The sequence below is a fragment of the Shumkonia mesophila genome (assembly GCF_026163695.1).
Lineage (GTDB): Bacteria > Pseudomonadota > Alphaproteobacteria > Rhodospirillales > Shumkoniaceae > Shumkonia > Shumkonia mesophila.
In genome coordinates this window covers 1-112,509 of the sequence record NZ_JAOTID010000010.1, presented here as the reverse complement: position 1 = coordinate 112,509, position 112,509 = coordinate 1, and the positions used below count along the sequence as shown (strand labels likewise).

The 112,509-nt window shown below is 65.4% G+C and carries 105 protein-coding genes and 3 tRNA genes; 35 read left to right on the top strand and 73 right to left on the bottom strand.

The features are described 5' to 3' along the window. Positions 1-259: 259 nt before the first annotated feature. Positions 260-2,284: a hypothetical protein gene (locus ODR01_RS16500; protein WP_316978784.1), complete on the top strand. Its 2,025-nt coding sequence runs from the start codon at positions 260-262 to the stop codon at positions 2,282-2,284. 9 nt (positions 2,285-2,293) lie between these two features. Here the strand turns inward: ODR01_RS16500 and ODR01_RS16495 are convergent, their stop codons facing one another. Both ODR01_RS16495 and ODR01_RS16490 read right to left on the bottom strand, forming a co-directional pair. Then, entirely contained in the window at positions 2,294-3,133 is an 840-nt protein-coding gene (locus ODR01_RS16495) for a phytoene/squalene synthase family protein (protein ID WP_316978783.1), read from the bottom strand. Positions 3,134-3,263: 130 nt separating this feature from the next. Next, the gene (locus ODR01_RS16490) at positions 3,264-3,866 is read right to left on the bottom strand and encodes a superoxide dismutase (protein WP_316978782.1); all 603 of its coding nucleotides are present in this window, start codon (positions 3,864-3,866) and stop codon (positions 3,264-3,266) included. 200 nt (positions 3,867-4,066) lie between these two features. Between ODR01_RS16490 and ODR01_RS16485 the strand changes: the two genes are divergently transcribed. Next, a complete protein-coding gene (locus tag ODR01_RS16485; RefSeq protein ID WP_316978781.1) occupies positions 4,067-4,660 on the top strand; it encodes a superoxide dismutase in 594 nt (197 codons plus the stop codon). Positions 4,661-4,717: 57 nt separating this feature from the next. Here the strand turns inward: ODR01_RS16485 and ODR01_RS16480 are convergent, their stop codons facing one another. From ODR01_RS16480 to yajC, 4 genes are read right to left on the bottom strand one after another with little or no spacing between them, the layout of a single operon-like run. Beyond that, positions 4,718-5,056, bottom strand: coding sequence for an Mth938-like domain-containing protein (locus ODR01_RS16480; protein WP_316978780.1), 339 nt, complete (start codon positions 5,054-5,056; stop codon positions 4,718-4,720). Between the two features lie 50 nt (positions 5,057-5,106). Continuing rightward, a complete protein-coding gene (gene secF / locus ODR01_RS16475; protein WP_316978779.1) occupies positions 5,107-6,042 on the bottom strand; it encodes a protein translocase subunit SecF in 936 nt (311 codons plus the stop codon). A 10-nt stretch (positions 6,043-6,052) separates the two neighbouring features. Then, positions 6,053-7,636, bottom strand: coding sequence for a protein translocase subunit SecD (secD, locus tag ODR01_RS16470; protein ID WP_316978778.1), 1,584 nt, complete (start codon positions 7,634-7,636; stop codon positions 6,053-6,055). 24 nt (positions 7,637-7,660) lie between these two features. Next, positions 7,661-8,074, bottom strand: a complete 414-nt coding sequence (gene yajC / locus ODR01_RS16465; RefSeq protein ID WP_316978777.1) for a preprotein translocase subunit YajC — start codon at positions 8,072-8,074, stop codon at positions 7,661-7,663. A gap of 186 nt (positions 8,075-8,260) precedes the next feature. Here yajC and ODR01_RS16460 point away from each other — a divergent pair, with 186 nt between their 5' ends. Next, a complete protein-coding gene (locus ODR01_RS16460; protein WP_316978776.1) occupies positions 8,261-9,118 on the top strand; it encodes an ATP-binding protein in 858 nt (285 codons plus the stop codon). A 25-nt stretch (positions 9,119-9,143) separates the two neighbouring features. Here the strand turns inward: ODR01_RS16460 and ODR01_RS16455 are convergent, their stop codons facing one another. From ODR01_RS16455 to ODR01_RS16385, 15 genes are all read right to left on the bottom strand, one after another. Further along, complete coding sequence (locus tag ODR01_RS16455; RefSeq protein WP_316978775.1) at positions 9,144-9,569, bottom strand: DUF4389 domain-containing protein; 426 nt, start codon at positions 9,567-9,569, stop codon at positions 9,144-9,146. A gap of 101 nt (positions 9,570-9,670) precedes the next feature. Continuing rightward, positions 9,671-10,789, bottom strand: coding sequence for a LysM peptidoglycan-binding domain-containing M23 family metallopeptidase (locus ODR01_RS16450; RefSeq protein WP_316978774.1), 1,119 nt, complete (start codon positions 10,787-10,789; stop codon positions 9,671-9,673). A gap of 56 nt (positions 10,790-10,845) precedes the next feature. After that, a complete protein-coding gene (locus tag ODR01_RS16445) occupies positions 10,846-11,484 on the bottom strand; it encodes a protein-L-isoaspartate(D-aspartate) O-methyltransferase (RefSeq protein WP_316978773.1) in 639 nt (212 codons plus the stop codon). Then, complete coding sequence (surE, locus tag ODR01_RS16440; protein WP_316978772.1) at positions 11,481-12,263, bottom strand: 5'/3'-nucleotidase SurE; 783 nt, start codon at positions 12,261-12,263, stop codon at positions 11,481-11,483. The genes ODR01_RS16445 and surE overlap by 4 nt, the downstream gene beginning before the upstream one ends. Beyond that, positions 12,253-13,533, bottom strand: a complete 1,281-nt coding sequence (gene serS / locus ODR01_RS16435) for a serine--tRNA ligase (protein ID WP_316978771.1) — start codon at positions 13,531-13,533, stop codon at positions 12,253-12,255. Before serS ends, surE begins: the two co-directional genes overlap by 11 nt. Before the next feature lie 90 nt (positions 13,534-13,623). Continuing rightward, on the bottom strand, positions 13,624-14,433 hold the full coding sequence (gene tatC, locus ODR01_RS16430; protein WP_449441453.1) for a twin-arginine translocase subunit TatC: 810 nt from the start codon (positions 14,431-14,433) through the stop codon (positions 13,624-13,626). A gap of 6 nt (positions 14,434-14,439) precedes the next feature. After that, positions 14,440-14,886: a Sec-independent protein translocase protein TatB gene (gene tatB, locus ODR01_RS16425; RefSeq protein ID WP_316978770.1), complete on the bottom strand. Its 447-nt coding sequence runs from the start codon at positions 14,884-14,886 to the stop codon at positions 14,440-14,442. Between the two features lie 54 nt (positions 14,887-14,940). Next, positions 14,941-15,180: a twin-arginine translocase TatA/TatE family subunit gene (locus ODR01_RS16420; RefSeq protein ID WP_316978769.1), complete on the bottom strand. Its 240-nt coding sequence runs from the start codon at positions 15,178-15,180 to the stop codon at positions 14,941-14,943. A gap of 127 nt (positions 15,181-15,307) precedes the next feature. After that, complete coding sequence (scpB, locus tag ODR01_RS16415) at positions 15,308-16,018, bottom strand: SMC-Scp complex subunit ScpB (RefSeq protein WP_316978768.1); 711 nt, start codon at positions 16,016-16,018, stop codon at positions 15,308-15,310. Beyond that, positions 16,015-16,824, bottom strand: coding sequence for a segregation and condensation protein A (locus ODR01_RS16410; protein ID WP_316978767.1), 810 nt, complete (start codon positions 16,822-16,824; stop codon positions 16,015-16,017). Before ODR01_RS16410 ends, scpB begins: the two co-directional genes overlap by 4 nt. A gap of 9 nt (positions 16,825-16,833) precedes the next feature. After that, positions 16,834-17,523 (bottom strand): site-2 protease family protein, encoded by a 690-nt coding sequence (locus tag ODR01_RS16405; RefSeq protein ID WP_316978766.1) that lies wholly within the window; start codon positions 17,521-17,523, stop codon positions 16,834-16,836. Further along, positions 17,523-18,551: a beta-N-acetylhexosaminidase gene (gene nagZ, locus ODR01_RS16400; RefSeq protein WP_316978765.1), complete on the bottom strand. Its 1,029-nt coding sequence runs from the start codon at positions 18,549-18,551 to the stop codon at positions 17,523-17,525. Before nagZ ends, ODR01_RS16405 begins: the two co-directional genes overlap by 1 nt. 2 nt (positions 18,552-18,553) lie before the next feature. After that, the gene (locus ODR01_RS16395; RefSeq protein ID WP_316978764.1) at positions 18,554-19,465 is read right to left on the bottom strand and encodes an SPOR domain-containing protein; all 912 of its coding nucleotides are present in this window, start codon (positions 19,463-19,465) and stop codon (positions 18,554-18,556) included. After that, positions 19,465-21,273: an arginine--tRNA ligase gene (argS, locus tag ODR01_RS16390; protein ID WP_316978763.1), complete on the bottom strand. Its 1,809-nt coding sequence runs from the start codon at positions 21,271-21,273 to the stop codon at positions 19,465-19,467. Before argS ends, ODR01_RS16395 begins: the two co-directional genes overlap by 1 nt. Then, the gene (locus ODR01_RS16385) at positions 21,270-22,451 is read right to left on the bottom strand and encodes a deoxyguanosinetriphosphate triphosphohydrolase (protein WP_316978762.1); all 1,182 of its coding nucleotides are present in this window, start codon (positions 22,449-22,451) and stop codon (positions 21,270-21,272) included. Before ODR01_RS16385 ends, argS begins: the two co-directional genes overlap by 4 nt. A gap of 286 nt (positions 22,452-22,737) precedes the next feature. Here ODR01_RS16385 and ODR01_RS16380 point away from each other — a divergent pair, with 286 nt between their 5' ends. From ODR01_RS16380 to ODR01_RS16355, 6 genes are all read left to right on the top strand, one after another. After that, positions 22,738-23,196, top strand: coding sequence for a cache domain-containing protein (locus ODR01_RS16380; protein ID WP_316978761.1), 459 nt, complete (start codon positions 22,738-22,740; stop codon positions 23,194-23,196). Positions 23,197-23,355: 159 nt separating this feature from the next. Beyond that, positions 23,356-25,050 (top strand): methyl-accepting chemotaxis protein, encoded by a 1,695-nt coding sequence (locus tag ODR01_RS16375; RefSeq protein WP_316978760.1) that lies wholly within the window; start codon positions 23,356-23,358, stop codon positions 25,048-25,050. Between the two features lie 121 nt (positions 25,051-25,171). Beyond that, positions 25,172-25,528 carry an iron-sulfur cluster insertion protein ErpA gene (erpA, locus tag ODR01_RS16370; RefSeq protein ID WP_316978759.1) on the top strand — a complete coding sequence of 119 codons (357 nt, stop codon included), beginning with the start codon at positions 25,172-25,174 and terminating at the stop codon, positions 25,526-25,528. A 192-nt stretch (positions 25,529-25,720) separates the two neighbouring features. Next, on the top strand, positions 25,721-26,779 hold the full coding sequence (locus ODR01_RS16365; protein ID WP_316978758.1) for an energy-coupling factor ABC transporter permease: 1,059 nt from the start codon (positions 25,721-25,723) through the stop codon (positions 26,777-26,779). A gap of 9 nt (positions 26,780-26,788) precedes the next feature. Next, positions 26,789-27,598, top strand: a complete 810-nt coding sequence (cbiQ, locus tag ODR01_RS16360) for a cobalt ECF transporter T component CbiQ (RefSeq protein WP_316978757.1) — start codon at positions 26,789-26,791, stop codon at positions 27,596-27,598. Beyond that, the gene (locus tag ODR01_RS16355; protein ID WP_316978756.1) at positions 27,595-28,356 is read left to right on the top strand and encodes an energy-coupling factor ABC transporter ATP-binding protein; all 762 of its coding nucleotides are present in this window, start codon (positions 27,595-27,597) and stop codon (positions 28,354-28,356) included. The genes cbiQ and ODR01_RS16355 overlap by 4 nt, the downstream gene beginning before the upstream one ends. A 6-nt stretch (positions 28,357-28,362) precedes the next feature. On the opposite strand, the gene ODR01_RS16350 is transcribed toward ODR01_RS16355, so the two are convergent. Continuing rightward, a complete protein-coding gene (locus tag ODR01_RS16350; RefSeq protein ID WP_316978755.1) occupies positions 28,363-28,647 on the bottom strand; it encodes a hypothetical protein in 285 nt (94 codons plus the stop codon). Between the two features lie 185 nt (positions 28,648-28,832). Between ODR01_RS16350 and xth the strand changes: the two genes are divergently transcribed. Both xth and ODR01_RS16340 read left to right on the top strand, forming a co-directional pair. Then, positions 28,833-29,609: an exodeoxyribonuclease III gene (gene xth / locus ODR01_RS16345; protein WP_316978857.1), complete on the top strand. Its 777-nt coding sequence runs from the start codon at positions 28,833-28,835 to the stop codon at positions 29,607-29,609. Positions 29,610-29,667: 58 nt separating this feature from the next. Continuing rightward, complete coding sequence (locus tag ODR01_RS16340; RefSeq protein WP_316978754.1) at positions 29,668-30,726, top strand: tartrate dehydrogenase; 1,059 nt, start codon at positions 29,668-29,670, stop codon at positions 30,724-30,726. 86 nt (positions 30,727-30,812) lie between these two features. On the opposite strand, the gene ilvD is transcribed toward ODR01_RS16340, so the two are convergent. After that, positions 30,813-32,663: a dihydroxy-acid dehydratase gene (gene ilvD / locus ODR01_RS16335; RefSeq protein ID WP_316978753.1), complete on the bottom strand. Its 1,851-nt coding sequence runs from the start codon at positions 32,661-32,663 to the stop codon at positions 30,813-30,815. A 208-nt stretch (positions 32,664-32,871) separates the two neighbouring features. On the opposite strand from ilvD, the gene ODR01_RS16330 reads away from it, so the two are divergent. Then, positions 32,872-34,083 carry a CaiB/BaiF CoA transferase family protein gene (locus tag ODR01_RS16330; RefSeq protein ID WP_316978752.1) on the top strand — a complete coding sequence of 404 codons (1,212 nt, stop codon included), beginning with the start codon at positions 32,872-32,874 and terminating at the stop codon, positions 34,081-34,083. A gap of 10 nt (positions 34,084-34,093) precedes the next feature. On the opposite strand, the gene ODR01_RS16325 is transcribed toward ODR01_RS16330, so the two are convergent. The 6 genes from ODR01_RS16325 to ODR01_RS16300 all read right to left on the bottom strand — a co-directional run bounded on the left by ODR01_RS16325 (position 34,094) and on the right by ODR01_RS16300 (position 40,749). After that, the gene (locus ODR01_RS16325; RefSeq protein ID WP_316978751.1) at positions 34,094-34,621 is read right to left on the bottom strand and encodes a ferritin; all 528 of its coding nucleotides are present in this window, start codon (positions 34,619-34,621) and stop codon (positions 34,094-34,096) included. A 170-nt stretch (positions 34,622-34,791) separates the two neighbouring features. Further along, entirely contained in the window at positions 34,792-37,467 is a 2,676-nt protein-coding gene (locus tag ODR01_RS16320) for a valine--tRNA ligase (RefSeq protein ID WP_316978750.1), read from the bottom strand. 106 nt (positions 37,468-37,573) lie between these two features. Then, entirely contained in the window at positions 37,574-38,251 is a 678-nt protein-coding gene (locus ODR01_RS16315; protein WP_316978749.1) for a DUF2497 domain-containing protein, read from the bottom strand. A gap of 42 nt (positions 38,252-38,293) precedes the next feature. Continuing rightward, complete coding sequence (locus ODR01_RS16310; protein ID WP_316978748.1) at positions 38,294-39,673, bottom strand: TolC family outer membrane protein; 1,380 nt, start codon at positions 39,671-39,673, stop codon at positions 38,294-38,296. 87 nt (positions 39,674-39,760) lie between these two features. Then, entirely contained in the window at positions 39,761-40,093 is a 333-nt protein-coding gene (locus ODR01_RS16305) for a rhodanese-like domain-containing protein (RefSeq protein WP_316978747.1), read from the bottom strand. A 2-nt stretch (positions 40,094-40,095) separates the two neighbouring features. Next, on the bottom strand, positions 40,096-40,749 hold the full coding sequence (locus ODR01_RS16300) for a protein-L-isoaspartate O-methyltransferase family protein (protein ID WP_316978746.1): 654 nt from the start codon (positions 40,747-40,749) through the stop codon (positions 40,096-40,098). 172 nt (positions 40,750-40,921) lie between these two features. Between ODR01_RS16300 and ODR01_RS16295 the strand changes: the two genes are divergently transcribed. From ODR01_RS16295 to ODR01_RS16275, 5 genes are all read left to right on the top strand, one after another. Continuing rightward, positions 40,922-40,995 (top strand) — tRNA-Cys (locus ODR01_RS16295). 7 nt (positions 40,996-41,002) lie between these two features. After that, positions 41,003-41,078: transfer RNA gene (locus tag ODR01_RS16290), tRNA-Asn, on the top strand. A 46-nt stretch (positions 41,079-41,124) separates the two neighbouring features. Further along, positions 41,125-41,415: a hypothetical protein gene (locus ODR01_RS16285; protein ID WP_316978745.1), complete on the top strand. Its 291-nt coding sequence runs from the start codon at positions 41,125-41,127 to the stop codon at positions 41,413-41,415. Between the two features lie 33 nt (positions 41,416-41,448). Next, the gene (locus tag ODR01_RS16280; RefSeq protein WP_316978744.1) at positions 41,449-41,787 is read left to right on the top strand and encodes a P-II family nitrogen regulator; all 339 of its coding nucleotides are present in this window, start codon (positions 41,449-41,451) and stop codon (positions 41,785-41,787) included. A 15-nt stretch (positions 41,788-41,802) separates the two neighbouring features. Then, a tRNA-Asn gene (locus tag ODR01_RS16275) sits at positions 41,803-41,878 on the top strand. 14 nt (positions 41,879-41,892) lie between these two features. Here ODR01_RS16275 and ODR01_RS16270 read toward each other — a convergent pair. Next, the gene (locus ODR01_RS16270; RefSeq protein ID WP_316978743.1) at positions 41,893-42,735 is read right to left on the bottom strand and encodes a GGDEF domain-containing protein; all 843 of its coding nucleotides are present in this window, start codon (positions 42,733-42,735) and stop codon (positions 41,893-41,895) included. A 203-nt stretch (positions 42,736-42,938) separates the two neighbouring features. Next, complete coding sequence (locus ODR01_RS16265) at positions 42,939-43,586, bottom strand: CDP-alcohol phosphatidyltransferase family protein (protein WP_316978742.1); 648 nt, start codon at positions 43,584-43,586, stop codon at positions 42,939-42,941. Positions 43,587-43,875: 289 nt separating this feature from the next. Here ODR01_RS16265 and ODR01_RS16260 point away from each other — a divergent pair, with 289 nt between their 5' ends. From ODR01_RS16260 to ODR01_RS16245, 4 genes are all read left to right on the top strand, one after another. Continuing rightward, positions 43,876-44,295, top strand: a complete 420-nt coding sequence (locus ODR01_RS16260; protein WP_316978856.1) for a MaoC family dehydratase — start codon at positions 43,876-43,878, stop codon at positions 44,293-44,295. A 69-nt stretch (positions 44,296-44,364) separates the two neighbouring features. Next, positions 44,365-45,207, top strand: a complete 843-nt coding sequence (locus ODR01_RS16255) for a 5-deoxy-glucuronate isomerase (protein WP_316978741.1) — start codon at positions 44,365-44,367, stop codon at positions 45,205-45,207. A gap of 35 nt (positions 45,208-45,242) precedes the next feature. Continuing rightward, a complete protein-coding gene (locus ODR01_RS16250; RefSeq protein ID WP_316978740.1) occupies positions 45,243-46,523 on the top strand; it encodes a hypothetical protein in 1,281 nt (426 codons plus the stop codon). Between the two features lie 41 nt (positions 46,524-46,564). Beyond that, positions 46,565-47,332: an SDR family oxidoreductase gene (locus tag ODR01_RS16245; RefSeq protein WP_316978739.1), complete on the top strand. Its 768-nt coding sequence runs from the start codon at positions 46,565-46,567 to the stop codon at positions 47,330-47,332. 3 nt (positions 47,333-47,335) lie between these two features. Here the strand turns inward: ODR01_RS16245 and ODR01_RS16240 are convergent, their stop codons facing one another. Next, complete coding sequence (locus tag ODR01_RS16240; RefSeq protein WP_316978738.1) at positions 47,336-47,884, bottom strand: GNAT family N-acetyltransferase; 549 nt, start codon at positions 47,882-47,884, stop codon at positions 47,336-47,338. Positions 47,885-48,393: 509 nt separating this feature from the next. Between ODR01_RS16240 and ODR01_RS16235 the strand changes: the two genes are divergently transcribed. Continuing rightward, complete coding sequence (locus ODR01_RS16235) at positions 48,394-51,081, top strand: bifunctional acetate--CoA ligase family protein/GNAT family N-acetyltransferase (protein ID WP_316978737.1); 2,688 nt, start codon at positions 48,394-48,396, stop codon at positions 51,079-51,081. Between the two features lie 103 nt (positions 51,082-51,184). Here the strand turns inward: ODR01_RS16235 and ODR01_RS16230 are convergent, their stop codons facing one another. Continuing rightward, a complete protein-coding gene (locus ODR01_RS16230; RefSeq protein WP_316978736.1) occupies positions 51,185-53,377 on the bottom strand; it encodes a CHASE2 domain-containing protein in 2,193 nt (730 codons plus the stop codon). A gap of 403 nt (positions 53,378-53,780) precedes the next feature. Here ODR01_RS16230 and ODR01_RS16225 point away from each other — a divergent pair, with 403 nt between their 5' ends. The 4 genes from ODR01_RS16225 to ODR01_RS16210 all read left to right on the top strand — a co-directional run bounded on the left by ODR01_RS16225 (position 53,781) and on the right by ODR01_RS16210 (position 59,133). Continuing rightward, positions 53,781-55,865, top strand: a complete 2,085-nt coding sequence (locus ODR01_RS16225) for a peptidase domain-containing ABC transporter (protein ID WP_316978735.1) — start codon at positions 53,781-53,783, stop codon at positions 55,863-55,865. Beyond that, positions 55,862-57,352, top strand: coding sequence for an HlyD family type I secretion periplasmic adaptor subunit (locus ODR01_RS16220; RefSeq protein ID WP_316978734.1), 1,491 nt, complete (start codon positions 55,862-55,864; stop codon positions 57,350-57,352). Before ODR01_RS16225 ends, ODR01_RS16220 begins: the two co-directional genes overlap by 4 nt. A gap of 175 nt (positions 57,353-57,527) precedes the next feature. Next, complete coding sequence (locus tag ODR01_RS16215; RefSeq protein WP_316978733.1) at positions 57,528-58,322, top strand: motility protein A; 795 nt, start codon at positions 57,528-57,530, stop codon at positions 58,320-58,322. A gap of 7 nt (positions 58,323-58,329) precedes the next feature. Further along, the gene (locus ODR01_RS16210; RefSeq protein ID WP_316978732.1) at positions 58,330-59,133 is read left to right on the top strand and encodes an OmpA/MotB family protein; all 804 of its coding nucleotides are present in this window, start codon (positions 58,330-58,332) and stop codon (positions 59,131-59,133) included. A gap of 6 nt (positions 59,134-59,139) precedes the next feature. On the opposite strand, the gene ODR01_RS16205 is transcribed toward ODR01_RS16210, so the two are convergent. The 8 genes from ODR01_RS16205 to ODR01_RS16170 form a co-directional block, all read right to left on the bottom strand. Then, positions 59,140-59,964 (bottom strand): MBL fold metallo-hydrolase, encoded by an 825-nt coding sequence (locus ODR01_RS16205; protein ID WP_316978731.1) that lies wholly within the window; start codon positions 59,962-59,964, stop codon positions 59,140-59,142. 129 nt (positions 59,965-60,093) lie between these two features. Continuing rightward, positions 60,094-60,828, bottom strand: coding sequence for an SAM hydrolase/SAM-dependent halogenase family protein (locus tag ODR01_RS16200; RefSeq protein WP_316978855.1), 735 nt, complete (start codon positions 60,826-60,828; stop codon positions 60,094-60,096). Between the two features lie 49 nt (positions 60,829-60,877). Further along, a complete protein-coding gene (locus ODR01_RS16195) occupies positions 60,878-61,900 on the bottom strand; it encodes a DUF4340 domain-containing protein (RefSeq protein ID WP_316978730.1) in 1,023 nt (340 codons plus the stop codon). Positions 61,901-61,946: 46 nt separating this feature from the next. Further along, positions 61,947-63,872: a GldG family protein gene (locus ODR01_RS16190; protein ID WP_316978729.1), complete on the bottom strand. Its 1,926-nt coding sequence runs from the start codon at positions 63,870-63,872 to the stop codon at positions 61,947-61,949. Between the two features lie 8 nt (positions 63,873-63,880). After that, on the bottom strand, positions 63,881-64,615 hold the full coding sequence (locus ODR01_RS16185) for an ABC transporter permease (protein ID WP_316978728.1): 735 nt from the start codon (positions 64,613-64,615) through the stop codon (positions 63,881-63,883). A gap of 13 nt (positions 64,616-64,628) precedes the next feature. Next, entirely contained in the window at positions 64,629-65,564 is a 936-nt protein-coding gene (locus tag ODR01_RS16180) for an ABC transporter ATP-binding protein (RefSeq protein ID WP_316978727.1), read from the bottom strand. Between the two features lie 203 nt (positions 65,565-65,767). Then, a complete protein-coding gene (rpoH, locus tag ODR01_RS16175) occupies positions 65,768-66,655 on the bottom strand; it encodes an RNA polymerase sigma factor RpoH (protein ID WP_316978726.1) in 888 nt (295 codons plus the stop codon). 419 nt (positions 66,656-67,074) lie between these two features. Next, positions 67,075-67,911 carry an MlaA family lipoprotein gene (locus ODR01_RS16170; protein WP_316978725.1) on the bottom strand — a complete coding sequence of 279 codons (837 nt, stop codon included), beginning with the start codon at positions 67,909-67,911 and terminating at the stop codon, positions 67,075-67,077. A 245-nt stretch (positions 67,912-68,156) separates the two neighbouring features. Here ODR01_RS16170 and ODR01_RS16165 point away from each other — a divergent pair, with 245 nt between their 5' ends. Then, complete coding sequence (locus ODR01_RS16165) at positions 68,157-68,771, top strand: ABC transporter substrate-binding protein (protein WP_316978724.1); 615 nt, start codon at positions 68,157-68,159, stop codon at positions 68,769-68,771. Positions 68,772-68,804: 33 nt separating this feature from the next. Continuing rightward, the gene (locus ODR01_RS16160; RefSeq protein WP_316978723.1) at positions 68,805-69,425 is read left to right on the top strand and encodes an ABC transporter substrate-binding protein; all 621 of its coding nucleotides are present in this window, start codon (positions 68,805-68,807) and stop codon (positions 69,423-69,425) included. Here the strand turns inward: ODR01_RS16160 and ODR01_RS16155 are convergent, their stop codons facing one another. The 3 genes from ODR01_RS16155 to hpnA form a co-directional block, all read right to left on the bottom strand. Beyond that, positions 69,426-72,071 (bottom strand): MMPL family transporter, encoded by a 2,646-nt coding sequence (locus ODR01_RS16155; protein ID WP_316978722.1) that lies wholly within the window; start codon positions 72,069-72,071, stop codon positions 69,426-69,428. It lies immediately after the preceding gene. Positions 72,072-72,092: 21 nt separating this feature from the next. Next, on the bottom strand, positions 72,093-72,878 hold the full coding sequence (locus tag ODR01_RS16150) for a phosphocholine cytidylyltransferase family protein (RefSeq protein WP_316978721.1): 786 nt from the start codon (positions 72,876-72,878) through the stop codon (positions 72,093-72,095). Positions 72,879-72,954: 76 nt separating this feature from the next. Then, positions 72,955-73,947: a hopanoid-associated sugar epimerase gene (gene hpnA / locus ODR01_RS16145; RefSeq protein ID WP_316978720.1), complete on the bottom strand. Its 993-nt coding sequence runs from the start codon at positions 73,945-73,947 to the stop codon at positions 72,955-72,957. A gap of 200 nt (positions 73,948-74,147) precedes the next feature. On the opposite strand from hpnA, the gene ispH reads away from it, so the two are divergent. Beyond that, positions 74,148-75,137: a 4-hydroxy-3-methylbut-2-enyl diphosphate reductase gene (ispH, locus tag ODR01_RS16140; protein WP_449441454.1), complete on the top strand. Its 990-nt coding sequence runs from the start codon at positions 74,148-74,150 to the stop codon at positions 75,135-75,137. 4 nt (positions 75,138-75,141) lie between these two features. Next, positions 75,142-76,278, top strand: a complete 1,137-nt coding sequence (gene hpnH, locus ODR01_RS16135) for an adenosyl-hopene transferase HpnH (protein ID WP_316978718.1) — start codon at positions 75,142-75,144, stop codon at positions 76,276-76,278. Here the strand turns inward: hpnH and ODR01_RS16130 are convergent. The 9 genes from ODR01_RS16130 to ODR01_RS16090 form a co-directional block, all read right to left on the bottom strand. Then, positions 76,231-76,914, bottom strand: coding sequence for a phosphorylase family protein (locus tag ODR01_RS16130; protein WP_316978717.1), 684 nt, complete (start codon positions 76,912-76,914; stop codon positions 76,231-76,233). The genes hpnH and ODR01_RS16130 overlap by 48 nt on opposite strands. Next, positions 76,915-78,849 (bottom strand): squalene--hopene cyclase, encoded by a 1,935-nt coding sequence (gene shc / locus ODR01_RS16125; protein ID WP_316978716.1) that lies wholly within the window; start codon positions 78,847-78,849, stop codon positions 76,915-76,917. Positions 78,850-78,981: 132 nt separating this feature from the next. After that, the gene (gene hpnE / locus ODR01_RS16120) at positions 78,982-80,241 is read right to left on the bottom strand and encodes a hydroxysqualene dehydroxylase HpnE (RefSeq protein ID WP_316978715.1); all 1,260 of its coding nucleotides are present in this window, start codon (positions 80,239-80,241) and stop codon (positions 78,982-78,984) included. A gap of 1 nt (position 80,242) precedes the next feature. Then, complete coding sequence (gene hpnD, locus ODR01_RS16115; RefSeq protein WP_316978714.1) at positions 80,243-81,106, bottom strand: presqualene diphosphate synthase HpnD; 864 nt, start codon at positions 81,104-81,106, stop codon at positions 80,243-80,245. Between the two features lie 32 nt (positions 81,107-81,138). Further along, on the bottom strand, positions 81,139-82,311 hold the full coding sequence (locus ODR01_RS16110) for a glycosyltransferase (protein WP_316978713.1): 1,173 nt from the start codon (positions 82,309-82,311) through the stop codon (positions 81,139-81,141). Between the two features lie 7 nt (positions 82,312-82,318). Continuing rightward, positions 82,319-83,197, bottom strand: a complete 879-nt coding sequence (gene hpnC / locus ODR01_RS16105; protein ID WP_316978712.1) for a squalene synthase HpnC — start codon at positions 83,195-83,197, stop codon at positions 82,319-82,321. Then, positions 83,194-83,817 (bottom strand): MlaC/ttg2D family ABC transporter substrate-binding protein, encoded by a 624-nt coding sequence (locus tag ODR01_RS16100; RefSeq protein WP_316978711.1) that lies wholly within the window; start codon positions 83,815-83,817, stop codon positions 83,194-83,196. Before ODR01_RS16100 ends, hpnC begins: the two co-directional genes overlap by 4 nt. Positions 83,818-83,965: 148 nt before the next feature. Beyond that, positions 83,966-84,763 carry an HAD-IIB family hydrolase gene (locus ODR01_RS16095; protein ID WP_316978710.1) on the bottom strand — a complete coding sequence of 266 codons (798 nt, stop codon included), beginning with the start codon at positions 84,761-84,763 and terminating at the stop codon, positions 83,966-83,968. A 19-nt stretch (positions 84,764-84,782) separates the two neighbouring features. Next, positions 84,783-86,489 carry a formate--tetrahydrofolate ligase gene (locus ODR01_RS16090; RefSeq protein WP_316978709.1) on the bottom strand — a complete coding sequence of 569 codons (1,707 nt, stop codon included), beginning with the start codon at positions 86,487-86,489 and terminating at the stop codon, positions 84,783-84,785. Positions 86,490-86,624: 135 nt separating this feature from the next. On the opposite strand from ODR01_RS16090, the gene ODR01_RS16085 reads away from it, so the two are divergent. Then, the gene (locus tag ODR01_RS16085; RefSeq protein WP_316978708.1) at positions 86,625-87,845 is read left to right on the top strand and encodes an MFS transporter; all 1,221 of its coding nucleotides are present in this window, start codon (positions 86,625-86,627) and stop codon (positions 87,843-87,845) included. On the opposite strand, the gene ODR01_RS16080 is transcribed toward ODR01_RS16085, so the two are convergent. The 3 genes from ODR01_RS16080 to ODR01_RS16070 all read right to left on the bottom strand — a co-directional run bounded on the left by ODR01_RS16080 (position 87,842) and on the right by ODR01_RS16070 (position 90,880). Beyond that, entirely contained in the window at positions 87,842-89,476 is a 1,635-nt protein-coding gene (locus tag ODR01_RS16080) for an enoyl-CoA hydratase-related protein (protein WP_316978707.1), read from the bottom strand. The two genes, ODR01_RS16085 and ODR01_RS16080, sit on opposite strands and share 4 nt — an antisense overlap. 68 nt (positions 89,477-89,544) lie before the next feature. After that, entirely contained in the window at positions 89,545-90,594 is a 1,050-nt protein-coding gene (gene hypE / locus ODR01_RS16075) for a hydrogenase expression/formation protein HypE (RefSeq protein WP_316978706.1), read from the bottom strand. 79 nt (positions 90,595-90,673) lie between these two features. Then, a complete protein-coding gene (locus tag ODR01_RS16070; protein ID WP_316978705.1) occupies positions 90,674-90,880 on the bottom strand; it encodes a hypothetical protein in 207 nt (68 codons plus the stop codon). A gap of 213 nt (positions 90,881-91,093) precedes the next feature. Here ODR01_RS16070 and ODR01_RS16065 point away from each other — a divergent pair, with 213 nt between their 5' ends. Further along, positions 91,094-92,368 carry a sensor histidine kinase gene (locus tag ODR01_RS16065; protein ID WP_316978704.1) on the top strand — a complete coding sequence of 425 codons (1,275 nt, stop codon included), beginning with the start codon at positions 91,094-91,096 and terminating at the stop codon, positions 92,366-92,368. A 19-nt stretch (positions 92,369-92,387) separates the two neighbouring features. Here ODR01_RS16065 and hypD read toward each other — a convergent pair whose 3' ends face one another. The 11 genes from hypD to ODR01_RS16010 form a co-directional block, all read right to left on the bottom strand. Further along, positions 92,388-93,533 (bottom strand): hydrogenase formation protein HypD, encoded by a 1,146-nt coding sequence (gene hypD / locus ODR01_RS16060; protein ID WP_316978703.1) that lies wholly within the window; start codon positions 93,531-93,533, stop codon positions 92,388-92,390. After that, a complete protein-coding gene (locus tag ODR01_RS16055) occupies positions 93,530-93,769 on the bottom strand; it encodes a HypC/HybG/HupF family hydrogenase formation chaperone (RefSeq protein WP_316978702.1) in 240 nt (79 codons plus the stop codon). The genes hypD and ODR01_RS16055 overlap by 4 nt, the downstream gene beginning before the upstream one ends. A 16-nt stretch (positions 93,770-93,785) precedes the next feature. Further along, the gene (locus ODR01_RS16050; protein WP_316978701.1) at positions 93,786-94,868 is read right to left on the bottom strand and encodes a Kae1-like domain-containing protein; all 1,083 of its coding nucleotides are present in this window, start codon (positions 94,866-94,868) and stop codon (positions 93,786-93,788) included. A 16-nt stretch (positions 94,869-94,884) separates the two neighbouring features. Continuing rightward, the gene (gene hypB / locus ODR01_RS16045) at positions 94,885-95,763 is read right to left on the bottom strand and encodes a hydrogenase nickel incorporation protein HypB (RefSeq protein ID WP_316978700.1); all 879 of its coding nucleotides are present in this window, start codon (positions 95,761-95,763) and stop codon (positions 94,885-94,887) included. Next, entirely contained in the window at positions 95,763-96,095 is a 333-nt protein-coding gene (gene hypA / locus ODR01_RS16040; protein ID WP_316978854.1) for a hydrogenase maturation nickel metallochaperone HypA, read from the bottom strand. The genes hypB and hypA overlap by 1 nt, the downstream gene beginning before the upstream one ends. 241 nt (positions 96,096-96,336) lie before the next feature. Further along, complete coding sequence (locus tag ODR01_RS16035; protein WP_316978699.1) at positions 96,337-96,795, bottom strand: hydrogenase maturation protease; 459 nt, start codon at positions 96,793-96,795, stop codon at positions 96,337-96,339. A 2-nt stretch (positions 96,796-96,797) separates the two neighbouring features. Beyond that, complete coding sequence (locus ODR01_RS16030; protein ID WP_316978698.1) at positions 96,798-98,174, bottom strand: Ni/Fe hydrogenase subunit alpha; 1,377 nt, start codon at positions 98,172-98,174, stop codon at positions 96,798-96,800. After that, positions 98,167-98,943 carry an NADH-quinone oxidoreductase subunit B family protein gene (locus ODR01_RS16025; RefSeq protein ID WP_316978697.1) on the bottom strand — a complete coding sequence of 259 codons (777 nt, stop codon included), beginning with the start codon at positions 98,941-98,943 and terminating at the stop codon, positions 98,167-98,169. Before ODR01_RS16025 ends, ODR01_RS16030 begins: the two co-directional genes overlap by 8 nt. 2 nt (positions 98,944-98,945) lie before the next feature. Continuing rightward, positions 98,946-99,791, bottom strand: coding sequence for an FAD/NAD(P)-binding protein (locus ODR01_RS16020; protein WP_316978696.1), 846 nt, complete (start codon positions 99,789-99,791; stop codon positions 98,946-98,948). Then, positions 99,792-100,265 carry a cyclic nucleotide-binding domain-containing protein gene (locus tag ODR01_RS16015; RefSeq protein WP_316978695.1) on the bottom strand — a complete coding sequence of 158 codons (474 nt, stop codon included), beginning with the start codon at positions 100,263-100,265 and terminating at the stop codon, positions 99,792-99,794. A gap of 2 nt (positions 100,266-100,267) precedes the next feature. Then, complete coding sequence (locus ODR01_RS16010) at positions 100,268-101,404, bottom strand: 4Fe-4S dicluster domain-containing protein (protein WP_316978694.1); 1,137 nt, start codon at positions 101,402-101,404, stop codon at positions 100,268-100,270. Between the two features lie 548 nt (positions 101,405-101,952). Here ODR01_RS16010 and ODR01_RS16005 point away from each other — a divergent pair. Both ODR01_RS16005 and ODR01_RS16000 read left to right on the top strand, forming a co-directional pair. Beyond that, entirely contained in the window at positions 101,953-102,954 is a 1,002-nt protein-coding gene (locus tag ODR01_RS16005) for an NAD(P)H-quinone oxidoreductase (RefSeq protein ID WP_316978693.1), read from the top strand. A 120-nt stretch (positions 102,955-103,074) separates the two neighbouring features. Then, complete coding sequence (locus ODR01_RS16000; RefSeq protein WP_316978692.1) at positions 103,075-104,382, top strand: hydroxyacid-oxoacid transhydrogenase; 1,308 nt, start codon at positions 103,075-103,077, stop codon at positions 104,380-104,382. Here ODR01_RS16000 and ODR01_RS15995 read toward each other — a convergent pair. The 4 genes from ODR01_RS15995 to ODR01_RS15980 all read right to left on the bottom strand — a co-directional run bounded on the left by ODR01_RS15995 (position 104,373) and on the right by ODR01_RS15980 (position 106,845). Beyond that, complete coding sequence (locus tag ODR01_RS15995) at positions 104,373-104,813, bottom strand: GIY-YIG nuclease family protein (protein WP_316978691.1); 441 nt, start codon at positions 104,811-104,813, stop codon at positions 104,373-104,375. The two genes, ODR01_RS16000 and ODR01_RS15995, sit on opposite strands and share 10 nt — an antisense overlap. A gap of 29 nt (positions 104,814-104,842) precedes the next feature. Further along, a complete protein-coding gene (locus ODR01_RS15990) occupies positions 104,843-105,046 on the bottom strand; it encodes a tautomerase family protein (protein WP_316978690.1) in 204 nt (67 codons plus the stop codon). 46 nt (positions 105,047-105,092) lie between these two features. After that, positions 105,093-105,752 carry a GntR family transcriptional regulator gene (locus ODR01_RS15985; protein ID WP_316978689.1) on the bottom strand — a complete coding sequence of 220 codons (660 nt, stop codon included), beginning with the start codon at positions 105,750-105,752 and terminating at the stop codon, positions 105,093-105,095. A gap of 187 nt (positions 105,753-105,939) precedes the next feature. Further along, on the bottom strand, positions 105,940-106,845 hold the full coding sequence (locus ODR01_RS15980; RefSeq protein ID WP_316978688.1) for a dihydrodipicolinate synthase family protein: 906 nt from the start codon (positions 106,843-106,845) through the stop codon (positions 105,940-105,942). Positions 106,846-107,192: 347 nt separating this feature from the next. On the opposite strand from ODR01_RS15980, the gene ODR01_RS15975 reads away from it, so the two are divergent. Further along, positions 107,193-108,917: an IlvD/Edd family dehydratase gene (locus ODR01_RS15975; protein WP_316978687.1), complete on the top strand. Its 1,725-nt coding sequence runs from the start codon at positions 107,193-107,195 to the stop codon at positions 108,915-108,917. 81 nt (positions 108,918-108,998) lie between these two features. Here the strand turns inward: ODR01_RS15975 and blaOXA are convergent, their stop codons facing one another. Both blaOXA and ODR01_RS15965 read right to left on the bottom strand, forming a co-directional pair. Beyond that, complete coding sequence (gene blaOXA, locus ODR01_RS15970; RefSeq protein WP_394356839.1) at positions 108,999-109,802, bottom strand: class D beta-lactamase; 804 nt, start codon at positions 109,800-109,802, stop codon at positions 108,999-109,001. Between the two features lie 126 nt (positions 109,803-109,928). Further along, on the bottom strand, positions 109,929-112,409 hold the full coding sequence (locus tag ODR01_RS15965; RefSeq protein WP_316978685.1) for a hybrid sensor histidine kinase/response regulator: 2,481 nt from the start codon (positions 112,407-112,409) through the stop codon (positions 109,929-109,931). Between the last annotated feature and the right edge of the window lie 100 nt (positions 112,410-112,509).

The window sequence follows — 112,509 nt, the reverse complement described above, 5'->3', positions numbered from 1 at the left end:
GGCAAAAAAAATCATTATGGCGCCGCACGTAAACGCGGAGGTAACCACTGCCGGGATAAAAAGCCGGATTGATCGGCGAAGCTGGCATACGAGAAAGTCAGAGAAGGGTTGGATGGAGTGTAGGAAACCGCGCGCCGCGCTGACGCGTACGGTCGTTTTTTTGAGTCGCGTGGCCGTCGTCGTCGTTTTACTGGCGGGGGGAGGCGTTGTCGGTTCTGGCCCGTCCCGCGGCGAAGATCCGTCAGGGGCGACTCGCGCCTTGTTCGAAGCGGTCGAGCGAAACGACTTGAGCGCGGTACGCGCGACCGTCGCCGACGGTGCGCGCATCGAAGCCCGCAGTTCCTTCGGAATGCGTCCCGTCGACCTTGCCATCGACAAGGGACATTACGAGATCGCCCACTACCTGCTATCCCTTCACAACGTTCGGGAAGCGGCGAATGCCGCCGCCTCCGAAGGGCCGGCAGTCTCCGTTTTGCCGGAGGCCGCCGACCGCGGCGCACCCGCCATCGCCGATACCTCCCCGCAACCGATACCGCCGCCTCCGCCGTCCGCCGAACCGCCCCCGCCCCCTGACATTTCCATTTCCAGCGACCGCGAAGACGACCGGGCGGTCAAACCGGCTGAGCCCGCCGCGCCACCGGCAGCCGGCCCGCCGCCGCCGTCGACGCCGTCCCAACCCGAAATGACGACGGTGGCGCCTGTCGATACCGATCCGGCAGGGACGAAGAGCGCCGCCGCCGGCGGGTTTCTCGATAAGGCGTCGGCGCGCGTGAGGCGGGTTGCGCATTCCTTCGACGAGACCTTCGACACCTTCCTGGGCGGTTGGTTCTTCCGGTGGATGGGCCGCAAGATGGCGCGGACCGACCAACCACAGGCCGCCCGCGACGGGACCCTTGCGGTGGCCGATCTGACGATGCCGAGCGGCGACGCCGTTCCCCCCGCCGGCACGCCGGAAACCGATCCGCCGCCAGCTTCCGAGAGTACGGCCGGGCCCGTGGACGCGATCCCTCCCCCGGCGGCGATGCCGGCGGTAGCGCCGCCAGCCGAAATGACGGAACCCGTGGTGACGGCAAGCGTGGCCGAGAAGGACGCGCCGCCGGCGGAGGCCGTCGCCGCGCCCGAGCCGAACGTCCCGCCCGCAACGGGCGCGTCGGAAACGCCCGTGGACGAACCGCCGGTCCGGCCGCTTCCTACCGTCGCCGTGGCCACCCGCAAAATCCCCGATTCCCCGCCGCCCACGGCCACGATGGCCGCCCGCACGTTGCCGTCGACGCCCCCGCTCACGGCCCCCGCCGCGCCACCGCCGGTGGCCCGCCAGCCGGCCGGTCCCGTTCCGCCGGTAGTGACGATGGCCGACCCGTTCGCCCCCGACACCGTGGCTCCTGGCACGCGCCATCCGATCATCGGCGAGAAACCGCCGGCTCCCCCACCGATCCCTCTGGCGGAACGTCCGGCCGAGAGGCTCGACGTCCCGTCGCCACCGTCTCCCGAACGTGCCGCGGCACCGGCCAGGCCCGCCGTATCAGGCCGTCCGTCACCGGCACGGAACAAGGCCGGACCAACCCCGATCGCCAACCCGGCGGGTCCGCTCGATCAATTAGCGGAAACTCCGAAGTCCTCGCGGCCGGCCGCCTTGACGTCGAAGGAGGACCTTCCGCTCGGCCTCGATGGTCCAAACGCCGCCCCCATGCGGACCGCCATGGCGTCGGCGCCGGCCCCTGGGCGCAAGGTGCCCGACAGCGTGCTGACGCTCGGCAGTTCCATCTACATCACCACGGCGATGCCTCCGGAACCCGCCGACCCCAGCGAGCGGAACTTCTGTGTCAAAAAAAGCCGGGGAGCCGTGGTCTTTTGCGTCGAGCCGGTCGATTGGCCGGCCAAACTGGCCCGCCAGTTGCGGGTCAACTCAGTCATGTACCAGGGCGCCCAGGCGATCGTCCGCTACGACGACGGCCTGGCGACGCGCATTCAAGCCATTTTCCCGACGGATTCCCATGACGCCCTTGTCGCCTACTACTCCCAGCGGTTCGGGAAGCCGACGGCGGCAAGCGAGCACGCCATTACCCCGTTCGCGCAGCCGCGCCAATCGAATCAGGTGGTCTCGTGGCAGGTCACAGACCCCCTCAGCCACGAAAAAACTACCCTGGAAATCCGCCGCTATGACGATACGCGCGGTGGCTTTCCCGACATGCGCTACGGCGCCATCCTGTTGTACAATGTGGCGTCGCCCCCGATTTTCCCCGTTCTGTCCACCCTCGATCTGATGCCGACGTCGGCGCAATAGCGCGCGACGTCAGAATCGGCTCCGCCGGGCGTGCATCCACAGGCGGGCAACCCGCCAGGGCGCCGGACGGGCGAGGTCGCGGTCGAACGGATTGAAATCGGCGCGGCGCAACCGTTCCAGGTGTATTTCCGCCAGCACCGCCGGAAGCAGCGCCGGCAGCGCGGCCGCCAGAACCCTGCCGCGATTCATGCGGGCGGCGTTCAGATGGTGGCGGGACCATTCGACCACCTCGGCCACCACCCGGCGAAGCGCCGGCGACGCCTTGCCCGAGAAGATCTCCTGGGCGGTCGAACCGGCCGCTTCCAGCGACTCCGCCGGCAGATAGAGCCGCCGGCGCACCGCGTGAAAGGGCAGCGAGCGGAGGATGCCGAGTCCGGCCCACGCCAGCCCCACGTGATGCGCCGCCTCGTGGGCCGCCGCTTCGGCGATGCCCAGCACGTCCAGGCTCATTTCCGCCAGGGCCCCCGCCGTATCGGCCGCGTACGCCGCGAAGGCGGCCTGGTCGGGAATGGGTCGGTCGTCGAGGTCCCGTTCCCGGGCGTCGATCAGGGCGAGCAAGGATGCCGTGCTCAGCCCCGACTCCGCGACCGTCCTTGCCAGCGGGCCGGCGACCTGATGGCCGGCGGCGTTGCCGTTCGCATCGCCGTCCACGGCCTCGCGCCACCATTGAAAGCGCATCCGGCCCAGCAGTGGTTCGCTGACCTTATCGGCGATGGAGGCGAGTTCCAGATTGAAGGCATAGAGCGCGAACAGCCCTTCCCGGCGCGCGGCGGGCGCGAAAAGGGCGCACAGGAAACGGTCGTTGTCCTGGCGGCGGACCTGCTGGGCGCAGAACGACAGATCGGGCATCGGCGCGGCATGCCTCCACGCGGCAGCGATCCTCGTAGTATGGGGGAAAGGCGGCCGGCCCGAAAGCCACCCGGCCCCACCGGGTCCGCGCCGGAAGAGCGGCGGAACCCGGTGCTCGGCCGCAGGAGTGTCAGACGGCCTTGGCGAACAGTTCGGCCACTCGTTCCCAATTGACCATGTGGTCGAGGAAGGCCTTGAGATAGTCCGGACGGCGGTTGCGGTAGTCGATGTAGTAGGAATGTTCCCACACGTCGCATCCGAGCAGTGCCGGTTTGCCGTACGCCATCGGGCTTTCGCCGTTGGGGGTCTTGGCGACGGCCAGTTTGCCGTTCTCGACGGTAAGCCAACACCACCCAGAGCCGAACTGGGTGACCCCGGCCTCGATGAACTTGGCCTTGAAGGCGTCGATCCCGCCGAAATCCGCGGTGAGCTTCTTCTCAAGCTCGCCGGGAATGGCGCCGCCGCCCATCGGCTTCATCCACTGCCAGAACTGAACGTGGTTCCAATGCTGGCTGGCGTTGTTGAACAGCCCGGTCAGCGCCTTGTCCTTGTAGGCGGCCTGTACGACCTCCTCCAGCGACTTGCCCTCCAGGCCGGTGCCTTGGACCAGCTTGTTGCCGTTGTCCACGTAGGCCTGATGATGCTTGCCATGGTGGTACTCCAGCGTCTCGGCCGACATATAGGGCTCAAGCGCGTTCTTGGCGTACGGCAATGTGGGCAGAGAAAATGCCATGATGCTACCTCTTCTTATTTGCAAACTATCCTAGGCGCTAAATGTGTGACGTAAATCGGCTCCGTCAAGGCCGGCACGACGCATTTCGAGCGACTCGTCCGGCGCGCCGGGGTCTGCCCTTCCCCGCGGCGGCGCAACCGGATATGATTTTTTAGACAATTGAAAGATATCGGGAAAACCGTCAGTCATAGGAGGAGGGAATGGCCTTTGAACTTCCGGCATTGCCTTATGCCAACACCGCGCTGGAGCCCCACATCAGCGCCAAGACGCTGGAATTCCACCACGGCAAGCACCACAACGCCTATGTCGTCAACCTCAACAACCTGATCAAGGACACGCCGCTGGCTTCCGCTCCGCTGGAGCGGATCGTGCGGGAAACGGCCGGGGATGCCGCCAAGGCGGGCGTTTTCAACAATGCCGCCCAGGTGTGGAACCACACGTTCTACTGGAAGGCCATGAAGCCGAACGGCGGCGGCGCGCCGGCCGGCAAGGTGGCCGCCAGGATCGACGAAGACTTCGGCGGCTATGCGGCGTTTCGCGAGCAGTTCAAGACCGCGGCCGTCACCCAGTTCGGCAGCGGCTGGGCATGGCTGGTGCAGGACGGGGGCCGGCTGAAGATCGTGAAGACCGGCAACGCCGATACCCCCATCGCCCACGGCCAGACGCCGCTGATCACCTGCGACGTGTGGGAGCACGCCTATTACCTGGACTACCAGAACCGGCGTCCGGATTATGTCGATATCTTCCTCGACCATCTGGTCAACTGGGATTTCGCCGCCGCCAATCTCGGCTAGGCCCTTCGGTCGTCAACAATGCGAACGGCCTGGAGGTTCCCCTCCGGGCCGTTCTCGCTAAACGGCGATGAGGGCGGCGGCGACGCGGCGGCCTTCGCCGACCAGCACGTTGTAGGTGCGGCAGGCCGCGCCCGTGTCCATCCACTCGAGGGCCATGCCGACGGCCTTGACGGCGGCGCGCAACCCCGCCGGTTCGGGGCCGAAGCGGGTGCCACAGCCGATCAGCAGGATGTCGACGGTTCCGGCAAGGGAGCGAATGGGCGTCAGGTCGTCGGCGGAAAGGATCGCGCCATCGGCGACCGGCCACGCCGTCCAGCCGTCGGGCCAGACGACAACCGAGCCCGTGACGACTTCTCCCGAAATGCGAAACCGACCTTCGCCATAGGCCTGAACCACCTTGCGGCCGGGGGAAACCCTTGGCGTGATGTCGAGGCCGGAAATAACGCTTACGGCGACGCCTTGGCCGCCGCCTCCTCGGTTTTGCTCGACCGGCGCGGCACCCTCATGTAGAGCAGCAGCGGCGCCGCCACGCAAATCGACGAAAAAGTGCCGATCCCGATGCCGTAGATCATGGCGAAGCTGAACCCGCGGACGACCTCGCCGCCGAACAGGTATAGCGCGGTGATGGCGACCAGGGTCGTCAAACTGGTCATGATGGTGCGCGCGAGGGTCTCGTTGATGCTGCGGTTCAGCAGGTCCGGCAAGGCCATCGTCTTGTACTTGCGCAAATTCTCGCGGACGCGGTCGAACACCACCACGGTATCGTTGATGGAATAGCCGGCGATGGTCAGCACGGCAGCGATGGTCGAGAGGTTGAACTCCCATTGCAGAATGGCGAAGACGCCGATCGTACTGATCACATCGTGAAGCAGCGCGATGACCGCGGCCAGGCCGAACTGCCACTCGAAGCGGAACCAGATGTAGATGAGCATGGCGATCAGGGCCAGGACCACCGCGTAAATGCCGTCCAGCAGCAACTCGTTGCTGACCTGCGGTCCGACCACTTCGACCCGGCGGTATTCGACGCCCGCCCCCAGGGCCTGTTTGACCTTCTCGACCGCGACCTGCTGCTGGGCGTCCCCACCTTCCTGCTTGGCAAGCCGGATCAACACGTCGTCAGGCGCACCGAACCCCTGCAAGGCGACCTCGCCAAGATCGAGATCGTTGAGGGTCGAGCGCATGCCGCCAATGTCGGCCGGCCCCTGGGTCTTGACCTCCAGCAGGATGCCGCCTTGGAAGTCGATGCCGTAGTTGAGGCCGCGAACGGCAAACAGGGCGAGCGAACCCAAAACCAGCAGCACGGAAAACACGAAGAAAAACTTGCGCCACGCGATGAACGGAATGTTCGTGCCCGGCGGAACGAGTTGCATACGAAAAAGCATGGCTTGGCGCCTAGATTTTCAAGGTCTGCGGCCGGGCGCGACGAAGCCACCCCAGCACGATCACGTGGGTTAGCATGACGCCGGTGAACATCGATGCCGCGATGCCGATGGCCAACGTCACCGCAAAGCCGCGGACCGGGCCGGACCCGAACTGATAGAGAAGCACGGCAGCGATCAGCGTCGTCAGGTTGGCGTCGATGATGGTCCGCGTCGCCTGCGAATAGCCGGTCTCGATCGCCGAGATCGGCGAGCGACCATTGCGCAATTCTTCGCGGATGCGTTCGAAAATCAACACATTGGCGTCGACCGCCATGCCGACGGTCAGCACGATGCCGGCGATGCCGGGCAACGTCAGGGTCGCCTGCAGCACCGAGAGCGATGCCATGATGAGGAACATGTTGAAGACGACCGCGATATCGGCAACCGCCCCGAAGCGGCCGTAGACCATCACCATGATGACGACGACCAGAACGAGGCCGAGTACGCTGGCCACCTTGCCGGCGGCGATCGAATCGGCGCCGAGGCCCGGCCCGACGGTCCGTTCCTCGAGAATGGTCAACGGTGCCGGCAGGGCGCCGGCCCGCAACAGCAGGGCGAGATCTTGCGCCGACTGGAAGCTGAAGCTGCCGCTGATCTGCCCGGAGCCGCCGAGAATGGGCTCGCGGATATTGGGCGCGCTGATCACCTTGCCGTCGAGCACGATGGCCAGCAGGCGGTTGACGTTGTCGGTGGTGATCTTGCCGAAGCGCTTGCCGCCAGAGGCATCGAAACGGAAATTGACCACCGGTTCCGACGTGCGCGGGTCGGTGCCGACCTGGGCGTTGGCCAAAGCGTCGCCGCTCAGCATCACCCGCTTGTTGATGACGTACATGCGCGGCTGGCCGTTGGCCACCGTCTCGTGCGAGGACGGCAGCAGCATCGAGCCGGGCGGCAGGCGCCCGGCCATCGCCTCGGCCACCGGCACCTGATCGTCGACCAGGTGGAAGGTCATCTTCGCGGTCTTGCCCAGCAGCTGCTTGATGCGTTCCGGATCATCCAGCCCGGGAAGCTGCACCAGGATGCGATCCTCGCCCTGTCGGATGATGGTCGGTTCGCGCACGCCCGTCTCGTCGATGCGCCGCCGCACGATTTCGATGGACTGCTCGACGGCCGAGCGGGTCCGTTCCTTGATGGCCTGCTCGGTCAAGGTCAGGGAGATGCGTCCGCCGTCCTCCATCGTGGCGCTGATGCCGCTTTCCAGGCCGCGCACCAGATCGTAGGCCGTCTGCACCCGATCGGCGTCGGGAATGTTCACCACCACCGACTGGCCACGCACACCGAGGCCGGTATAGCGAATGCGTTCCTTGCGCAACTCGGTGCGCATCGCTTCGATCAGGGTGTCCTGACGCTCGCGAATGACCGAAGCGACGTCGACCTCCAAGAGAAGGTGCGAGCCGCCCTGCAGATCCAGTCCCAGGCTGATTTGCTGATGGGGCAACCAGTCGGGCAGCGAATCCGCCAGATCGCGGCTCAGGAAATTGGGGATGGAAAACAACACGCCGAACGCACAGACAACGACGACGACGATCACCTTCCACTTGGCGATATGAACCATCGGAAACGTCTCACCGGAGGGCGGTTATTTGCCCTTCCCCCCGAGAAAATTCTTCAGCTTGGAAACCGCGCTTTCCGGCTGGCTGCCGGCCGCGGCGTCCGTCGGCTTGCCGGCATCCTTGACCGGCTCGGTCTTCGAGCGCACGCCGGCAACCATGCCGCGCTGCACACGGACGCGGATGCCTTCGGCGATTTCGACCATCAGTTCGGTCTCGTCGACCACCTTGGTCACGGTGCCGAGAATGCCGCCGTTGGTCACGATCTTGTCGCCGCGACGGATGGCCGACAGCATTTCGCGATGCTGCTTGGCCTTCTTCTGCTGCGGACGGATGAGCAGGAAATAGAAAACAACGAAGATGAGGACCAGCGGCAGAAGGGCCTCGAAACCGCCGCCACCGAGACCACCCCCGGCTTGGGCATATGCGGGCGAGATGAACATCAGGGAACTCCCTAGAATTCTTGGGCAAAGCCAGCGGGAATATACCGGTCCCCACGCGACTTGCAAACGGAAACAGCCGGGCCCTCAATGTGGGGGGGCAAGGAAGGGCGTGTCAACTGCCCCCGGGGTTGACGGAGCGCGGCCCTGTGCTAGGGTGCGCCGGCCGTCTTGGGAAGGATGCGAAAAATGCCCGACATCGACCCGCTGCCGCTGTGGCGCCGCATCGCCGATGCGCTTGAACGGCTGGCCCCGCCGGCTCGTCGGGTCGCCGACGTCGCCGCCGCCGCCGCTTTCGTCTGGCACGCTGACGACGATTGGCTGGAACCCGTTCCCGAGGTCAGCCGTGTCGACATCGGCCTTCTCAAGGGCATCGAGCGCCAGCGCGACATCCTGCTGGAGAACACCCGCCGCTTCGCCAAGGGCCTGCCCACCAACAACGCCCTGCTGTGGGGCGCCCGCGGCATGGGCAAAAGCTCGCTGGTCAAGGCCGTTCACGCCCGGATCGAAGAGGAGACGCCCGGGCTGCTTGGCCTGGTCGAGATCCATCGCGAAGACATCCAGTCCCTGCCCCGCCTTCTCGGCATCCTGCGCGAGGCGAAGCGCCGGTTCATCATCTTCTGCGACGATCTGTCGTTCGACGGCCACGACGCCTCGTACAAGTCGCTGAAGGCGGTGTTGGAGGGGGGCATCGAAGGCCGACCGACCAATGTCGTCTTCTACGCCACCTCGAACCGCCGCCACCTGATGCCGCGCGACATGATCGAGAACGAGCGCTCGACCGCCATCAACCCGGCCGAGGCGGTCGAGGAAAAGGTATCGATGTCGGATCGGTTCGGGCTGTGGCTGGGGTTTCACCCTTGCGGCCAGGACGTTTTCTTCGACATCGTCGAGGGATACGCCGCCGCTTACGGCCTGCCCATTCAGCCCGCCGAACTGCGCGCCCGCGCCAATGAATGGTCGGTCACCCGCGGCGCCCGTTCGGGCCGGGTCGCCTGGCAGTTCATTCAGGATCTGGCTGGCGAGCTGGGCAAACCGCTCGACTGACTGGCAAGCCCGGCCGATGGCTTGGCTATTCGGTCTTGACTTCGTCGTCGGCCGGCCCGCTTGCCTTGCGCCGCCCGCCACGCGGGGCGCGATGTTCGGCCGGCTTGGCCGGGGTCGCGGCCTCGACGGTCGCCGCGGCGGCGGCTTCGGCGGCCGCCACTTCCGGCAAGGGCCATGCGCTCCAGGGATACGGCCTGACCTCGCTCCGGAAGGTCAGGAAGTCGACGGTCTGGCGCAGGAAGATCGCCAGGCTGGCGCCAAATCCGCTAAGCCGGGGCTGTACATCGCCGGTGAACAGCTTGAACAGGATTTGCACGGCCGCGACGAAGAAGGTGACGAATTTGGCGACCTCGAAGGCAATCCCGAACAAGATCATGTAGAGCAGCCTGAGCCACGCCTGCTTGTCGGACAGGTGCTTGCGCACTCCTGTTCCCGTGTTTTCGTCCCCCACGGTTCAAACCTCCCCTTTTTCCCGGCTCTGGATTGTGAGCCGGAAGTGTACGCCACCCCCGGCGTGGCGGCAATTGGCGTCGCGCCCGCGAAAGCGTGGCATCAACCGGCCAACTGCTCGGTCAACCGGCTGCGCGGGTCGACAGCCTGCCTTCCCTTGCGCAACTCGAAGTGCAGTTGAGGCTTCGTCACGTTGCCGGTCGAGCCGATCCGGGCGATGACCTGCCCCTTCTTCACCGTATCGCCGCGCCTGACCAGCAGTTCGTCATTGTGGGCGTAGGCGGTGACCCAGCCGTCGGCATGCTTGATCAGGAGCAGGTTGCCAAATCCCCTGAGTTCGTTGCCGGCATAGGCGACGACCCCGCCCGCCGAGGCGTAAACCGGTGTGCCCCGCGGCGCCTCGATGTTGATGCCGTCGTTGTGCAGCCCCTTGGCTTTGGGGCCGAATTCCAGGACGACTTGGCCCCGGGCCGGCCAGATGAACCCCTCTCCCCCCACCATCGGCGGCGGTTCGGGCGCGACGGGAGCTGTCGGCGCCGCTTCCGGCGCCAAGCGGGCGGTCGGCGGCGGGGCGGGTGCGAGCGGAGCCGGCGGCGCGGAATTCGGAGCGGGTTCGGACGGTGGCAGCATGGTGACCGCCGGCCCCTCGCGGCCGGCGGGAGGCGGCGCCAGTTCCTCGGCCTGCATACCGCGGGCAACCGCCGTTGGCGGCGGCTGCTGCTGCGCTACCGCCTGTGGAACCGCGGGAATACGCAGTTCCTGGCCGACCTGAATGGCATAGGAGGATTCGAGGCGGTTGGCCTGGGCCAGTTCATACATGTCGACGCCATAGCGCCGCGAGATGCTGTAGAGCGTATCGCCACGCACCACCGGATGGACGCGCTCGCGCGGCAATACCAGCCGCTGGCCCACCGCCAGCTGATAGGGCGGCTTGAGGCCATTGACCTCGATGAGCGCGCGCTGCGAGACCCGATGGCGCTGCGACAGGCTATAGACGGTGTCGCCCGGCGCCGCCGTCACCGAATCCGCGCCGACGAACACCATGTCCGATCCCTGCCGTGTTTGGCTTTGTGGCCGGGGCGCCGGCGCGATCTGCAACGTGTTCGGCGGGGCGTTTACGGCACGCACCCGTGAAGGCGGCGGCCATTCCGCCCACCCGCATCCCCCCACCACCAGGGCGGCGAGAAGGCTTCCGATCATCAGGCGCCACGGCAAGGTCATGAGGGGATTATTGCGGAGAGAACGGATTTCTTCAACGGAACTGGCAAGCCGACGGCTCATCCGGCGGCAATTCCCGGGACCAGCGGCACGAAACGCACCATGCCGACCGTTTCCGTGGCGAAGCCTTCGTCGGTGCGCCGCACCCGGGTCAGCGTCTGGTCGCCGTCGGAAGCCCCGATCGGAACCACCATGATGCCGCCGATGCAAAGCTGGCCGGCCAGGACTTCCGGCATGGCAGAGGCCGCCGCCGTCACAATAATACGGTCGAACGGGGCCTGCTCGGGCCAGCCCAGGGCGCCGTCGCCCAGTCGGGTCGTGATGTTGGTGATGCGCAGGGCGGAAAACTGCCGTTCCGCCAGGTCCAACAGCTCGCGATGACGTTCGACTGTGTACAATCGGCGGCACAGGCTGGCCAGCACCGCCGCCTGATAGCCCGAGCCGGTGCCGATCTCCAGCACCTTCATGCGGTCGCCAACTTCCAGCACCTGGGTCATGCGCGCCACGACCGACGGCTGGCTGATGGTCTGATGGCGACCGATGGGCAGCGCCACGTCGTCGTAGGCGCGGTCGCGGAAGGTGACGGGAACGAAAGCGTCGCGCGGTATCCGCTCCAGGGCGCCCAAGACCCTGGTGTCGGTGATGCCAGTCCGCCGCATCGCCAAAATCAAGCGGATCTTGCGCGAATCGGGGTTCACCGCAGCGACGCCTTGAGCGCCGTCAAGGTCGGCCCGTCGGTCAGGTCGAGCGACAGCGGCGTGATCGAAATGGCGCCGCGATGGACCGCCTCGACGTCCTCGCCGGCGCGGATGCGTTCGCCGTGGGCCTCGGTGCCCAGCCAATAGATGGCTTCGCCATGCGGATCGGTCGATGCGGTCATGCCCTGCCCGGCCTTGCCGCCGCCCTGGCTGGTGGCCTGAATGCCGGTCACCGCGCGAGCCGGCAGGTTGGGAAAATTGACATTCATCACCACGGCCGCCGGCCAGCCGGCCGCGCACAGTCGACCGAGCACCTCCGGCGCCCATTTTTCGGCGGTTTCCCAGTGGATGATCGCGGCGCCGTCGGTGACCAGGCTGAAGGCGACGGCGGGCACGCCCAGCAGGGTCGCCTCCATGGCCGCCGCGACGGTCCCCGAATAGGTGACATCGTCGCACAGGTTGCCACCGTAATTGACCCCGGAAAAGACGATGTCGGGCGGATTGTCGGCCATGATCTGGCGCACCGCAAGCAGCACACTGTCGGTCGGCGTGCCGTCGACGGCGAAGCGGCGCTGCGCAACCTCGCGGATGCGCAACGGCCGCCGCCGGGTCAGCGAATGGCCGACGGCGCTCTGCTCGGTTTCGGGCGCCACCACCCATACCTCGCGGGCGACCGCCTGGGCGACGCGTTCGAGGACCTTGAGGCCGGGCGCGTTGATGCCGTCGTCGTTGGAAATGAGGACGCGCGCCCGCGCAAGGTCGAAGCCGTTATTTGCCATGGGCGGAGATCACCTCGAGCCCGCCCATGTACGGGCGCAATACCTCGGGCACGACGACCGAGCCGTCCGCCCGCTGATAGTTCTCCAGCACGGCAACGAGGGTGCGCCCGACCGCCAGGCCCGAGCCGTTGAGGGTATGGACGAAACGCGTCCCCTTCTCGCCTTCGGGGCGATAGCGCGCTTTCATCCGCCGGGCCTGGAAATCGCCACAGCTGGAGCAGCTGGAAATCTCGCGGTAGCGCCCCTGGCCGGGTAGCCACACCTCGATGTCGTGGGTGCGCCGGGCCGAAAACCCCATGTCGCCGGTGCAAAGCACGATGACGCGATAGGGCAACTCCAGGCGCTTCAGCACCTCTTCCGCGCAGCCGGTCATCCGGTCGAGTTCGCCATCTGAATCTTCGGGGCGGGTGATGCTGACCAGTTCCACCTTGTTGAACTGATGTAGGCGGATCATGCCGCGGGTGTCCTTGCCGGCCGCTCCGGCTTCCGAACGAAAACAAGGCGTCAGCGCGGTCACCCGTCTCGGCAGCGACGCCTCTTCCAGGATGTCGCCCGCCACCAGGTTGGTCAGCGGCACCTCGGCGGTGGGAATCAGCCAGAAGTCGTTGGTGGTGCGGAACAGGTCTTCCCCGAACTTGGGCAACTGGCCGGTGCCAAACAGCGCCGCATCCTTGACCATGATCGGGGGATTGATCTCGGTATAGCCGTGCTCGCCGGTCTGCAGGTCGAGCATGAAGGCGCCCAGCGCCCGCTCGAGGCGGGCCAGCGGCCCCTTGAGGACAACGAAGCGGGCCCCCGACATCTTGGCGGCGGCGTCGAAATCCATCAGCCCCAAGCCCTCGCCGATGTCGAAATGTTCCCGGGCCGGAAAATCGAAGGTTCGGGGCTGGCCCCAGCGGCGCATCTCCACGTTGGCGGTCTCGTCGAGGCCGACCGGCACGGTCTCGGCCGGCACGTTGGGCAGTGCCGCCAGGGCGGTTTCCAATTCAACCTCGGCCAGGCGGGCCGTTTCCTCGGCGTCCGCCTGCTCCTGCTTGGAGCGCGAGACCTTGGCGATGATCTCCGTCGCGTCCTCGCCACGCGCCTTGGCGGCGCCGATTTCTTTGGCCAGCCGGTTGCGCTCGGCCTGGATCTCCTGGGCGTGGGTCAGGGCGTCGCGCCGCTTGGCGTCGAGGCCCAGCAACGCCGCCGCCGCCGGTCCCATGCGGCGGTTGCCAAGCGCCTTGTCGAAGGCGTCAGGATTTTCGCGAATCCACTTGATGTCGAACATCGATATCCCCGTACCCGGCGGAAACGCAGGCTTTATAGGAAGTTCCCCCGGCCGCGTCCAGCGTTCAACCACGGCCGCCACGCCATGCCGTCAACCCGTCGACGGGCTTTCCTCTTCGAGCGGATCGAGGGGCTCTTCCCGCTTTTTCTCGATCATGCGAACCGACAGGATCGATATCTCGTAAAGAATGACGATCGGCACCGCCAGGCCGACCTGGCTGATGACATCGGGCGGCGTCAGCACGGCGGCGGCGACGAAGGCCAGCACGATGGCGTAGCGGCGCTTGTTCTTGAGCCCCTGCGAGGTGACGATGCCGACCCGTCCCAGGAGGGTCAGCAGCACCGGCAATTCGAAGGCCAGCCCGAAGGCGAAGATCAATCCCATGACCAATGACAGGTACTCGTTGACCTTGGCCTCCAGCTGGATGGCCAAGCCGCCTGCGGCGCCCGTCGATTCGAAGCTGAGGAAGAACTTCCAGGCCATCGGAAAGATGAAGTAATAGACGAGGGCGCCGCCCAGGAAGAACAGAATCGGCGTCGCCACCAGGAACGGCAGGAAGGCCTTCTTCTCGTGCCGGTAAAGGCCGGGCGCGATGAACAGCCAGATCTGCGAGGCAATGAACGGAAAGGCCAGGAACATGGCCGCGAAGGCCGACACCTTGACGTAGGTAAAGAAGGCCTCGTGCAGGGCCGTGAAAATGAGTCGGCGATTCTCTTCCCCGCGGTCGTGCAGGGCGTCGGCCAGCGGCTGCACCAGAAAGCCGTATATGTCCTGGGCGAAGAAATAGCAGACGAAAAACAGGATGACGACCGACACCAGCGACCAGACGAGCCGTTTGCGAAGTTCGACCAGATGCTCCAGCAGCGGCATCTTCTTGTCATCGAGTTCGTCTTCGGTCACGGCGGATTACCTGGACTGCGGATTGGCGGGATCGGCCGGAAGGGGGTCGGCCGGCGCGGTCGTATCTTCGGGCTGGGGTGGCCCGTACACGGCCGGCGTTTCCGTCGGCGTGGAAGCCTGCCCCTCGGTCACCGCCTTGGCCGAGCGCTCGATATCGGCCTTGACGTCCGAAATGTCGAACTGGCGGGTCATTTCGCCGCCGGGGTCGATGGCGTTGCGGATCTCGTCCTTGAGGTCGAAGCCGGAACTCGTCTCTACTTCTTTGCGGATTTCCTCGAGATCGGCTTGGCGGACCACTTCGTCGATGCTGCTTTGAAATTCCCTGGCGATGCCGCGCGCCTTGCGGATGTATTTGGTGATCTGGGAGAGCACACGCGGCAGATCCTTCGGCCCGACCACGATGAGGGCGATCGCCGCAATGATGAACAGTTCCTGCCAGCCGATGTCGAACATGGCGCGGCGCGGCTCCCGGTCGGGGATCTGACGGGACCCACGCTCCTCGCAAGATCAGTTCTTGTTCACGGAATCCTTTTCGGCCACGGGGTCGACCGTCGGGGCGGATTCGGACTTGATGGCCTTGGGAGCGTCGGCCTTCGCGTCGTCGTCCTCTTCCTTCATGCCCTTTTTGAAGGACTTGAGGCCCTTGCCGAAATCACCCATCAGGGCCGACACCTTGCCGCGCCCGCCGAAGAGGACGAGCACGATGAGCAGGACGATGAGCCAATGCCAGATGCTGAAGGTACCCATTTCTAGTTCTCGCTTGTGCAGTGCGCCTTTTGAATGCCGGCCGGATAATGGCAGAAACCCCTACCCTCCGCAATCACCCGGAGCCGCGCCGGCGCGATCCGCCGAAACCGTCGACAAAGACCGAAATTCAAGCGCCGGCCGGCTCGGTTTCGCCGTCCGGTCCGCCGGGATCGTCGGGCTCCAGCGGCTCCTCCGGCGCGTCGTTCTCCTTGAACAGGTCGGGGGCCCGGCTGTCCAGGTCGTCCATGCCCTCGGTGTCGCCGGCGGCGCGCATCTGGCCCTTGACCGCATAGGATTCGATGGCCGGCCGCTTGTCGAGAAGGCCCGCCGCCTTAAGTTCGTCAAGCCCGGGCAGATCGGCAAGGGATTCCAGGCCGAAATGATCGAGAAAGGTGTCGGTCGTGCCCCAGGTCACCGGCCGGCCCGGCGTGCGGCGGCGGCCGACGGGGCGAATCCATCCGGCCTCGAACAGGGCGTCCAGTGTGCCCCGATTGAAGCCGACGCCGCGAATCTCCTCGACCTCGGCGCGCGTCACCGGCTGGTGAAAGGCGATCACCGCCAGGCTTTCGATCATGGCCCGCCCCAGTTTGCGGACCTTCTGCCGTTCGCGGGCCAGCGCCGGCCCGAGATCGGGCGCCGTGCGGAAAGCCCACGAGTGCCCGGCCTGCCTCAGGTTGACGCCGCGCTGCGCGTAGGCCGCCTTTAATTCCGCCAGCAGGGCCTTGAGGTCGGCCCCTTCCGGCATGCGTTCGGCCAGCGCCTTTTCAGACAGCGGCTCGCTCGCCGCGAAAAGGATCGCCTCCAGGAGTCTCAGGTGCTGGCCGTCGATGTCGCTCATGGATTTTCCGAATCCCCGTTCCGCCGATCCTCCGCCGTCCGCACGTAGATGGGGCCGAATGCCCCCATCTGGCGAATCCTCAAACGCCCCTCGCGCACCAGTTCCAGGCTCGCCACGAAGGTGGAGGCAATCGCGGAACGCGTCAGCAGGGCGTCGTTAAGGCCGGGCGGCAGGAAGGCCAGCAGGTTTTCCCAATCCGGCATACGGCCGACAAGCCGGCGCAGCCGCTCCAGCGCATCCTCAACGGCGTAAAGGCCCCATGCCTCGATTTGCAGCGTTCCCTCGCCGGCCCGTTTCTGCTGGTCGCCATAGGCCTTGAGCAGATCGTAGAGGGTAACCTCGAAGACCGTCTGCACGTCCTCCTCGGGCACTTCCGGCATGCCGCGGGCGAACACCTCGTGGCCGACGCGGGCGTGCGCCATCAGGCGGGCGCCGGCTTCCTGCATGGCCTCCAGTCTTTGCAGATGGAAGGCCAGAGCGGCGGCCATCTCCTCGCCGGACGGTTCGTCGTCGCCGCCCAAGTCGGGGATCAGCAGCCGCGACTTGAGATAGGCCAGCCACGCCGCCATCACCAGATAGTCGGCGGCCAGTTCGAGGCTGATCTGGCGGGCACGGGCCACGAAATCCAGGTATTGGTCGGCCAATTGCAGGATGGAGATCTGGGTGAGGTCCACCTTTTGGTCGCGGGCCAGGCTCAGCAGCACGTCGATGGGCCCCTCGAAGCCGTCGAGGTCGACGACGAACGCCGCGCCGTCCGGTCCCGCCGCCGCGGCTTCCATACCCTCGAAGGTGTCCTGGCTTTCCATCGCCGCGCCCTATTGGAGCCCCACCAGCCGGAAAATCGCCCCTTCCAGGAAGCTGGTCGGCATGCCCACCAGCCACCAGAAGACGTTCAGGTCCATCCCCACCGCATCGCCGATCCACGGCACGATGAAGACCACCGCCAGTATAATCGGGATTCCGGCGCGTTCCAGTCGGGCGAGACGAACGGCCAGCCGCCACGGAAGCAGGCCGACGGCTACCCGGCCGCCGTCCAGCGGCGGCAGCGGCAGCATGTTGAAGACGGCCAGCAGCAGGTTGACCCATACCGCCGCCTGGAGGCTGAGGCCGTACCACTCGCGCAGGGCGCCGGAGACCAACGGCACGGTATGGAACAGCGCCGCCGCGACGACGGCCAGCGCCAGATTGATGGCCGGCCCGGCGATGGCGACCAGGACCATGTCGCGGCGCGGCCGCCTCAGGCCGCGGAAATTGACCGGCACCGGCTTGGCGAAGCCGAACATCATGCGCCCACCCGAGGCCAGCAGCAGCATGATCGGCAACAGGAGGGTGCCGAAGGGGTCGATGTGGCGGAACGGATTGAAGGTGACCCGGCCCAGGCGGTAGGCGGTATCGTCGCCCAGGCGCCACGCCGCCCAGCCGTGCGCCGCCTCGTGCAGGGTGACTGCCAGCAGGACCGGGATCGCCCATACCGAAACGGTATAAGCGATGGTCGAAATGTCCATCACGCCGCCCGGTCCTCGAAAAGTTCGTCCAGGCGCGCCTGGGCCATGCTGCGGTCGAGCGGCGCCGCGGCGCGGCGCATGGCCTCGCCGCGCTCGATGCGCGCCTGGGCCTTTAGCGACAGCCCACGGCAGGCGCCCACCACTTCCTGCATCTCGTCCATGTCGCCGTTGCAGTGCAGCACGACGTCGCAGCCGGCCTCGAGCGCCGCCTTGGCGCGATCGGCCAGCGATCCCGAAAGGGCCCGCATCGACAGATCGTCGGTGATCAGGACGCCATCGAAACCGATATGGTCGCGGATCACGGCCTCGATCACGGAGTGCGATGTCGTCGCCGGCTCCTGGTCGTCGAGCGCGGTGTAGAGTACGTGGGCGGTCATCGCCCACGGCAGGTCGGAGAGCGCCCGGAACGGCGAGAAATCGGTCGACGCCAGCTCGGTCACCGGCGTCTTGACCACCGGCAGCGACTGGTGGCTGTCGGCGCCCGCCCGGCCGTGGCCGGGAATGTGCTTGATCACCGGCAGCACGCCGCCCTCCATCAGGCCGTCGGCGAAGGCGCCGCCGACCAGCATGGCGATGTCGGCCGAGGTTCCGGGCGCACGGTCGCCGATGATGTCGTGGGCGCCGGCGTGCGGAACGTCGAGCACCGGCGCGCAATTGATGGTGATCCCCAACTCGTGGAGGTCGGCGGCGATCAGGCGGGCGTTGAGCCAGGCCGCCTCGGTCGCCCGCACGGAAGAGCGCCGCGCCAGTTCGCCGAAGCGGGCCATGGCCGGCGCCATCCGCCAGTGGGGTGGCCCCAGGCGGGCCACCCGGCCGCCTTCCTGATCGACCAGCACGGGGGCGTCGGCGCGGTCGACGCATTTTCTCATGCTTTCGACCAGTTTACGCACCTGGTCGGGGTTTTCGCAGTTGCGACCGAACAGGATGAATCCCAACGGATCGGCATCCTTGAAGAAAGCCCGCTCGGCTTTAGTCAGCACCTTCCCAGAACACCCCAGCACCACGGCCAGGGGAAGACGTCTTGTCATTCTTAGCCCTCCGGACGCACAACCAGGCAGCCGATCTTGCGCTCAGACAGCTTCTGGCAAAGGGTCTGGGCCGCCGCCTCGTTGGTCAGGGGGCCGGCACGCAGGCGAAAGAAAACGCCTTTGTCGGGACCGAGGTCGGCGCGCATCACCGAAAGGTCCAGACTGCCCAGAAGGTCGGAATTGCGTTGGCGCAGCCGTTGCCATTCGGCATCCGCCTGCTCGCGACTGCGCACCGCGGCAAGCTGGACCAGAAAGCCGCCGACCTTGGCCGGTGCCGCCGCCTTGGCGGCTTCCGCCTTCAATTTGGTCTCGGCGGGGGTTTCCTGAGCCTTGGGATCGACCGGCGCTGGCGGCCGCATGGCGTTCAGCACGTCCTCGACGGAGGGAACCACGCGTTCGGGCGTCGGCGCTGGCTGGGCCTCGGCCTTCGCGGCCGGAGCCGGCGGCGATGACGGAGCCGGCGCCACCGGAACCAGCGGCGTGGGCGCCTGCGCGGCGGACCGTTCCTCCACCCCCTTGGCGGCGGGCGCCGGCTTGGCCATCGGCATCTCGGGCGGCGGCAACAGGCGCTCGACCGCGCTGCGCTCCCCGTTGCCGTCGATGCGGTCGTAGACCAGTTTGTCGCGGTCGGGCACATCCATGCCGCCCGGTTCCTCGGGACGCACCTTGATGGGGCCGGAGTCGGCACGGATCAGCGGCACCTCGGCGTCGGGATTGTCGACGACCAGCCAATCGTTGAGGAAATACCAGCCGCCGGCGCCGGCGCCGATGGCCACGACAAGGACCGCGGCGAACACCCAGGGGCCGCCGTGCCGCCGCGACTTCGGCCGTGACCGGGGGATCGGCCGGAATTCCGGTTCCGGGGCCAGTTCCCTGGCCGACGGATCATTCCAGCCGTCGTCGGCCGTCGTCATCAGCGCATCTCCTCGACCGGCGTCACGCCGAACACGTCGAGTCCCGACGCGATGACGAACGCCACTCCTTGGATCATGGCCAGCCTGGCCAGGGTCAATGTCCGCTCCTCGGGGATGAGGAAACGCAGGCTGGCGTCGTCGTTGCCCTTGTTCCACAGCGTATGAAGCTGCGCCGCCAGATCGTACAGGTAATAGGCGATCCGGTGCGGTTCATGCGCTTCCGCGGCGCTTTCGACGATGCGTGGCCAACCCGCCATGGCCCTGATCAAAGCAAGCTCTTCGGGGTCGGTCAAGCACTCCAGGCTGCCTGCCGCCAGCGCGTCCGGCGTCAAGTCGGCCGGAGCGAACATTTCCGCCGCCTTGCGCATCACCGAGCGGATGCGGGCATGGGCGTACTGGACATAGAATACCGGGTTGTCGCGCGACTGCTCGGTCACCTTCTTGAGGTCGAAGTCGAGCTGCGCGTCGTTCTTGCGGGTCAACATGATGAAACGCACGACGTCCTTGCCGACTTCGTCGACCACGTCGCGCAGCGTCACGAAGGTGCCAGCCCGCTTGGACATCTTCACTGCCTGGCCGCCGTCCATCAGGTTGACCATCTGGCACAGCTTGACGTCGAGCGAACCCCGTCCCTCGGTAATCGCCTTGACCGCCGCCTGCATGCGCTTGACGTAGCCGCCGTGATCGGCGCCCCACACGTTGATCATGGCGGCGAAACCGCGCCGGTACTTGTCCAGGTGGTTGGCGACGTCGGTGGCGAAATAGGTCCACGAGCCGTCCGACTTCTTCAGCGGCCGGTCGACGTCGTCGCCGAAGGCGGTGGCCTTGAACAGCAACTGCGGCCGGGCCTCCCAGTCGTCGGGCAGCTTGCCCTTCGGCGGCTCGAGAACACCGGTATAGGTGAGCTGGCGCTCGGCCAGAAAGGCCAGCGCCTCCTCCACCCCGCCGCGTGCCACCAGCGCGCGCTCCGACGTGAAGACGGCATGCTTCACGCCCAACGCCGCCAGGTCCTCGCGCACCAAGTCCATCATGCGGTCGATGGCGAACTGGCGCACCGTCGGCAGCCATTCATCGACGGACTTCACGGTCCACTCGCCGTGCACCCCGTCGCGGTCGGCCAGGCTGTCGCCATAGGCCTCGACCAGGGCCTTGCCGAGCGGGACCAGGTACTCGCCCCGGTATTGCAGCTCGCCGCCCGGACACAGTTTGGCAAAGGCGGCCTCGTCGATTTCGCAGCCCAGGGCCTGGAGGTAGCGATAGTAGGCCGACCAGGCCAACGCCTCGACCTGAGCACCGGCATCGTTGATGTAGTATTCGCGGGTGACCGCGAAGCCGGCCTTCTCCAACAGCGAGGCCAGGGCGTCGCCAACCACGGCGCCGCGCGCGTGCCCGACATGCAGCGGCCCGGTGGGGTTGGCCGAGACGTATTCCACGTTGACCGCCACCCCGCCGCCCACCGACGAACCGCCATAGGCCGGCCCCGAGCGGAGGATTTCGGCAAGGCGGGCCCGCCAGAAGGCATCCGACAGGCGCAGGTTGATGAAGCCCGGTCCGGCGACTTCGGCGGCCGCCACCTCGTCGAAGGCGGCCAGCCTGGCCGCCAGCTTCTCGGCCAGGTCGCGCGGCTTGAGGCCGGCCGGCTTGGCCAGCACCATGGCCGCGTTGGTGGTGACGTCGCCGTGCGCCGCCTCGCGCGGCGGCTCGACAACGATGCGCGACGTGTCGGCCCCGGCCGGCAGATCGCCGGCCGCCATCATGCGCTCGAGGGCCTCGATGACGCGTTCCCGGAAGTGTTCAAACAGGTTCATGAAGTCCTCGCCTGGACGTCGAACAGGCGCCGGTGTTCGTCGAGCGCGTAGCGGTCGGTCATTCCGGCGATGTAATCGGCCACCAGTTGCGCGGTGGCTTCGGTGTCGGGGCCCGCCGCCTTGACCCGCCACTCGGTCGGCAGGCATTCGGGCTCGGAGATGAGCAGACCGAACAGGTCGCGCACGACGCGCCGGGCCTTGCTGGTCATCCGGTTGAGCTTGTAGTGGCGGTACATGTTCTTGAAAAGAAAGGCCTTCAGCGCCGCGTCGTTGGCCGCCATCGCCGCCGAAAAGGCGGCGACCGGCCGGTCCAGCCGACGGATGTCGTCGGCGCCTTTCGGCTGGGACGCCTCGATGCGCCGGCGGGTCTCCTCCAAGAGATCGGTGACCATGGCACCGATCATGCGCCGCACCGCCTCGTGGATGAGGCGCGATTCGTCGAGCCCGGGATAGGCCGCCCGGACCGCCGCGAAGATCGGCCCCACCAGCGGCACGTCGGCCAGGTCGTCGACGCTGAACAGTCCGGCGCGCAGTCCGTCGTCGATGTCGTGGTTGTTGTAGGCGATGTCGTCGGCGATGGCGGCGACCTGGGCTTCGGCGCTGGCATAGGTGGAAAGTTCGAGGTCCTGGTCCCTCGCATACTCGGCGATGGCGCGCGGAACCCCACCGCGACCGTTCGGGCCGGTCAGGGGACCGTTGTGCTTGACCACGCCCTCCAGCGTCTCCCACGTCAGGTTGAGACCGGCAAACGCCGCGTAGCGCTCCTCCAGCCGGGTGACGACGCGAAGCGACTGTCCGTTGTGGTCGAATCCGCCGTAGGGCGTCATGGTCTCCTTCAGCGCATCCTCGCCGGCGTGTCCGAACGGCGGATGGCCGAGGTCATGGGCCAGGGCCAGGGCCTCGGCCAGATCCTCGTTGAGGCCCAGGCAACGGCACACCGACCGGGCGATCTGCGACACTTCCAGGCTGTGGGTCAGGCGCGTGCGGAAGAAATCCCCCTCGTGATTGACGAACACCTGCGTCTTGTACTCCAGCCGCCGGAAGGCTGCCGAATGAATGATGCGGTCACGGTCGCGCTGAAAGCAGGTGCGCGTCGCGCTCTCCGGCTCGGCGTGCAGTCGGCCGCGGCTGGTTTCGGGCATGCAGGCATAGGACGCAAAGGGGGGCGCGAGAGTCATGGCCGGCAACCTACCCGCCGTGGAAGCCGCAGGCAACGAGATATGCATTTGCTATCCGGCGAGGGGAAGTGCGGTGCACCGGACAGATGATCTGTCGTGAAGTAAGAATGTTTCGACATTGTCACAGTTCACAAACAAAACGTTACCAATTCGGGCCGGTCTGTCATCGTCGGGTGACACGCCCTTCCTACACTGACGCCACTCATAATACCGGCCCCAAGAAATCGCCGGCAGGCGTGGATGCTGCTTTGACACCTGACTTTCCAACAAAAAGATGGAGTCACTCATGAACAAACTCGGCAAACTTTTCGGCATCGCCGCGATGCTGCTCCTCGTGGTTACCCAGGCCGACGCCGCCGACAAGAAGGCCGACGCCGTGGCCCTCATGGACAAGGCCATCGCTCACTTCAACAAGGTCGGCGCCGACCAGGCCTACAAGGACTTCAGCGATCCCAAGGGCGGCTTCATTCAGGGCGAGATCTACATTGTCGTCCAGGACATGCCGGGCAAGATGGTGCACCATTCCACCAACCCGAAGCTGATCGGCAAGAACATCCTGGGCCTCAAGGACGCCGATGGGCGGGAGTTCAACAAGGACATGGTCGCCATCCTTCAGAAGGCGAACGACGGCTGGGTAAAATACAAGTGGTCCAACCCGGAAACCAAGAAGATCGGCCAGAAAGAATCGTACATCAAGAAGGCCAACAACGACCTGTATTTCATCGTCGGCTACTACACCGACTGACGCAATCGGACGTCCTCATCGCCCGGATCGGCCGTTTAATACGGCCGGTCCGGCGAGGGGCGCCGAAGCCGCTACCGACTCACCCGAAGACGCATCGTGCGCTGCCTGCAACAGAACCGCGCGCAATCGCGGCATCCTGTGGAATTCGTGGAGAAAGCGATGTCCCTGAACAACTGGAAGATTTCGCGCAAGCTGCTGATCACGCCCGGTATTTTCACGCTTGCCATGGTGGTGCTGGTGGCGGTTGCCTTCTTTGGGCTGCAAGATGCCAGGACCTCGTCGGCCTTCCTGTTCCACAACACCGCCAGTCGGGTTGCCGACGGCCTCAGCGTCAAGAACAACATCAGCGACGTCAACGGCGGCCTTTTCCGGCTGCTGAGCTGGGCAACCAACGGCGTCGAGGAGGCGAAGGTCGCCAATCTTGCGAAGTCCCTTGCCACCAAGATCGACGGCCTCAAGCCGTCCTTCGCCAAGATCCTCGACACCTATGAATTCACGCCGAGCGAACGGGCCGGCGCCGAGCAGATTCCCGTCCTGCTGGACACTTACGCAGCCGCTGCCAAGAACGTCATCGACATGGTGGAGGCCGACGTGGCGACATCCGTCATCATGATGATCGAGGCCGATTTGGCCTTCGACAAGCTCTATGAGGCATTGGACGCCCAGGGCAACGCCTGGCAGAAGGCCGGCGCCTCCCGCTTCCGTGACGCCGACGCCTCGGCCAGCATGACGACCTACGCGTTCATCGTCATTGCGCTGCTTGCCACGATCTTCGCCTTCGCCATCTCGTTCTTCGTATCCTCCTTCATCTCGAAGCCGATCAACGGCCTCAACACCGTCATGCTGAAGCTGGCCGGCGGCGATACGACGGTGGAAATCCGCGGTACCGAACGCCAGGACGAAATCGGCGCCATGGCCAACGCAGTTCAGGTGTTCAAGGACAACAAGATCGAGGCCGACCGCCTGGCCGTCGAGCAGCAACGCCAACAGGAATCGCAACTCGCCCGCGGCAAGCACATCGAGGACCTGTGCCGGCATTTCGACGCCTCGTCGTCGGAGGCCGTGCGGGCAGTCGCCTCGGCGGCATCCGAGATGCGCTCCTCCTCCGAGGCGATGGGCGCCACCGCCGAAGAGGCCACCCGCCAGTCGGCCGCCGTCGCCGCCGCCTCCGAACAGGCCTCGGCCAATGTGCAGACCGTCGCCTCGGCCGCCGAGGAATTGTCCTCTTCCATCACCGAAATCAGCCGCCAGGTGACGCACGCCTCCGAGGTTGCCAGGGCCGCCGTCGAAGAGGCCCAGGAAACCAACGTCAAGGTGCAGAGCCTGGCCGAAGCCGCCAAGCGGATCGGAGAAGTGGTGGCCATCATCACCGACATCGCCGACCAGACCAATCTGCTGGCGCTCAACGCCACCATCGAGGCGGCCCGGGCCGGCGACGCCGGCAAGGGCTTCGCGGTGGTCGCCTCCGAGGTCAAGAACCTGGCCAACCAGACGGCCAAGGCAACCGAGGAAATCGGCGCCCAGATCGCCGCCATCCAGTCCTCCACCCAGGAGGCGGTCGAGGCCATCGCCGGCATCGGCAAGACCATCTCCGAGATCGACCAGGTCAATTCGGGCATCGCCTCGGCGGTCGAGGAGCAGGGGGCGGCGACCCAGGAGATCGCCCGCAACGTCGAACAGGCGGCGGCCGGCACCCAGGAGGTTTCCTCGAACATCAGCGGGGTCAGCCAGGCGGCCAACGAAACCGGCGAGGCGGCTGGACAGATCCTCTCGGCCGCCAGCGAACTGTCCAAACACTCGGAAGTTCTCAAGACGGAGGTCGACAAGTTCCTGGCCGACGTCCGCGCCGCCTGAGAGCCGCGGCGATTTTTTCCCGACGCGGATCGAGTTTGAAAACCGCCGCCGACGGACTACATACAAGGCCGGTGTCGGAATGCCTTCCGGCCCGGCCTTTGCCTTGACGATGGAGTTGCCGATGCCCGATACCCCGCTTGCGACCGCCGATACCGGCCTGCGCATTGCCGACAGCGCGGCGCGGCGCATCGCCCACTTGGTCAAGGAAGAGAAGACCGAAGGCTTGATGCTGCGGGTTACGGTGTCGGGGGGTGGCTGCTCGGGATTCCAGTATGGTTTCGGGCTGGACACCGACAGCGGCGAAGACGACGTCGTCTTCGAGACGGCCGGCGCGCGCGTGGTGGTCGACCGCATGTCGCTGGACCTTCTTGCCGGTGCCGAACTCATCTATGTCGACGACCTGATGGGCTCCTACTTCAAGCTCGACAATCCGAACGCCGCCTCGACCTGCGGGTGCGGCAGTTCGTTTTCCATCTGAACGTTTCCGCGGCCGACCTTCCGTCGGCCGCTTTCCACCCTGCGGAAAAGTCCGCGGGGGGCTGTTCGTCGTCTTGACTCCCCCTTTTCGCGCCGATATGGTCCCGTTCGGTATTACGATTTAAGAAAAGCTCATATGCCTTCGGCGGCGTTGTCCGACCGAAGGCATTCCGGACACCAAGGGAACGTCACGATGCATATGGCCGATGCGCTCCTCTCGCCCGAGGTCGGGGGCGCCATGTGGATGGCGACCGGCGCCACTATCGCGATCGCCTCGCGCAAGCTGAAACGCGACACGGACCACAGCCATGTCCCCCTGATGGGCGTCGTCGGCGCCTTCGTGTTCGCCGCCCAGATGGTCAACTTCACCATCCCCGGCACCGGCTCCAGCGGACACTTCGCCGGCGGCATGCTGCTGGCCATCCTGCTGGGCCCCCATGCGGCGTTCCTGAGCATGGCGTCCGTGCTGGTCGTCCAGGGGCTGTTTTTCGCCGACGGCGGCCTGCTGGCCATGGGCGCCAATATTTTCAACATGGGCTTCCTGCCCTGTTACGTTGTCTATCCGCTTCTGTATCGGCCGCTTGCCGGCGGCAGGGCCGATCCCGGCCGCCGCCGCGTCGCCGCTTGGCTTGGCGCCGTGGCAGCGCTGCAACTGGGCGCGCTTGGCGTCGTGCTGGAAACCCGGGCGTCGGGGATCGCCGAATTGCCGCTGTTCGCGTTCCTGGCCGCCATGCAGCCCATCCATCTGGCCATCGGCATCGTCGAAGGACTGATCACCGTGGCGGTGATCGAGTTCGTCGCACGGGCGGAGCCGGGCATGCTGACCGCTCTTCCCCCGGCGGCGGTCCCCTCCTCCGTCCCCGGCTTTCCCAAGCGCGCCCTCGCGGGGCTCGCCATCCTCGCCATCGTCGTCGGCGGCTTCTTTTCGTGGCTGGCCTCAGCCCATCCGGACGGGCTGGAATGGTCGATCGCGCGTCTCACCGGCGAGGCCGAACTGGCCCAGCCGCAGGATGGCCCGCACGGCCTCGCCGCACGAATCCAGGAAGCGGTTGCCTTCCTGCCGGACTATGCGTTTCCCGCCTCTGGAACCGCCGAATCCGCCGCCGACAAAGAAGCCGGCGGCTGGATTACCCCCGATGCCGGCACCACGGTTTCGGGGCTGGTCGGTGGCGGACTGACCCTGCTGATCGCCGGTTTTGCCGGATGGGCGCTGCGGCGCCGGTCGTCGTCCCCCGCGTCGCCGACGACCTGATTCGTCGCCATGAGCGGCTCCCACGCGGCATTCGATCTCGGAACCCTCGACCGCCTGAGCCAGGGAACCTCGCCCATCCACCGGCTGGACCCGCGGGCCAAGCTGCTGGCGACCCTGGCGTTCGTGGTGGCGGTGGTTTCGCTCGACAAGTACGCGGTGGCGGACCTGTTGCCCTTCTTCCTGTTCCCGGCGTTGATCCTGGCCCGCTCGGGCGTCTCCTTCCGCTTCGTCGCCCGCAAGGTCGCTCTGGTGGCGCCCTTCGCCATCCTGGTCGGCGTCTTCAACCCTCTCTTCGACCAGACCGTCGTTCTGCGCGTCGGCGAGGTCGGGGTGACCGGCGGCTGGCTCTCCTTCGCCTCGATCCTGCTGCGCTTCGCACTGACCGTCGGCGCCCTGCTGCTGCTGGTCGCCACCACCGGCGTGCCCGCACTTGGTCGCGCCGCCGAACGGTTGGGCACGCCCAGCGTCTTCGTCATGCAGATCCTCGGCCTTTATCGCTATCTGTTCCTGCTGGTCGGCGAATCGCAAAGGACGCTGCGCGCCTATCGGCTGCGCTCGGCCGACGGCGGCAGGCCGGCGTGGCGGATCTTCGCCCAGATCCTGGGCCAGTTGCTGCTGCGCGCGGTGGCCCGCGCGCGCCGGGTCCACGAGGCCATGCTGTGCCGCGGCTTCGATGGCGAACTGCGCCTGATCGGCACCCTCCGTTTCACCGGCCGCGACTGGGCCTTCCTGACCCTGTGGACGTCGGCCTTCGTGGCGCTGCGATTCCTGCATCCGGCGGAAATGCTGGGCGCCCTGGTGACGGGAGGCGGCCAGTGAGCCATCATCGCATCGCGCTGGAGGCGGTCGGCTTCACCTATCCCGACGGCACGGCGGCCCTGGCGGACGTCTCGCTGGAAGTCACGCACGGCGAAAGCGTCGCCATCGTCGGCGCCAACGGCGCCGGCAAGTCGACCCTGCTTCTCCATCTCAACGGCGTGCTGCTGGCCAGCCGCGGGCGGGTGGTGGTGGGCGACCTGCCGGTGACCAAGGACACGCTGCCCCACGTCCGGCGTACCGTCGGTACCGTCTTCCAGGACCCCGACGACCAGCTGTTCATGCCGACGGTCTTCGACGACGTCGCCTTCGGGCCGCTTAACCACGGCATGCCCGAGGCCGAGTGCCGCGACAGGGTGCAGGCCTGCCTGCGACAGGTCGGCGCCTGGCACCTTAAGGACCGGCCGCCGCACCGCCTGTCCGGCGGCGAGAAGCGGCGGGTGGCCATCGCCGCCGTGCTGGCCATGTCGCCCGACATCCTGCTGCTCGACGAGCCTTCGACCGGCCTCGATCCGCGCGGCCGCCGACAGGTCATCGAACTGCTGCGCGGATTCACCCATACCAAGATCGTCGTCACCCACGACCTCGACCTGGTGCTGCGTCTTTGCCCGCGTACCGTCATTCTCAACGAGGGGAGAGTGGCCGCCGACGGCCCCTCGGAAAGGCTGCTCGGCGATGCCGCCCTGTTGGAACGATGCGGCCTGGAAGGCCCGCCCGAAACCCTGCTCTGCCCGCGGTGCGGCGACGGCAGCCGGCTCTAGTCAGCCCTATTCCGGCGACCGGTCGGCCACCCGCTCGCGCATCCGCCGGGCGAATTCCTGCATCATCCTGACGGTCTCGCGCTGCACGTCGGCATTGAAATCGCGGTCGAGGCCCAGGGCGTCGAGCGGAGGGGCCATATGGCTCTTCGTGCGCTCGATCAGATGGTTGCCGAACGCCTCGGCGAAAACCGCCGGGTCCTCGGCGTTGACGGCAAGATTGGCATACATCACTTCCAGCAGGTACTCGTGGATGGTGAGACGCGCCACGAGCTGTACCATGAGTTCCGACATCCAGTTCCCCTTCCGATGTGCGATCTCCCTCCGATCGAAAGTCTAGCCTTAGAGTGAAAGTCGCGAAACCGTCAGTTGCGGGCATCGGACCGTCGCGGTTCGCACGGGCAGAGTCGCAATTTCGACGGTCGTCGCCATCTTGCCTCTTTACGCCCGGGGGGCGGCGCGATTAGAGAGGAAGCGTGATCAAGATCGCCACCTGGAACGTCAACTCGATCAAGGCGCGGCTGCCCCATCTTCTCGATTGGCTGGCCGCCGCCACGCCCGACGTCGTGCTGTTGCAGGAAACCAAAGTCACCGACGATCAGTTCCCGGCGCTTGAGATCGCCGGCGCCGGATATAGCGCCGCCCCATCCGGGCAGAAGACGTACAACGGCGTCGCCATCCTGTCGAAAACGCCGATCGAGGTGACGGCCAGGGCCTTGCCCGGCGACCCGGCCGACGAGCAGGCCCGCTATGTGGAAGGGCGGACCGCCGGCGTGCGCGTGGCATCGATTTATCTGCCCAACGGCAACCCGGTGGACAGCGGCAAGTACACCTACAAGCTGGCGTGGATGGCCAGGCTTCATCGCCACGCCCGCGACCTGCTGGCGGGCGAAGAGGCGTTCGTACTGGGCGGCGACTACAACGTCGCGCCCGCCGACGCCGACGTCTTCGATCCCCGGGCATGGGCCGACGACGCCCTTTGCCTGCCGCCCAGCCGCGCCGCCTTCCGGCGCCTCCTCCACCTCGGGCTGATCGACGCTTACCGGGCAGTCAACCGCGAGGCCGGGCGCTATACTTGGTGGGACTATCGGGCCGGCGCCTGGGCGCGAGACCAGGGCCTTCGGATCGATCATCTTCTGCTGTCCCCGCAGGCCGCCGACCGGCTGGCCGGGGCCGGCATCGACCGCACGCCGAGGGGATGGGAGAAGGCATCCGACCACACCCCGGTTTGGTGCGGCCTGGACGAAACGCCGTGACTGAATACAACGCGTGGAAGCGGACCGACGGTCCGATGATCAGGGAAGGAAGAAAAAGGTGAAGACGTACAAGATTGCGGTGATTCCCGGTGACGGAATCGGCAAGGAAGTGATGCCCGAAGGCATCCGCGTGATGGACGCGGTGGCCGCCAAGTTCGGCATCCAGTTCAAGTGGGACCATTTCGACTGGAGCTGCGAAACCTACGCCAAGACCGGCCGCATGATGCCGGAGGACGGGCTGGATCGCATTCGGAACCACGACGCCGTCTACCTGGGCGCGGTCGGCTTTCCCGGCGTTCCCGACCACGTGTCGCTGTGGGGCCTTCTGATCCCCATCCGCCGCGATTTCCGCCAGTACGTCAACCTGCGCCCGGTCCGCCTGTTCGAGGGCGTCCCCTGCCCGCTGGCCGGCCGCAAGCCTGGCGACATCGACTATTACGTCGTGCGCGAGAACAACGAGGGCGAATACTCCAACGCCGGCGGCCGGATGTACGTCGGCACCGACGACGAGATCGCCATCCAGGAGACTGTGTTCACCCGCAAGGGCGTCGACCGTATCCTGCGCTACGCCTTCGAACTAGCCCAGAAGCGGCCGCGCAAGCACCTGACCAGCGCCACCAAGTCGAACGGCATCTCGATCACCATGCCGTTCTGGGACGAGCGGGTCCGCGAGATGGCCAAGAAATATCCCGAGATCAAGGTCGACCAGTTCCACATCGACATCCTGACCGCGCAGTTCGTGCGCAACCCCCATTGGTTCGATGTCGTGGTCGGCAGCAACCTGTTCGGCGACATCCTGTCAGATCTCGGCCCCGGCACCACCGGAACCATCGCCATCGCGCCGTCCGCCAACATCAACCCGGAACGCGAGTTCCCCTCGATGTTCGAGCCGGTGCATGGCTCGGCCCCGGACATCGCGGGCAAACACATCGCCAACCCGATCGGCCAGATCTGGTCGGGCTCGATGATGCTGGACCACTTCGGCCACCACGACGCCGCAGCCGCCGTCATGAAGGCCATCGAGACGGTGCTCCGCGAGAAGATCGCCATGACCCCCGACATGGGCGGCAAGGCGAAGACCGCGGACCTGGGCAAGGCCATCGCCGACGCCCTCTGACGGCGCCAGGGTAGCCAAACGAAAGGCGCGGACCCCGTGCGGGGCCCGCGCTTTTTTCTTCCCAAGTGGCCGAAGCCGGCGGTGGATTAGCGCCGCTGCACCTGACTGACGTCGCGCACCGCGCCCCGGTCGGCGCTGGTGGTCAGCGCGGCGTAGGCCTGCAAAGCCTGCGACACCACGCGCTCGCGCTTGGCTGGCTGCCACGCCTTGGCGCCCTTCTTCTCGACGGCGGCGCGGCGCTTGGCCAGGTCCGCCTCGCTGACCGCCACGTTGAGCGTCCGGTTGGGGATGTCGATGACAACGGTGTCGCCCTCCTCGATCAGGCCGATGGCGCCGCCGGCCGCCGCCTCGGGCGAAACGTGGCAGATCGACAGGCCCGACGTGCCGCCCGAGAAGCGCCCATCGGTGATGAGCGCGCAGGCCTTCCCCAGTCCCATGGATTTCAGGTAGGTCGTCGGGTACAGCATTTCCTGCATACCCGGTCCGCCCTTTGGTCCCTCATAGCGGACGATCACCACGTCGCCGGCCTTGATCTTGCCGCCCAGAATGGCGGCCACGGCCTCCTCCTGGCTTTCGCAGACGCGGGCCGGGCCCGAGAACTTGAGGATACTGGCATCCACACCCGCCGTCTTCACAATGGCGCCGTTCTCGGCGATGTTGCCATAGAGCACCGCCAGCCCGCCGTCGGCGCTGTAGGGGTGTGCGACGTCGCGGATGCAGCCGGCCTGGCGGTCGAGATCCAGATCGCCGTAGCGATTCGATTGGCTAAACGGCAGCGTGGTTCGGACGCCGCCGGGCGCCGCCCGATAGAACTCGCTGACCCGCTTGTCCTTGTTGCGCATGACGTCCCAATTGGCCAGGGCCTCGGAAAGGGTCTTGGAGTGGACCGTCGGCACCTCGCCCTGCAAAAGCTTGGCGCGCGACAGCTCGGCCAAAATCGCCATGATGCCGCCCGCCCGGTGGACGTCCTCGACATGGTAGAGCGAACTCGGCGACACCTTGCAAAGGTTCGGCGTCCGGCGCGACAGCCGGTCGATGTCCTTGAGCGTGAAGTCGATGCCACCCTCCTGGGCGATCGCCAGGATGTGCAGGACCGTGTTGGTCGAGCCGCCCATGGCGATATCGAGCGTCATGGCGTTCTCGAAGCTGGTATGGCTGGCGATGCTACGCGGCAGCACCGAGGCGTCGTCCTGCTCGTAATAGCGCTTGGCCAACTCGACGATCAGATGGCCGGCCCGCACGAACAACTCGCGGCGGTCGGCGTGGGTGGCGACGACGGTGCCGTTGCCGGGCAGTGCCAGTCCCAGCGCCTCGGCCAGACAGTTCATGGAATTGGCGGTGAACATGCCCGAGCACGAGCCGCAGGTCGGACACGCCGCCGCCTCGTAGGCGTGAGCCTTTTCGTCGCTGCTGTTGGGATCGGCGCCTTCCTGCATGGCGTCGATGAGATCGACCTTGCGCTCCTTGCCGTCAACGACCAGCTTGCCGGCCTCCATCGGCCCGCCCGAAACGAACACCGCCGGAATGTTGAGGCGCATGGCGGCCATCAGCATGCCGGGCGTGATCTTGTCGCAGTTCGAAATGCACACCAGGGCGTCGGCGGTATGGGCATTGACCATGTACTCGACGGAATCGGCGATGATCTCGCGCGACGGCAGGCTGTAGAGCATGCCGCCATGGCCCATGGCGATGCCGTCGTCGACGGCGATGGTGTTGAATTCCTTGGCGACCCCGCCGGCCTTCTCGATCTCGCGGGCGACGAGTTGGCCCAGATCCTTCAGGTGGACGTGACCGGGCACGAACTGGGTAAACGAATTGGCAACGGCGATGATCGGTTTGCCGAAATCTTCTTCCTTCATGCCGGTGGCACGCCAAAGACCGCGCGCTCCCGCCATGGTACGTCCATGCGTGGTCGTCCTCGAGCGATATTCGGGCATTCTTCTTCCCTCGTTGGCTTTGCACGTTTGGCGGCGAGCATACCGCCATGGAGGACATATTCAAAGGGATGGGTTTCGCGGTCTGCTCCGACCGCGGCGCATACCTCGCCTGGTTCCGAAAGGCCCGGCCGGTCGAGGCTTCGCCCGCCGCCGCGGGAATGCTAGGCTGCATATCTGGGCACGATGTCAGCGGATGGAAAGCAGCAAAATGGATGGGGTTCTCGCGGGAATCAGGGTGGCCGCCTTCACGCATTTCGCGGCCGGACCCCTGACCGCCCAGTTCCTGGGCGCGCTCGGCGCCGACGTCGTCAAGATCGAATCGCCGGGAGGCGATCTCAACCGCACCCTGGTGCGCGACATCGACAGCCCGTTCGGCGAGGCCAGCCCCTATTTTGTCACGCTCAACCGCAACCAGCGGGGCATCGCGCTCGACCTCAAGAGCGATGGCGGCCGCGAGATCGCCCGCCGGCTCATCGCCAAGGCCGATATCGTGGTCGAGAATTTCAAGCCCGGCGCCCTGGCCCGCCTGGGGTTCGGCTATGACGCGGTGCGTCTTTTCAATCCCGCCGTCATCTACTGCTCGATCTCGGGCTACGATCCCGATGGTCCCAAGCGGGACGCCCGCGGCCAGGACCTGCTGATCCAGGCCCTGAGCGGGCTGGCCGCCATGACCGGGCGCGGCGGCACACCGCCGGCGCCGGCCGGCACCTATGTGCCGGACGCCTACACCGCGCACATGAACGTCATCGCCATCCTGTGCGCGCTGCGCCATCGCGACGCCACCGGCGAAGGCCAGAAGGTGCACGCCGACATGATGTCCTCCACGCTCCACCTGATGGCCCAGGAGGCGTCCTACATCATGAACGTCGGCCCACAAGGACCGCGGAGCCCCGCTGGGATCGCCCACGTCGACCACGCCGCGCCCTATGGCACCTACGAAGCCGCCGACGGTGCCTTCGTCATGAGCCTGGCCGCGCCCGCCCGGGTGGCCGAACTGGCAAACCGGCTGGGGGTTGGCGAACGGACGGCCGCCTTCCTGACCGAGCGCGGCATGAAGGCCCACCGCGACGAGATTGCCCAAATCCTCGCCGACGCCTTTAAGACGCACCCGCTGGCGACGGCGCTCGCGCTGGCCGAGGAGGCCGGGATCTGGGCGGCGCCGGTGCGCTCGCTGGCCGAGGCCCTGGCCGATCCCGTGGTGGCGGCCAGCGGCCTCGTGCAGGAAACGGAATCTGTCTACGCCGGGCGCCACCGCTTCGTGCGCGAGCCGGTATCGCTGCCGGCGTCACCGCTGCGCTGTTCGCGGCCGGCCCCGGCCCACGGCGAACACACCGTCGAGGTTCTGCGCGAACTGGGATACGGCGAAAAAGAAATCGGCGCGCTCATCGCCGAGCGCGCCGCGATTTCCTTCGCCGGATAGGATATGCCGTTCAGGTGGCGGACGCCGCGGCGCCGTCGGCCGCACCCTGGGCTGCGAACTTCGCCGCCTCCTGGTCGATGAAATAGAGCCCCTTGCCGTCCAGGCCGATGATCTTGATGCGATCGAGAATGTTGCGGGCCAGCGCTTCTTCTTCGTGCTGCTCGGCGACGAACCATTGCATGAAGTTGAAGGTGATCATGTCCTTCTCTTCGAAGGCGGCCTGGGCCAAGGCATTGATCTTGGCAGTCACCTGCTGCTCGTGCGTGTAGACCTCCTCGAACAGCGCCTTGACGTCCTTGATCTTGCTGGGCGCTTCCTTGATGGCGCCCAACACGGGCATGTAGCCGGACTCGAGCACGTAGTTCCAGATGCGCCGCATGTGCCCCATCTCCTCACCCGCGTGTTTGGTCAGAAACGCCGAGCATCCCACCAGCCCTTCGTTTTCGGCCCAGGCCCCCATCTGCAGGTAGATGTTGGACGAGAAGAACTCGAGATTGATCTGCGCGTTCAAAAGCTTGAGGAGTTTGGGGCTCAGCATAACATGACCCTTTCGAGCATATTAGAACGAATCTAAATTATGGCGTCTTTCCGCACCCTTCAATGGTCAAAGCGTAAAGCCGGCAAAAAAGCGGCACGGAACCGGTGTCCCGTGCCGCTTTTGAAAAGCGATCCCGTCGGCCGGCACGGACGCCGCCCGAAGCGCGCCGCCTACAGCGCCGCCAGCCTCTGGTAGGCCGACCCCAGCTTATCGCGGGCCAGCACCGCCTCGGCGCGCTTCTCTTTCTGTTCCTCCACCACCTCGGGCGGCGCCTTGCTGAGGAAACCGTCGTTCGCGAGCTTCTTCTCGAACTTGGCGATTTCTCCGTCGAGGCGGGAGATTTCCTTCTGCAGGCGGGCCTTCTCCTGGGCGACGTCGATGAGGCTGGCAACGTTGACGAAGGCCGTGGCCTCGTCAACGACAAGCTGGATGGCGCCCTTGGCGACCGTGCGGGCGGCATCGGAACCCATTTCGACCACGTCGAGCGTGGCCAGGCGGGCCAAGTGGACGATCAGGTCGTGATGAACCGCCATGCGTTGGCGGGTGGCCGGCGCGACGCCCGCCAGATAGACGGGAACCTCGGCGCCCGGCGGCACGCGCATCTCGGAGCGCACGGCGCGGATCTGCGAAACCAGGCGCACCACCCAGTCCATCTCGGCAGCCGCGTCGGCATCGACCAGACCGGCCTCGAAGGCCGGCCACGCCGAGGCGATCAGCATCGACGGACGATTCTCGCCCAGCCGCCGCCACAGTTCTTCGGTGATGTAGGGCATGATCGGGTGCAGCAGGTGCAGCAGCCGGTCCAGCACCCAGGCGGTGGTGGCGCGCGTCTCGGCGCGGGCGTCGGCGTCTTCGTTTTCGCCCTGGAGGATGGGCTTGGTGAACTCCAGGTACCAGTCGCAGAAAGTCCCCCACGTGAAATGATAGAGAACCGAGGCGGCATCGTTGAACCGGAACGCCTCGATGGCCGTCTCGACCTCGGCGGCGGTAGCGGCCAGCTTGCCGACGATCCAGCGATTGACCGTCTGCCGGCATGTCTTGGGATCGAAGCCGGCGACCGGCTGGCAGCCGTTCATCTCGCAGAAACGGGCGGCGTTCCACAGCTTGGTCGCAAAGTTCCGGTAGCCCTCGACCCGGCCTTCCGACATCCGCAAGTCGCGGCCCTGGACGGCCAGCGCCGTCAGGGTGAAGCGCAAGGCGTCGGTTCCGTACTGCTTCATCAGGACCAGCGGGTCGATGACGTTGCCCTTGGACTTGGACATCTTCTGGCCCTTCTCGTCGCGGACCAGGGCATGGATGTAGACGGTATGGAAAGGCACCTCGCCCATGAAGTGCAGGCCGGCCATCATCATGCGGGCGACCCAGAAGAAGATGATATCGAAGCCGGTGACCAGCACGTCGGTCGGGTAGTAGCGCTTGACCTCCGGCGTGTCGGCGGGCCAGCCCAGGGTCGAAAACGGCCACAGCGCGGAGGAGAACCAGGTATCCAGCACATCCGCGTCACGCCTGAGCTCGACCCTCTTGCCGTAGTGCTTCTCAGCCGCGGCCTGGGCCTCCTCTTCGGTGGCTTCGACGAAGACCGCGCCGTCCGGCCCGTACCACGCCGGAACCTGATGGCCCCACCAGATCTGGCGCGAGATACACCACGGCTGGATGTTGTTCATCCACTCGAAGTAGGTGTTTTCCCAGTGCTTGGGCACGAAACGGGTGCGGCCGTCCTTGACCGCCTCGATCGCCGGCTGGGCCAGCGTCTTGGCGTCGACGAACCACTGATCGGTCAGCCACGGCTCGATGACGGCGCCCGAGCGGTCGCCGTAGGGCATCATCATCAGGTTGTCCTCGATCTTCTCCAGAAAACCGAGTGTCGCCATCTCGTTGACAATGAGTTCGCGGGCTTCGAGCGCGGTCAGCCCGCGGAAGCGTTCCGGTGCGTTGCCGTTCAGCCTCGCGTTATGATCGAGCACGTTGATCATTTCGAGGTTGTGCCGGTGGCCGACTTCGAAGTCGTTGAAGTCGTGGGCCGGCGTGATCTTCACGGCGCCGGTCCCCTTCTCGGGGTTGGCGTATTCGTCGGCGATGATCGGCATCGGCCGCTCGACGATGGGAAGAATGCATTTCGTGCCGACCAGGGCCCGGTAGCGGTCGTCGTCGGGATGGACGGCGACGGCGGTGTCGCCCAGCATGGTCTCGGGCCGCGTGGTGCCGACCACGATAAAGCGCCCCGGCGCATCGGCCAGCGGGTAGCGGAAGTACCACATCTTGCCGTGGATTTCGCGCTGCTCCACCTCGAGGTCCGAAATGGCGGTATGCAGGATCGGGTCCCAGTTGACCAGGCGCTTGTCCTTGTAGATCAGCCCCTGCTTGTAGAGGGCGACAAACACCTTGCGGACGGCGGCCGACAATCCCTCGTCCATGGTGAAGCGCTCGCGGGCCCAATCGACCGAGGTGCCGAGGCGGCGCATCTGGTGGGTGATGGTGCCGCCGGATTCGGCCTTCCATTCCCACACCCGCTCGATGAATTTGTCGCGCCCCAGATCGTGGCGCGTCTTGCCCTTGGCGGCGAGCTGGCGCTCGACCACCATCTGGGTGGCGATCCCCGCGTGGTCGGTGCCAGGCTGCCACAGGGCGTCGCGGCCGCGCATGCGGTTGTAACGGATCAGGATGTCCTGAAGGGTGAAGTTGAGCGCGTGTCCCATGTGCAGGCTGCCGGTGACGTTCGGCGGCGGGATGACGATGGTGAAGGGATCGGCATCCGAGTCCGGCCGGCACGAAAAAGCGCCGGAGCCTTCCCACAGGGAATAGATTTCTTGTTCGACCTCGTCCGGCCGATAGGTCTTGTCGAGCATCGTTGACCGATCCTCTTTCTAGGTCGCGAAAACAGAATTGGGCTGGCCCGGCCCCGCTTGGGCCGCCGGGAATCCCGGGATCGGCGGTAGCGGGCCGGCGGGAAGCTCAGTCCTCGAGCTTCTCGGCCCGGTTTACCATCCGATCGATTTCCTTTTTGACGAGGCGCTCGATCAGGTAGGGAAGATTGCGATCGAGCCATTCCTTGAGCAACGGCCGCAGCATTCCTCGCACCATCGCCTCGAGCGTGATACCGCGATCGCCGATGGCCAACTCGCGCCGATCCAGGATGGCCCGCGCGAGGTCGGAAAGCACATCGGTGGAGGCCCGCGCCGTCGGCCGGGAGATGATGGTTTCGTCGAATTCCCCCTTCGTCACCATCATCGACTCGGTCAGTTCCAGAACATCGTCGGATTCCATCCGGAATTCGCTCATGTCGGGTTCCGGCTCGGGTTCCGGTTCCGGTTCAAAAACGGGCTCCGGCTCGGGTTCGGCTTCCATCTCCGGCAGGAAGACCGGCTCCGGCTCGATTTCCGGCTCGGGTTCGGGCTCGGGCTCGGGCTCCGGTTCGGGTGCCGGCTTGGCGACCGGCCGGGGCACGTACACCGGTTCCGGCTCGGGTTCGGGCTCCGGCTTGGGCTTTGGTTTCGGAGGCGGCGGCGGCGGAGCCTGGGCGGCAGCGGCGGCCTCTTCGTCTTCGGACAGGATGCGCCGGATGGAGGCTAGGATGTCCTCCATCGACGGTTCCTGCTGGCCTTTTCCCGCCTGTCCGCCTTGTTCACTCATGTTTCATTCTTCCGGTTGCAGGGGGGCGCCGAAAACCAAGCCTCACTTGGAGTGGGCATCGCCGCTACTGGTTCCGCCGACCCACTTGTCACGCACCTCCCGATAGTGGTCCTCGGGATCGTAGTACTCGACGGGAAGGTCGAGCGCGCGGGCCGACAAAAGTCCGCTGGCCGACTTCACCCCGTAGATGGCGACGATCTGATTGCGCTGGGCCCCGACCAGGTTGACCCTGGAATCCAGAAGTTCCTGTTCTGCATCCAGGACGTCGAGGACCGTGCGCGAGCCGACCGCCGCCTCCCGACGCACGCCGTCCAGCGCGATCTCATTGGCGGTCACCTGCGAACGGAAGGCCTCGATGGCCGCGCGCGCGGTCGTCAGGGTTTCCCATTCGCGCGTCACCGCCTCGATCGCGGTCCGCCGCTCGGCCTCCAGGTTCTGGCGATTCTGCTCCACCGTCTGGCGGGCGCTGCGCAGCCGCGAATAGACCGCGCCGGCCTGATAGAGCGGAACGCTGACCGACACCCTCGCCTCATAGGTCGTCACCCGCGTATTCTCGCCTATGGAATCGTAATCCTTCTCGGCCGTGCCGGACAGCGTGACGGACGGCAAAAGCTCGCCGCGCACTTCGCTGACCCCGGCGGTCGAGGCCCGTTCGTCGAATCCGGCAGCCACCACATCGGGGTTGTTGGCCAGGGCTTGGTTGACCGCGGCGTTGACGTCGGCCGGAACGTCGGCGGGAACGGGCGGCGCCTGAAGCCTTCCGGGCGCTTCGCCGACGATGTTGCGATATTGCGCGCGGGAAACCTCAAGATCGCCTTCCGCCTGGATGCGATCGGCGGTGGCGCCCGCCACCCGGGCCTCCGCCTGGTAGACGTCGGTACGGGTCACCTCGCCCACCTGAAAGCGGTCCTCGGTCGCCTGAAGCTGGCGGCGCAGAACCTGTTCGTTGTTCACCCGCAGTTCGAGCACGGCCTGATCGCGAACCACATTCATATAAGCGGTGATCGCATCGAGCATCACCGCCTGTTCGGTCGAGCCCAACCTGGCCCGCGCCGCCTCGACCGTGCTCTCGGCCCGCTGCGTCGCCGCACCGGTGCGCCCGCCCTGGTAGAGGGGCTGTTCGATGGTGATGTCCATGGAACGCGGGTCGCGGTGCTGCCCCTTGTCGGTGCCGCTGCTGGACGGGCTGCGGATGGCCGACGTGCCATAGGAGCCGTTGACCGATACCGTCGGCCGCCAGCCCGACAGAGCCTGCGGTACCTGCTCGTCGGTGGCGCGAAGCGCGGCCCGCGCGGCGGCCAACGATGGATTGTTATCATAAGCGGCGGCGAGCGCCTCTTCCAACGTCTGCGCGGAAGCTCCCGCGACATGAAAGCCAAAGGCAATCGCCAGGCTGACAAGAATGGACGACCAGATTTTCATTACAGTACGATTTCCTTAATTTCCGCGCGTAAGCAGTCTAACGGCGTCATGACTGGAAGGCAAAGGAATCAAAAACCTAACGACGGATCAATAGGAGGGCATGGCGGGGTCGGCAGTCCGTGCCCAGGCGTCGATGCCGCCAGCCAGGTTGACGGCGTTGCCGAAGCCGTTCCGGCGCAGCCAGGCCGCCACCTGATAGCTGCGCATCCCATGGTGGCAGACGACGACGAGGGGACGATCCTGCGGCAGTTCGGACAACCGGGCCGGCAGGTCGCGCATGGGAATGTTCAGGCTGCCGTCGAAGGCGCAGATGGCGACCTCCCACGGTTCGCGGACATCGAGCACCGCATGATCCTCGCCGGCGTCGCGCAGGCGCGCGAAGGCGGCGACATCGAGATCGAAGGACTGCTCGGAATCCATGGCTAGAACACAAACCCCGGCACAGGCTCGAATCCCGGCAGCCAGGGAACGGTGGCGTCGAGCAGTTCGCGGCGGGCGAAGACGTCCCCCTTGCGCACGACCAGCACCGCCCGGCCGATCGCCTGATTCTTCCTGACGGCCGCCACCAGGCGCCCGCCGTCGGCCAATTGTTCGAGGAAAGTGTCGGGAATTTCGCAAACCGCTCCGTCGAGAAGGATGACGTCGAAGGGCGCTTGCTTCGGGCAGCCTTCCGTGAGCTCGCCCTGCATCATGGCCACCGTGTCGATCTTCAGCTCGGCTAGGGTATTGGTGGCCATCTGCACCAGTTTGGCATCCGATTCGACAGCGACCACGGCACTGGCAAGGCGCGACAGCACGGCCGCCGAGTATCCGGTCGTGCACCCAATGACCAGGGCCACATCGGTCGCCTGCACGGTGGCGGCCTGCAACAGACGGGCCAGGACGCAGGGCTCCATCACGTAGCGGCCGTTGCCGAGCGGCAGGTCTTCGTCCACATAGGCGACGCCCTGCAGCGCCTTGGGAAGGAAGGCCTCGCGGGGCAAATCGGCCATCGCGGCGAGAACCTCCGGATCGTTGACCTGATTCGGCCGGATCTGGGACTTCACCATGCTCTGGCGAGCGACCGAAAAGTCCATCACGAAACCCCCTCATCCTGCGGCAGCGCTGGCTCGACGGCTATATAATGCCCATTGGCGCGCAACACAATGCCAGGCGCTTGACCGCCGTCCGCGCAGAGTCTAAGGTCCCCTCCCCCGGAATGCCCGGCGGATGACGTCGTGGCGTTCCTGGGTTGTTGTGCGTGCGGAAGGCGCGGTGGCAGAGTGGCTATGCAGAGGCCTGCAAAGCCTTGTACGTCGGTTCGATTCCGGCCCGCGCCTCCATTTTTGATCCGGCGTAGCTCAGCTGGTAGAGCAAGCGGCTGTTAACCGCTCGGTCGTAGGTTCGAGTCCTACCGCCGGAGCCAATTCTGAAAAACCCCCGCGACCCGACCCGGTCGCGGGGGTTTTTCATTGCCGCCGCCGGCATTCGTAAGCGACCCCGACCTGATCGTCGGCGCCTATGTCGAGCGCATCCGCTTTCCGGCCGTCCCCATGTTCAGCGGGCTGCGGCTGGTCCTCGTCTACGCCGCGGTGGCGATGACGGTGACCCAGATATCCGCGGCCGCCGCCTCGCTGGCGTGGATGGCGACGGAATGGATCAAATTCGGCAAACCCAGCATGGTCGGCCTGCGGGTCAGCGACGAAGAGGAATTCGAGGGCCTGGACATCAGCACGCACGGCGAACGCAGCTACGAGATTTGATCCTGGCGCGTTGCCTCGAAGAGGAGATCCTTCTTGAAAATGATCATCGCCATCCTGAAGCCCTACAAGCTGGATGCCGTCCGCGACACCCTCACCGCCATCGGCGTGCATGGGATGACCATCACCGAGGTCAAGGGGTTCGGCCGCCAGAAGGGTCAGACCGAGATTTACCGGGGCGCAGCGTATCAGGTCAGCTTCATGCCCAAGATGAAGGTCGAAATCGTGGTCGGCGACGGCGTGGCCGAACGGGTTGTCGACGCCATCCGCGAAACCGCCGCGACGGGCCAGATTGGGGATGGGAAAATCTTCGTCCTGGATTTGTCGCAGGCGGTGCGGATTCGGACTGGCGAAACCGGCGTCGACGCGTTATAGGGAAGCCGTTTTTGATCCGGCGTAGCTCAGCTGGTAGAGCAAGCGGCTGTTAACCGCTCGGTCGTAGGTTCGAGTCCTACCGCCGGAGCCAATAGCGAAGGAGGGTCAGCCGTGAAGGCTGGCCCTTCTTTGATTCTCGGCATAGGCGGGGATGGGCGCCCCGGCCCCGACGCCGGCAAAGCTGAAACCGTTCACGCCCAACTTCTCGACCTCGTGCATCGCCACGGCGGCGGCCATCAGCAACGCATCAGGCGTTTCGGCATCGTCGGGGAAGAAAGCGATGCCCATGTTGGCCTCGACGGTGACCTCCTCTTCGTCCAGCACGATGGGAAGGCCGACCGCCTCGACAATTTCGTTGGCCACCCGCGCGGCAGCGCGCGGGCCAGGCACGTCGCCCAGGATGACGACGAACTCTCCGTTGCCGATTTGCGCCACCGTATCGATCTGGCGAACGACCGTGGCGAGCCGGCTGGCCACCTCTTTCAACACCCTGTCCCCGGCTTCGTGCCCCAGCGATTCCCTGATCGCCTGAAAGCCGTCGAGAGCAATCGAAAGGACCGCCGTCCGCCGGGCGCTGCGATACGACCGGACAAGACTCTGGGTCAGCCGGTCGAGCAACAGGGCCCGGTTGGGCAGGTTCGTCAGGGCGTCGTGGCCGGACAGGGAAAGAACGGAAAAATCCGTTCCGTCGCTCTGGATAGCGCAGCGGTTCGGTCGCCGTCGCGCCCAGACGGCCGCGCCGATGCCCGCGCCCCAAAGGAGGCCGTGCAGGAGGCCCGCCATGACCAGAAATGCCGCCGCGTTCTCGGCTCCGTCATGCCATCGGACGGCACCCGCCAGGGAGGTCGCCACGAGGCCGCTCCAGGCCAGGGCCAGGAGCCAATCGGATACAGGAGAGTGACGTCGCAGAAGCGAGCACACCTTGGCAATCGCCGGAATCATCATCATTCGCTCGATACCGCCAGAAATTGAAGGGTGGCCGGGTGCATTGGGAAAGGTCCCGGCCGCGGGTATGGCGAAGAATGATGCCATTCCTCTGTATCGCGTTGATGGCAAAAACAGGGATTATTGTTTCCCGATGGTAACAGCGCCGCCGCCGTAACGTAGTCGGGGGCGTCGTCCAGGCGGCCGCAAGCCGGCGTTAACGCCGATCAGGAGGGTTCGGACGCCGCTTCATCGCGTTTCGGCAAGGGGTCGAACTGCTTGGCCACATAGTAGATCCGCTGGGCCACGGTCACCGCCGTCAGCACCGCCAGTAAGACAATGGTGTGCGCCAACAGGCCGAACAGCAGGCCGAGCGTCAGCAGAATGACCCTTTCCGCCCGGGTCAGCAGGCCGACCTTGCATTTTCCCCCCAGCCCCTCGGCCCGGGCGCGCACATAGCTGACCAGGAGCGAGCCCAGCAGGGCCAGCACCACCACCGCGGCCAGAACGCTTTCGCCGTCGATGGCGAACCGATAGGTGATCGCGGCGAACACCACGCCCTCGGAAATGCGGTCCACCGTCGAATCGAAAAAGGCGCCGAACTTGGTGGCCCGTCCGGTCACGCGGGCCAGCGTGCCGTCCATCAGGTCGAGGCCGCCGGCGACGATGTAGATGACCCCGGCCAGGGCCAGATCGTTGGTGGCGATGCACATCGCCGCCACGACATTCAGCGCAAACCCGGCCGTCGATACCTGGTTCGGGGTGACCTTGAGACGGGCCAGCAGGCGGGCCAGAGGAGCCGCCATCTTCTCGAGGACGTCGCGCGCCCACTCGCGGGCTTGATACAGTCCGGACTCGATCGATTCGTAGCGCACGTTCCGCCTTTCTTCGCCAGCCGCACGGACGATACCGTGCCCGGCCGGATTCGCCGAGCGTTCGGGCCGATGGCACCCCGGGCCCCATTGTGCCCCGGCAACCGCCGATAAATCAAAGCTTTGTGTGGGCGCTTTTCAACGGGGGCGGCCCACGATATTGCCGGCGGAGCGATTGACGGAGCCTCTTTGAAGGAGGCACAAAGGAGTGGCGACGCGGCGCCATGCCCCACAGCCAATCCGGCTTTTCGCCGGAAAGACCAGGAAGAAAGGAAGCGATGCCGTGAGTGAAATGCAGGTCGAGATCGGCGAACGGACGGCGTTCTCCAAGACCGTCACCGACGCCGACATCGCCCTTTTCTCGGCCATCAGCGGCGACTTCGATCCCATCCATGTGGACGAGGAATACGCCCGCAAAACCCCTTTCGGCCGTCGCATCGCCCACGGCATTTTCGTGCTGGGACTGCTGTCGGCCGCCGAATCCGCGCTGTCGCGGCGGGTTGTCGAGCGGGGAGGCCGCCTGCGGCCGGTATCGCTGGGATACGACCGCATCCGCTTCATCAAGCCGGTCTTCGTCGGCGACACCCTGACCGCGACCTACACCATCGTCGCCCTCGATTCGGAGCGGATGCGCTCGACCGGAAAATGCGAGATCGCCAACCAGAAGGGCGAGCTTTGCCTGGCCGGCGAGCACGTCATGAAATGGATCTGACGCCGACGTCGGTGGTTCGACCGCGAAGGAACACGTATAGATAATTCGACAAACATGAGGAAGAATCCGATGACGCAGGAATTGATCCGGGCCTACGACAACAAGAACCAGCCGATCCTGGCCGGCGGCAGCGCGCCCGTGCCCCATGCCTATTTCAACCTGCTGAAGCTGGCCAAGGGACAATCGTTCCGGCTGTCCCTGCCCGGCTACGAGACTATGTCCGTGGTGCTTTCCGGGAACGTCGACATTTCGGTCGATGGCACGACCTTTCCGGCGGTCGGGCAAAGGCCGGACATCTGGTCGGGACGGGCCGATTCCGTGTACGGCGGCAGTGGCGCCGACATCGTCTTTCGCGCCAACGCCGATGACACCGAAGTGGCGGTGGCCGGCGGCACCTGCGACACCAAGTTCGCCCCCTTCCGGGTGCCCCCCGAGGAAATCGACATGGTCGACGTCGGCTCGCCCGAAACCCACTGCCACCGTCGGATCTTTCACGTTCTCGGGCAAAACGGCGCTGGCCGGGCCGGCAACCTTCTGGTCAGCGAACTGTTGTGCGACGACGGCAACTGGTCGGGATACCCGCCCCACAAGCACGACACTGAGGGCGAAGGCGAAACGGCGCACGAGGAAATCTATCATTACCGCTTCCGCCCGGCCAACGGCTTCGGCGCGCAGTATTGGTTCACCGATCGGGCCGGCGAACGCACCGTCCACATGACCCGCACCGGCGATACCTTCGCTTTCAGCAGCGGATACCATCCGACGGTGACGTCGCCGGGCCATCAGGAATATATCTTCACCATCCTGGTTGGCCTCGAACAGCGCTCCCTGGTCCAGAACTTCAAGCAGGAATACCGCCACCTGATGGGCCTGTTCCCCGGTGTCCAGGCCATGGTCGACAAGTTCAAATAGGGGCTCGGGCCAACCCGAGACGATAGGGAAAAGCGATGAAATTCGACGAAATCGACGTCCCGCTCCAGGTCAGGACGACCAACCCCTTTCCGGACATGGTCGACATCGAGCAGCGCTTCGTGCGCGATCATGTGGCCGATGTCGAAGGAGCCGTGCGCGCCGAGATGCGCAAGCTGGCCGGCGCCCCCCTTGCCGGCAAGCGGATCGCGGTTGCCGCCGGCAGCCGGGGGATCGCCGCCATCGACCGCGTGGTGCGCACCACCATCGAGCAGTTGAAGGCCTTCGGGGCCGAACCCTTCATCGTACCGGCCATGGCCAGCCATGGCGGCGCCAACGCCGAGGGACAGATCGGCGTGCTGGCCGACCTCGGCATCACCGAAAAGGCCATGGGTGCCCCCATCCGGGCGTCCATGGACGTCGTTCAGATCGGCAGCCTGGAGGACGGCATGCCGATCTTCTTCGACAAGATCGCCAGCCAGTCCGACGGCGTCGTCCTCTGTTGCCGCGTCAAGCCGCACACCGATTTTCGCGGCGAATGGGAAAGTGGCCTTTACAAGATGCTGGCGATCGGGCTCGGCAAGCACCGTGGCGCCGTGGAAATCCATTCCCGCGGGTTCCCGAATTTCCACCACATGATCCCGCGGGTCGGCCGCGTCGTGCTGGAGAAAATGCCGATCCTGTTCGGCGTCGCCGTGGTCGAGAACGCCTACCACCAGGTCTTTAAGGTCGAAGGCGTGCCGGCCGCCGATTTCGACGAGCGCGACAAGGCCCTTCAGGTCGTCGCCAAGCAGAACTTCGCGCGCATCCTGGTTCCCCGCATCGACGTGCTGGTGGTCGACGAACTGGGCAAGGACGTCAGCGGCTCGGGCATGGACCCCAACGTCACCGGCCGGTGCGGATCGCCCGGCGTCGATTTCGGGGTGGCGCCGATCCATCGCATCGTTGTGCGCGACCTCACCGACGCCACCCACGGCAACGCCTGCGGCCTGGGGCTGGCGGACCTTACGACCAGGCGCTGCGCCGAGAAGATCGACTTCGTCAAAACCTACACCAATCTGATCACCGCGACCGTACTGGAACCGGCCAAGCTTCCCATCGTCATGCGCGACGACCGCGAGGCCATCACGGTCGCCGTCATCACCTGCAACAACGTGACCACTGAAACCATCCGGGTGGTCCGCATCAAGAACACGACGGAGTTGACCCGCATCCAGGTGTCCAAGGCCGTGCTGGCCGACATCGCGGGGCGCGACGACCTGAAGGTCCTCGGCGCCCCCGCCCCCATGCGGTTCGATGCCGACAACCGCCTGATTTGACCGATACGCGGCGGCGCAGCCGCCCAGGAAGGAAACATCGAATGTCCAAGGACCTGTTCGATCTCCAGGGAAAGGTCGCCCTCATCACCGGCTCCGGACGGGGCATCGGTTTCATTCTGGCCGGCGGCCTGGCCAGGGCGGGCGCGACCGTCATCCTCAACGACGTCGATCCGGCGGCGCTGGACGCCGGCGTAGGCAAGCTGCGCGGCCAGGATCTCAAGGCCCACGGCGCCGCCTTCGACGTCACCAAAACCGACGCTGTCAACGCCGGCGTCGCCGACATCGAAAGCCGGTTCGGGCAGATCGACATTCTGGTCAACAATGCCGGCATCCAGCGCCGCCACCCACTGGAGGAATTTCCCGACGCCGAGTGGCGGGCCGTGCTGGACATCGACCTGACGGCGCCGTTCGTGGTGTCGCGGGCCGCCGTCAAGGGCATGATCGCGCGCAAGGCCGGCAAGATCATCAACATCTGCTCGCTGCAGAGCACCGTGACCCGCCCCACCATTGCCGCCTATACGGCGGCCAAAGGCGGGCTGGCGCTGCTGACCAAGTCGATGGCGGTGGAATGGGCCAGGCACAACATCCAGACCAACGGCATCGGCCCCGGCTACTTCAAGACCGAAATGACCGAGCGACTGTGGAAGGACGTCGATTTCGACGCCTGGCTTTGCGGGCGCGTTCCGGCTGGCCGCTGGGGCGATCCGGAGGAGCTGGTGGGTACCGCCGTCTTTCTCGCCTCGGCCGCATCGAGCTACGTCAACGGCCAGCTGATCTATGTGGAAGGCGGGCTTTTGGCCGGCATGTAGGCTTCAGGGATCGCGGGCGTTGTCGACTCCGTTCTCCAGCCGACGGACGAGGTCCGGCCAGCCATAGGCCGTTTCCTTAAGGACCGTCCCCCACAGGGGTTCGTTGCGCTCGGCCACCCGGCGCCCGCCCATGGCTTCGTAAAAATAGCGGGCCGGGTTGGCCGAAAGAACCCATACAACGGCCGCGGAAAATCCCTTTTCCCTGAGGATGGCGAGCCCGGCTTCGAGGAGGGCGCGGCCGATGCCGTGCCCCTGGAAATCGTCGGCGACGTAGAGGGTGTGAATCTCGCCGTCGAACGGAGCTGGTCCATAGCGGTTGGGACCAACACCGACGAAGCCGACGACGCCGGCGTCGCGCAGATCCGCCACCAGAATCCGCCTGCCGCCCCGCATCCCGATCTCGCGCCGCCACGCCAGCGACTGGCGCACGTGGGACATCTGCGTCAGCACCCGGTCGGGCACCACGCCGGCATAAACCGAACGCCAGGTCTCCACATAGATGCGCGCGACCGCCGCCGCGTCATCGGGCCTTGCCGGGCGAACCCGAACCATGATGGCTCTCCCCGTCTCCATGGTTCATCGGAGACACATCGCCCCCGTTCCATGGATATGGGTACGCCTTTCCCGCCGGCATCGACCGCGCGACGAAAAATCACAGGCGCCCGGGGTCCGGCTATCGATAGCTTCAATGCGAAAGTGAAATTCAATCCACGCGGCGCGCCCGCGCGGATGGCGCATCGAAGGCGGCGAACATCCACCGCCCTCCCGTCCGGTTGATCGGCGGGGCGCAGGGGGCATGACGTCCAATCAAAGAGAGAGCCCCGGACAGTTCCACATGGTGAGACCATACCAGAATGCGGAAACTATGGATTGCGTCGCGCGGAGTGACGTTGTATGAAAACGCCGCAATGAAACGCCCCCTTGGCGGGATTTGAAAATGGGCAATCCTGTGTAGTGCAGGCAGGATGAAGCCCGGCTTGATTCCCTGATCTACGGATCCCGCGAAAGGTGCGACCGCAACGGTCGCGCTTGGGCCCTGGCAATAAAAACGAAGGCCATCCATGTCCACAAGAAACCTCGACAAACTGTTCAATCCCAGTTCCGTCGCCGTCATCGGTGCGTCCAATCGCCCCGGAGCCGTCGGCGCCCTGGTCATGCGCAATCTCCTGCTCGGCGGGTTTGACGGGCCGATCATGCCGGTCAATCCCCGTCGCCAATCCGTCAGCGGCGTCCTCACCTACCCCGGCGTCAAGGACCTGCCGATGGCGCCGGAACTGGCCGTCATCTGCACCCCTCCGCAGACCGTTCCCGGCGTCATCGACGACCTCGGCAAGATCGGCACCCAGGCCGCCATCGTGCTGACCGCCGGGCTAGCGCAAGAAAAGAACAAGGATGGCCGCATCCTGCAGGAGGTGATGGTCGCCAACGCCCGCTGCCACGGCCTGCGCATTCTGGGCCCCAACTGCCTGGGCCTGCTGGTGCCGGGGATCGGCCTCAACGCCAGCTTCTCGCATCTTCCCGCCCTGCCCGGGCGCATCGCCTTCGTGTCGCAATCGGGGGCGCTCTGCACCGCCGTTCTCGATTGGGCGCGCACCCACGACATCGGCTTCTCGCACTTCATATCGGTGGGTGACACCGTCGACATCGATTTCGGCGACATCATCGATTTCCTGGGAAGCGACCCGCACACCCGTGCCATCCTGCTCTACATCGAATCCATCAAGGAACGGCGCAACTTCATGTCGGCGGCGCGCGCCGCGGCCCGCAACAAACCCATTCTGGTCATCAAATCGGGCCGGGTTGCCGAGGGCGCCAAAGCGGCTGCCTCGCACACCGGCGCCCTCGCGGGCGCCGATGACGTTTATGACGCCGCCATCAGCCGCGCCGGCATGCTGCGGGTGTATTCCATCGACGAGTTGTTCGCGGCCAGCGAAACTCTGGCCCGTTCCCGCCCGCTCAAGGGCGAACGCCTGGTCATCATGACCAACGGCGGCGGCGCCGGTGTGCTTGCCGTCGACGCCCTCATCAAAGGCGGCGGCACCCTTGCCGAACTGTCGGCCGAAACGTTGGCGAAACTCAACGCCGTGCTGCCCGACACCTGGTCCAAGTCCAACCCGGTCGACATCATCGGCGACGCCCCCGGCGAGCGCTATTCGGCCACGCTTGACATCCTGTGCAAGGCGCCCGAAGTCGACGCCATCCTGGCCATGCACTGCCCGACCGCCACCGCATCGAGCACCGAGGCGGCGCAAGCCATCGTCGACACCGCCAAGAAAAACCAGTCGAACATCCTGAGCAGTTGGATCGGCGGCCAGGTTGTCGCCGAGGCGCGCCGCATGTTCCGGGACGCCGGCATCGCGACCTACGAGACCCCCGAGGGGGCCGTCCAGGCCTTCATGCATATGGTCCGTTACCGCCGCAACCAGGACCTGCTGACGCAAACTCCACCGTCGGCGCCAACCGACTTCACGCCCGATACCGAATTCGTCCGCAACCTCATTAAGAAGGTCATGGCCGAGAAGCGGGAAATGATGAGCGAGGCCGAGGCGAAGGCCGCCATCGCCGCCTATGGCATCCCCACGGTGCGCACGGAAATCGTGAAGACGCCGGAAGAGGCGGCGAAGAAGGCCGCCGAGATCGGCTTCCCGGTCGCCCTCAAGATCATGTCGCCCGACATCACGCACAAGTCCGACGCCGGCGGCGTGCGCCTGTTCCTCGACACCGCCGATGTCGTGCTGAGCGAAGCCAGGACGATGCTGGAAAAGATCGGCAAGGCCTTCCCCAAGGCCAAGCTGGAAGGGTTCACCGTCCAGCAGATGGCGGTCCGGCCGCGGGCTCACGAGCTGATCGTCGGCACCACCACCGACAACATCTTCGGGCCGACCATCCTGTTCGGCCACGGCGGCACCGCCGTCGAGGTGATCGGGGATCGCGCCGTCGCCCTGCCGCCGCTCAACATGGCGCTGGCCGACGAGCTGATCTCGCGGACCCGCATCTACAAGCTGCTGAAGGGTTATCGCGACCGGCCGGCGGCCGATCTCGATGCGGTCAAGATGGTCCTGCTGCAGATTTCGCAGCTGATCATCGATTTTCCCGAGATCGCCGAGCTCGACATCAACCCGCTGTTCGCCGACGAGAAGGGCGTGCTGGCGGTCGACGCCAGAATCCGGGTCCGTCCCGTTCCCGCCGAGGAAGGCAAGCGCCTGGCCATCCGTCCCTATCCGAAGAACCTCGAAGAGGAATTCCCCCTCAACGATGGGCGCAAGACCATCCTGCGTCCCATTCGGCCCGAGGACGAACCGGAGCACTATGACTTCGTTTCGAAACTGACGCCCGAGGACATCCGCTTCCGCTTCTTCGGTACCGTCCGCCAGCTTCCCCATTCGGAAATGGCCCGGCTCACCCAGCTCAACTATGACCGTGAGATGGCGTTCATCGCCAGCACTCCCAAGAAGGACGGGCCGGGACGCGAAACGCTTGCCGTGGTCCGCACGGTCACCGACCCGAACAACGAGCGGGCCGAATTCGCCATCGTCGTGCGCTCCGACCTTCAGGACATGGGGTTGGGCTCCAAACTCCTCGACAAGATGATCAAGTACTGTCGCGAGCGGGGCACCAAGTGGATGATCGGCCAGGTGCTGGAGGACAATCGCAAGATGCTCCAGCTCTCGGCCTCGAAGGGCTTCGGCCGCAAGCGCATCCCCAACGACGGTGTCTTCGAGGTGAAGCTGGATCTCCAGCAGAAATAGCCCGATCGGCCTTTTCCAAACGACATCGCCCAGCCGGTCATTCCCCGGCTGGGCGATTTTCTTTTCCGAGATGGAGAGTCCAGTTGGACAGAGTCCGGAGAGTCTATTTGGACATGGCGGTAAAAACGCCGTCCCAGCCGGGACAGGGAGGGTTCGCCTCATACTCGCGGACACGCGCCTCGTAGAGATCGTAGACGCCGCCCAGGTTGTGACCGTCGCAGAGTTTCCGGCAGCCGTCGATCTGGGCGAGTGCCTCCTGCCACCGCTGGCCCCGGTAGGCTTCCAGCATCGCGGAATGCCGGCCGCTCAACGCCCGAAAGACCTCGCTCTCGCAAACGGCCTCGTCGCCGAGCAGGGTATGGACGCGGACTGCCGCCGTCTTGCCCTTGACCTTGATGAGGTCGAGTTCGAGGACCGCCAGGTCGGGCGCCTTTCGCCACGTGTTGTCGCCGATGATGATGTCCACGCCATAGGTCTTGCTCTGGCCTTCGAGGCGCGACGCCAAATTCACGTGATCGCCCAGCACCGAATAGTCGAAGCGCTGATCCGACCCCATATTGCCGACCACCACGTCGCCGGAATTGATGCCGATGCCGATCTTCAGCGGAAGATGGGGACGCCCCTCGGCCTGGGCCTCGGCTTCGAGGCGCTGGTTGAGCGGAACCATCTCGGCGTTCATGGCGAGTGCGGCGAGGCAGGCGTGGCGGGCGTGCTCGGCATCGTCCAAGGGCGCGTTCCAGAACGCCATGATGCAGTCGCCCATGTATTTGTCGACGGTGCCCTGGCGATTGAGGATGATGTCGGTCAGCGGCGTCAGCAGCTTGTTGATCAGGCGGGTCAGGCCCTCGGCATCGAACTGCTCGGAGATGGTGGTGAAGCCGCGCACGTCGCAGAACAGCATGGTCATGTCGCGCTTCTCGCCGCCGAGCGACAGCTGCGACGGATTTTCGGCCAGTTTCTCGACCATGGCGGGCGACAGATAGTGCGCGAAGGCATTGCGCACCTGGCGTCTTCCCGCCTCCTCGCGGGCATAGCCGGTGTAGGTCAGAAGGACATAGAGGACCAGCATCGAGGCCACGGCGAAGCCGGCGTCGAACAGGATCTTCCGCTCGGCGAACAGGTACCACGACGTGCCGAGCGCGGAACCCGCGATGACCAGGAACAGCAGCAGGGTCCAACGCGCCCCCACCGCCGGCACCAGCCAGATGATCAGAAGGCCGCCGATCAGGACGAGCGCCGCTTCGGCGCCGTTGATGTTGTTGGGGCGCGACAGGAAGTTGCCGGTCAGCACGGCCTCGATCAGCTGGGCGTGGACCTCGACGCCGGGCATGATCTCTTCGGTCGGCGTCGAGCGAATGTCGAGCAGGCCGACCGCCGACGTTCCGATGATGGTCAGCTTGCCGCGGATGAGGGCCGGGTCGGCGGTTCCGGTCAGGACCTCGCGAGCGGAAACGTATTTCGCCCTGTCGCGCTTGGAGAAATACGGCCACACCCGGCCTTTGCTGTCGGTGCCAAGCTTGAGCCCGTTTGGCGGGAAAACGCTTTTCGACGCGATGCCGATCGACGTCACGCCCGCCTCGTTGGTCTCCACCAGCAGGGTGGGTCGCTGGAAGAGAACGCGAAGCATCTCGATCGGCAGCGACGGATAAAGCTCCCCCTGGTGGGCGAAAATCGTCGGAACCCTCCGCACGATGCCGTCCGGCTCGGAGGCCAACGAAAAGATGCCGTGGCCGAGAGCCGCCTTCTCGATGACCGGCACATTGCGGACCAGCGAGCGGAAATTCTCGACGAATTGGTGCGGCTTGGGTCCCTTCAGCGCGATCGACTTGCGCACCGGGGGCGTGGCGTCCGCCTTCTCTCCGCGAAAGCCGGCCTGTCCCAGAACCACCCGTCCCCGCTTGATCACGTCGGCAAATAACGCGTCGTTGCCGGGAAGCCCGCGCAGCCGCTCGCGGGTTTCCTCATCGAGGCCGGCGATGGAATCGGCGATGGTCAGCGGGTTCATGCGGTCGGCCTCCGGGAAGACCATGTCGAAGGCCACCAGCACCGCCCCCATCTGCGTCAGATTGCTTACCAATCGCGCGATGACGTTGCGCGGCCACGGCCACTGCCCCACCTCGGAAAGACTGTCCTCGTCAAGATCGATGATGGTGACCGGCTTGCTCTCGGGCGGCGGCACCGTCCGCGGTGACATTCGCTGATACAGATCGAAGGTCTTCGTCTGGGCAAGTTGCAGCGGATAGGGATTGGACAGGAAAAACGCCAGCAACGCCCCCAGCAGGCCCAAACCGATCAATCTGTCCGCGCTGAATACCCGGCGAAGGCGCGATCGGCCCCCTTTGCCGCCTTTGTCCTTCCGGCTTCGATCGGATTTAGGTTCCGGCATGGCCGGTCATCCCCCCTTGCCCCTGCTCCCGAAAACGCGGCCGCTTTACTAGAATGGCAGCCGGTCAACAGGTCAACAGCGAACTCCGAGCCCAGTTTCGCCCGCCGCCTTTATTATACGTTAACCCGTTAACCCTATAATTTTGTTGATATCCTTGGGCAGCCGATGGTATCCACATCAAAGTGGCGTTGGGGAATCTGATAGGGCTTACAATCAGATAGCTAAATTTTTTAACTGATACGTTACGGAGAAACGCTTGGTCGCGAGTTCACCCTCGACCAAAAGTTGGCTCCGGTCGTTCATGAAACCGATCATGCCGGTTTTCCGCGAAGTGTTGGCGATGTCCTTTTTCGTCAACGCGCTAGCTCTCGCGGTTCCGGTGTTTACGATGCAGGTGTACGACCGGGTTGTCTATCATGCCGGCATCAAGACCCTAGAAGGGCTGATGATCGGCATGCTGTTCGTGCTTGCCTTCGACTATGTCCTGCGCCAGTCGCGTTCCCGCATCCTGCAGCGGATTGCCCTGCGGGTCGACGTTTCGGTCGGGCAACTGGTCTTCGAAAAGTTCATGGCGCTGCCGCTCAAGACCCTCGAGTCCAAGCCCGGAGCCTACTGGCAGACCCTGTTCCGGGACGTCGACGTCGTTCGCAACACGCTGTCCGGCGCCTCGGCGATCCTCGTCGCCGACCTGCCCTTTGCCATTCTCTTTCTCGGCGTCATTTTCGTGGTCGCCCCGGCCATCGCCTGGGTGCTGCTGATCCTGCTTCCCATCTTCGTGTTCGTGGCCTGGCGGTCGGGCAACGTCGTGGCCAGTGCCAACGACGAGGAACGCGACGCCTCGCAATCCCGGGACAGCCTGATCGCCGAGATGATCGCCGGGCGCACGACCATCAAGGCGCTGGCGCTCGATCGCGCCATCCGGCCCATCTGGGAGGAGCGCCACGCCCAAAACATCGAGCGCGCGGTCGCCCGTGGCGGCAAGACGGACACCTACAGCAACCTGGGGGCCGCCCTGACGATGGTGACCACGGTCTGCCTGACGGCGGTCGGGGCCATCGCCATCATCGATCAGCGCCTCACCATCGGTGGCCTGATCGCCACCAACATGCTGTCCGGGCGCCTCATCGGGCCGCTCAACCAGCTGGTCAATCAATGGCGGACCTATTCGAGCTTCAAGCAGGCCGCGGACCGCCTCGGCCAGCTTTTCGCGGAGCCTAGCGAGCGTCTGCATACCGACATCAAGATGGACAAGCCGCGGGGCGAGGTCGTCCTCGAAAACGTCACGTTCGCGTATGGCGAGGACTCCGCCGCCGTGGTCGACAACGTGTCCTTCCGGATCGCGCGGGGCGGCGTCAACGCCCTGGTCGGGCGCAACGGCAGCGGCAAGACCACCCTTCTCAAGATCTTGCAGGGCCTCTATGTGCCCACGGCCGGGCGCGTCCTGCTGGACGGCGCCGACATCAGCCAGTTTTCCCGCTCCGAGCTGGCGACATGGATCGGCTACGTTCCCCAGGAGAACGTGCTGTTCGCCGGCTCGGTGCGCGACAACATCGCCAACCGCATTCCCGACGCTTCCGACGAGGAGATCATCCGCGCCGCCAAGGCCGCTGGAATCCACCAGTTCGTCATCGATCAGCCGGACGGCTACGCCACCGAGATCGGCGAGGCCGGCCAGCGGCTGTCGGGCGGCCAGCGCCAGCGCATCTCGATCGCCCGCGCGCTGGTCGGCCAGCCTCCGGTCCTGCTGCTGGACGAACCGTCGAGCAGCCTCGACCGGCAGGCCGAGCACGACCTCCGCAAGACCCTGGAGGAGATCGGCCGCGCCTGTACGGTCATCATCGTCACGCACAGCCCGATCCTGCTGTCGATCTGCCGCGATCTGTTCGCCCTCGACCGCGGCCGCCTGGCGCTGGCGGGCCCGGCCCAGGAAATTCTCCCCCGACTGTTCGGCGCCGGAGCACGGACCGCGGCGGCCCCGCCGGCGACGGGCGTCAAACCGCTGGGCGGGGAGATGCCGGCCGACGCCGAGGCTACCGGCCCGGCGAAACGGCCGCTGAGGACCGCTCCGGTCGCGGCCGCGTCCGGATATGCCAAGGAAGCCGCCGACGCCGGTTCGCTCCTGATTCCCGCGTCCCGTCCGTTGACTTCCCCGCCGCATGGCCGCCCCGGCCCTGACAATCTGCCGACCGCACATGGCGCGGCCGTGGCCAAGCTGGTCGCCGCCGACATGATGAAGGAGGCCGCCCACCTACCCGGCGGAACCTCCGGCACGAAGCCCCTTCTGCGCGTCGCTCCGGCAGGACGCCCCCGCTGGACTGTCACGGAAGGGGGGAAGAAGGCGACCGGAACGAACGGCATGGCCCCCGCGCCGGAGGCGGACGGTATCGGTGAGGCATGAGCCGTCTCGATCATCTTATGGACAGCCACCCGTTGCCGACCTGGCGGACCGTCGCCTGGCCGGTGATGATTCTCCTGGGCGCGCTGATCGTCTGGTCGAACTACTTTGAGCTCGACGAGGTTTCAATCGCCACCGGCGAGGTGATCCCCCGCGGCAACATCAAGGTCATCCAACACCTCGAAGGCGGCATCGTCCAGGCCATCCACGTCGAGGACGGCGATGTCGTCAGGGAGGGCCAGCTTCTTTTGCAGCTGGGTCTCGGCGTCAGCGGCGTCAATCGCGAGGAACTGGAAACCCGGCGGGACAGCGATCTGCTGGTCAAGGCGCGCCTCGAGGCCGAGACGCAGGGAACGCCGCTGGCCATCCCCGAGGACCTGCAGAACAGGCGCCCCATCCAGGCGGTCGCCGAGCAGCGCTCCTATGTGGCGCGCCAGCAACAGCTGGACGCCAAGATCGGCGTCCAGCTCCAGCTCATCCGCCAGCGCGAACTGGAGGTCGAAGAGTTCAATGCGCGGATGCGGGCGTTGCAGGATCGCAAGCGCGAGCTCAGCTCGCCGGCAGGATCGCTGCAACAGCAGATCCGGCAGAAGGAACTGGAGATCAAGGAGCTGGAAACCCAGCGGACGACATCGACCAACAATCTGAGGCTGCTCAGGGAACGGTTCGCGATGTCGACCAAGCTGGTCGCCGACGGTTTGATTTCGAAGATGGACCACTTGCAACTCGAAAGCGAGGTCAAGAGTCTGGAGGGACAGATCAACGGCTTGAACCAATCGATCCCGCGCGCGCGCGCCGCCCTCGATGAGGTCCGGGGCATCCTCAAGGAACAGGTCGAATCCATCGTCTCCGACATCAACTCGCTGACGCCGTCGATCTCGCGCGCCCAGGCCGCCGTCTCCGAAGCCCAGCAGCGCGTCGGCGAAGAACGCATCCGCTTCCGGCGGGAAGCGCAGGAAGAACTGGTGAAGACCGAGCAGTCGATCGCCCGCACCCGCGAGCTTCTGTCACAGGCGACCGAGCAGAAGATCCGGACCGACATCCGCAGCCCGATCGAGGGGATCATCAAGAACCTGCGCTACCACACCATCGGCGGCGTGGTGAAGGCGGGCGAGCCGATCATGGAGATCGTCCCGACCGGGGAAAACGTCGTCATCGAGGCCAAACTGAACCCCACCGACCGCGGCTACGTGCGGGTTGGGCAGGCCACCACCGTGAAGATTTCCACCTACGACTATTCCCGCTATGGCGGCCTGGAGGGGATCGTCACCATGGTGGCGCCGGACAGCAGCGCGGACGACAAGGGGGTCCCCTTCTTTCGCGTCCTGGTCGAAACCGACAAGACCTATCTTGGCCAGAAGCAAGGCGAGTTGCCGATCATTCCCGGCATGGAGGCGACGGTCGACATCCATACCGGGACGCGAACCTTCCTCGAATACCTGATCAGGCCCGTTCTCAAGCTTCGTCACGAAGCGTTCCGCGAGCGCTGAGCGCCGCGGCGGTTTTGAAAATCGTGACCATTCAAACGAATTTGTGGTAAGAGTTGAGCCACGCGGCCCTACTCGCAAGGCCGCATCCGGTGTGGGAAGCCGGACATCAGGGGGGACTTTCCACAGACAACAAACGGCTTAACGCGGGCGGCGAAAGCGGGGCGGGGGCTCAAGCATGTCTTTATCGACGATCATTGCGTTTTTAGCCGCGCTCGGCCTGTTCCTTGGGTCCATCCTGCTCGCGACCGACAATTTCCTGATTTTCGCCAGCTTTTCCAGCTTCGTCATGGTCTTCTGCGGAACCTTGGCGGCGACTTTTGTCTCCTACGAGGCTCGTTACGTCGGGCTGTCGCTCAAGCTCATCTGGCGCATTTTCAAGCGCGCCTCCGTCGGCCGCAATATCCTGAAATCGGAAGTCGGCCGGGTCATCCGCTGGGCCTACCTGGTGCAGAAAAGCGGCCTGCCCGCCCTTGAAAACGAGGGCCGCAAGGCGGTACGCGGTGACCTGTTCCTGCGCTTCGGCATCGAAATGGTCGTCAGCGGCTATACCGGCGACGAGGTCCGGGAAATCCTTCACAACTCCATCGAGACCACCTACGGGCGCAATACTGTCCAGGTGAATATCCTGAAGACGATGGGGGCCATCGCCCCGGCCTTCGGCATGATCGGCACGGTGGTCGGTCTCATCATCATGCTCGGCTCCCTGCAAGCGGACCCGGGTCAACTGGGAACAGGTTTGGCCGTCGCCCTGATCACGACGCTGTACGGCATTCTGCTGGCGCGGTTGATCTTTCTGCCCGTCGCCTCGAAGGTGCAGCAGCGCGAACAGATCGTTCGCTTCCGCAATTACCTGGTGGCGGAAGGTTTGGCGTTGCTGGCGGACCGTAAGAGCCCCCGCTACATCCAGGACAAGATGAACAGCTATCTCGATCCGGCCATTCACTTCAACATCGACACGATGAAGCGGTGACGACGACATGGCGACCCGACGTTTGATCCCTGCGCCGAAGGACGAAGACGAAGACAACCCCGACGCCTGGCTTCTCACCTATTCCGATGCGGTGACGTTGCTGATGGCGTTCTTCATCATGCTGGTCTCGTTCTCCAAGATCGACATTCCCATCTACGAGCAGGTGAAGGCCGGCATCCTCGACCAACTCGGCAAGCAGGGTGACAAAGCCAAGGAGCAAAGCCCCATCGCCCTGATGAAGGTGGATTTGGAGGACGTCGTCTTCGCGCTGCAGGCCGATCAGGCGGTGGCGATCGGAACCGATTCCCGGGGCGTGGTCATGGAGTTGGATAGTTCTGCCTTCTTCAGGCCCGGCGCGGCCGACATCCGCGAGGTGGCCATCCCCATCCTTTTCAACATGGCCAAAACCCTGATGGCGCCCCGCTATGAGCCCTTTGTCATCGAGGTTGAGGGCCATACCGACGACGACCCCATCAGCACCGCCAGATTTCCCTCCAACTGGGAATTGTCGGCCGGACGGGCGTCCGCCGTCGTGCGCCTGTTCATGACGCAGGGGCTGGCCGGCGACAAGATGAAGGCCGTCGGCTACGGCGAGACGCGGCCGAAACTTCCCAACCGCACCGCCGAAGGCGCCCCAATCCCGGAAAACCAGGCGATCAACCGCCGCGTGGTGGTGCGCATCTCGCCGATGTCCCTCGATGAACGGGACGCCTATTTCGAACGGCGCTCACGCGAGGAAATCGCCGCCGGAAACTTCGCCAAGGGTCGGACTCCGCCGTCCGAGACCCAGGCTCCGCCGCCCGCCCGCTGACCGGCGTCAATCGACCGTCACCACCATGCCGTCGCGGGCCGCAAAGCAGCCCGGCCATTCGGCCTTGGCGTCGGCTTCCAACCTGGCCATGAAGGCGTCGTCGTGGTCGGGATCGTGATGGAAGAGGGCCAGCTTCTTGACGCCCGCCGCCCGGCACAACCGCACCCCCTCGTTCCAGGTGGAGTGGCCCCATCCGACCTTCGCCGGGAACTCTTCCTCGGTGTAGGTGCTGTCGTAGATCATCAGATCTGCCCCCTCGACCAAATCGACGATGCGCTGATCGATCCGCCCGGGGACGTGTTCGGTATCGGTCACGTAACAGATCGCCTTGCGCCCATGCTCGATCCGATAGCCGGTGGCGTTGTTCGGGTGATTGAGCGGGGCCGTGCGAACGTGCACGTCCGGATAAAGGTCGAAAGCATCGCCGGCGGCGAAATCCTCCATGACCAGGTTGGCCCGCATCGCCGCCAGGGGGATCGGGAACATCGGATGGGTCATCTGATCGGAGAGGATTTCCCGGATGGTGCCGATCCCCGCCAAATGGCCGGCCCGGATGCGAAGGGTCCACTTCGGGTTATAGGCCGGCGTGAAGAAGGGAAAGCCGTTGATATGGTCCCAGTGGGTGTGGGTCAGCAGCAGATTGACGTCGCGGATGCCCTCGCGGAGGAATTCGGGGCCGAGCGCGCGAATTCCGGTTCCCGCGTCGAGGATGAACTTGCGCTCGCCGGCAAGGACCTCGATGCAACTGGTGTTGCCGCCATACCGGATATATTGGGCGGACGGCACCGCAATGCTCCCCCGCACCCCCAGAAACTTGACCCCGAACCCCATTCACCCCCCCCACTTCGCCGGCAGGATCCTTGTCAGCAGACTGGTGCCGCTCCCCGGCCGGCATCCCTTTCCGTCACAACTTGGCCGTTTATTGATACCTCACCCTTGCCAGCATGGCTGTGAAAGCCATCACATTCCAGCGATTTCCACCGGCGTTCCGACTTTCAGGCCCAATCGCTCGCTGGCGCGGCCTTGATTGACGGCGATCTCGATCAGCCCGTTGGCGTTTTGGTAGCAGAAGGCCGCGCCCTCCGGCACGTCGGAAAAGGTCCGCGCTCTTGCCAGGTGTACGCCGCCAACGATGAGGCCGGTGGCGGCGGCAACCCGGTCCGCCCTGAGGCCCGTCATGGCGTTGCCGAATCCATCGATGTAGATGACCTCCGCCAGATCGTCGGGCCACGCCGGCCGCCGCATTGCGGCAAGCGGCTGGTCGCGGCCGTCCGGCATGGCGCCACATGCCAGCAGGGCCGCCGCCGGAGCGAAGATGTCGCGGCCGTGGAAGGTGGCCGAGATGCCGTCGGCGGCAACCGCAAGCTCGCGCCAGCGCGGCGTCTCCTGCGCCCGCCGGACGACGATCTCGAAAAGCCCATTGTCGGGACCGACGAACCCGCGGCCGCCGGCAAAAAGAACGCCGGCCTTGCGCCGCCCCCCGACGCCGGGATCGACGACGCCGAGAAAGACCGTACCGACGGGAAATTCCCCGATATAGGCAGCCAGAAGATAGGCGGCGGCTTTGGGGTCGCAGGCGGGAGCGTCCGAGAAAAGCTCGATGACCGGCGTTGCCGGTGCGTGCCGGGCGAGGACGGCCCTAAGCTGGCCGACGTAGGGACCAGCGACCCCGAAATCGGTGAACAGGACGATCATCGGCACAGGGTGGCATCGCCGCCCCGTCCGCGCAAGGCGCGGCCCCGGATCATCCCTCGATGAGATCGCCCCGTGCCTTCAAAAGAGGGCGCAGTTTGTACTCGGGCACCAGGTAGACCCATTTGCCGACCCTGGCGTTGATGGCCTCGGCTTCCTTTTCGGCGTCGGCGTGGCCGGCGGTGGCCGCCGCTTCGAAGTGGGCGAAAATTCCCTTGTCCGATTCCTCCATGACGACCTTGATCAGCAGGCCGTCGAAGGTTTCGACCTCGGCCCTGGCCCCGGCATCGGCCGGCAGCGGCTTTTTGTCGGCCGGCATGACGTCGAGAAGATTGAGACCGCCCAGCGCCGTGCCGAAGGCGCCGAGCTCGTCCTTCTTGGCGGTCTTGCCCTCGGGAACGCCCTCCAACGTAAAGGCCCGCTCTTCAGGCGCGTTCCTGACGACAACGGCTGGATCGCCGGCTTTGGGCATCGTCGCGACACGGCGGATGCGCTTCTCGTCGATGTCGATGACATCCTTGACCAGCCAGTCGGCCGCCCTTTCCCTGAGGTCGAGGACGCCCCGCGCCAGCCATGCCTGGGCTTCCCCGGGCTTGCGCAGGTAAGTGCCGCCAACGCCGCCGGCCAGCGTGGTCTTGGCCTTGCCGACGATGACATCGGCCAGGACCCCGTCCGCCTGGTCCTTGACCGTCAGGCGAGCCGATTTGGCATCCTTGGCGGTGGGGTCTTCGACTTCGATGCGCGGATAGCGCTCCGGCATTCGGGTCTTCGCCTCCGCCAGCCGCAGCTGGGACAATTGGAAAAGAGCCGTGCGCGCCCTTTCGGCGTCCACCGGATATCCCTGCTTGTCCACCATGGTCCAGGCCGCCCCGTCACGCTGGATGGTGAACTCCTCCTCGGCCGTCTTCACGGTCAGCCGGCCGACCGAATTGAGGCGTTCGTCCAGCCCCTTGAAGACAGGGCTCTCGTCGCGCACGGCCGGCGTTCCGGCATAACGGCTGGCAACCGAGGCTACCGCCGCGATGGCCACCACCACGGTGACGGCCCCCAAACCCAAAAGACTTCTCGGCGTCATGGCTGAAACAATGCTCCCGGCTTGCGATGGCTGTGCAGAGGGACCTTTACCCGTCGATGGACCGCAGGCGGTGCCGGCGGCGCTTGGCCCACGCCATGGCGACGGCGATGAGACAGATGATCGCCGGAACCGCCCAGATGTTGATGATCTTGAGCCCGGTATCGAGGGCCTCGATGTCCTTGCGCAGGTTGTGCTGGACCTCGCGCAACTGCTGGCGGATGTCGATAAGGTCGGCCCGGAACTTGGCCATGGTCTCGCGCTGGGAATCGCTCAGGATGGCCTCGCCGCTGCCGTCCTTGGTGTTCAGCTTGCCCATCTGCTCGTTGGTCACCTTAAGCTTCTCGAGCAGTTCCTGCTCGGTCTTGCTGTAGCGCTGCTCGGCGTCCCGCTTCAGGGCCTCGATGCGATGGAAGGGACGGACCGACAGCCCGCGGCTGCGCAGGTTGATCAGGGCGTTGCTGCCCAGCAGATTGTCCACCGCGTTGATGACGAAGGCGGCGTTGTTGGCGGTGGGAACGGCAACCTGGCGGCCGAAGAAGTTCTGGAACTGCAGCCACGAGCGGTCGGCCAGCATGTCGGTATCGGCGACGACGATCAGGTTCGCTTGCCCAACCGACTGCGTCAGGTGCTCGGCCTTCGGGGCCGTATCCGGCGCCGCCTCGCCGCCCTCCTTCGCCTCGCCGGCCGCTTCCTTGGGCGCCCCGTCGGGGAAAGCCGTCTTCAGTCGACCCTGAATGCGCGCCGCCAGGGTGAACGGGTGGGCCTCGGACTTGAAGTTCTTCAGAAGCCGCGCCGGGTCCGGCTGCATGCGCACCTTCGAGGCCTCGATCCGCATGGCGCGTTCGCTGGTTTGGATCAGGGGGGTGAACTCGATGTCCGTCCCGTCCTTCTTCGAAAGCGCACCGGCGGCGGCCATGAAGACGCGGGCGATCTCGCTGGTCGTCACGTCGTTGGCGTTGAAGTTCTGCTGCGTGAGGCCAAGCCACGACACATAGTCGGTGACCGCAGGACGCCCGCCGGCACCCGGCACCTGGACGCGCGTCGCCGCCTCGCGGTCGCCGATGAAGGTCGTCGGCGAATAGTCGATCCCCCAGGCCGCGAAAAGCTTGCCGAGGTCGGAGCCGGTGTCGGCCGGCGGCCGGCGCATGGCCGCGCTCATTTCGGCCTCGGCCTCGGAATGCGGATCGACGAAGACGACGGCCCGGCCGCCGCGCAGGACGTACTGGTCGATGGCGTAGAGGGTGGCGTCCTCAACCCCGACGGGATGCACGATCATCAGAAGATCGATGTCGTCGGGGATGTGCTTGACGCTGCGGCCGATGGCGCGAACGGTGACGAACTGCTCCAGTTGCTCGACCACCGCCCAGGGCTTGTACTCCTTGAGCGGATCGCTATCGATCGGCAGGAAGGCCATCAGGCCGACCACCTTCTTCTTGGGATGCGCCAGATTGAACAGCATCCGCGTCAGGTCGTACTCCAGATAGCGCTCGCGCTGGGTGTCGAAGAACGGAACCACCTCCTGGTCGTCGGTGCTGTTGGTCGCCGCCAAGCCGAAATAGACGGTCTCGCCGCCCTGGTCGAGCTGCACGCCTTGCAAACCGTAGGCGACCGCCTCGTCCTCCTGAACGGAATAGGGCTCGGGGTTGTAGATCTGCAGGCGGATCATGCCGCGCGAAAGGTCGGCGTACTGCTGAAGCAGTTCGCGGACCCGCCCGATGAAATCGCCATAGGCGGGCGCCCCTTCGGCCAGGGATCGCGAGGCGTAGAGGCGTAGCGTGATCGGCTCGTCGATCGCCGCCAGGACCTCGCGGGTCCCCTGCGAGAGCGTGAACAGCTTGTTCTCGGTGAGATCAAGCCTGGCCGAACGCAGGGTGGTTTCCGACAGCACGTTGACGCAAACGAACAGGATCACCGCCATAACCCCGGCGATGACGGCGATCTTCGACTGGCCCAAGGCCTTTATCCGTTCCATGGTTGGCCTCACGCTCCCTTTCGCGTGTCGACGAGAAGGACGTTGATGAACAGGCAAACCGCCATCAACGACCCGAAGAAGATCACGTCGCGAAGATCGATGACCCCGGCGGTGATCGAGGTGAAATGGGTGAGGAAGCTCATCCCGGCGACCGCATCGACGACGACGTCGGGCGCCCATCCCCGGAAGAAGGCGATGACGATCTCCAGCCCGCTGGTCAGGAACAGGAAACCGACGACGGCGGCCAGGATGAAGGCGATGACCTGGTTCTTGGTCAGCGCCGAAACGCAGGCGCCGATCGCCAGGAACGCGCCGGCCATGATCAGGCTGGCCAGATATCCGGCGAAGGCGACGCCGTTGTCGGGGTCGCCCAGATAGTTGACGGTGATCCAGATGGGAAAGGTCAGGGCCAGCGCGATGCCGACGAACGCCCAGGCCGCCAGGAACTTGCCGATGACCACTTGCGACGTCGAAACCGGCAGCGTCATCAGAAGCTCGATGGTTCCGCCCTTGCGCTCTTCGGCCCACAGGCGCATGGACACTGCCGGCACGAAGATCAGATAGAGCCAGGGATGGAACGCGAAGAAGGCCTGGAGATCGGCCTGCCCCCGCTCGAAGAAATACCCCATGTAGAAGGTGAAGGCGCCGCTCAGCGCCAGAAAGATCACGATGAAGACGTAGGCCAGCGGCGTCGAGAAATAGGCGCCGAACTCGCGCCGGAAAATGGTCAGAACGTTGTGCATGGCGGCCTCCCCCTCAGGCGGCGATGGTGAGCTGGCGGAAGACCTCGGCAAGGTCGCCGCGCTCGGTATGCATCTCTTCGATGGCCAGCCCGCTGGCCCGGATGCACTCGCTCAGATCGTGGATGATCGGCCGCCCGTCGTGCGGCACCACCAGAAGAGTCGCCAACCCGCCCTCCTCATCCAGGGCGTCGACCGCTGCGACTCCCGGCAAGGCGGCGATTTCGCCGGCCAGCGCCGCCGACGATTGGACGGCGAGCCGGATTTCCACGGCGTTGTGTCGCCGCGAACGCCGCTGAAGATCGCGCGGCGCCCCATCGAAGACGATCCGCCCGCCGGCAATGACCACCGAGCGCGTGCACACGGCCTCCACCTCTTCCAGGATGTGGGTCGAGATGACGATAGCCTTGTCCCGGGCCATGCTGCGGATCAGCGCGCGGACCTGATGCTTCTGGTTGGGGTCCAGCCCATCCGTCGGTTCGTCGAGGATAAGCACGGCCGGATCGTGCAGAATGGCCTGGGCCAATCCCACCCGCCGCTTGTAGCCCTTCGACAGCGTGTCGATCGGCCGGTGCAGCACGTCGCCCAACTGGAGAGTTTCCACCGTCCAGTCCATGCGTCGTTTTTTTTCGGCGCCGCCGAAGCCCCGCATCCCGGCAATGAAGTCGAGGAACGCCGCCGGCGTCATGTCGCCGTACAGCGGCGCCCCCTCCGGCAGGTAGCCGATCAGGCGGCGCACGGCGATGGGCGTCTTGGTGACATCGAACCCACCGACCGCCGCGGTCCCGCCGGTCGGCGACAGGAAACCGGTGATCATGCGCATGGTGGTGGTTTTTCCGGCGCCATTCGGCCCCAGGAACCCCAGAACTTCACCGCGCTGAACGGAAAGAGAGAGCCCATCCACGGCAAGGATGGAGCCGAATTTTTTCGTGAGCCGCTCAAGCGTAATCATACCGCGCCTTTTCCCTGTCCTAGGATCACGGATTGTCGACGTTTGTTTTACGAAGGCACCCGCCGGTCCCGAAGTCGCCCGAGCGACAACTTATTGCCTGCCCGGACGAAGTCAAGCCATCCCTCCACTTCCGGAGGGATGGCCGGCTTGCCGGCGGTCAGGGCCGATTTGTCGCCCATGGCCTGCGGGAGTCGGAAGAGAGACTACGCGGCGAGCGCCGAGGCGTCGGCCCCGGCGTTCACGCGGACCAGATCCTGGATCTTCTCGAAGGCGCGGGCTTCGAGCTGACGGACCCGCTCCCGGCTGATGCCGTAATGCTGGCCGAGTTCCTCCAGAGTGACGGGATCTTCCTTCAGCCGCCGTTCGACGAAAATGTGGCGCTCGCGCTCGTTCAGGGTTTTGAGCGCGTCGACCAGCAAGCGCCGGCGGCGGGAAGCCTCGTCGCCCCGAATGGCAATCGCTTCCGGCGACGGCGAATCGTCGACCAGGGTGTCCTGGAACTCCATCCCCTCTTCCTCGCCCAGCGGCGTGTTGAGAGACGCGTCGCGCGAGGAAATGCGCCGGTTCATGTCGACGATCTCTTCCTCCGACACGTTCAGCCGTTCGGCCAGGGCGCGCGCATCGTCGACGCTGATGTCCCCGTTGTCGAGGATTTCCAGGCGGCTCTTCAATCGCCGTAGGTTGAAGAACATCTTCTTCTGGGCCGCCATCGTGCCCATGCGGACCAGCGACCAGGAGCGCAGGACATATTCCGTCATCGCCGCCTTGATCCACCAGATCGCGTACGTCGCCAGCCGGAAGCCCCGCTCGGGTTCGAACTTCTTCACGGCCTTCATCAGGCCGATGTTCCCTTCCGACAGCAGATCGGCCACCGGCAGCCCATAGCCGCGATATTTCATCGCGATCTTGGCCACCAGGCGAAGATGGCTGGTCACCAGCTTGTGCGCCGCGTCGACGTCGCCATGCTCGCGCCAGCGAAGCGCCAACATGTATTCCTCTTCGGCGGTCAACACCGGGAACCGCCAGATCTCGCGCAGATAACGCGCGACACCGTTTTCCGACGGGACGATAGGCACAGAAATAGCAGTCATGGATCTTGATCTCCCTTTACTTGGGCGGCGCGGTCCGTGCGCCCGGATTCTCAATCACTGTCGGCAAACTTGCGTCCATCCCGCAAAGACTTACCGAAACAGCCGACGCCCCCCTCGCGAGATACGCGAAGGCGGCAGCCACCTCGAACCTTCAGTTGGGAGACAGATTTCGGTCAGACATCGGCAATATCCTCCTTGTGAAGCAATACGCCCTATTGGCCCACCATGCGGTCGAGCCAAAACACCCCACCGGACCCGTACGGGCTCCGGTAACTTCAAAGTGCCATAATACCTAACGAGTGTCAAGGGTTATTGGCCGCCGCCGGCCCGCGTGCGAGCGGCATCCCGCCAAAAAAGCGACGCCGCCCAAGCGATGGGCGGCGTCATTCCAATGACGATCCCGGAGACTGGAGGACCGTCTATTTGCGTTCCAGCGACACCTGGTCGGCGGGAGTCCCTTCCTGCATCTGGCCCAGGTCCGGAATAGGCGGCAGGTCGACTTCGGTGCCGTTGCCGATTTCCGCTTTCCGTTTCTGGCGGTACATGCTGCGGATCGCCGCGTAGTAGTCGACCGACGTCTTCTTGATCTGCTCAAGCTCGTCCATCACGCCGCCGTACTCGTCGACGGCGCCGACCGCCATGCGGGCGTACCTCGCCTCGTCCTCGTCGATGTTCTCGAGATACAGGCCGAGCGGATCGAAATAGTTGTCGACGAAAAGCTTGCCAACGGCATCGCGGGGATTCGACGGACCATAGAAGGGCAGAACCAGGTACACCATCTCGTCCACCCCCCAGACCGCCAGGGTTTGGCCGAAATCCTCGCTGTGCTTGGCGATGCCCATTTTCGTGGCCGGATCCATGATGCCGCCGACGCCCAGCGTCGTGTTGATCACGAAGCGCTGGGTGGTTTCCAGGGCCCGCTGCCCTTCGCCCTGCAACAGGTCGTTGGCCACGATGACCGGGCTTTTCAGGTTGTCGATCATGTGGCTGATGGCTTCGCGAACCACCGGCGGTATCAAATGCTGATACATGCCGGTCGCCGGCCGCAAAATGACCAACTGGAAAATCTCGTTGAATTCGAACAGGAATCGATTGACCGGTTCCAGCGGGTCGCCGCCGTCATCCGATTCGTCCACCACCGCCTGCGCGGCCTGGGGCGTTTCCGCCCAAGCCGGCGATCCGATCCCCATGGCGAACGTTGCAACGACGCCGATCACCAAGGTCATTCTTGAAAAGAGCTTAAACACGGTGTCCATCCACAATTGCCGCCTGCCACCCCTAGCGCGAGACGCCAATATTCCCCAACGAGGTTTCTTTTAAGTGAACTTTTCCGGGATCGCAACGATCATATCTCGCGGGCGCGGCCATCAAATCGCTTGACTCCCTGCTACCGGACCAGCGTGGAGGAACCTATTGTCAACCGGCGGCGACGGCCCTAGGGTTCGTCGAAACGGCGGGGTCAAGAGAGCCAGCCAGACGATGGAACGTGCCGGAGAGAGCCATGCGAATCGGGTCACAGCTTCGTAATCTACTGATTTTGTGCGTCTTTTTTGTCACGCCCCTGACGGCGTCGGCCCAGCAAGGCGACCCCGTCTCGGTCGTTCAACGCTTTCAGGATCATTTGCTGGGGGTCATGAAGGAAGCGAAATCCCTCACCGTCCGGCAGCGCTACGAGCGGCTGCTGCCCGGCATCGAGGATGCGTTTTCCATACCCATCATGATCGGCACGGCGACGGGGGCGTACTGGAAGCAGGCCACGGCCGACGAGAAAGACCGACTCGCCATCGCCTTCAAGCGCAACAATATCAGCACCGTCGCCACGCTGTTTGACGGCTATTCGGGGCAGGTCTTCAAGATCGAAGGCGAAAAGCCGGCGCCCCAGAATACCCGCTTGATCAAGACCAAAATCGTCGACCCGGACGGCTCTTCGGTGGCCTTGGACTACAGGGTCCTGGAAATGAGCGGGCGCTGGCGGATCATCGACGTCATCGTCGACGACGGCATCAGCGAGATGACCGTGCGGCGCTCCGAATACGGCAATATTCTCAAGACTCAGGGAATCAATGGCCTGATCGCCACATTGACGGCGAAAGCCGACGAACTACTTTCTTACTAGGTCGTCCCGTCACCCATTCCCGGAGTCGCCGTCATGATGCGACCTTGCCGTATCGTTCCCCTTGTGCTGGCCGTGATGCTGTCCTGGGCGCCGTTGGCGTCGTCCCAGGCTGCGCCGGGGCCGGCGCCGGCAACTGTCGTCGGCGAGTTCCACGACCAGCTTTTGGCCGCCATGAAGCGGGCCGGGACGGAGAATGCCAAGCAGCGTTTCGACACCCTGTCGCCGGCCGTCGACAAGGCCTTCGACCTCGAGCGGATGATCCGCGTGGCCGGCGGCTCGCAGTGGGAGTCGGCCGAGCCGGCGCAGCGGGCGACGTTGCTTGCGGCTTTTCGCCGCCTCAGCATCGCCACCTACGCCTCGCAATTCGACGGCTATTCCGGCGAACGATTCGAGACGGTGAATGATCGGCCCGGACCGCAGGATACCGTCCTTGTGCAAACCCGCATCGTCGGCGCCGGGGACACGGACGCCGGGTTGACCTACGTGATGAAGGAAACCAAGTCGCGCTGGCTGATCGCCGACATCCTGCTCGACAACAGCGTCAGCCAGTTGGCCGTGCGCCGATCCGAATACCGGCGAATTCTCGCGGATTCCGGAATCGACGGCCTGGTCGCGACCCTGAACAGGAAGACGGACGAACTCCTGGCGAAGTAGTCAGGAAGCTTTCCCTGCCGTCCCGCCCGACACCGCCATCAGGGCCGGCAACAGGACCAGCGTGCAAATCAGGGTCAACGAAATAGCAACGGTCAGCAGCACACCCATGCTGGCCGTTCCCGGGTGGCTGGAAAGCGCGATGCTGCCGAACGAACCCACCGTCGTCAGCGCGCTGAATACCACCGCCCGCGGGGTGCTGGTGGCGAAGACCTCGCGGCGGCCGGCCTCGTGGCGACCGCGCAGCACCATGTGGATTCCGTTGGCCACGCCCAGCCCGAACAGCAGCGGCAGCACGATGACGTTGGCGAAATTGAAGGGCAGCTTCAGTACAACCGATGCGGCCACCGTCAGAAGGGTCGCCAGAACGAGGGGGGTGAAAACGAACAGCACATCCCGCACGTTCCTCAGCAGCACGAAAAGCAGGATCGCGATGGAGCAAACGGCGATGAGTCCCGCCTCGCGGAACGCTGCGACCACCGCGTCGCCGGCCTCGAGAATGATGATTGGCCCGCCCGTGGCGTTGGGGGCCACCGCGCGCACCGCCTCGACGAAGCGACGCAGCGCCTCGCGCTTGGTGAGGTTCGCCCGCGGATAGACCTCGAGCCGGGTGCGTCCGTCAGCGGCGATCTCGCGCTCGCGCAGATCGGCCGGCAGCGAGTCGAGGGCAACGGGCCCGGCCATCAGCGCCTGGCGCAGGGACTCCAGGCGGACCGGCAGACCCGACAGCAGACGCTCCTGCATGCCGGCAATCACGGCGTCCGTGGCGTCGGCGCCGCCCAGGGCCTCGATGGCCTGGATCAGCCGGCCGGCGTCCCCCTTGAGGTCCGCCTCCGCCGCTTCCGCCGCAAGGCGATGGAGGCCGCCCAAGACCTCGGTCAGGGCCTTCCGGTTGTCCGTCGGCGATGGCGGCGCTTCCTGGTTGCCGGGGCCGAGGGCGGGGGCCAGGAACAAGGCCATCGTCTGGATGATGTCGAGCTTGGCGTCCTGATCGGCCGGAACGTAGTCGGCGATCGACCGGGCCTCCCGGACCTCCTCAAGCCGGCCCAGCTTCTCGCCGAGCGCCCGGGCCTCGGCCACATCCTTGGCCAGCACGGTTACCGAATAGGGGCCATCGGCATCGTCCTTGATGAGGTCGAGATAGGTAGCCACCGATTCCGTCTCGGGGTCCCGGAGGTTGAGCGGATCGAAATCGAAGCGGGCCCGGGGCAGCGCCAGGGCGGCCAGCATCGCCAGCAGCAACGCCCCCGACAGCACCGCCCGGGGATGGGCGCCAAGCCAGCCGGTGACGGGATCGGCAAGACCGCGACGGCTGGCGTCGCCCCCCCCGGGGCGAACGGGCATCAGGGCCAACAGCGCCGGTAGAACCGTCAGGTTTGAAAACAGTGCGATGAACATGCCGGCACCGGCGATGACCCCAAGCTCGGCCAAGCCCACATAGGCCGTGGGAAGGAAGGACAAGAAGCCGATCGCCGCGGCCGCAGCGCACAATGTAAGCGCGCCGCCGACACTCGTCGCAGCCTCCCGCAAGGCCGGACCCGATCCTGCCGCTGCGCGGACGGCCTCCTTGTAGCGAAGGCCGAAATGGATGCCGAAGTCGACGCTGAGGCCGATGAACAACACGGCGAACGCCACCGAAATCAAGTTCAGCCGGCCGATCGCCAGCGTGGCGAAGGCCGCCGTCCACACAAGCCCCATGATCAGAGTGAGCAGCGTCGCCAGGGCCAGCCGGGCCGAGCGGAACCCCCATAGGAGCAGGCCAACCACCAGAAACAGCGACACCACGGCGGCAAGTCCCAAGCCCTGCTCGACGCTTTTCAGTTCGTCCTCGGACATGGCCGCAGAGCCGGTCAGGCGCACCCGGACGCCCCGATCCGGCGTCAGGCCGAGTTCGCCGGCCAGTCGGCGCACGGTATCGATGGCGGCGGTGGCCGGTTGAAGCGACCCGAAATCGAGGACCGGCTGCACGAGGACGAACCGCCGATAGGGCCCCTTGTCGTCACCGTCGTCCATCATCAGCTGTTGCCAGGAAAGCTGCGAGAACCGCCCCTGCTTCTGGGCTTCCAGCGTTTCGGCCATGGCGGTCAGCACCCGCCCGATCTCGACGGGAGGCGCCTCGTCCTCGCTTTGGAGCAGGGCGTCAATGGCTAGCCCAAGCATGCCGAACAGGCCGCGCAGGCTGGGATCGCGCCACAAGGCGCCGAGAAAAGGCTGTGCTTCGGCCAAGCGGTCGCTCAGCGCGTAAAGTTCGTCGGTGCTGAGATAGAGCAGGCCGTTCCGGCGAAAGAAGGGGTCCGCCGCGGGGTCGTAGACGCTGCGGAAGACCTCCGGGCGTTGCCGCATCCTGCCAGCGAGCGCGACAGCGGCATCATCGGCCACATCGGGAGTCTGGCCGTCGATCACCACCACGATCGTGTCCGAGAGTTGGGGAAAGGCCTCGTCCTCTTCCCGCGAGTACTTCTGAAACGGCAGGTCCGGGGACAGCATGTCCTCGGTATCGGTATTGATCGCGACATTACGGGCCACGAAGACCGTGGCGCCGACCGTGGCCGCCAGGGAGACGAGAACCACCAGCAACGCCCACCGCCGCGCTCCGTCGACCCAAAGGGCGGCAAAGCGGCGACCGAATTCAGCGATCGTTGAAGCCATCACGGACCCCAAACACCCGGCCTAGCGCCGACGCGCCGCGGCGTTGCCATCGCCGTCGGTCGTGGTGGCCGCCACCTGCGGATAGATGATCCGCTGGGCCCGGATCAGATCGGCCGGAAAATCGATCTCGATCCACGGCACCCCGGTAATGTCCTCGAACCCGAAGGTCCCCGGGGGGGAGTCCATCATGACGTCGCGCATGGCGGGCTCGTAGGCAAGCTTGACCTTGCCGGCTTGCACGTACCGGGCCGTCGCATCGGCGATCCGGCCGGCGATGGGCGGCGACATCTTCATGAAGCCCGGCCATTCGCCGATGGCGTCGAAGTCGCCTTCGATCATCTTGCCGAAATCGACGATCCGGCCGTCCTTGATGCAGATCCGCACGGGGTCCTCGCCCGCGTCGATGCCGCGATCGAACAGCAGGCAGGTCGGATCCGCGGCCGCGATCAGGCGTTCGAGAAGCAGCGGCGGATAAAGCACGTCGGCGTCCATGAACAATACGTCGCTGCCGCTTTTCAGCACGTCGCGGGCCGTCCACAGCGACACCACCGGGCCGTCGTGGAAATCCGGGTTGAAGCGGGTGCGAACGAAATCTCCGGCGCCGATGGCCTTGAGTTCCGCCTCGATCTCGTCGTGGCGGTAGCCGAGCACCATGACAAGTTCCTCGATCCCCAACGCGCGAAGGATTTCGACATGGCGCTCCAGAAGCGTCTTGTCCTCAAAGCGGAGCAGGACCTTGGGCGGCTGGTCTTCCCCGTTTCCGTACAACCGGGTGCCCAGCCCGGCCGCCAGCATCACCGCTTTCATCGATAAAGGCGCCTTATTCCGTTGAACGGCTTTCGTCTAAACCATTCGCGGCCGAACCGCAATGAACGGCTGGCCGTCAGCCGAGATAGCCGTTTTCGCGAAACCACCGGATGGCGTCGGAGAGCGCCTGGACAGCCGGACGCGGCGCGTATCCCAACTGCCGGATGGCCTTGTCGCAGGTGAAGAACATCTTCTTGCGGGCCATGCGGACGCCGTCCACGGTGGCAAACGGCTCGTCGCCGCCGGTCCACCGGGTCCAGGCCTCGGCCAGGAAGGCGATGGGAAGGATTACGCCGTGAGGCACCCGGAAAAGCGGTCCCCTTCCCCCCGTCGCCGCCGCGACCGCCACCAGGATCTGGCGCAGGGTCAGGTTCTCGCCGCCGAGAATATAGCGTTCCCCGATCCCGCCCCGCTCGAAGGCGGCCAAGTGTCCGGCGGCCACATCGTCGACGTGCACGACGTTGAGACCGGTATCGACATAGGCCGGCATGCGCCCCGCCGCCGCCTCGACGATCATCCGCCCGGTCGGCGTCGGCTTGATGTCGCGGGGCCCGATCGGCGCCGATGGATTGACGATCACCACCGGCGCCCCCTCCCCGGCAACCATCTCGCGAACGGCCTCTTCGGCCAGGAATTTCGACCGCTTGTAGGGCCCGATCATGTCGTCAAGGGTGGCGGGGGTCCGCTCGTCGGCGGGCTGGCCGTCCGCCCGCACGCCCAAGGTGGCGACGCTGCTGGTATAGACGATGCGTGAAACGCCGGCGTCCATGGCCGCGCGCAGGATATTGCGGGTGCCCCCGACGTTGCTCGTCATCATCGCCTGCGGATCGCGGGTCCACAGGCGATAATCGGCCGCCACGTGGAAAAGCGCGTCACAGCCGGCGCAGGCGACCTTCAGCGAGGCCGTGTCGGTAAGATCGCCGACCACAACGTCGGCGGCCAGGCCTTCGAGGTTGCGCCGGTCGCTGGACGCCCTCACCAGCACGCGCGCCGCGTGCCCGGCCCCGAGCAGGGCCCGGGCCACGGCTGAGCCGACGAACCCGGTTGCCCCGGTGACGAGCGCTTTCATGCAAATCATTTCCCGTGTGGGTTTCCGACCGCCGCGGAGTATACCAGCGGGAGGCGCGCTGTCGCCATTTTCGTCGGGCCGCCCGATTTGGCCGCGACCGGCGGCAATTTCCCTTCAACTTCCGGCGAATCATCCCTATGTTCCTGGGCGACGGCCGTCGATGGAACGGCGGAGCCGCACGCTTTTCAACCTGTCGAGGCATCGTGACAAACGGGAACGAGAGAGTTCTGCGGGTACTGTTGGCCCAGCCGCGCGGATTCTGCGCCGGTGTCGAACGCGCCATCGAGATCGTTCAGCGCGCGCTCGACCTGTTCGGCCCGCCCGTCTACGTGCGCCATGAAATCGTCCACAACAAGCACGTCGTGGAGTCGCTGCGCGCCAAGGGCGCGGTGTTCGTCGAGAACCTGAGTGACATTCCGGAGGGCGCGGTAACGATCTTCAGCGCGCACGGCGTACCGGAAGCCGTGCAGGTGGAGGCCGAGCGGCGCAACCTGCCGACCATCGACGCCACCTGCCCTCTCGTCTCGAAGGTCCATAAGGAAGGGCAGAATCAAGCCCAACGGGGCCGCGAGGTGATCCTCATCGGCCACGACGGCCATCCGGAGGTCGAGGGAACGCGCGGACGCATCCCCGGCGGCGTCCATCTGGTCAGTTCCCCAGACGACGTCGCCACCATCCAGGTCAGGAATCCCGAGCAGGTCGCCTACGTCACGCAGACCACGCTTTCGGTCGACGAAACCCGCGACATCATCGCGGCGCTGAAGCGTCGTTTCCCAAAAATCGTCGGACCCGACGTCAAGGACATCTGTTACGCCACCCAGAACCGCCAGTCGGCGGTCCGCAAGCTGGTGGGGGTGGCCGATATTCTTCTGGTCGTCGGTTCCCGCAACAGTTCCAACTCGAACCGGCTGCGGGAAATCGGGACCGAAATGAACATCCCCAGTTATCTGATCGACGACGCCAATGCGCTCGATCCGCGCTGGCTCGACGGCGTCTCCACGGTGGGGATCACGGCGGGGGCGTCGGCCCCCGAGGAACTGGTTCTCGAACTCATCCACCGGCTGGGGGATTTCGGGAAGGTCGAGGTGTCGGAGATTGGCGGCATCGAAGAAAACATGCACTTCAAGCTACCCAGCAATCTCAACGAGATGGCTGCCCACCTGAAGGCGCAAGAACGCTCGGAGGCCTGATCCCGTGCCGGTTCCACTGATTCAGCAAGTTCGCGTCGGTGCCTACGTTCTGCGCCAGAAGCTGCGCGGCAACGCGCGCTATCCGCTGGTTCTCATGCTGGAACCGCTGTTCCGCTGCAACCTGGCGTGCGCCGGGTGCGGCAAGATCGATTATCCCGATCCCATCCTGAACCGGCGCATGAGCGTTCAGGACTGTCTCGATGCGGCCGAGGAATGCGGCGCGCCCATCGTTTCGATCCCCGGCGGCGAGCCCCTTTTGCACAAGGAAATCGTCGAGATCGTCAACGGCCTCGTCGCCCGCAAGAAGTTCGTCTACCTCTGCACCAACGCGCTTCTCATGGAAAAGCGCCTGGACCGTTTCACGCCCAGTCCGTACCTGACGTTTTCGGTGCATCTCGACGGCGACCGTGAGCACCACGACCGCGCCGTCTCGCAGGAAGGGGTGTTCGACAGGGCGGTTTCGGCCATTCGGGCGGCGCGCCAGCGCGGCTTCCGCGTCACCATCAACTGCACGCTTTTCGACTATGCCGATCCCAAGAACGTCGCCGAATTCCTGTCGTTCGCCTGTGACGAACTGGACGTCGAGGGCGTCACGGTGGCACCCGGCTATGCCTACGAGCGGGCGCCGGTTCAGGAGCATTTCATGACGCGGACGCGCACCAAGGACTTCTTCCGCGCGCTGTTCCGTCTCGGTTCCGGACGCAAATGGCGGTTCAACCAGTCCTCCCTCTATCTGGATTTCCTGGCCGGAAATCAGCAGTACCGGTGCACGCCGTGGGGGAACCCGACCCGCAACATCTTCGGCTGGCAACGCCCGTGCTACCTGCTCAGCGAGGGGTATGCCCCCACCTTCAAGGCGCTGATGGAGGAAACCGACTGGGACAGCTACGGCACCGGCAACTACGAGAAATGTGCCAACTGCATGGTGCATTGCGGCTACGAGCCGACGGCGGTCATCGACACCGTCGCCCATCCGTTAAAGGCATTGAAGATAGCCCTTCGCGGGGTCGACACCGAGAAACCGATGGTTGCCGACATCCCGCTCGAAAACCAACGGCCGGCCGAATTTGTTTTCGAAGCCCTGACGGCGCAGCTAAAGGAAGCCGAGGCCGGGCCCCAAAAGCGCAGCGACGCGGCGTAAGGAAGCCAGCGCCCGGCGATTGACACTCGCCAGTCGGACGATGGCGGGCAAATCGCTTGGCCGTTTCAACAGGCCGGCGCAGAACGTCCCTACCTTGACGCCCCCCTCCCCGTCGATCACCCCCGCCAGCCAGGCGGGAACGCGGTGGTTTGCCGTATCGGCGATGACGCGGATGGCCAAAAACGGCAGATCGAACCGGCGCGCCGCGATGGCGACCGCCGCGCTTTCCATGTCGACGGCGATGGCTCCCGTCTTCTCATGCAGGCGGCGCTTTTCCTCGGGCGTTTCGACCGCCACCTCCGCCCCGGCCAACAGGCCGACCGTCAGACGCGTTTCCCCGTGCAGGATGGCGGATGCGCGGGCGTGCCACGCGGCATCCGCCGGAAATGCGGCATCCCCGCCGGCGACGCGGTCGGCGAGGATCACGTCCCCCGAACGCAATGCCGGGTGCAGCCCGCCGGCCAAGCCGAAACTGGCCAGCGCCACGCAGCCCCCCTCCGCCAGTTCGCGGGCCAAGGCATGGGCCCGCCGGGCGTCGGCACCGGCGCAACGGATGGCCACAAGCCCCGCCCGCCCAATGTCTCTCAGGCAATCGGTTTCGCTGACAAGACCGGTGACGATACCGAGTTGGCTCACCTACAAACCATACGGGGTCGATCGCACATTGGCCCGGCGCAGATGGCGATACCTAGCCAGGGTCCACAGTGGGAAATACGCGCTGTAGCCATGGTAGCGCAGATAGAACACCCGCGGGAAGCCGACCGCGTTGAAGTATTCTTCCTGCCACTTCCCATTGACGCGGGGCGCCTCCAGAAGATACTCGAGCCCCCGGCGGACCGCCTCGCTATCCACCTCGCCGGCCGCCATGAGGCCGAGAAGCGCCCACGCGGTCTGGGACGGCGTACTGACCTTGACCTCGTCCCGGCGGTGCTGCCAGTAGCTGGCGCAATCCTCGCCCCATCCGCCGTCGGCCCGCTGCCGGGCCTTCAGCCAGTCGACCGCGCGGCGGATGTGGGGCATATCCGGGTCCTCGCCGGCGGCGTTGAAGGCGCACAGCGCCGACCACGTGCCGTAGACATAGTTGTTGCCCCAGCGGCCGAACCACGACCCATCCTCCTCCTGCTCGTTCTTGAGGTAGCGGAGGCCCCGCTCCATGGCGGGATGGGTGCGATCATACCCCATCTGGGCCAGCAGGCAGATGCAGCGCGCGCTGACGTCGGCCGACGGCGGATCCAGCAGAGCGCCATGGTCGGCGAATGGGATGTGCTGGAGGAAGTAATAGGTGTTGTCGGCATTGAAGGCGCCCCAGCCGCCGTTGCGGCTTTGCATGCCGATCACCCATTCGGCGGCGCGCTCGATCGCCATGTGGTAGCGGTCCGGGTCCGCCCGGTGGAGCGCCATGGCGACCACCGCGGTGTCGTCGACGTCGGGATAGTAGTCGTTGCGATACTGGAAGGCCCAGCCGCCTGGGCGCAGATGCGGCCTGTCGGTGATCCAGTCGCCCTCGACGTCGAGAATCTGACGGTCCACCAGCCATTGGTTGGCCTTCTCGATCACCGGATGATCGCTTTGCAGTCCGGTCTCCAGAAGCGCGTGCGCCGCGAGCCCGGTATCCCATACGGGCGACAGGCAGGGTTGGCAATAGCCCATGCCATTCTTAAAGACCAGCAGACCGTTGACGGCCCTGCGCGCCGCGACATAATCCGGATGATCCTTCGGGTACCCCAGCACATCGAACGCCATCAATGTGTTGGCGATGGCGGGAAAGATGCCGCCCAACCCGTCTTCGCCGTTCAGGCGCTCCTGGACGAATGCCATCGCCTTCCGGATGGCCTTGCGCTGGAGGGCTTTCGGAGATAACGGCTGGAGGAACCGCCCCACGCCGTCGAAAGCCAGCATGATCTCCCCGAGCCAATGTCCGGTGGGGTTGGACAGGTAGCGCTTTTCCTGGTCGGGCGGCGTTACGAACAGTTCGGCGATGGAAACCCCGCGCGGGTTTTTCGCCTGCGGTTTGAGCGCCTCAAGGACCATCAGCGGCACCATGACGGTGCGCGACCAGTAGGACACCTTGTCCATGTGGAAAATAAACCAGCGGGGCAGCAGCAGGACTTCCAGCCACATCACCGGGGTCGCCCGCCACGGCACCTGCCCGAAGAGTGCCAGCGTGAAGCGGGTCAGCACGTTGGCGCGTGCCGCGCCGCCTTCGGCCAGGATGGCTTCGCGGGCCCGCTTCATGTGCGGCGCGTCGGACGAATCGCCACACATCTTGAGGGCGAAATAGGCCTTCACCGAAGCGCTGATGTTGAAATCGCCGTCATGATAAAGGGGCCAGCCGCCATGCTTGCCCTGGATCGCCCGCAAATAGTTGGCGAGTTTCGATTCGGTATCGTCGTCGATCTCGTCGAGAAAATGGTTGAGAAGGATGTATTCCGCCGGAATGGTCGCGTCGGCCTCGAGTTCGAAGGCCCAATGGCCGTCGTTGGCCTGAAAACCCGTCAGGGCTCCGGACATTTCCTCGACAAGGGCATCGACTCGCGCGTCGAAGGATGCCCCATTACCGGTAGACGTCATATCGCTTCGTTCCCGTTCGTGTTCGACGGCAGTTGAAGTGGGAGGAAATGGCAAGTGCGGTTCCTCCTCTCGCGCGCATGTGGGGTTGCGTGGATTGCCGTGCGCGCTTTGTGCAAGAATTTCGCGCCCGGTTCAAGGCCCGTCGGAAAGATGGCTGACCGCTTCCGCCGCTTTTCTTCCGGATCGGACCGCCCCTTCGATCGTTGCCGGCAGGCCGGTATCGGTCCAATCGCCGGCAAGGACAAGGTTTCGCCAGGACGTCCGTGCCGGCGGCCGGCGGCGCGTTTGTTCCGGCGTCTGCGCAAATGTGGCCCGCTTTTCCTTGACGACCCGGAAAGGTGGCATCTTCGTTCCGCCGCATCCCAGGACTTGTGAAATTTCCGCCCATATACGGCTGGCGATTTTCTCGGGCGGCCCCTCGACGGCGTCCGCCGCACTCACCGTGACCGAAACCATGTCCTGCCGGCAGAACAGCCACTGCGCCACGCCGCCCACCAAGCCGACCATCGACGGCAATCCGGGCGGCGTGTCGGCATGCCGGAAATGAACATTGAGGATGGCCCTGTACTCTGTGGGAACGACGAGGTCGGGCAGAAGCGATGCGCACACGGCTGCCGGAACCGCAAGAACGACTGAATCCTCCTCGCCGACGGCGATTTGGCGCTCGCCCAGGTCGATGGCGGTCACCCGGTCGCCCGTCCGTTCGAGCCTCCGGACACGCCGCCCAAAGCCGACCTCAACCCCCCGTGTCCTCAAACAGGCCAGCGCCGGATCGACCAAGCTTTCCGACAATCCGACCCGGGCGATACGCGGACGATAGGCCGTTTCACCGCGCCCCAGCGTTTCGCGCACGACCGGCCACAAGAGCGCGGCCGACGCCTCCTTGGGGTCGGTGTTCATGACAGCCAAGGCGAAGGGATGCCAGAAGCGGCGGTAAAGGGGACCGCCGTCGTCTAGCACCTGGGCCACGGTCTCCGACGGGCCGGCTCCGGCCAAACGGGCGGCGCGAAAATAGTCCCAGGCACTCGTCCCGGGAACCCGGCGCGACGGCGCCAAAATCCACCACGGCAGGCGGCCGGCGTTGGGGCGGATCGTCCAGCCAGCCCGCCGCTCGAGATCGTAGAAGGCGAATTCGGCGCGGTCTGGCCCTGCCAGCGTGTCGTCCGCCCCCACTTCCGACAGGTAGGAAAGGGTGGCGCTGTTGCCGCTCAGCAGCAGATGGTTGCCGTTGTCGATCCGCCGGCCCAGATGGTCGTCGAAATAGGACCGGCAGCGCCCACCGGCATGTGGGGCACTTTCCAGGACCTCGACCTCCCGGCCGAGCGACGAGAGCCCCACCGCGCAGGACAGCCCGGCCATGCCGGCCCCGATGACGAAAGTGCGCGGCGCCACCCTAGAGCACTCCGTGACGCAGGGCGATCCACAGCTTGAGCAGCCGGGGCACGGCCACCGCCTTGTCCAGATGCCGCCAGCCTCGGGCTTCCAGGCGCAGGAGAATGGCCCGGTAAACCTCCATCATGATGGCGGCCGGCCGCACCGCCCGCCGTTCGCAGCCGGCCATGATTGCCCGCGCCACGGCGTACTGCCGGCGGGTCTTGGCCGCCAGCGCCGCACAGGCTTCGGGAAATCGCGGATGGGCCAGAATGCCAGCCGCGTCGTCGACCTCGGAGATGCCGTGGGCACCGAGAAGGCTGATCGGTACGTAAAGCCGATCCCGCTCCGCGTCCTCGGCAAGGTCGCGCAGAATGTTGGTCATCTGCAGGGCGTCGCCCAACGCACGGGCCAGGGCGTCACTGGCTTCGGGCGCGACCCCGAAAATGCGGTTCGACAGCCGTCCCACCGAGCAGGCGACCCGATCGCAGTACAGCGCCAGTTCCGCCTCGTCGGCGATGCGCACCGTGCGGGCGGCGTCCATCTCCATGCCATCGATCAGCGCCAACAGGTCGGCTTTCTGCAAATCGAACCGGGCAACCGCATCGGACAGGACACAGGAAATCGGCATGCCCGGCGCGCCGTTGAACATCCGCTCGATTTCCACCCGCCATTCGGCCAGACGCTGCCGTTTCTCTTCCGGTGTGCCGGACTCGTCGGCGATATCGTCGACTTCCCGGCAATACGCGTAGAGCGCATACATCGCCTGGCGCTTGTCGGGCGGCAGAAATCGCATCGCCGTCAGGAAGGAGCTTCCCGAATTGGTCACGGCATTATCGACGAAAGCCGCCGGATCGGCGGCGGCAGGGGCGGTTGGGTTGGTCATGGCGTCATGCATACATCAGCCCTGCCTTGCCGTCATCCCTTGCCGGGAACGCCGCCCCGGTAGCTTCGCCCCTTCCAGGCGCCGCCCTCGCCCCGCCACGTGCGGCGCGCCGATTCCAGGGTGAAGACCGTGTAGAGGACTGCTGCTATGGGAAGCGCCGCAGCCCTCGGCAAAGACAGCCGGTAGAGGCGGACGATCGGCGAGTAGGCCACCGTCATCGCCGCCCAACCGAGACCGCCGAAGATGGCCATCGGCAGATCGCCGGCAACCAGACCCACGACAAGGGCCGCCGGCGGCACGGCGTAAAGGACGATCATTCCCGCCAACGTGCCCGCCAGCAGCGCCGGGGAATTGCCCAACTGCTCGAAGGCGGTCCGGGCGACCATCCGCGCGATCCCCGACAAACGGTCATAGCGGCGCAGGCTGATGGTTTTGCTCGCCAATCCCAGCCAGATCCGCCCCCGCCCCTTGAGCAGGGCCGCCAGCGCGCAATCGTCGATCAGGCGGCCGCGGATCGCAGCGATGCCACCGGCCGCCTCCAGCGCGGCGCGGCGCACCAGCATGCACCCACCGGCCGCCGCCGCCGTCGACTTGCGGGCGCTATTGACCCAGGCGAAGGGGAACAGCTTCTGGAAGAAGAACACGAAGGCGGGAATCAGCAGCTTTTCCCAGAAGGACTCGCAGCGAAGGTGAACCATCAGCGACACCAAATCCAGGTTGTCGCCGGCCGCCTTACCGACGAGCCGACGCAGGTTGGCGCCGTCGTGCACGATATCGGCGTCGGTCAACAGCAGGAACTCGGCGTCCGGCATCGCCGTCGCGGCCACGTCCACTCCCTGGGCGACGGCCCATAGCTTGCCGGTCCACCCCACCGGCAGCGGCCGTCCCGGCAGCAGGTGGAATCGCGAATCGCCGCTCGCCGCCTCGGTCGCCCGGCCTGTCGTGCCGTCGGCGCTGCCGTCGTCGATCACAATGACCGCAAGCGGCCCCGGATAATCCTGGGAAAGCAGCGAGGAGACCGTGGCGCCGATGGTTTCCGCCTCGTCGCGCGCCGGCACCACCACCGCCACCGCCGGCCACGAGCCCCGCTCCGCACCGCCCTCCTCGGCCAGACGCTGGTCGGCGCGCCAGAAGCCGCCACGCAGGAACAGCAGCCAGAGCCAAGCCAACAGGGAAACAAGGGAGAGCCCGGCAAGCGCGGTCACGGCCGCCTCACGCCAGGCCGGCGATGGCGCCGCGCAAACAGCACCACAGGAACCGCGATTTGCCCAGCTCGATGCGGGGCCCCAATGGATCGCCCCGGCGCAGCTTGTCCACCAGACGATCGGCGATGGCCAAAATCGCCCCGGATTCCATGGCCAGGCGGCGCGAAATCAGCCCGGCGGGAAGCGCCCGCGCCGTTGCCAGCAGCCGCTCGGTGCCGTCGAGCGTCAGGTCGATGACTTGGCGCAGGGCCGGACTCGAGGTCGTCGCGTCGAGATCCTCGACGCGGGCGCCGGCTTGGTGCATCCAGTCCTGGGGCAGATAGATGCGATCGAGCTGGCGGTAGTCGTCCCGGCAGTCCTGAAGATGATTGATCACCTGCAGGCCCATACAGAGCGCGTCGGAAGCCGCATAGCCGGCCCGCGATCCGCCGTGCAGGTCGAGAAGATAACGGCCCACCGGCGCCGCCGACAGCAGGCAATAGCCGATCAGATCGTCCCAGTCCCGGTAGCGCAGCTTAGTGGCATCCTGCCGAAACGCCGTCAGCAGGTCGACGCAGTGGCGCACCTCAACCCTCGTCGTGGCGAGGCTCTCGCGCATACGGCGCGCGGTCGCCAGGTGCGGCTCGTCGCCGGCACGCCCGCATACTGCCGCCTCGAAGGCGTCGAGCCGGGCCACCTTGTCCTCGGGGGCCAGGTCCGGGCTGTCGGCAATATCGTCGGCCGCCCGGGCGAAGGCGTAGAAGATGGCGATGTGCGGGCGCAGCGCGGCCGGCAGAAGCCACGACCCGACGGGAAAATTCTCGTAGGCGACGTCCTTGCCGGACGGCGTTTCGATCGAGGAAGCGAATGCGGCAGTCGCGGAGCGTCCTGGAAGGGTTCCGGTCATGCTCCCTTCTTCAGATCCTCGCGCAGTTTCGCCAGCAGCCCTTCCACCTGGCCGCCGGTCCGGCGGATAACCGAGGTGAACTCGGAGCGTTGCGTCTGGCCCATGCTGACGCCGGCGACGATGACATCGACGATTTTCAGCCGTCCGTCGTAGTCCCGAACCCGCCAGGCCACGTCGAGCGGCTCGCCGCCGGCCGGCCGGGTAATCTGCGAATTGACCAGCAAATCGCCGCCGGTCGCCGGAACCGTTTTGAAGACGGCCAGCTTTTCGCCCGAATAAGAATTGAAACGGTCGACATAGGTGACGACGACCAGGTCCTCGAACAGCGACAGGTATTCCTTGCGTTCGGCCTCGGTCGCGTCGTTCCAGTGCCGGCCCAGAACCCAGCGGCCGATGGTGTCGACGGCGAAATGCTCGTCCAGCAGGTCGCGAAAGCGGGTTAGCCGCTGCTCGCGCGAAACGTCCTTCTCCGTCAAGGCGGCGATCGCCTTGTCGGCCAGGGCTTCAATGAACTTTCCGGCGCGCGCATCGGCATCGTCGGCAGCGGGCGCGCCGCCCGTTCCCATCAGGACAAACGCCCCCACCAGGAGCACGAAAAGAAGGTATCCTCGTTTCAGCATCGAGCCTCTCGCCGGATCTAGCTTTATCTCGGCAGAACCATCGCGACACGCGATCTGCCACCCCTGAGAATCAGGGGCAAGACAATGCCACCCTACCCAAGCCGCGATCAAGTGTTCGTATGGCGGCCGGACAAAATGTCCGCCTTCGTTATCGCCTGGCGTCGATCAAGGCCTCGGCCAGTTCGGCAAAACCCGCCCCGGCGTCTCTTTTGGTGATATAGGTCGGCGCCGCGTCCAGTTCACCCTCGAAACGGCGGACGTTGGCCGTTCCCACCGCGTTCGGAAAGAATCCGAACATCGGTGCGTCATTGGGCGAATCGCCGATAAAAACGAAGGATTCCCTGGCGGCATCCACATCGATATCGAAGCATTCCGCCATCATGATGCGGGTCATCGACAGCTTGTCGTAGGCGCCGAACCATCCGTTGACGTGGATGGAACTGACCTTGGCCGTGGCCCCCGCGGCCGTCATGATGGCGACGATGCGCCCGACCGCCTCGCGCTTCAGTTCGGGCACGTCCTCGCAATAGTCGATGGCGAGGTCCGCCTCGCGATAAAGCTGGTCGGAGGCGACCGCCGTCCCCGGCACCCGGGCCAGGATTTCGTCGCGCAGGGCGTCCAGGCGCCGGCGGTTGGCCACCCGCTCGCGATCGGCGAGCAGGAATCGCTTGGTCAGGGTGCGCCTGGCCGCATCGTAGCGGAAATAAAAGGCCCCGTTTTCGCCCACCACGCCATCGACCGGCCACATGCGCGCGATGTGGTCGCACCACCCGGCCGGGCGGCCGGTAATGGGAACGACCATGAAGCCGGCGTCGTGAAGGTGCTCGCAGGCCGCGTAGGCCCGGGCCGTCAGCTTGCCGTCCGTTGTCATGGTGTCGTCGATGTCGGTGAAGACACCGCGGATGCGGCGGCGCGCGTCGACAGGGAACTCGCTGAGAGGCTTCATCGGATTGCCGTCGCCTTTGTCAGAAAAGCCCTTCGATGCGGGCGTTGTCGTCGACGAACATGTGATGGGCCGCCGGCACCTTGGGCAGACCCGGCATGGTCATGATCTCGCCGCACAGCACCACCAGGAACTCGGCGCCGCCGGCCAGCCGGATCTCGCGGATGGGAACGACATGGTTGCCGGGGGCGCCCTTCAGGTTGGGGTCGGTCGAGAAGCTGTACTGCGTCTTGGCGATGCAGACGGGGAAATGGCCGAAGCCATCGGCCTGCAGTTCCTTGAAGTGGTCGCGGATTTTCTTGTCGGCGATGATGCCCCGAGCCCCATAGATCGTCTGGGCCACGGTGCGCACCTTGTCCCACAGCGGCATGTTGTCGGGGTAAAGCGGCCTGAACTCGCTGGGCCGCTCCTCGATCAGGTCGACCACGTCGCGAGCCAAGCCCTCGGCCCCGGCCCCGCCTTCCGTCCAATGGTTGGCGACCGCCACCCGGACGTCCAGTTCGGCGCAGTGCTGGCGCACCAGATCGATCTCGGCGTCGGTATCGGCGCTGAAGCGGTTCAGCACGACCACCTGCGGCACCCCGAAGTTCCTCAGGTTCTCGACGTGGCGTTCAAGGTTTTCGATGCCCTTCTCCAGGGCGTCGAGGTTCTCCTTCTCGAGATCGGCGCGTTCCACGCCGCCATGCATCTTGAGAGCCCGCACGGTGGCGACCAGGACGGCGGCATCCGGCTCCAGCCCAGCCTTCCGGCACTTGATGTCGAAAAACTTCTCGGCCCCGAGATCGGCGCCGAACCCCGCCTCCGTCACCACGTAGTCGGCCAGCCGGAGCGCGGTGCGCGTGGCGATCACCGAATTGCAGCCGTGCGCGATATTGGCGAACGGCCCGCCGTGCAGGATGGCCGGGTTGTTTTCCAGCGTCTGCACCAGGTTAGGCATCATGGCGTCGCGCAGCAGCACGGCCATCGGCCCGTCGGCCTTGAGCTCGCGGGCCCGGATCGGCTGGCGGTCGCGCGTGTGGCCGATGATGATGTTACCCAGGCGCCGGCGCAGGTCGGCGATATCCTCGGCCAGGCAAAGGATGGCCATGACCTCGGAGGCCGGCGTGATGTCGAAGCCGTCCTCGCGCGGGAAACCGTTGGCGATGCCGCCCAGCGAACAGACGATCGAGCGCAGCGCGCGGTCGTTCATGTCCATGACCCGCCGCCAGGTGACCCGCCGGGGATCGATGTTGAGCCCGTTGCTCCAATAGACGTGGTTGTCGATAAGAGCGGCCAGCAGGTTGTTGGCCGCGCCGATGGCGTGGAAGTCGCCCGTGAAATGAAGGTTGATGTCCTCCATCGGCGCCACCTGGGCGTATCCGCCCCCCGCGGCCCCGCCCTTGACGCCGAAGCAGGGCCCAAGGCTAGGCTCGCGCAGGCACACGATGGTCTTCTTGCCGATGCGGTTGAGGCCGTCGGCCAGCCCGACCGAGGTCGTGGTCTTGCCTTCGCCGGCCGGCGTCGGAGTCATCGCCGTGACCAGAATCAGGCGGCCCTCGGGACGCCCCTTCAGGCCGTCGATGAAGGCGTTGGAGATCTTGGCCTTGTAGTCGCCATAGCGGTAGAGCGCCGCCGCCGGGATTCCCAGCTTGGCACCGATCTCCTCGATGGGCTTGAGGGCGGCCTGTCGCGAGATTTCAAGATCGCTGGCCGGCTTGGACGGAGTGGTTTTACGCACCTTTCTTGCCATCTTGGTCATTTCCCCGCCTATCCCAGAACGCGATTCTTCTCTTCACGTCGTCCCGCCGGTTGACTTGCCCGCGGGAGCCCCGGTAACTAGAGGGATTGGGGCTTCAAACAACAACCCTAACCCCAGGACGTCCAATTGCCCACCGCAATCCAACGCCTCACCGGCATCGGCTGGAAAGAGCAGAGACCGGCCCTTCTTGTCGGCTTCGGCCATGGCGGCACCCACTGGATCGTCGCCACTCTTTATCTGATTTTGCCGTTTGTCGCCAAGGATCTTGGGCTTTCCTACTCGGAAGTCGGCTTTCTCGTCGCGGCGTTTCACGCCAGTTCGACGGCGGCCAACTTCGGCAGCGGACTGGTGGTCGACGTCACCGGCCGCAAGGCGATCTTTCTGCTGCTCTCGCTGATCATCGGCACCGCAGCCTTCTCCGTATTCGCGCTGGGGCCGGTCTTTCCCGTACAGGTCCTGATGGTCGCGTGCATCGGGGCCTCGACGAACCTTTGGCACCCGGCCGCCATCTCCCTCCTTTCCGAACGCTACCCCCGCCACAAGGGATATGCCTTGTCCCTGCACGTGACGGGAGCCAGCATCGGCGATTCGCTGGCACCGCTCGTTGCCGGATTCCTGATCGCCGCCTTGACTTGGCAGGGCACCGCCTTCATGGGCACCGTGCCCGCCTTTCTCGGCGCGCTGCTGATCGCCGCCCTGCTGGTTCGCAACGAGCGGCCATCGATTCGCGGCGATCGCCGCGTCACCGGGTTTCGCGACTATCTGACCGGCATCAAGGAACTGGTTTCCAACAAGGCCGTCCTCAGCCTCTGCCTGATGTCGGGCTTTCGCAACATGACGGTCAACGGCCTTCAGGTCTTCCTGCCGCTATACTTGGCCGACGTCATGCGCATCTCGCCCATTTGGATGGGCGCCGCCATGACGACGCTGCAGGTCGGCGCCATTTTCGGATCGCCGATTGCCGGCGTGGCATCCGACCGCATGAGCCGGCGCACCATCATGATGGCCGGGCTCACCGCTTCTACCGCCGTGCTGCTCGCCCTCACCGTGGTCGAGAACAACATCGTCTTCATCAGCGGCGTGTCGATCTTGGGATTCATGCTGTTCAGCGTCCGTCCGGTCATCCAGAGCTGGCTGATGGACCTGACGCCGCCGCGCGTCAGCGGCAGCGCGACCAGCCTGCTGTTCGGCATCCAGTCGGCGCTCTCGGCCCTTGCCCCCGCCATCGGCGGTATGATGGCCGACGCCTGGGGCCTGCGCTCCGTTTTCCTGATGCTGGGCGGCACCATCCTCATCGCCAACCTGCTGACCTTCCTGCTGCCGAGGGAGGACGCCTCGCAACGCTAGCCGCTCCGCGGACCGATTCGCCGGTGCCGGGCCAAATAGAAGGGCGTCCGCGCCAGCGGCAGCTTGCGGATGAAGTGATAGCGGGCAACGTGATAGCTGGGATCGAAGCCGAAGAAGTTGAGGCGCAGGCGTTCCAACTCTTCGCGGCGATAGGATTCGAGCGGCTTTTTCCGCTCGTCGGCTTGCCGCCGTTCGTTCTTCCGGCGCACGGTTTCGGCGAAGGAATCGCCCGCCAGATCCTCGGCATAGGCCCGGATGGCGGCGTCGAGCGCCTCGCCCCTGGCCTCGAAACAGCCGTCGATCAGGCCGATCCCGGCCGCCTGCCGAGCGCCTATCGGCAGCCTCCGCCCCATGACCTCCTCGACTCCCGCCGCGCCCACCCGTTTCGGCAGCCGATAGGTCCAGTATTCGGAACCATAGAGGTTGCCCATGTTCTTGTAGTGCGGGTTGAGCACAATTCGCGAGGCCGCCATGACGCGGTCGGCCGCCAGGGCCAGAAACACCCCGCCCGCCCCGGCGTTGCCGCGCAGCGCCGCCACCGTCAAGTGGCTGCCGGTAGTGAGGATGGCCCGGCAGAGGTCGTCCATGGCATTGATGTTGTGCCACGATTCCTCGGGTGCGCTGTCGGCCGCCTCGATGGCTCCCAGATGCAGGCCGTTCGACCAGAATTCCTCGCCGCCCATCAGCACGACGACCCGGGTATCGCACGCGCAGGCTTTGCGATAGGCGGCTTCCAGGCGCTGGCACTGGGCGGTGCCCATGGCGCCGTTGTAGAAGGGGAAGAAAAGGTAACCGACCGCTCCCTTTTCTTCGTACCAGATGTCCCGCCACGTGGTTTCGGCGCCGGAAGCCGGGATTTCGGGTACGTCCTCCAGCATCGTGCCGAGGGCCAGGACGGCGGGCCGCTTGAAGCTTCGCTCGTTGTCGGCCGGGGCCGGCTTCAGATGGGTGATCCACACCGCGCCGTCCGTCGTCGCCCGGCAGATGGCTTCGTGGCGTTTGCCGACGATGTCGCCCGGTGGGCCGCGCAGCGCGGCCTCGGGATGGGCGTCGAAGAGGGCGAATTCGACACCTCCGATACGGTCGCGCACGCCGGGGAATCCATCCGCCGAGCGGATCTTGCGAAGGATCGTTTCGGTGTCGTCGCATCGCCAGTCGATGGCGCGGTCTTCCTCCCTCATCAGTGGATGCCAGGTGCCGCGCACGTCAGGCACCGACGCATCCAGCGGCTCGGGCCTGAAAGCCCCAGCGGCGAAGCGCTCGACCGCCAGCAGCACGGCCTCCGCCGCCGCGTCCGTCACCTCTCGCCGGTAAAGGCTGCTCTTGGCGCCCGGTCGCATGGCGAACGGCACCGAAGCCCAGATGTCGCCGGCGTCCATTTCCGCCGCCGCCTGCAGGACGGTGACGCCCCATTCGCGCTCGCCCCCGAGGATCGCCCAGTCGAGCGCCGATGGCCCGCGGTCGCCCTTGATGCCCGGATGGACGATCAGGCAGACGTGGCGGCGCCACACCGTTTCCGGAATGGCCCGCCGCAGGTAGGGAGCGATGATGAGGTCCGGACGGAACATCTCGACCGCTTCGACCGTCACCTGGTCGTTGATGTCGAACTCGACCGAGAGGTCGTGCCCCATTTTCTCAAGCTCTACGTAAAGACGCTGGCTCAACCCATTGAAACTGTGGGTGAGAAAGAGAATTCTCATCAGCAGATGCGCGGCAGCTGCTCGCCGGCCAGCCAGTCGACGATGCGGCTGCCGCCAAAGGTGGTTTCCATCTGCACGAAACGACGGGTGTCCTCGACGACCTCGCCGATGATCGAGGCCTCGCGGCCCAGCGGGTCCTCGCGCATCGCCGCCAGCAGGCGGTCGGCATCGGCGGTGGCACAGAAGGCCACCAGCTTGCCTTCGTTTGCCACATAAAGGGGGTCGAGCCCCAGCAGTTCGCACGCCCCGTGCACCTCGGGACGAATGGGGATGGCGTCCTCGCGGATCTTGATGCCGACGCCGGATTGCAGGGCGATCTCGTTGAGCACGGCAGCCAGGCCGCCGCGGGTGGGGTCGCGCAGGACGTGAATGCCGGGCACCGCCGCCACCATGCGCGCCACCAGCCCGTTGAGCGAGGCGCAATCGGACTGGATTTCGGTTTCGAACGTCAGGTTCTCGCGCGTCGACATGATGGCGACGCCATGGTCGCCCATGCTGCCGCTGACCAGGATCTTGTCTCCCGGCCGGGCGTTGTTAGCCGAGACGTGGACGCCTTCCGGCACGATGCCGACGCCGGTGGTGGTGATGAAGACACCGTCGGCGCTGCCCCTCTCAACCACCTTGGTGTCGCCGGTGACGATCGCCACGCCGGCATTGCGGGCCGCTTCGGCCATGGACTCGACGATCTTCTTCAGATCGGCGAGCGGGAATCCCTCCTCGATGATGAAACCGGACGACAGATAGAGCGGTTGCGCCCCCGCCATGGCAACATCGTTGACCGTTCCATGAACGGCCAGCGAGCCGATGTTGCCGCCGGGAAAGAACAGCGGCGAGATGACGAAGCCGTCGGTGGTCATCGCCATCCGGCCCTTGGGGATATCGAAGACCGCCTGGTCGTTGCGCTGCGACAGCAGCGGATTGTCGAAAGCCCGCTCGAACAGTTCCTCGATCAGCTGGGCCATGGCGCGCCCGCCGCTGCCGTGGGTCAGGTCGACCTTGCGGGTCGTGAAGTCGAGGGGACGGGCATAGGGTCTCTTGGCCTGGCTCATGGGCTCCGCTTCTCCGCAGGGTGGGGTCTCCGGGCGGTGACTATAGCGGGCCATTCCACGCGATGCACCAGCCCGTTGGTCATCCGCCGCCCGCCCCCAGATCGAAGAGGGACTGCAGAACCATCAGCGCGCCGACCCCGGCCAGGGCCGCCCCCAGCACCGCCAACCTAGCCGTGAAACGGCTGTAGGCCAGTCGCGCCACCCACAGGCGATCCGTCCTATCCTTCCACCAGAAAACACCCAGCACCATGCCCAGCAGGGCGACACCGGCCATCAGGACAGTCATCGACGCATCACCAAAGCCGCCTCCCGCCTGAACGTAAGCTTTCCTTGGCCGATTGGAAGCGGATCGATTGAAAAAACCGCCCGAAACGTTCATGATCAAAAGTAGAGTACGGAGGTTATTAAGATAAGAAATGCGCAATCCGACCCATTTCGGAGTCGGCGGGGGGAGGTTTTCTTGAACGCGCCCATGGGGAACTTTCCATTAAAACTCGCCGTGATCTACGCTGGATTTTCTGGCCTGTGGATCGCCGGCTCCGACCAAGTGGTCCAAACGCTGTTTCCGGAAGCCGTTTCGACCGTGCAAACCTTCAAGGGAAGCGCCTTCGTCCTTTGCACGACGGTCCTGCTGTTCCTGCTGCTGCGTCGTGAAATGGCCCGGCGGTCGAAGATAGAGACTCGCCTGCGGGACAGCGAACGAAAGTTCCGGGCCATCGCCGAAACGGCACCCGTCGCGCTGCTGATTGCCCGCCTTCGCGACGGCGTCATCCTGTTTTCGAACGCCACCGCCAGCAGCCTTTGCGGGCATGACGGAGCCCCGCTCGACGGCCTCGACATCCGGGACCTGGGTTTCGTGCCCAACGACCGCGAGCAATGGCGCCGCGCCCTGACCGGCCGCAACGGCACCGGCCAGACGGAAGGACGGCTGTCCCGGACGGACGGCGGAGAGCGCATGGTGCTGGTTTTTTTCCAGAAGGTCCGGCTGGCCGGCGAGGCGGTGCTGGTGACGGCGGCCGCCGACATCAGTGAACGTCACCGTGCCGCCGAAACCGTGCGCGTCCTTCAGTTGGAACTGGCCCACGCCTCGCGGGTCAGCGCCATGGGGGAGATGGCCGCCCAGTTCGCCCACGAACTCAGCCAGCCGTTGACCGCTATCTCGACCTGCGCCGAGGGCGGCGTCGACGCGCTGTTTCCACCGGGAGGCAACCCCGACAACGCCTTGACGGCCCTGCGCCTGATCGTCGGGCAAGCGAAACGGGCCAGCGAGATCATCCGCCGCACCCGCAAGTTCATCGAAAAACACGAGCAGGAAAAAGTGCGGACCGACGTCAACAGCCTGATCCGCGACGCCGCCGAACTCATCCAGGGCGAAGCCAACCGTCGAAACGTCGACATGCGCCTTCAACTGGCCGAGCAGCTGCCGACGGCGTTTGTCGACATCGTGCAGATCCAGCAGGTGATCGTCAACCTGGCGCGCAATGGCATCGACGCGATGAGCGGTAACGACCCCGCGCGGCGGCAGTTGGTGATCAGCACGGAGCCCTCGCCGGAGGGGATCGTCGTCTCGGTCGAGGACAGCGGACCGGGCATTCCGCCGGAAATCCGCATGCGGCTGTTCGAGCCCTTCTTTTCGACGAAATCCGACGGCTTGGGAATCGGCCTTTCCATCTGCCGATCCATCGTCGAGGCGCACGGCGCCCATTTGATGGTGTCGTCTGCGCCGGGACAAGGGGCGCAGTTCCGGTTCGCCCTGCCGTTCCAGGCCGCCTAACCGGCACCCAAGGCCTGGCCTACGACGCCGCGCGGTCCGTCTGGGGCTCGCGGAAGCGGCCAAAGGTGTAGTAGGCGGCGCACGCCCCTTCGGAAGACACCATGCACGACCCCATCGGCGTTTCCGGGGTGCACACGGTACCGAAGATCTTGCAGTCGGTCGGCTTCTTGACGCCGCGCAGGATGGCGCCGCACTCGCAGGCCTTGTTCTCCTTGCCCTGCGACGGCGACACCGGGAAGCGCCCCTCGGCGTCGAAGTCAGCGAACTCGGCCTTGATCCTGAGCGCGCTGTAGGGCACCTGCCCCAGGCCCCGCCACTCGAAGCTGGAGCGCAGTTCGAAAACCTCGGCGACCAGGGCCTGCGCCTTGACGTTGCCGTCCCGCGTGACGACGCGGGTGTATTCGTTTTCGACCTCGGCGCGGCCATCGTTGAGCTGGCGGATGAGCATCAGCACCGACTGCATGACGTCGAGCGGCTCGAAGCCGGCGATCACCACCGGCCGCTGGTACTCCTCGGCGAAGAACTCGAACGGCCGACTGCCGATGACCGCGGACACGTGGGCCGGCCCGAGGAAGGCGTCGAGCGCAATGGTGCCCAGTTTACGGACCTCCGGACTTTCCAGGATGTTGACGATGGCCGCCGGCGTCAGGACGTGATTGCAGAACACGCTGAAGTTGGCGAGCTTTTGGGCCTTGGCCTCCTTGATGGCGATGGCCGTGGGCGGCGTCGTCGTCTCGAAGCCGATGGCAAAAAAGATGACTTGGCGATCCGGGTTGTCGGCGGCGATGCGCAAGGCATCCAGGGTCGAATAGACCATCCGCACATCGGCGCCGTCGGCCTTGGCGCGCAAGAGACTCATGCCGTTGGAACCGGGCACCCGCAACAAATCGCCGTAGGTGCAGAGGGTGACCCCCTCCTTGCCGGCCAATTCCACCGCGTTGTCGATGCGCCCGATCGGCAGCACGCAGACCGGGCAGCCCGGCCCGTGAATGAGGCGCACCGCCGCCGGCAGCAGGTCCTGAACGCCATAGCGGAAGATGGCGTGGGTGTGGCCGCCGCAGAACTCCATGATGTGATAGCGACGGTCGGGCCGAACCTCCGCCGCGATCTTGGCGGCGAGCGTTCTGGCCATCTGGCCGTCGCGGAATTCCTCGACGTATTTCAATGCCGCGTCGACTCCCCTGTCAGGGCCGCCATCTCGGCGAACAGTTCAAGCGTCTTCTCGGCTTCCTCGGGATCGAGCTTGGACAGCGCGAAGCCGGTATGGATGATCACGTAGTCACCGACCTTGACGCCCTCGACCAGCGACACCGATATGCTTTTCTTGACGCCGCCGATGTCGACCGAGGCCATGCCGCCTTCAGCCAGTTCCACCACTTTTGCCGGGATTGCCAGACACATCTTTTTTCTTCTCCGTTCAGGATTTCAGCAGTCCCACCGCCCAGGCCTGCCCAAGACTGATGGCCCCGTCGCCGGGCGTGATCGCCCGGGCGATGCGGGGGGTCAGTCGCTTGCTTTCCAATGCTGCCGCCAGCCCTTCGCGCAGGACGGCATTAAGGAAACAGCCACCGCAAAACGCTACGTCGCGGATGCCCGTCCGTTCTGCGGCGCTCGAAACCCATTCGGCAAGCGCCGCCGTCAGGGTGCCGTGGAAAAGATCGGCGCCGACGTCGGCGTCCATCTCGCTCAGGGAACGCAGGAGCGGCAGCAGGTCGAGCACGCCGTCGCGCAGGCGCCATCCGTCCGGTTGAATCTGGGGATGAGTCACCAAACTTTCCAGTTCCATCGGCGCCTCGCCCTCGAAGCCGGCCACCAGCTTGACGCCCAGCAGACCGCAAGCGGCGTCGAACAGGCGTCCGGCGCTCGATGTCGGCGGGCAGTTGACGTTCGCCTCCAGCATGCGGCCGACCACCTCGGCGCCTTTGATCGCCGCATAACGGCCGGCGATCTCGCCGCCCCGTCCCATGGCGTACAGGGCCGCCGCCCCCATCCGCCACGGCTGCCGCGCCGCCGCGTCGCCGCCCGGCTGCTTGAGCGGGGCCAGATGGCCCAGGCGCTCGAAGCCCTCGGCGTCCACCCGCAGCAGTTCGCCGCCCCACGACTGATTGCCCGGCCCCAGCCCGAAGCCGTCGAGCGACAGGCCCAGAACCGGCCCTTCCAATCCATGCTCGGCCATCACCGCCGCCACATGGGCGTGATGGTGCTGCACGGCGATGGTCTCGACCCCCAGCCCGGCGGCGAACCGGCTGCTGTGGAAATCGGGGTGAAGGTCATGGGCCACTGCCACCGGGGTCGCGCCGGTGGCTTCCAGGATGCGCGACACGGTTTCCTCAAAGGCCAGCACGGCTTCGACGGTATCGAGGTTGCCGATGGCGTGCGAAACCGCGGCCTGCCGTCCCGAGGCCACGCACACCGTATTCTTCAGGAAGGCTCCGACGCCCAGGATGGGAGGCACCTCGCGCGGCAGGTCGAAAAGACGCGCGATGACATCGCCGCTCATGGCTTCCCTCGCCGCCTCACGCGTGCAGGCGTTTGGCGCGCTCCCAGGCGCTCACCGTGGCGTCGCGGCGGCGCGATATCCAGTCGTACCAAGCCTGCATGCCCTCGCCCGAAGTCGCCGATACCTTGATCACCTGGATGTCGGGATTGACCCGTTGGGCGAACTCGATGCTCTTGTCGACGTCGAAATTGAGGTAGGGCAGCAGGTCGATCTTGTTGAGGAGCATCAGATCGGCCTGGAAGAACATGTCGGGATACTTCAGCGGTTTGTCCTCGCCCTCGGTCACCGACAGCACGACGATCTTGTGGGCCTCGCCGAGGTCGAAGGCCGACGGGCAGATCAGGTTGCCGACGTTCTCGACGAACAGCACGCCGCCCTCGGCCGGGTCCAGTTCCTCCAGCGCGTGGCCGACCATGTGGGCGTCCAGATGGCAGCCCTTGCCGGTGTTGAGCTGAATGGCCTTGGCCCCGGTCTTGCGGATACGCTCGGCGTCGAACTCGGTTTCCTGGTCGCCTTCGATCACCGAAACCGGGAAGCGATCCTTCAAGTCCGAAATGGTGCGAACCAGCAGCGTCGTCTTGCCCGACCCCGGGCTGGACACCAGGTTCACCGCGAAGACGCCGCGGCCGGCCAGAAGGCGCCGGTTGGCATCGGCGTAGCGGTTGTTGACGGACAGGATGTCCTGCTCGATCTGAACGATTCGGGCCTCGCTGGTGGCCGCGTCGTGGACGGCTCCCATCGTTCCGTGCTCGTGGGAATGCCCGTGCTCGTGGTCATGGTCGTGACCATGATCGTGGTCGTGGGAATGGCCGTGATCATGGTCATGATCGTGGGGATGGGCATGATCGTGGTCATGGTCGTGGCCGGGTTGCCCGCAGCCGCATGTAACGCACATCAGTCGACCTCCAGTTCCTTGATCCGCAGCCCGTCGCCTGCCCGCAGCTCCAAATCGAATCCCCCACAGCGGGGACAGGGAGTGTAGCGTTCCTTCACCGGAACGCTGGCCGCGCACTTCTTACACCACGCCTCGCCCGGTGTGCGAACGATTTCAAGTGCCGCCCCGTCTGCCAGGGTGCCGCGGGTAACCGCCCCGAAGCACATCTCGATGGATTCCGGAACGGCCGTCGAGAGCATCCCAATCTCCAGCGTCACGCGCCGGACGCGGGAATAGTTCTGCACGCCCGCCTGCTCTTCCAGAATCCTGAGAACGCCCTCGCAAAGCGACATCTCGTGCACGTCCGCCCCCTTCACTCACCGGCACCGGCCGGCAATCGCCGCCGGAACGAACGCGAACCACAAGCTTCCCGGACCGTCATCGATCCGCGGGAAGATTTCCATGCATCCATCATCGGACATTTGCCAGGAGAATTCACGCATTATTCTGAGAATAGAATTTATTCCAATCCGGCCAAGATGGCCGCGACGGGGCGAAAAAAGAACTCCTGGCTCAAAAATGCAAGCAGATTTTTCAGCCGCGCCCGGCCGCCACGAGGGCACGGATTTCGGCTTCCGCGACGTCGGCCGCCGCCGCCACCTCGACCGACAGCCCCTCGCCATAGGAAAAATCGCGCCCCTCGATGCCATAGACCGTCATCCGGCCGGGCAGACGGCCCAGGATGCGCGCCATTTCGATCGCCTCGGCGACCGAAAAGAGATGGCTGGAATAGTGAAACAGGCCGGTCGGCAGCCGGGTTTCGGCCGCCTCGAAGCGATGGAGGGTTCCCGCCGCCGCGCCCGAGGAGGCCGCGTCCACCAGCACGACGTGGGGAAAGCCCTGCCAGGCCTCCATCAGCTCGGCCCCCTCGCCGCTCTCCACCCGGGTTGCAATGCCGCTGGCCTCCAGGCGCTCGGCAATCACCGGCCCGACGCCATCGTCGTGCCGGAAGCGGTTGCCAATGCCGAGAACGAGAATGCCCGTGCCTGCCACCCCTACTCCCGATCGATGGTGAACTTGAGGAAGTGCGTGGCGCACGAAATGCACGGGTCGTAGTTGCGGATCGTCTGCTCGCACCGCCACTTCAGGTCTTCGTCCGAAAGACGCAAATTGGCCCCCACGACGCCCCGCAGGTCGCGCTCGATCTGCGGCTGGTTCTGCGATGTCGGGGCCTGGATGCGCGCGGCGACGATGCGTCCCTCGTCGTCCAGTTCGTAGCGGTGGAAGCAGATGCCGCGCGGCGCCTCGGTGCAACCGGCGCCGACGCCGCGGCGCGGCGTCACCGCCACGCACGACTCGTCGGGCTCCTCGTAGGCCTCGGCCAGCCGGATGGCCTCCTCGCAGGCGTAGACGGTCTCGACCATGCGTACCAGGATGCTCTGGTAGAGGTTGTTGCAGGTCTTGCCGAGGCCGATGTCCTTGGCGACCCGCTTGGCCAGCTTGGAAAGCTGCGCGTAATTGTTGTTGTAGCGGGCGTTCGGCCCCGTCAGATAGACGGTGCCGTCCATCATCATGCCGTGCAATGCGTTCGAATGGCGCACGTGCTCTTCCTTGAAGTGCTTGTGGAAGTCGGCGACCGGAATGTCGAGCCCCCGGTTGGAAACGATCCGCCCCTCGTGAATGGCGTATTCGTCAGGATGGCGCAGCGATACGCAGGTATAGTCGTCCTCGTAATCGGGAAACTCGAAGCCGCCGAACACCTTGGCCACGCCGATGGCGGCGTCGATGGCCCATTTCAGGGGCTCGATCAGCTCGCGGATCTTTTCCTTGCGCGGCGCCCGGTAGAAGCCGCCAACCTTGAGGTTGATCGGATGGGCCGCCCGGCCGCCGATGACCTCGATGATGGTGTTGCCGAGCTTCTTGAGCTTGAGCGCGGTCTCGACGATCTCGGGATCGTCCTTGGCCAGTTGCAGCGCGTCCTGCAGCCCCAGGAAGTCGGGGGCGTGCAGCATGGCGGCATGCAGCACGTGACTTTCGATCCACTCGCCGCAATAGATGAGCCGGCGCAGGTCGCGCAGCGGCCCGGTGACGGTGACGCCCAGCGCCTGCTCCATGGCCTGGCTGGCCCCCATCTGGTAGGCGATCGGGCAAATCCCGCAGATGCGCGCCGTGATGTCGGGAGCGTCGCTATAAATCCGGCCGCGGAGAAAGGCCTCGAAGAAGCGCGGCGGCTCGAAGATGCGGAACTTGATGTCCTCGATGACGTCGTCCTTCACCCGGACGTAAAGCGCCCCTTCCCCCTCGACGCGCGCCAAGGCGTCGACCTTGATGTTGCGGGACACCGCTTGGATCGGCGCCTTGGCCCGGCCGCCAGCCTTGCCCCGGGCGCCCGGCTTGACCGTCGACGTGCTTTTCAGCGTTCTTTTACTCATGGGTCTCGCTCTCCCGCCGGAAGGCCGCCGCGTTGGCATTGAAGGACCGGAAGAAATGCTTGATCGAGCGGTCGTCCATATCGAGGGTGGCGAACCGCTTGGCGAGGCTTTCGGTGTTCGTCGTCTGCTTGGGCCCGAAGCAGCCGTAGCACCCGCGCCGGAACGAGGGGCACAGGTTGCCGCACCCCGCCTGGGTCACCGGCCCCAGGCACGGCGTGCCGTGCGCCACCATCACGCAGACGGTGCCGGCCAGCTTGCATTCGATACACTGGCTGTGCGGCGGGATGTTGGGCTTGCGGTCATTCAGCAGGGCGTTCAGGACTTCGAGCAACTGCACCTTGTTGATCGGACAGCCGCGCAGTTCGAAGTCGACGTCGACGTGGTCGCGGATGGCGGTCGAGGTGGCCAGCGTCTCGACGTACTCCGGGTGGGCATAGACGGAGCGGATGAAGCCGTCGACGTCCTTGAAGTTCTTGAGGGCCTGGATACCGCCGGCCGTCGCGCAGGCGCCGATGGTGATCAGCAGCTTGGACTGCCGGCGCACCTTGCGGATGCGTTCGGCTTCCTCCGGCGTGGTGACCGATCCCTCGACCAGCGACACGTCATAGGGGCCGCGGATTTCGGCCCGCGTGGCCTCCAGGAAATAGGCGATGTCGACCGCGCCGGCGACCGCCAGAAGTTCGTCCTCGCAGCTCAGCAATTGCAGCTGGCAGCCATCGCAGGAGGAAAACTTCCATACCGCGAGTTTGGGTTTGCTTGGTGCCGCCATGATCAAAGTTCCTGAATCGCGAACTTGTGGGCAATCTTGTCGAAGCCGAACACCGGGCCGTCCTTGCAGACGAAGTCCCCACCCAACTGGCAATGACCGCAGAACCCGATTCCGCACTTCATGTTGCGTTCCAGCGAAACGTAGATCCGCTCATTGGGAACACCGCGCTCGGCCAATGCCTCGACGGCGAAGCGCATCATGATCTCGGGCCCGCAGACCAGCGCCACCGTCTGATGGGGATCAAAGCCGCCGCGGCTGATCAACTTGGTGACGACGCCGACACGGCCGGCCCAGCGTCCGGTCGCGTAATCCACCGTAACGTCGACCTGCAGGTCGAACTGGCCGCGCCATTTCTCCAGCTCCTTACGGAACAGGATGTCCTCGGGCGTGCGCGCTCCGTAAAGGATGCAGACGTTCCCGTAGGCTGCCCGATTGGCCATGATCTGATAGATGGCCGGGCGCAGGGGCGCCAAGCCGATGCCGCCGGTGACGATGACGACGTCGCACCCCTCGGCCTTCTCGACCGGCCACGACGTGCCGAACGGCCCCCGCACCCCGATGGTCTGGCCGACCCCCAGCTTCCACATGGCATTGGTCACGGACCCGACGGCCCGCGTGGTGTGGACAACAGTTTCGGGGTCGGCCGGATCACCGCTGATGCTGATCGGGATCTCGCCGACGCCGAACACATAGAGCATGTTGAACTGGCCGGGCAGGAACGAGAGGGGCCGGCGGCGTTCGGCCGAAACCAAATCGATGGTGAAGGTATCGCTCAGTTCCTTGCGAACCCGCTCGATCCGGAACGGCGCCGGAACCATCGGGTCCTTCAATGCGGTCATCTCGTTCATCTAGTCTTTCCCAGCGCCGTAGAGATCGAGCATTTGCAGGCGGGCGTGGGCCAGACGCTCGGCGATGACCCTGACGAACCGCTTGTACATGGCATAGCCCAGCGCCGGATCGGCATCGAGCTTGCCGCGCAGGCAGATAGCGTCGAAGCTGACCAGGCGGCTGAGCCGGGTCGCCCTCGCATCCCATTTCCAGCGGAACGGCGGCACCAGCCAGGACCAACCCATGACGTCGCCGTCGTCGCAGGTTTGCAACACGATGGAATCGCGGCCCGGGGCCCGCACCTCTAGGGCCACCGAACCGTGGCGGACCATATAGAACTTGTCGGCCGGCTGTCCCTCACGGAAGACGTACTGCCCGGCGTCGAAGCGTTCGTTGGCCGCGCAGCCGGCGATCAATTCGAGGGTGGCGTTGTCCAGCCCTTCGAAGAAGGGATGTTCGCGGATCAGTTGATCGAGCCCAATTTCCTGGACCATTTTTACCGTCTCCCTTCGCTCTCCCAAATTGCCCGGGCTTCCTCGGTGATATCGATCCCCACCGGGCACCACGTGATGCATCGTCCGCAGCCGACGCAGCCCGACGTGCCGAACTGCTCGAACCAGGACGACAGCTTGTGGGTCATCCACTGCCGATAGCGCGACGAGGTTTCGCGCCGCACGCTGCCGCCGTGGATGTAGCTGAAGTCCATGGTGAAGCAGGAATCCCAGCGCCGCCACCGCTCGGCATTCGACCCGCTGAGGTCGGTCACGTCCTCGACGGTCGAACAGAAGCAAGTGGGGCACACCATCGTGCAGTTGGCGCACGTGAGGCAGCGCTTGGCGACCTCGTTCCAGCGGCCGTGTTCCAGATTGCGCTTCAGCAGTGGCCCGACATCATCGACCATCTGGCGGCCCATGCTCTTGACCGCCTTGTCGGTCGCCGCCAGAGCCGCCGCCGCATCCTCGCCGGTGGCGGCGCGGCAGGGAATCTTGGCCAGGATCTCGCTGCCACGCGCCGATCCGGCCTCGACCATGAAGACATGGCGCTTCTTCTCGACGATCTCGGTCAGCGCCAGGTCGAAGCCGCCCTGGGCCCGCGGACCGGTGTTCATCGACGCGCAGAAACAGGTGCCGCCGGCCCGCCCGCAGTTGACCGCGACAATGAACGCCGCGTTGCGTTTGCTGAGATAGCCGGGATCGGCAAACGTGCCGTTATCGAAGACCTTGTCCTGAACCCGCATCGCCGCGATCTCGCACGCCCGCACGCCGAAAAAGGCGTAGCGCGGCGGTTCGGCCGCTTCCTCGACGATGCGGAATGCCTTTCCCTGCTTGCGCATCTGACAGATCTTCTGGTGCGGCGGGAACAGAAAACGCTTCCAGCTTTGCGGCCCGACGACATAGTCGAAATAGACGCCGTCGCGCCCCTTCACCAGCCGGTACTTTCCGCCGTCCTGTTCGTCGGCGTATCCGACGGGAAGATCACCGGCCGATCGCAGCGTGTCGTAGACGATGGCGTCGTCCTGCTTGCGAGGGCCGACAACCTGATACCCCGCGGCGGCCAGCGCGCTGATCAAATCATCGAGGGTCTGCACATCGATGATGGAAGCCTTCTGAAGCGGCGATTGTTTGGCGGTCATTTTGGCGGTCATTTTCCCCCGCGCATTTGCCCTGTCCTGTCGTCCATGCCTTATTGGTGGCATTGACCATTTGTTTAGTACAGGAGAAGTGCATAGTAAACGTTTTTTTCCCGCCATGAAAACCGTTATCAACAAAAATGACAAATAAGCGCGCCAATATGCAGAATATAATGACGATACAAACTATCCAAACGTTTATTATAATAAGTTATAGTACATCATTGTCACGTTTACGGTCTCTTTTGATCAAAAACACACGGTCTCTTTATGAGCAATTTCATTTTTTATTATAACTATCTAATATAATAATTTCGCCTATCGATTTAGGAATCACTTGGCAAATGCGCGCGAAACGCTGATAAGTCTTTGGCCATGCCCGTCAGCGGAGCGTGCGATTTCCCCGGTCGCAGGGGCCGATTCGCTTTCTCCCCGCCACCGCTTTGTCGTTTCGGTCCGATAGAGATACAATTCCGGATCGTATTTCGGCACCGATTCCCGGGCTCCCAAACGGGTCGCCGGAAAGGTGTCGCGCAGGAGAAGAAAAAACGATGCCCGAAACGCTCCCGGAAACCATGACCGCCGTCGAGATCTCCCAGCCGGGGCCGCCCGAGGTTCTGAAAGCGGTCACCCGTCCGCGTCCGGCTCCGGGGCCCGGCGAGGTATTGGTGCGGGTCGCCGCCGCCGGCGTCAATGGACCCGACCTCAAACAGCGGCAGGGCCTTTATCCACCGCCGAAGGGCGCCACCGATCTGCCCGGCCTGGAAGTGGCCGGCACGGTCGCCGCGCGGGGGGCCGGGGTGGCCGAATGGAAGGAAGGCGACGCCGTGTGCGCGCTGGTCAACGGCGGCGGGTATGCCGAGTATTGCCCGGTTCCCGCCGGCCAGTGCCTGCCTGTACCGAAGGGACTTTCGATGGTCGAGGCGGCGGCCCTGCCCGAGACCTTCTTCACCGTCTGGAACAACGTCGCCATGCGGGCCGGATTGCGCGAAGGCGAAAGCTTTCTGGTGCACGGCGGCGCCGGCGGCATCGGCAGCGCCGCCATTCAGATCGCCAAGGCCCTGGGGGCGCGCGTGTTCGCCACCGCGTCGTCGCCGGAGAAGTGCGACGTGTGCCGGCAACTGGGAGCCGATCGCGCCATCAACTACAAGACCGAAGACTTCGTCGAGGTGGTGCGCGCCGAGGCGCCAGGCGGCGGCATCGACGTCATCCTCGACATGATCGGCGGCGAATATGTGGCCCGCAACATCAAGGCCCTAGCCACCGACGGACGGATGGTCCACATCGCCTTCGACAAGGGCTCTACCGTCGAGGTCAACCTGATGGCGGTGATGCTGAAGCGCCTGACGCTGACCGGCTCGACGCTGCGGCCGCGCAGCGCCGAGTTCAAGGCCGAGGTAGCCCGCCAGCTCAGGACCCGCATCTGGCCGCTGATCGAGGCCGGCTCCATCCGGCCATTGATTCACGCCGCCTTTCCCCTGGCCCGGGCGGCCGACGCCCATCGCCTGATGGAGAGCGGCGGCCATGTCGGAAAGATCGTGCTCACGGTCTGACGGCACAAACAGCGTCTGCCCTTCGGCCCGGTGCGGCGCTAGACTGGAAAAAAAACGAGCGCGAAAACCGCGCAATGGCATGGCCGAGGGAGGGCCGCACAACAGGAACGGGAGCTCGCGATGGAAAAACCGGTTTATTACGCCGCCACCGAGGGTGGCGACTATGCCTTTGCGGTATCGGCCGCCGCCATGAAGTTCGGCGCCGGCGTGCTGGCCGAACTGGGCGACGACGCCCGCGCGCAGGGCCTCAAGCGGGTGGCGCTGTTCATCGACCCGGAGGTCGCCGACACCGCGCCCGCCGAGGTCGCCACGGCGTCACTGAAAAGGGCCGGAATCGACGCCGTCGTCTACGATGAGATCGCCGTCGAACCCACCGACACCTCGTTCCTCGCCGCCGCCGATTTCGCCCGCGACGGCAAGTTCGACGGCTTCGTGTCGCTGGGCGGCGGCTCGACCATGGACACCGCCAAGGCGGCCAACCTGTATGCCACCCACCCGGCCGACTTCCTGGCCTATGTCAACCTGCCCTACGGCGAGTTCCGCGCCGTCCCCGGGCCGCTGAAGCCGCACATCGCCTGCCCCACCACCTCGGGGACCGGCAGCGAGACGACCAGCACTGCGGTCATGGACATCACCGCGCTCAAGGTGAAGACGGCCATCTCGAACCGCATGCTGAAGCCGACGCTGGCGCTCGTCGACCCGACCACGACGCGCACACTGCCCGCCGGCGTCGTCGCCTCGACCGGCTTCGACGTGCTGACCCACGCCATCGAATCCTACACCGCCCGCCCCTACACCACGCGGTCCCGGCCAAAATCGCCGGACCAGCGGCCGGTGTTCCAGGGTGCCAATCCCTACAGCGACGTCGGCAGTCTGGAGGCCATCCGCCTGGGCGGCAAATACCTGGTGCGCGCCGTCGAGAACGCCGACGACCACGAGGCCCGGCACATGCTGATGCTGGCCGCCACCATGGCCGGCCTGTCGTTCGGCAACGCCGGGGTCCATCTGCCGCACGCCATGTCCTACGGCGTCGCCGGGCTGTGCCATACCTGGCGGGCCGCCGGCTACGAGAAGGCCGCTCCGATGGTGCCGCACGGCATCGCCGTCGTTCTCAACGCGCCGACCGCGTTCCGCTTCACCGCCGCCGCCGCGCCGGAGCGCCACCTGGCAGCGGCCGAGGCGCTGGGCGCCGACACGCGCAACGCCGCGCCCGAACATGGCGGCGAACTGCTGGCCGGCCGGCTGATCGAGATGATGCGCCAGACCGGCCTGCCCAACGGCACCGGCGCGCTGGGCTTCACCGAGGCCGACATCCCGGATTTGGTCGAGCGTGGCTACAACCAGCCGCGCCTCGTCGTGCTGGCCCCCTGCAACGTCACCAAGGATGACGTCGCCGCCATGTACCGCAACGGACTTCGCTACTGGTAAAGGCCGTCGAAGAAGCCGGCCGGAAGTTCGCCCGTCAAGACCAGCAGATGGGCCGCGCAGCGGCGGCAGTCGGTGCTGCCGAACCCGGGAACCGGTATGGAGATGGCCGTCCCGCCTGCTTGCCGTGTCCAGGTGACGAGATCGCATTCGCCGAGGCCGGGAAAAGCCGCCACGGTCATGCGAGCGGCTACATCCGTCAGCCAGTCCACATGCCAATGGCTTTTCTTGGGTCGCCGGAAATGGCGGACGCATCGGCCGCGAATGCCGCCCGGTCCCCGGGCGCTGCCGAAATACAGATAGCGTCCGGCGGGCAGCACGCCAGCGAACCGCCGCGGCGGCAGCCGGACCGGTTCGGCCAGTTCCAGGCACAGAACATAGGCCCCCGCCACGGCCGGCAGACGGGAAGGATCGCCGAGCCAGCGAAGGGGCAATCCGGTTCCCCCGACGGGCGCCGGCGCCGTCAGGTCTTCGCGGCCTTGCGGATCTGGGTCACCGACTGCCCGGCGATTCCCCAGTTATCGGTCGGTACGTCGTCGATCACCACCATGGTGGTGGCGGGATTCTTGCCCAGCGTGTCGACCATGATGTCGGTCACCTTGCGGATGACCTCCGCCTTCTTCTCGGCGGAAACGCCCTCAAGCAGTCTGATGTGGATGAACGGCATGGGCTCGTCTCCCTGTCCCGATCGGCCTCGCGGCCCATAGCGGGGTTCAAACTTCCCCGAACAGCGCCCTGTAGGCCTCGATGTAGGCCTTCGGCGAGGGCTGAAGATGGCTGACGCAAAGTTCGATCAGATCCTCGCGGGAACCGGCCTTCAGCGCCTCGATCATTCGCTCGTGCTGGTCGCGCGATCCCGCGAACATCCGGGGATCGCGGCCCACGTAGAAACGGATGACGTTCGACTTCATGGCGAAAAGATTGATGGCTTCCGCCAGATAGGGATTGCCGCAGGCCGCGAAAAGGACCTGATGGAAGCGGATATTCGAGCGGTATATGGTTTTCAGGTCCCCCACCTCGACCGCCTTGGCGTGCGAGCGGTGGATGGCCGTCAGTTCCCTGATCAATTCCTTGTCGGCGGGCAGCGGAATCATGCTGGCCGCCTTGAGTTCCAGCAGTTCGCGGATGGAGTAGAGCTGCTCCACCTCGTGGGGCGTGAATTCGCACACCCGCGCGCCCTTGCCGCGCAAACGCACCACGATGCCAATGCGTTCCAGCTCGAGAAGCGCCTGGCGAATGATGTGCCGCTTGACCCCGAAGCGCTCGACGAGTTCCTCCTCGACCAGCCGCTCGCGAGGCCGCAACCGTCCGAAAACGATGTCCTCTTCCAGCTGTTCGACGACCAGCGTCAGCGCTTCGACGGTTCCTAGCATCCCCGATGGCCCCCGGCCATTGCCGCATACCTGGTCGCGGCGCCTCCAAAGAACCCGCGGGCCGGACCGAATTTCCGGGCGATGCCCTGTCCAGTCCGACCCGCGGAACACGCTTCGATGGCCCACCGGCGAAGGCCGACTTCCGAAGGCCGATTTCCGGCCGCCGCAAACCGGCCTTTCGCGGCACCTAGGCCATCTTGAAGTCGACTTTCTTCAGGTCGGCAAGAAGACTGGCCGTCCGCGCGTCGTCCAACTTGACCATCGGCGGGCGCACCTGCTCCCAACCCGGCGCCTTGAAGAAATGCGCCACCATCTGCTTCAACGCCGGAATCATCGGATAGGCCTGGATCGTCTTGCGAACCTCGGTGATCCGGTTCTGCAGGTCGTCAGCCTGATCCGTCTTCCACTTGGCGAAAACTTCGCGGATGCCCGCCGGATTGGCATTGCCGGTGGCAGTGATGCAGCCGGCGCCGCCGGCCCGCATACCCTGCAGCAGGAACACCTCGGAACCGGGGAACACGGTGAAGCCGGGGAAGTTCGACAGAATGGCCGCCGTATTGTTCCAATCACCGCCACTGTCCTTGAGGCCGACCACGGTGTTCGGATAGGCCTTGACCAGCATCTCGATCAGCTTGAGCGAGATCGGCACGCCGGTCTGCGGCGGGATGTGATAGAGGTAAACCTGCAGGCTGGAATCGCCGACCCGCTGGAATACCTCGGAGAAGGCGTTGAACAACCCCTGGTCCGACATCCCCTTGTAATAGAAGGGCGGCAGCATGAGGACGCCGCCGCATTTGAGCGACGCCGCGTGCTTGGTCAGCTTCAGGCTTTCGGTGATGTTGCAGGTGCCGGTTCCCGGCATCAGCTTCGCCGCGGGGACCCCACCCTCGATCATCGCTTCCAGCAGTTCCATCCGCTCTTCGGCCGACATCGAATTCGCTTCGCTGGTCGTCCCGAACGGGGCCAGGCCGTCCACGCCCTGGTCGAACAGCCAGCGGCAATGCTTGACGAACCTTTCTTTGTCGGGGCTCAAATCAGCCTTGAAAGGGGTCAGGGCCGGGACCAGTACGCCTTGGAATCTTTTCCGTTCCATCATTCTTTTCCTCATCATTCCGCCGGTGCCAAGACCGGCGGGGTCTTTGTTGTGGCGGGACACTTTATCCATATCTCGCACGCGACAAAAGAGGGCGGGCACCGGCCGTCCCGCTCAGACGCCATCCGCCAGTCTCCTCGATCGCCGAAACTCCGGTGCCCGGAGGTCCCTCGGCACCGCGATAAACCATCCTTGGCGCCATCAAAATTGTCAACAATTTTGTTGACGTCATGGCGTTTTTGGTCTGTCCTAAGGGCCTGTAGCGCAGGCACGGAACCTAGCCTTCCGCCGGCGCTTCCGTAAATCACATCACCGGGGCGCCGAGAGCCTGCGACGAGGAAACAGCCATGAAAAAGCCGACCAACAAAGGCATGCGCAAGGGTCTGACCAGCTATGGCGACTCTGAATTCTCCCTCTTCCTCCGCAAGGCCTTCATCAAGGCGATGGGATATTCGGACGCCGCCCTCGAACTGCCGGTAATCGGCATCGCCAACACGTATAGCGGCTACAACGCCTGCCACGGCAACGTGCCGGAACTGATGAAGGCGATCAAACGCGGCGTCATGCTGGCCGGCGGCCTTCCCGTCGACTTCCCCACCATCTCGCTGCACGAATCCTTCGCCCACCCGACCAGCATGTTCCTGCGCAACCTGATGGCGATGGACACCGAGGAAATGATCCGCGCCCAGCCGATGGACGCGGTGATCCTCATCGGCGGCTGCGACAAAACCGTACCGGCCCAGCTGATGGCCGCCGCCAGCGCCAACCTGCCGGCCATCGTCGTCGTCAGCGGTCCGATGCTGAGCGGTACCCACGGCGCCGAACGGATCGGCGCCTGCACCGACTGCCGGCGGCTGTGGGGCATGCACCGGGCCGGACAGATCGACAAGGACGAGATCAACGAGATCAGCGGCGAGTTGGTCCCCTCGGTCGGCTTCTGCGGCGTCATGGGAACGGCCAGCACGATGGCCTGCATGACCGAGGCGTTGGGCATGATGCTGCCCGGCGGCGCCACCATCCCGGCGGTCAACGCCGACCGCATGCGTCACGCCGAGGAGGCTGGACGGCGCGCCGTCCAGATGGCGGCCGAAGGCCTGACGCCCGACAAGATCATCACCCCCAAATCGATCGCCAACTCTCTGCGAATCCTCATGGCGATCGGCGGCTCGACCAACGGCATCGTCCACATGACGGCGGTGGCCGGCCGGCTTGGCATCAAGGTCGACCTCGACGCCTTCGACCGCATGGGCCGCGAGACGCCTGTGCTGGTCGACCTCAAGCCCTCGGGCGTCGGCTACATGGACGACTTCCACAAGGCCGGCGGGTTGCGCGTCGTGCTGCGCGAGATCAAGCACCTGCTGAACCTCGACTGCATGACCGTTTCCGGCCGCACGCTGGGCGAGGAGATCGACGCCGCGCCGAAGCCCTGGACGCAACAGATCATCCGGCCGATCGACAAGCCGCTCAGCGCCAGCGGCGGCATCGCCGTGCTGCGCGGCAACCTGGCGCCGCGCGGTGCCATCTTCAAGCAGTCCGCGGCCGGCGCCAAGTTCCAGAAGTTCACCGGGCGGGCCGTCGTCTTCGAAAACATCGAAGACATGACCAACAAGATCGACGATCCGGCGCTCGACGTCGGAGCGGACGACATTCTGGTCATGCGCAACGCCGGGCCCATCGGCGCCCCGGGCATGCCCGAGGCCGGCTACATTCCGATCCCGAGGAAGCTGGCCGAGAAAGGCGTCAAGGACATGCTCCGCATGTCCGACGCCCGGATGAGCGGTACCGCCTTCGGCTCCATCGTCCTTCATATCTGCCCCGAAGCGGCGGCGGGCGGCCCCTTGGCGCTGGTGTGCACCGGCGATCAGATCCGCCTGGACGTCGAAGCGCGCAGCCTGGACCTGTTGGTTTCTGACGAGGAACTGGACAAGCGCCGCGAACGGCTGCCGGCCCGGCCGGCGGACGACAGCTTGCGGGGCTATCGCAAGCTGTTCCTCGACCACGTCCAGCAGGCCGACGAGGGGTGCGACTTCGACTTCCTGACCCGCCGGCCGTTTACCGACAAGACACCGTGACGCGTCGGCACCGCTGACGAAATGACGAACCCCTCGGCACCGGACGGCGCCGAGGGGTTCGTCATTCGGGCGGCTCTCGGCTTACAGCGCTCCGAGTTTTCCCAGAAAAGCCTTGGCGAGCGGAATGCGCAGTTTGGCCTGCTCGGAGCCCGTCATGTCGATGTTGAGGGCGAAGGCGCGAATTGCGCCGTCCCGTTCGACCCAGCCGGTGTACCAGCCGAGCTGCGGGTTTTTTCCGAAAAGCCATCCCGTCTTGCCGTAAAGACGGGCGCCGCCGATCTCCTCGAAAGGCATGATTTCGCGCACCAGAGCCTGACTGCGCGCCGACAGTTGCAGGGTGTTCGTGGCAAGGGCGGCAACAAAGCGGGTTTGCTCTATGGCACTGATCGCCAGCGGGCCGTCCAGCCAGAAACGGTCGACCACCGGACCTGGATTGCAATCGCCATAGCCCAACTGTTCCAACATCGCGGTCATCCGCGCGAGCCCGACGCGACGCGCGACTTCCTGATAGACCGCGACGTTGGAAACGGCGATGGCCTCGCGCAGGGACATGTCGCGTTCCCACGCCTTGACCATTTGCGGCTTGCCGCCGTACGGAATGACTTCGTCGACATCGGTCACCGCGCCGGTGTCCAACGCAATCAGGCTGTTGGCGATCTTGAAGGTCGAGGCGGGCGTATAACGGCGCTCGGCGCGCTTGTCGTTGACGATGGTCATGCGCTCCTCGGCGACATCCAACAAAACGAAAGTTCCGGTCACGCCCTCGGCCTTGAAAAGCGCCATCAGGTCGGGACGCGTCGAGACGGTCTCGGCGACGGCAACCCCAGTGGAGGCAAGCAGAAGAACGGCCCCGGCCAGACCGATGGACATTCGCGATAACGACATCGATGGACTCCTTGAAGGAAAAAAAGTCGGCGACTCCCGCCGGCCACTGAACCGTAGGGGCCATTCGTGATCGCTTTGGGGCGACAATGGGGCGGAATTTGGACGGCACTTGGCGCCGGCGGCAACTCAGCCGGCGTTGTCGGCATCCCCCAGCGTCGAGCGTACGGCTTCCGCCAGCGTCCGGCGGGTGTAGGGCTTGGAAATGAAGCCGATACCGATGGCGTCGAGCTCGATCAGGTTGAGCTTTCCGGCGGCATACCCCGAGGTCAGGATGATCTTCAACTCGGGCAGCAGTTTGCGCGCCTCTTCGGCGAGTTCGCGGCCGTCGATGCCGCCGGGCATGATGACGTCGGAAAACAACAGGTCGATACGCTGGTCGCCCTGCAGGACCTCGAGGGCGCCGCGGGCGTCCGATGCCCAGAACACCTGATAGCCGAGACTGGCCAGCGTGCGCTGCGCCGAGGAACCGACGTCGACGTCATCCTCGACCACCAGGATGGTCTCGCTGCCGCGCGGCAGCCCCGCCGCGCCGGGATCATCCGCCGAATCCGCCTCGGCAGCCGCCACGCGGCTGCCGGGGGGAACGGCCGGAAGGAAGAGCTTGACCGAGGTGCCCATCCCCACCACGCTGGAAATGGTCACGGCGCCGCCGGACTGGTTGGCGAAACCGTAGACCATGCTGAGACCGAGGCCGCTGCCCTCCCCCGTCTTCTTGGTGGTGAAAAACGGTTCGAAAGCGCGCTCGATCACCTCGGGCGTCATGCCGTCGCCGTTATCCCTGATCTCGACGCATACGTACTGGCCGGACGGCATCTCGTTGATGCGCCCCGAGGCCCGATGGACGATCTTCCGGTTGGTGCAAAGAATTTCCAGTTTGCCGCCTCGCTGTTTCATGGCGTCGCGGGCATTGACGGCGAGATTGAGGATGGCGTTCTCGAACTGATTGCGATCGACGAAGACCGGGCACAGGTCGCCGGGGAAGGCCGTCTGCACGGTGATGGTTTCCCCCAGCGTGCGGCGCAGCAGTTCGACCATGTCCGAAAGCACGCTGACCAAATCCAGCGTTTTCGGATTGAGCGGCTGCTTGCGCGAGAAAGCCAACAGGCGCTCCGTCAGCTTGGCGCCCCGGTGGACGGCCCGGATGGCTTCCGAGATGATTTCGCGATGCGATTCGTTGCCGGCCAGATCCTCCTCGAGGAATTCGAGGTTGGTCAGGATGACCGCGAGGATATTGTTGAAGTCATGGGCAACGCCGCCGGTCAATTGACCGACCGCTTCCAGCTTCTGGGCGTGGCGAAGCTTTTCTTCCATCTGCTTGTGGTCGGTCATGTCCGCGCAGATGGAGCCGATGCCCACCACCTCGCCCATCGAGCCGAAAATGGGAAACTTGTTGGTGAATCCCGTGCGCATGACGTTGTGCTGGTCGGGAAACTCCACCTCGTACTCGCAGGGCATCGCGGTATCGAGCACCACCTCGTCGTTCAGGGAAATGGCCCGCGCAACCTCCGGCTGGGCCATGTCGTCGGCGTGCTTGCCCACCGCCTCTTCCAGGCGCACGCCATGTCTCTTCTCGAATTCACGGTTGAACAGCACATAGCGCCCGTCGACGCTCCGCAAACAAACCGCCGCCGGCGAGTTGTCGATCACCGCCCGGAAGCGCGCCTCGCTGTCGCGGACGGCTTCGACCGCCTGTTTGCGCTCCGTAATGTCCTGAATCTGGCGGATATTGAAAATCGGCACGCCGTCGGCGTCGCGAATGGTCGAGGCGCTCAAGACTACCCAGATGACGCGGCCGTCCTTGCGCACATAGCGCTTCTCGACCTCGAAGCGGTCGAGCTTGCCGGCACGGACGCGGCGGTTCCTTTCGCGGCTGGCCTTGCGGTCGTCCTCGAAGGTGATCTCGTCGTACTTCCGCAGGAGAAGCTCTTCCTCGGTATAGCCGAGCATTTCCCGAAAGGCCCGGTTCACCGTCAGATAGCGGCCGTCCGGATTGAAGATGGCCATACCAACGGAGGTCTGCTCGAAGATGCTGCGGAACCTCTCTTCGCTGGCCCGCATCGCTTCCTCGGCGCGCTTGCGTTCCGCGATGTCGGCGAAGCTGACGACGGCGCCGACGACCGCGCCGTTACGAAAGACCGGCTGGGACCGATATTCGACCGGGATGGGTTGGCCGTCGCATCGCCAGAACACCTCGTCGTCGACGTGGATGCCTTGCCGTTCCCGCATGCCCTGGAGAATGCGGCAATCGTCGGGATCGCGGGGGCTGCCATCGGCGCGACGGCTGTGGATGAGATCGTGGATCTGCTTTCCGACCAGTTCCGCGGCATCGGAAAATCCCAGCAGGCGAACCGCCGACGGGTTGCAGAACGTGCACCTTCCCGCCAGGTCGATCCCATAGATGCCCTCGCCTGTCGACATCAGCAGCGAGCGCAGGAGTTCGGTATTGAAGGCGTGCGCCTCGTCCCGGGAACTATCGGTATCCGGCGTCTCTGGGTCGGAAGGCTTGCGGCCACGACGCCGCGCCTCTCGCCCTTCGGCGGGACCCGCAAAATCTTCGCCGAACTCCAGCCAACCCTGTATTTCCCCCGCTTTTTTTGTAGGTGCCATTCGCCCCTCCGATGCCGTGGGCGCTAGTCGAGTTGGGAGAGCATGGGGGCGGAATCTTCGATTTTCTGGATGTTTTCGATGCCCTGTTTGAGCTCGCTCA

What these genes read in the sequence shown, in the direction of transcription:
- ODR01_RS16495 (WP_316978783.1), bottom strand. Translation starts at nt 3,133, where the DNA reads ATGCCCGATCTGTCGTTCTGCGCCCAGCAGGTCCGCCGCCAGGACAAC.
- ODR01_RS16490 (WP_316978782.1), bottom strand. Translation starts at nt 3,866, where the DNA reads ATGGCATTTTCTCTGCCCACATTGCCGTACGCCAAGAACGCGCTTGAG.
- ODR01_RS16485 (WP_316978781.1), top strand. Translation starts at nt 4,067, where the DNA reads ATGGCCTTTGAACTTCCGGCATTGCCTTATGCCAACACCGCGCTGGAG.
- secF (WP_316978779.1), bottom strand. Translation starts at nt 6,042, where the DNA reads ATGCTTTTTCGTATGCAACTCGTTCCGCCGGGCACGAACATTCCGTTC.
- secD (WP_316978778.1), bottom strand. Translation starts at nt 7,636, where the DNA reads ATGGTTCATATCGCCAAGTGGAAGGTGATCGTCGTCGTCGTTGTCTGT.
- yajC (WP_316978777.1), bottom strand. Translation starts at nt 8,074, where the DNA reads ATGTTCATCTCGCCCGCATATGCCCAAGCCGGGGGTGGTCTCGGTGGC.
- ODR01_RS16460 (WP_316978776.1), top strand. Translation starts at nt 8,261, where the DNA reads ATGCCCGACATCGACCCGCTGCCGCTGTGGCGCCGCATCGCCGATGCG.
- ODR01_RS16450 (WP_316978774.1), bottom strand. Translation starts at nt 10,789, where the DNA reads ATGACCTTGCCGTGGCGCCTGATGATCGGAAGCCTTCTCGCCGCCCTG.
- surE (WP_316978772.1), bottom strand. Translation starts at nt 12,263, where the DNA reads ATGGCAAATAACGGCTTCGACCTTGCGCGGGCGCGCGTCCTCATTTCC.
- serS (WP_316978771.1), bottom strand. Translation starts at nt 13,533, where the DNA reads ATGTTCGACATCAAGTGGATTCGCGAAAATCCTGACGCCTTCGACAAG.
- tatB (WP_316978770.1), bottom strand. Translation starts at nt 14,886, where the DNA reads ATGTTCGACATCGGCTGGCAGGAACTGTTCATCATTGCGGCGATCGCC.
- ODR01_RS16420 (WP_316978769.1), bottom strand. Translation starts at nt 15,180, where the DNA reads ATGGGTACCTTCAGCATCTGGCATTGGCTCATCGTCCTGCTCATCGTG.
- scpB (WP_316978768.1), bottom strand. Translation starts at nt 16,018, where the DNA reads ATGAGCGACATCGACGGCCAGCACCTGAGACTCCTGGAGGCGATCCTT.
- ODR01_RS16410 (WP_316978767.1), bottom strand. Translation starts at nt 16,824, where the DNA reads ATGGAAAGCCAGGACACCTTCGAGGGTATGGAAGCCGCGGCGGCGGGA.
- ODR01_RS16405 (WP_316978766.1), bottom strand. Translation starts at nt 17,523, where the DNA reads ATGGACATTTCGACCATCGCTTATACCGTTTCGGTATGGGCGATCCCG.
- nagZ (WP_316978765.1), bottom strand. Translation starts at nt 18,551, where the DNA reads ATGACAAGACGTCTTCCCCTGGCCGTGGTGCTGGGGTGTTCTGGGAAG.
- ODR01_RS16395 (WP_316978764.1), bottom strand. Translation starts at nt 19,465, where the DNA reads ATGACGACGGCCGACGACGGCTGGAATGATCCGTCGGCCAGGGAACTG.
- argS (WP_316978763.1), bottom strand. Translation starts at nt 21,273, where the DNA reads ATGAACCTGTTTGAACACTTCCGGGAACGCGTCATCGAGGCCCTCGAG.
- ODR01_RS16385 (WP_316978762.1), bottom strand. Translation starts at nt 22,451, where the DNA reads ATGACTCTCGCGCCCCCCTTTGCGTCCTATGCCTGCATGCCCGAAACC.
- ODR01_RS16380 (WP_316978761.1), top strand. Translation starts at nt 22,738, where the DNA reads ATGAACAAACTCGGCAAACTTTTCGGCATCGCCGCGATGCTGCTCCTC.
- ODR01_RS16375 (WP_316978760.1), top strand. Translation starts at nt 23,356, where the DNA reads ATGTCCCTGAACAACTGGAAGATTTCGCGCAAGCTGCTGATCACGCCC.
- erpA (WP_316978759.1), top strand. Translation starts at nt 25,172, where the DNA reads ATGCCCGATACCCCGCTTGCGACCGCCGATACCGGCCTGCGCATTGCC.
- ODR01_RS16365 (WP_316978758.1), top strand. Translation starts at nt 25,721, where the DNA reads ATGCATATGGCCGATGCGCTCCTCTCGCCCGAGGTCGGGGGCGCCATG.
- cbiQ (WP_316978757.1), top strand. Translation starts at nt 26,789, where the DNA reads ATGAGCGGCTCCCACGCGGCATTCGATCTCGGAACCCTCGACCGCCTG.
- ODR01_RS16350 (WP_316978755.1), bottom strand. Translation starts at nt 28,647, where the DNA reads ATGTCGGAACTCATGGTACAGCTCGTGGCGCGTCTCACCATCCACGAG.
- ilvD (WP_316978753.1), bottom strand. Translation starts at nt 32,663, where the DNA reads ATGCCCGAATATCGCTCGAGGACGACCACGCATGGACGTACCATGGCG.
- ODR01_RS16330 (WP_316978752.1), top strand. Translation starts at nt 32,872, where the DNA reads ATGGATGGGGTTCTCGCGGGAATCAGGGTGGCCGCCTTCACGCATTTC.
- ODR01_RS16325 (WP_316978751.1), bottom strand. Translation starts at nt 34,621, where the DNA reads ATGCTGAGCCCCAAACTCCTCAAGCTTTTGAACGCGCAGATCAATCTC.
- ODR01_RS16320 (WP_316978750.1), bottom strand. Translation starts at nt 37,467, where the DNA reads ATGCTCGACAAGACCTATCGGCCGGACGAGGTCGAACAAGAAATCTAT.
- ODR01_RS16315 (WP_316978749.1), bottom strand. Translation starts at nt 38,251, where the DNA reads ATGAGTGAACAAGGCGGACAGGCGGGAAAAGGCCAGCAGGAACCGTCG.
- ODR01_RS16310 (WP_316978748.1), bottom strand. Translation starts at nt 39,673, where the DNA reads ATGAAAATCTGGTCGTCCATTCTTGTCAGCCTGGCGATTGCCTTTGGC.
- ODR01_RS16305 (WP_316978747.1), bottom strand. Translation starts at nt 40,093, where the DNA reads ATGGATTCCGAGCAGTCCTTCGATCTCGATGTCGCCGCCTTCGCGCGC.
- ODR01_RS16300 (WP_316978746.1), bottom strand. Translation starts at nt 40,749, where the DNA reads ATGGACTTTTCGGTCGCTCGCCAGAGCATGGTGAAGTCCCAGATCCGG.
- ODR01_RS16270 (WP_316978743.1), bottom strand. Translation starts at nt 42,735, where the DNA reads ATGATGATGATTCCGGCGATTGCCAAGGTGTGCTCGCTTCTGCGACGT.
- ODR01_RS16260 (WP_316978856.1), top strand. Translation starts at nt 43,876, where the DNA reads ATGCAGGTCGAGATCGGCGAACGGACGGCGTTCTCCAAGACCGTCACC.
- ODR01_RS16255 (WP_316978741.1), top strand. Translation starts at nt 44,365, where the DNA reads ATGACGCAGGAATTGATCCGGGCCTACGACAACAAGAACCAGCCGATC.
- ODR01_RS16250 (WP_316978740.1), top strand. Translation starts at nt 45,243, where the DNA reads ATGAAATTCGACGAAATCGACGTCCCGCTCCAGGTCAGGACGACCAAC.
- ODR01_RS16245 (WP_316978739.1), top strand. Translation starts at nt 46,565, where the DNA reads ATGTCCAAGGACCTGTTCGATCTCCAGGGAAAGGTCGCCCTCATCACC.
- ODR01_RS16240 (WP_316978738.1), bottom strand. Translation starts at nt 47,884, where the DNA reads ATGGTTCGGGTTCGCCCGGCAAGGCCCGATGACGCGGCGGCGGTCGCG.
- ODR01_RS16235 (WP_316978737.1), top strand. Translation starts at nt 48,394, where the DNA reads ATGTCCACAAGAAACCTCGACAAACTGTTCAATCCCAGTTCCGTCGCC.
- ODR01_RS16225 (WP_316978735.1), top strand. Translation starts at nt 53,781, where the DNA reads ATGCCGGTTTTCCGCGAAGTGTTGGCGATGTCCTTTTTCGTCAACGCG.
- ODR01_RS16220 (WP_316978734.1), top strand. Translation starts at nt 55,862, where the DNA reads ATGAGCCGTCTCGATCATCTTATGGACAGCCACCCGTTGCCGACCTGG.
- ODR01_RS16215 (WP_316978733.1), top strand. Translation starts at nt 57,528, where the DNA reads ATGTCTTTATCGACGATCATTGCGTTTTTAGCCGCGCTCGGCCTGTTC.
- ODR01_RS16210 (WP_316978732.1), top strand. Translation starts at nt 58,330, where the DNA reads ATGGCGACCCGACGTTTGATCCCTGCGCCGAAGGACGAAGACGAAGAC.
- ODR01_RS16205 (WP_316978731.1), bottom strand. Translation starts at nt 59,964, where the DNA reads ATGGGGTTCGGGGTCAAGTTTCTGGGGGTGCGGGGGAGCATTGCGGTG.
- ODR01_RS16200 (WP_316978855.1), bottom strand. Translation starts at nt 60,828, where the DNA reads ATGATCGTCCTGTTCACCGATTTCGGGGTCGCTGGTCCCTACGTCGGC.
- ODR01_RS16195 (WP_316978730.1), bottom strand. Translation starts at nt 61,900, where the DNA reads ATGACGCCGAGAAGTCTTTTGGGTTTGGGGGCCGTCACCGTGGTGGTG.
- ODR01_RS16190 (WP_316978729.1), bottom strand. Translation starts at nt 63,872, where the DNA reads ATGGAACGGATAAAGGCCTTGGGCCAGTCGAAGATCGCCGTCATCGCC.
- ODR01_RS16185 (WP_316978728.1), bottom strand. Translation starts at nt 64,615, where the DNA reads ATGCACAACGTTCTGACCATTTTCCGGCGCGAGTTCGGCGCCTATTTC.
- ODR01_RS16180 (WP_316978727.1), bottom strand. Translation starts at nt 65,564, where the DNA reads ATGATTACGCTTGAGCGGCTCACGAAAAAATTCGGCTCCATCCTTGCC.
- rpoH (WP_316978726.1), bottom strand. Translation starts at nt 66,655, where the DNA reads ATGACTGCTATTTCTGTGCCTATCGTCCCGTCGGAAAACGGTGTCGCG.
- ODR01_RS16170 (WP_316978725.1), bottom strand. Translation starts at nt 67,911, where the DNA reads ATGGACACCGTGTTTAAGCTCTTTTCAAGAATGACCTTGGTGATCGGC.
- ODR01_RS16165 (WP_316978724.1), top strand. Translation starts at nt 68,157, where the DNA reads ATGCGAATCGGGTCACAGCTTCGTAATCTACTGATTTTGTGCGTCTTT.
- ODR01_RS16160 (WP_316978723.1), top strand. Translation starts at nt 68,805, where the DNA reads ATGATGCGACCTTGCCGTATCGTTCCCCTTGTGCTGGCCGTGATGCTG.
- ODR01_RS16155 (WP_316978722.1), bottom strand. Translation starts at nt 72,071, where the DNA reads ATGGCTTCAACGATCGCTGAATTCGGTCGCCGCTTTGCCGCCCTTTGG.
- ODR01_RS16150 (WP_316978721.1), bottom strand. Translation starts at nt 72,878, where the DNA reads ATGAAAGCGGTGATGCTGGCGGCCGGGCTGGGCACCCGGTTGTACGGA.
- hpnA (WP_316978720.1), bottom strand. Translation starts at nt 73,947, where the DNA reads ATGAAAGCGCTCGTCACCGGGGCAACCGGGTTCGTCGGCTCAGCCGTG.
- shc (WP_316978716.1), bottom strand. Translation starts at nt 78,849, where the DNA reads ATGACGTCTACCGGTAATGGGGCATCCTTCGACGCGCGAGTCGATGCC.
- hpnD (WP_316978714.1), bottom strand. Translation starts at nt 81,106, where the DNA reads ATGACCAACCCAACCGCCCCTGCCGCCGCCGATCCGGCGGCTTTCGTC.
- hpnC (WP_316978712.1), bottom strand. Translation starts at nt 83,197, where the DNA reads ATGACCGGAACCCTTCCAGGACGCTCCGCGACTGCCGCATTCGCTTCC.
- ODR01_RS16100 (WP_316978711.1), bottom strand. Translation starts at nt 83,817, where the DNA reads ATGCTGAAACGAGGATACCTTCTTTTCGTGCTCCTGGTGGGGGCGTTT.
- ODR01_RS16095 (WP_316978710.1), bottom strand. Translation starts at nt 84,763, where the DNA reads ATGAAGCCTCTCAGCGAGTTCCCTGTCGACGCGCGCCGCCGCATCCGC.
- ODR01_RS16090 (WP_316978709.1), bottom strand. Translation starts at nt 86,489, where the DNA reads ATGGCAAGAAAGGTGCGTAAAACCACTCCGTCCAAGCCGGCCAGCGAT.
- ODR01_RS16080 (WP_316978707.1), bottom strand. Translation starts at nt 89,476, where the DNA reads ATGGGGCACGACCTCTCGGTCGAGTTCGACATCAACGACCAGGTGACG.
- hypE (WP_316978706.1), bottom strand. Translation starts at nt 90,594, where the DNA reads ATGAGCCAGGCCAAGAGACCCTATGCCCGTCCCCTCGACTTCACGACC.
- ODR01_RS16070 (WP_316978705.1), bottom strand. Translation starts at nt 90,880, where the DNA reads ATGACTGTCCTGATGGCCGGTGTCGCCCTGCTGGGCATGGTGCTGGGT.
- ODR01_RS16055 (WP_316978702.1), bottom strand. Translation starts at nt 93,769, where the DNA reads ATGTGTCTGGCAATCCCGGCAAAAGTGGTGGAACTGGCTGAAGGCGGC.
- ODR01_RS16050 (WP_316978701.1), bottom strand. Translation starts at nt 94,868, where the DNA reads ATGAGCGGCGATGTCATCGCGCGTCTTTTCGACCTGCCGCGCGAGGTG.
- hypB (WP_316978700.1), bottom strand. Translation starts at nt 95,763, where the DNA reads ATGTGCGTTACATGCGGCTGCGGGCAACCCGGCCACGACCATGACCAC.
- hypA (WP_316978854.1), bottom strand. Translation starts at nt 96,095, where the DNA reads ATGTCGCTTTGCGAGGGCGTTCTCAGGATTCTGGAAGAGCAGGCGGGC.
- ODR01_RS16030 (WP_316978698.1), bottom strand. Translation starts at nt 98,174, where the DNA reads ATGAGTAAAAGAACGCTGAAAAGCACGTCGACGGTCAAGCCGGGCGCC.
- ODR01_RS16025 (WP_316978697.1), bottom strand. Translation starts at nt 98,943, where the DNA reads ATGGCGGCACCAAGCAAACCCAAACTCGCGGTATGGAAGTTTTCCTCC.
- ODR01_RS16020 (WP_316978696.1), bottom strand. Translation starts at nt 99,791, where the DNA reads ATGAACGAGATGACCGCATTGAAGGACCCGATGGTTCCGGCGCCGTTC.
- ODR01_RS16015 (WP_316978695.1), bottom strand. Translation starts at nt 100,265, where the DNA reads ATGGTCCAGGAAATTGGGCTCGATCAACTGATCCGCGAACATCCCTTC.
- ODR01_RS16010 (WP_316978694.1), bottom strand. Translation starts at nt 101,404, where the DNA reads ATGACCGCCAAACAATCGCCGCTTCAGAAGGCTTCCATCATCGATGTG.
- ODR01_RS16005 (WP_316978693.1), top strand. Translation starts at nt 101,953, where the DNA reads ATGCCCGAAACGCTCCCGGAAACCATGACCGCCGTCGAGATCTCCCAG.
- ODR01_RS16000 (WP_316978692.1), top strand. Translation starts at nt 103,075, where the DNA reads ATGGAAAAACCGGTTTATTACGCCGCCACCGAGGGTGGCGACTATGCC.
- ODR01_RS15990 (WP_316978690.1), bottom strand. Translation starts at nt 105,046, where the DNA reads ATGCCGTTCATCCACATCAGACTGCTTGAGGGCGTTTCCGCCGAGAAG.
- ODR01_RS15985 (WP_316978689.1), bottom strand. Translation starts at nt 105,752, where the DNA reads ATGCTAGGAACCGTCGAAGCGCTGACGCTGGTCGTCGAACAGCTGGAA.
- ODR01_RS15980 (WP_316978688.1), bottom strand. Translation starts at nt 106,845, where the DNA reads ATGGAACGGAAAAGATTCCAAGGCGTACTGGTCCCGGCCCTGACCCCT.
- ODR01_RS15975 (WP_316978687.1), top strand. Translation starts at nt 107,193, where the DNA reads ATGAAAAAGCCGACCAACAAAGGCATGCGCAAGGGTCTGACCAGCTAT.
- blaOXA (WP_394356839.1), bottom strand. Translation starts at nt 109,802, where the DNA reads ATGTCGTTATCGCGAATGTCCATCGGTCTGGCCGGGGCCGTTCTTCTG.
- ODR01_RS15965 (WP_316978685.1), bottom strand. Translation starts at nt 112,409, where the DNA reads ATGGCACCTACAAAAAAAGCGGGGGAAATACAGGGTTGGCTGGAGTTC.